Source organism: Acinetobacter sp. ANC 4204 (assembly GCF_002135205.1).
Lineage (GTDB): Bacteria > Pseudomonadota > Gammaproteobacteria > Pseudomonadales > Moraxellaceae > Acinetobacter.
Window position 1 is genome coordinate 1 of the sequence record NZ_NEFZ01000010.1, and the last position, 115,343, is coordinate 115,343.

The window sequence follows — 115,343 nt, forward strand, 5'->3', positions numbered from 1 at the left end:
GAGGCACGAATGAAAATACAAATGGTTTAATCAGACAATACATTAAAAAAGGCAGTAATTTAAATGCCTATACGGATGAATATATCTCAGAAATCACTCAACGTTTGAATCATCGCCCAAGAAAAAGACTCAGCTTTAAAAGTCCGAGTCAGGTATTATGGCAACAACATGGTGTTGCACTTCAAATGCTAATCTAAGTTTCTTTTGAACTCAGTTTAATCACCATCATTTTCTGCTGTCTTTGCTGTGCTGTATCAGAACGTAGTGAGGATGCAATGAGAATCAATGCAGAAACTTGCTCTGGAAACTGCTCCGCTATAGACCTTGCAACATAGCCACCTAAAGAAAAACCGATCAAGATAAATTTTGGAGGTAAAGAGCGGATCATATATTGAGCAATTTCTGGGATGGAATTTCCATGCGATAAATTGGCTCGAATCAATTGCCATTCTGAGGGCAGCTCTTGCACAAAGTCATCCCATAAAGATTGATCTAACATAAAGCCCGGAATCAAAACCACAGCTAAAGATTGTTTTATCATTGGCCTATTCATTTCTGAGGATGTTTTAAAACAACTAAAAATATTGACGAAATAACGCTGCGGCGATGATGCCAGAGGCAATTGCAAGCAATGGCTTTTTCACCACCAACATCACAACAAGCGTCGTTAATAAGGCCAATCGCGCGCCATTATCGCCCTCAACAGCAATCGGAGCTAAAAGTGCGACCAGTACAGAGCCTGACATTGCAGTAATAAACCGTTGAGCAGTATCAGTGATGGGGACATAAGACATAATAAATACGCCACCCCAACGTGTAACAAGTGTGACGAGGGCCATAATTGCGATGATGGTCAACGGATATGCTGTACTTAGCTCTATATTCATATTTTTTTCTCTTTCCAAAGCAAACCAATAACACCACCTGCGAGTGCGCCAATAACCACATGACTATTTTTCGGCAAATACCAATAAGCCAATAGTGAAATACAAGCAGATGCAGCCCAAATCAACACCATGCGTAGATCTTTTTTTCCACCTACAACCATTGCCAATAAGAAGCAAGACATAACCATATCAAGCCCAAAAGCATTTGGATTTTGAATGCTATGCCCAAAATACAAGCCAAGCCATGTACCTATAATCCATGCGACCCAAAGTGCTAAACCTCCGCCAAATAACAATCCAAAACCAGATTGACCTCGGCTAAAGGCTTGTAAAGATAAAGCCCAGTTTGCATCCGAGATCACAAGCAGAACACCGTATCTTTTCATTGGAGAAAGATGGCGTAACCACGGGTAAAGAGAAGCCCCCATTAAAAGATGACGTGCATTAATAAAGAAAACGGTAATCATCAACGGAAACAATGATATTTGTTCGCCCCATAATTCCAAAGTTGCAAATTGGGAAGCGCCTGCAAAAACCAAGGCGCTCATTAACATACTGGAATCGTTACTTAAACCTGTATGTGTCGAGGCCAATCCAAAGGCTGCACCAAAAATCACAACGAAAAGTGAAATAGGCAATAAGCTTTTAAAGCCAGACCAAACATCTGAAGTGTTTAGGCTATATATCTCTTGGGTTGTATTAGACAAAGCTATTTCCTTTTCATTATCAGTCGTATGTCTCAAGTTAGGGCGTGAGTAGCAGAGTGGCATCAATACAACTTGATACTTTGTAAGACTTGATCTGTTGTAAATTATGCACTTAGAAAGAGAAAAAGAAAAACGCATAAAACTTAAGTATACTATTTGAAAATCGAATAGGTGGGGCGGTCTTGAACTTAAAAGATTTGCAGATTGACTGGTTAAAGTGCTTTGTCACAGTGGTTGATATGGGAACGTTGTCTCATGCCGCTCCTGAGCTTTATCGTTCACAGTCGGCGGTAAGTATGCAGCTCAAAAAACTAGAAGATGCGCTACAGTGTCAACTTCTCATCAGGTCCCATCGACAGATTGAATTGACCGCTGAAGGGCAGCTTCTTTTAGGTTATGCAAGACGGATTTTGGATTTACATCATGAAACGCAACAAGCTTTTCATAAAGATGAGCTAGTGGGGCGAATTCGACTGGGGGTCCCTGATGATTATGCTGCGCAATATCTCACACCTGTATTAAAGCGCTTTGCACCACGATATGGAGGCGTTGAAATCGAACTCTATTGTGAACAATCCACTTCTTTGATTCCGCGTGTGGATAGTGGAGACTTGGATTTAGCCTTGATTTCTCGTGATGATCCTCGGCAGGGTACTTTGCTGTTCCACGAACCAATGGTCTGGGTCGGCTCACCACAATTTGATATTTGGAAAAATGACCCGCTACCTATAGCTGTTTATGAAAGTGCTAGTCTAGCTAAACACAGTGCAATTCATTCACTCGCTTTACAGGGACGTCGTTATAAGGTGGTTTATCACAGTTCTAGCTTAGTGGGGCAGATCGCTGCTGTTGAAAGTGGTTTGGCTGTTGCTGTCCTGACCAAATGTAGCGTGCCATCTCATTTAGATATTTTAGGTGCGGAACAGGGTTTAGGGCCTTTGGAGCCGATGGAAGTATCGGTCTATCGTAGTCGTATCTCACAGGGCTCTAAAGCCGTAGATCACCTTTATGAGCTTTTAATTAAAACCTTGCGACAATCAACGGCCTATTAAAAAGTTTGACATTATATTTGAAAGAAAAAAGTATATGAATAGGTTAAATGTCTATATGTATTTTCAATATTTTGAGTGTATACAGATCCCTATAGATATTCATGATGTTGGGTTTTAGTATCCACTTGAGTTAAAAGCAGTTTGTTAATGCAGTGTTAAAATACACTTTTAACTTACGTGGATACTGATATAAATACTCGCAGTCTTATTCAGGCTGAACACCACAGGTATTAATGGTCATTGCTACCATGACGTAATGACCAACCAACATACAAAATTCAACAACTTGGTCATCATTAAAGTATTTTTTGAGCTGCTGAAATTGTGTGTTATTTAAAGTTTTATCCGTGAGTAAAGCATCTACACTGTTGATCATCGTAGCGAGTTTGTCATCTCATAATTCAGAATGATCTAGCGTAATAGATTCAACAATACGATTTTTAATACCGAGTTCTGCTGCAAAATGGGTATGGTGTTTCCATTCATAAGAGCACTCTAGTTTCCAAGCAATTCTAAGGACAATCAGCTCTTTATCAACACGACCAATATTTCCTTTAAATAAAATACTTTTCATAAAAAAAAGATAATTGGGAAATAGTTTATCTAAACGAGCCAGTACGCCAAACACATTCAGCGGCACTTTAGATTTGGCACCATATTGCGTGACTTTAAGAAAAACCTTCATACATTTGGCGATGACATAACCTTGAAATAAAATGTGTTTATTTCAAGGTTCAGTGATATGAAGTTAACTTTAAGTACTCATGTTCGTGTCTATAGTAAACTGCAGTTTTTATAAGGTATCCCGAGCTACAACTGAATTAACCAGCTTTTGACGTTTGTCTTTATATTTGAAGATAAATCCAACTGCAAAAGCAAAAAAAATCATAATCACTGAATACACTGCAGCAGGGATGGCAATAGTGGTACTGCCGAGTACCGAGATCGCAATAGTTAAAGCGACTGCGCTGTTATGAATACCAATTTCAAAAGCACATGCTCGAGCTTCTGCTTCATTCATCTTAAATATTTTAGGAATAAAATAGCCGATGGTTAAGCTGATCGCACAGAATAGTGCACAGACTAATCCAACATCAGCAAAATAGCTGGCGATATTTGCCTTTTCTTTGAGTAATGCACCAATACAGATAACCACGAGAAACGTCACCGAAAAGTATTTTACGAAACTTTCCATTTTCTTGGCAAAATGTGGTTTTTTTGCACGAATAATCATACCGATAACCAAAGGCAGTAAGATCAGTAGAAAAACTTGGATCAGTTTATCTAGTTGAATTCCAACAGTGGTGTCATCTTGCATAAAATAGGTCAGTGATAAGGTTGCAACTATAGGTAAAGTAAAGGCTGCAATCACCGAATTAAAAGCAGTCAGTGTGATATTCAGTGCAATATCACCTTTGAAGAGATAGCTGAATAAATTGGCAGTACTCCCGCCAGGTGAGGCTGCTAAAATCATCAGACCAACAGCGAGTAGTGGTTTGAGCTGAAAAAGTTTGGCTAGACAAAAGGCAATCGTAATAAGAAGTACCAGCTGGCAAAACAGTGCAATGAGTACATTTTTAGGGTTGTTTTTAACACGTTTAAAGTCTTGTAGCGTGACTTCAAAACCCAAGCCCATCATGATAATAATCAGGGCAATCGGCATACCGATGGTGATAAATGCTGAATCCATAGCAAGCTTCCTTCATAGCGCGTGTTATTCAATTTTGAGTGTCTAAGGGATGGAATCGTTTACAGCGTTGCTGAGCAATTTTTTTTAAATGAATATTTTTTTGCTGTGTTACGACGCTTTTCTTAAACACGTTTGATCACACTTAATATCAAGCAGTCGAGGAAAATACTTTGGTAGAAAAGTGCCAAAAAAATGTACAAACGTGACAATTTTGCTATGATGAATATTGCCTATAGTGATCAATATATAAATGAAAAAATTGAAATAATTATTCTATAGGTCGGAGTTAAAAATGGATTTTGACGACAAGAGCATGTCTGCTCCAATTATTCCTGTACATTTGCCTGCTGCATTTGTGCGTATGACTATGTCACGCGGCTTTTCAGCCACAGCTATCTTAGAACATTCAGGTATACATATTGATGATTTAGAGTCTATTGATACGTATTTCACCTTAAAACAAATTGCAGTCATTGTTCAAAACGCACTCAATTTAACCAATGATCCAGCGATTTCTGTCTCATTTAGTCAGCATATTCGGTTATCACATTTTGGTTCTTTTGGTATCGCACTGATGTCAGCACCGACCTTAAAAGATGCCTTTTTAGTATGTAATCGTTTTAGTACATTGATAGATCCAACAATACATTTCTCGTATGAAATTAAAGACCGAATGGTCTGCATTCGTTTTGGGAAGCAGATTCCACTTGGCTTAACCTATTACTATACGCAAGAAGCACTTTGCCTTTCAATCATTCGGATTTTAGGGGATTTATTAGAACATGAATTGCCACAGCTCAAGATTGAACTCGATTATGAAAAACCTAAATATGCTGAAAAGTTTAGTTTCTTAAATGCTCCAATTAGTTGGAATAAGCAGCACTGTGCCATTTATTTTAATGTCAATGTGCTTGATGAGAAGCTTCCGGGTGCTGACTTTCCTGCCTTTCAAAAGGCTATAAAGATGTGTGAAGCAGAGCAAAATCTATTTAAACAACACGGGGAAAACTGGCTGATTAAATTAAAACTGTTGGTTTTACAAAATTTACAGCAGCCTTTGACAGCTGAAGAAATGGCAGAACGGCTGCATTTATCTAGACGGACTTTCTTTAGAAAGTTAGCTGAGCATGATACGACTTATGATGCATTGGTGTCAGCTTCGCGTGCTGAAGTGGCAAAGGATTATTTACTCCATAAAAAAATCACACTCATCGAGCTGTCCAATCATTTAGGCTATAACGATGTATCGAACTTTACCAAGGCGTTTAAGCGTTGGTTTGGTATGCCACCGAAGCAATGGCAACAGGCTCAGTTACAGCGTTTAAAAGTGACTTAGTTTAAAAAAAGCGATCAAGTGATCGCTTTTTTATAATCATGTTATGGCTATGTTTTATAACAAAGGTTGAAGTTAATTCATCCAGTTTTTGATATAAAAGTAGTCCATTTCAATAGACTGACAGTATTTATGTGCTTAAAAACGGTAACCTATTTTTAAGCCATAACCCCATGCATCATTGTCTTTATAAATTGCATCATAATTGTCTGTACCAAAATCAAAACCTGACTGTGCTTTGGCATCTCCAAGCATAAAATATTTCAAACCCAAAGAAATATCATAATTGGGTGCAGGTGCATATTTTGCACCCAGTCCAATACTCCAATATCCCTCGGTTGGACCTAGTGTTGTCACAGGGTTACCCGCGCCACTGTCCCAGCCGAGTGAGACAGAACCTGACCAATGTGTATTGAATTTACGCCCTATACCAATATTGGCTGCGTATTGGTCATCACTATATGCCGCAAGATCAACAGCTTTTCCTGTGAGTTGCGTGGTGAGCTGTGCAAGACGTTCAGGGGAAATTCGAAACTTCGACCATTCCACCCAGCGAAAATTGGCGAAAGCGACTGTATCTTGCATAATGCCAGATTGCAGATCAATATTCACAGACTGCGGTGTGGTGACGGTTGACTCCAATGTTGTTGTACCCAAATTGACATAACCCAGAGCTGGATTGGTCGGATTTAAAATCTGTACAGATTCAGTCATGTCAATGTCATGATCAATTTCAGAACGATAGGTCACCGCAGCCTGTAAGGCAATTTCAGGAATACTGTAAGCAAAACCTGCGAGCCAGCCTACACCATCTGTTTCTGGTGCATTCATGTCATATTTAATCCAGTTATAACCGGCACCTCTTAAACGACTATTGCCTTTGGTGGTTTGCAGTACAGGTCCTGCATAGACGTTGAAGTGTTCATTGGGTTGATAGCCGAGAATCGTACTTAAACTTTGTGTGACTACTTCAGATTCAGATTTTTCAGTGCCTTGAGTGTATGCTGGATAGTCTTTAATAGGGTAGCCTGCGTCTGCACCAAATGGATGGTCATATAAAAAGCCTATAGAAAAATGGTCTGTTAATTGGAATTTTAAAGCTGCACTAGGGAATGCGTAACTATTTGCAATATCACCAGTTTCCATATTGGCTGCTGTCGTTAGCCCCCCTTTACTAAAATCAGGTTTAATTTTTCCAGAAACATTTGGATCGAGTACGGAATAACCTGCTTCAAAATAATTACCTTTTTGTAAGAAGGGTAAAATAGACTGACCCGAACGATCTATTGCTGCGGCATATAGCTGCCCTGTAGATAAGTAAATGATTGAAAATGCAACGATGCGTATTTTCATTTTAAAATCCTTTTGTACTGTTGTTTGAACTGAGCATCTGTGCTCTGTACGTCTATTTTTATTAAATTTAAGGATTGAAAATGGTATAAATGTGCCAATCTTTTGGTGAATTGGTGTCATCTCATCGGCTAGAGCAAATCATTGCTTCTATTTGGAAAAAGCAAAATATGAGAAAAGAGAAACATTAGAAAAACGAGATATTAGAAAAATGAAATAGCATGGACGGATACAACAAAGCCTATGTGTTGAAGACATAGGCTTTATAGTTATTGCATGATTGAGGTGGTGAGCAGTACTACATTAGTTTTCATTTATTTGATAACGTTCGAGTTCTACAGGATCATGTGCACAGAAAAATTCAATCTCATCGCTATGTTGTGCTTTAAGTGTTTTGAGCTTTTCTAAGCTATTGTGTCGTGCTTGGGGTATGGCTTGTACCATCCGCTCAAAAAACTTGAGTCCTGTTGGCATATGGTCAGTTTCATCTAATTGGCTATGGTGGTAATAGGCATCACCACAATGCAATAACCATTTGCCCGAGTCTTGTGGCACGGCTATACCAACATGACCTTTGGTATGCCCAATAAGTGGGATGATAAAGATATTGAGCTTGAGCGTCTCCTCTAATGAAATCGCATCCAGTCCAAACCATTGACTATTGGTTTGCTTATAGACTTGCCAATTGGGTGTAGGCTTAAATTGATTAAACCTAAAGCGTAATTTGTCTTTCCATGTGGGTTGGGTAATTTGCTCAAGTTCAGGCTGATAGACATGGACTTTGGCTTGAGGAAAATCGGAAAATCCACCTGCATGATCCAAATCTAAATGGGTTGGAAATAAATCAGTTACATCGGCAGGGTCATAACCAAGTTGCTTGATTTGTTCAAATGCGGTTTCTTGTGGATCGAGTTTCGGTTTAAAACTTTTCTGAAAGGTTTTTCCAAGACGTTGGTCACGATGTTGGATGTCTTGTAAGCCGATCCCTGTATCAACCATCATCAAACGGTTGTCATGTTCGATCAAAAGGCAATGACAAACCAATTTACCCGGTTCGGTATATGAGCCTTGTCCATTGATCAGTTTGGCGCATAGTGGACACATTGTCCCACAATTTAAATGATGTATTTTCATGCTGTTCTCGTAGCTGGTTTTTTCATGAGTAGGCTTTTTATAGATGATTTTCTCACAGATGGACTTTTCATGTCGTGAATTTAAACCCAAAGGGGTAAATAGGTTTTTTCAAAACACGTCATATTCAGGGGAAATGACGCGTGATGGAATGATTACAGCGTCAACACAATTTTTCCAAAATGCTGATTTTTCTTCATTTTGTCGAAGGCATCATTAAACTGCTCAAATGGATACACTGCATCAATCGGCATTTTGATTTGACCTTCTGTCAAAGCGGGAATGAGTGCATCTTTCGCTTTCTGGATGACTTCTGCAATTTCATCTGGATTACGTGTACGGAAACTCACACCTTTGTAATTGATCCGACGCATTGAATGCTGATCAAAATCAACTTCACCTGTTTCACCCGCCATACGTCCGACATTGACAATGGTTCCAGCGATCTTTGTAATGGACATGGTGGCGTTAAATAAAGGGCCTGCCAAAAAGTCGATCACCAGATCTGCACCTTTGCGTTTCGTGAGTTTGAGGACCTGTTTGGCCCAGTCTTCATCTTTGGTATTTACTGTTGCATCGGCACCAAATTCAGCCAGCTTTTCAAGTTTATCGACTGTGGTTGATGTGCCAATCACTTGTTTTGCACCTAAATACTTAGCCACTTGCATTGCCATCAAACCCACAGCCGAGCTTGCACCGACAACCAGTACATGATCGTCTGCTTGCAACTGTCCATTGGTCACAATGGCATCATGTGTGGTTTGTAAGGCAACAGGTAAAGTGGCTGCTTGCTCAAAACTCAGATTATCGGGAATGGGATAAATCCATGCTGCATTGGCTAAAGTATATTCAGAAAATGCGCCAGGGCCTGCACCCATGACACGGTCACCGACTTGCCATTGTTGAACCGCTTTACCTACTTCAACGATCTCGCCAGCCCATTCTACACCGACAGGAAAGCCGAGTCCGCCGACAAAGCCATGTGTTGCACCCGTTAACATATTTAAATCTGCCCGATTTAGCGCACAGGCTTTGATTTGAACTAGAACATGATTTGGCATGACTTGAGGTTTTTCTAACTCACCTAAAACTGCGCCGTGTTCACCTGATAATATGGATTTCATCATAGACCTCGAACTATAGACCTTGGATTTAAAGTTTACGAATCGGTTTGCTACCGTTCCAGCCGATGGATGCCTTTTTGATATAGTCAAATATCTGTTTTTTACTGCCTGCCAACTCAGAAATTTCTAATGCAGTACCGATAACATGTTCAGTATCAAAATACGCCATCCGACCTTGTGGCCCACCAATTTGGCCTTCGTGCACAATGCTAAAGCCTTGATCCTGAAGGTGTTGATACATGGCATCATAGTCTTCGGTCCAATACGCAATATGTTGAAAGCCTTCACGACCTGAATTTAAGAAATCCTGATACATCGACGGTACATCATTGGTTTGCTGGATCAACTCGATCTGTACATCGCCTGAATTGGCCAGTGCAACTTTCATTTCAATATCATGCGGTTGACCTTTGTATTTGAAATTGTCCAACATGGCATTTTCCACATAGAACCAAGGGCCAACGCCCAACTTGATCCATTCATCCATGGCTTTTTCGATGTCTTTGACGATGTAACCGTTTTGGCAAACTGGACCTAAATCTTTACTCATGGGAATTTCCTTTTCTAAATTGAATTGAATCGGGCAAATGTATTTGCCCTTAACAGACTAAATTCGAGTTTTAAGCCAGTTTTGATGCATCAAAATAATCGCTAATTTCTTTCGCCAACATGATGTCGCCATCAATTTTTAATTTGCCACTCATAAAGGCCATTGCACCTGAAATTTTGCCCGTGATCAGTTCAATGAACACCTCATCACTGGTGGTTAGTACAACATCGGCATCAGCATTTTCACCTTGCTGAATGTCACAAGTGCCATCATTAATTTGAATCACGTAAGGGGCAGAAAGCTGTAGCTGCAGAATGCATTCAACACCATCTGTATTTTCTGGGTTTAATGCAGTTGGCAGTTGATTTAAGATGAAATCATTGATATTCATGGTCTAATCCTTTAATGAATAATGTAAAAGCGTTTAGGTTTGTATTTAGACTCATCTTCAAATGTATTTTCATCGTTTGGATTTAAAGTTGAGTGCTGAGCTGACTATAGGGCACAATGCAAAAAGGGTATTGACGTGAAATGGAATTCATTGACCTGAGATTTTGAAATGATGTCTCAGTCGAGATATGGATACGTGGGAAAATGATGCAAGATATTGATCCTGTACAGAAAAAGTATAGTGTTGCCGTGCACTATATGCGTTTGCTTTTCGACTATTTACAGCGAAAAAATTATCCTGTATCGCAGTTTTTAGCGGAAATTAATCTCGCACCAGATCTGTTTGATCGACCCAATGATCGTGTCGATTTTCAGACCTTCAATCAGGCCTGTCATTTATTACAAGACAAATTTAAACAGCCTAACCTTGGAATTACGCTCGGGCAGTTGGTGACGACAGGACACTTAGGCCCACACGGTTTTGCACTCATGACTTGTGCAAATGCACGTGAAGTCATGCAACAAAATATCCATTATTCTGCGCTCACTATTGATGCGGGCAGCAATATTTTTGAACGGCATGGGAAAGAATATATCCGCTACTGGAAAAGTAATTTGTCAGGTGATCAGCCTTTAGGAAAACTGCAAGATGAATTACATCAAGCTTCTTATGTGACTTTATCTCGTCAGCTGTTTAATCGGCAGGATTTGAGCCCACTTTGGGTCTCTTTTCAGCATGAACAGCCTGAAGATATCAGTGAATATAATGCGCTGTTTCGTTGCCCACTGATTTTTAATGCCAAAGATACAGCGATTGGTTTTCATGAGGACTTTTTAGATTATCCATTACCAAGCTCGAATGAGTCGGTGCATCTGGTCATGAGTGATTTGAGACAGCAACTTTTAAAGCAATTGGGTAATCATCTCGAACCCTCTTGGTTAGCAGTCGCACGTAAAGCGATTATTGAATCGTTTCAGTTAGGTGGCTTGACCTTTGACGAGCTGGCACAGCAGACAGATTTTACAGTGGACGAACTTAAAACAGAGATGCTTCGGCATCATCTGAACTTTAGGCATTTTGTAGATGAAATCCGTCAAAGCCTTGCGATGAGCTATGTGAGGAACCCACAACTCAGTTTAGTGGAGATTGCGTTCTTACTGGGTTTTTCAGAACAAAGTGCTTTTCAGCGCGCCTTTAAACGTTGGACGGGCAAAACCCCAAAAGAATATCGAAGTTTTAATACATAACCTGAGTTCGATATAAAAATCTTGATAAAACATGATACTCGGAAACGTCATCCGCAACTGTTTGAGGCAGGACTATTTCTATAAGGTATTGTTTCTGCGACTGATTAAATATATTGCTGGCGGTTGACGAGTTTTGCGGTTGACAATGGTTTTGCCCTTACGCCATACATGGCTCATCCCGAAAGAAAAGTAGGGCTAGCCGCAGGCTGATCCTAAAATTGGGTAAAAACGCAGCAAGACTCCGCATGATTTTATTGTTTTTTCAATAGGTTAAAGATATAGTTGCGTCTAACTCACGTTACATAATGTATTTTAGAATAAAAAAAATCGCTTGAAGCTCAAGGGTCTTCAAACGATATAAAAAGCATAAGCGAGATAAAAAATAAATGATTAAATCACTAATGTCCCAAATTGAAGTGCACCTAAAATTTCCGTTTGCTTAAGTCCAGGGAAAAGCCAATAGGGCGTAGATTCACTGCTACATGCACAACTTGGAAATGCAGGATTAGTTTTTAATGGGCCAGCGATGGTTTTTTCCATGACCATGGAAATATATTGATCATTACTGCCTTCTTGGGTATTTCCGTTCAGAATCACTTCTACACCTGTGCTTTCGGCATAGTCTCGAATCGCTTTGATTTTTGAACTTTTCGGCTCATAAGCATCTAAACTGATGCCATTTTCAGAAGAAACAAAAATCTGCTGATCGACTTTTGCAACCAAAGAATGATTACCTTCGGTATGTCCGGGCGTGTGAACCAAGGCTAAACCTTCACCCAAAGCCAGACTTTTCTTAAATGTAATGACTTTATTTGCATCAATTCCTTCAACGGCATTTGGACAATACCAGTCCGATTGCACAGGAAGTAAGCCTTGAACACAGTTCCATTCTTTTTCATGCACCAGTAATTTTGCATTTGGAAAATAGGCAGGCTGATCCTTTGTACCGAGCCATTTACGAAGTTCTTGGGTGTGCAAATGATCATAACTAATATAATCCACTTGTTCAGGCTTAATTTTGAGTCTTTCTAGCGTTTGCTCAACAGAGGTGTATTGTGGAGCAAAGACTTTTGAGGCACTTTCGGGTAATGAACCTGCAAGTCGTTCAAAAAATGGCGTTTTACGATTATTCACTACATCAGTAGGTGAGAACAATAAAACTCTCAGTTGCCCATGAAAGTCTTTGTATTGAATCACGAACAAACGGTTGAGCAAATGTAAAAAAGGGAAGGTCAAAGACTTTTGTGCAAACACACCAGTGTAACCATACCAAGTTGGATAGGGTGCTCGAACCAAATCAATACTTTGATAATATTGTACATCTGCCTGCTGCATGAGTTTTTGACGAAACTTTAACGATGCTGTTCTGACATTTTCCAAGCGTTGTTTAGGCGAAGGCGCATTACGAGTACCATCAAAATCCGAAATTTCCTGCATGCCTAAGGGTTTGAATAGATCTGCCATCAATTTTATCCTTTATTCAATATTACAGTGATCTATGTATTATTAACGCTTCGCTTTCGTGATTTTGCTTAAGTCTTTCATGTCGTGTAGTAGACCCGATGCTGCTTTGTAGAACTGCAAAATACCTTTGGGTGATTTGAGGTTAAAGCCTTTAAAGAGCTGTTTGATAATGCTTAAAGTATCGAAATAAATACGCTCACACACCAACTCTTCACCTTCAAAAATAAAGAAAGCACACATACGCACACGGAACGAATTTCCTGTAGGAGGTACAGAACCTAAATAACCTTTGTGTGTACCTAATAGCCAAAATTCACAAATCACAGCATCTTCGGTATGACGTAGTGCGATTAACTCGTGATGTTGGTCGGGAAATGCTTTACGTGAGGTACGATGATAATTTAGTACATCATCACGACCATCATGTACCGCACCGGTTGCAATCAGTTCATAGTGTGGATGAGGGAAGGTGTGTAACACAGCATCAAAATCCTGTTTGACTTCATCGGCAAAGTGATCCAGTACCAGTTTTTCGCGAAAATCCATTAATTTTTGATCTAACATATTGGCATCCATTCATATGGGCTAAGGTTAGTTTTCAATGTAATGAGATCTGCTCTATTGAGATGGTAGTGGCGTGTCATATTTATGGTGAATAAGTGCCAAATTTCATGAGGTGTTTAAGGGGTGCAAGGATCGAGCTACGCGATATAGGCAAAAGTCATTGTTTTAAAACATAAATAAAATATGCTTATACAGCATATAAATGACCAACTATAGAAAAGTTAAAAAATATTTGACTTCATTTTAAATTATATTAATAATTGAGTGAGTACTTAATTATTTTATTCTGTTGATATGGCACGTCCTTTAAGTGAAGAAAAACGTCAAGCGATTTTAGATGCAGCGACTAATTTGATTGCAGAGCAAGGTCTCAGCGTATCCACAGCAAAAATTGCGAAGCTAGCCAATGTCTCTGAAGGTACGATTTTTACGTATTTTCAAAATAAAGATGAGCTCATTAATCAATTGTATCTGAGTCTCAAACAACAGTTACGCTCAGCGCTCATCTTGCCTGAACAGTCTGTTGAGTTACGTGAGCAGGTTCAAGTTGCTTGGCGAGCTTATATTTCTTGGGGATTGTCTAATCCTCATGGACAGCAGGTTTTAGCCACATTAAGCTTATCTTCTATTGTGACAGATACAACCAGAGCGATAGGTAATGATGCTTTCTGTGATATCAGCATTGTTCTTAAAAATGCGATGGCAGAGGGAGCGTTAAGTCATCAGTCTCCTGATTATGTCGGCGCAATCATGGTGACGATGGCGAATACCACGATGGAATTTATGAAACTTGATGTAAACAATGCTGAAGCGTTATTACGCGATGGCTTTGCTTCATTTTGGCGAGTGATTGCATATCAGTAATTTTTTTAGATATTAAATGAGTAATTAATCACTCATTTAATATGAATTTAAAAGGCAATAAATTTATGAAACTTATTATTTTGGGTGCAACAGGCATGGTCGGGAAGAGTGTATTGCGTGAAGCCTTACAGAAAGATGATATCGAAGCCGTTCTGGTGGTTGGGCGGCAAAGCTGTGGCATTGAGCATGCAAAACTAAAAGAGTTGTTGCTAAAAGATTTATTCCAAGTGACTGAAATACAAAATGAACTTATAGGATACGACGCGTGTATTTGGGCGATCGGGACAAGTTCTGTGGGTAAAAATGAAGCTGAATATGCCAAAGTTACCGAAGAGCTTACTGTATTTTGGGCTGAAAACTTAGTCCGAATCAATCCTCAATTTTCATTTTGCTATTGCTCTGCGGGTGGTGCAGGTGGTCGTGGTATGTGGGCACGATTACGTCAGCGTGTAGAACAAAAATTACAGAAGATGCCTTTTCAGCATGTAGGCGCTGTACGTCCAGGTTTTATTCGGGCAGGAAAAGGAATTTCGAGTAGAACACGAGCATATCAAATCGGTGTGGAGTTGATGAAACCTTTGAATCCTATTTTTCCATATCTGGTTCGATATTGCCCGTGGTTATTTACGACGTCGGAGATCTTGGGACAAGCCATGATTGGCATTGTACAAGGTCAAGCAGACCGTTTCATTCTTGAATCAAAAGACATCAACCAACTGGGACAACGTTTACTAAACAGCGCGGTTTAAAGCTTAATTTATATATTTTTATTTGGAGTTTCAAAAATGAAGCAAGATTTAATAGGCAAAATCATATTAGTTACAGGTGCGACTAATGGTATTGGCAAGGCAGCCACCACGGAATTTGCAAAACGTGGTGCATCTGTCACTTTAATTGGACGAGATCAAGAGAAAACAGAACAGATTGTAAACGAGCTTAAAGCTTCGACTGGTCATTCTCATTTGGATTATATTCTTTGCGATTTAACAAAGTTGGCTGACATTCGTCGTGCAGCAGAAGAGTTTAAATCTAGACATGATCGCCTCGATGTATTGGTAAATAATGCAGGGGTGACATTTAAGAAGCCAGTATTGGGTTCAGATGGTTATGAAATTACATTTGCATTAAATCATCTAGCCTATTTTCAAATGACTACGGCATTACTCGATTTAATTAGAAAAACACCCAATGCACGTGTGGTCAGCACTTCAAGTTCTATGCAGGCACGAGGAAAGTTAGACCTTGCTCAAACGCCTTATAACACAGAAGTTTCTGGGCCAAGAGCGTATGGAACTTCCAAGCTGGCAAATATTTTATTTACTAAAGAATTACAACGAAAGCTTGAGGGAACTTCGGCCGTTGCCAACTGTTTTGAGCCTGGCATGGTCAATACAAGTTTTGGTGCATTTGGTACAGATCAAGGTTGGTTCATCAATTTAGTTTACACCTTAGCACAGCCGTTTGCAGTTACTCCTGAACAAGGGGCTGATTCTTTGATTTGGCTTGCAACATCTGCTGAGGCAGCATCGTTAAAAGGACAATATATTTCGAAACGAAAAATTGCTAAGCCTGCTAAGCAAGCATTAGATGACCAGCTTGCTAGTGATCTATGGATTTTGAGTGAAGAACTCTGCGAAAAAGCCAAGTAATTTGAATTAAGAATCAAAGGGAGTCATGGTCATCATGCAATACATTCTTGTCATCGGAGTTCCGTTACTCTTCTTTATTGGCATTGCTGCATCTGCAATTTATGTGGATGCTAGATTAAGAACATCATTCGACCTAAACGCAAATAAGAAAACGGCGATGCTCGCTATTGCCGTCGTGACTATGCTGTTAATCATGATTATTTTAACTGCGACATCTGCAAGTAAAAATATGGGTTATTTTTATGTAGTCGGCGGTTATTTATTTACCTTTTATATTTTTCTATTATTGGTGTTGGTATTTTTTCACCTTTTAAAATTAGTTAAATTTCCAAGTAATCAAATAACAGGAATATTGTCGATCGTTTTTGCAATCATCATCACGGTAATTGGTGCGATCAATGCGCGTAGTTTTTCAATTACAAGCACTGAAATTAAGCTGAAAAATTTATCCAGCGATTTAAATGTTGTACAGCTTTCAGATATCCATTTGGGTCATCATCGTGGCGCTGATTATTTAAGTAAAATCGTGCAGGAAACCAATCAGCTCAAACCAGATTTTATTTTAATTACAGGTGATTTGGTTGATGCTGATGTTGCTTTGTCTGAAGATGAATTTAGACCATTAAACAAACTGCAAGCCCAGGTTTATTATGTTGGAGGCAATCATGAAAATGAAATTGACACCGACAAGACTTTGCAACTCATCCGTCAAAATGGAGTGAACATATTACACAATCAAAGTGTAGAGACGCATGGTGTTCAATTGATTGGTTTAAACTATATGAAAGCAGATGACAAAACCATTGATTTACATCCATCAAAAGCAAAGCATTCAGTCTGTCATGAATCAGCTTGATATTTCACAGCATCAGCCGACTATTTTGATGCTTCATAGTCCTGTTGGGATTGAGTATATTGCAGATAAAAAAATTGATTTAATGCTTGCAGGACATACACATGCAGGACAAGTTTTTCCAGCAACTTGGATTGTAAAATATGTTTTTCCATTTAATCAAGGATTATATCGAATCAAGGATACTCAAGTTTTCGTATCACAAGGTGCAGGAGCATTTATGTTACCTATTCGATTAGGGGCTAAAAATGAGATTAACTTTATTCAGTTAAAAGCTGAGTAAATGCCATGAATCAATAAATCTCTAACGATATTAATGGTTAGAGATTTATAAATGAAACTGATTAGATTAACCCAGTCTTTTTGCTAATGAGATAGTCTTTTAAGCCCATTGGTAATTTACGAAGTAAATAATAGTCGCGCAGTTTATTGGTATGGATTTCATATTGATATTCAGGTTTTTCTGCATCTAATATGTCTACGATGGTATCTACCACAGCGATTGCAGGTAATCCAGTTTCAAAAGATTTTTTTGAACTGTCGTAAAAACGTTGCATTGCCTTTCCATAAATTGGATGCGATAAATATTTTTTCACGTCTTGCAATATTTTTTCTGCCATAGGTGTTTGAATTTGTGCAGGCTCGACGACGGAAACCTTGATGCCTAATGGCTGAAATTCTAATTTCATCGCAGTCGATAATGATTCTAGTGCAAATTTACTGGCAGAATAAAACCCTGTAAATGGCAAAGTGCGTAGCCCACTTTGTGAGCTCATATTAATAATTTTAGATGATTCTGAATTGTGAGATAAGAAAGGGAGTAGTGCTTGAGTCATGGCATGTACACCGATCACATTAACACCCAAAATATGTTCAAACTGCTTTTTGCTTAATTCCATTAAAGGTCCATTATAAATCACACCTGCAATATTGATTAAGGCATATAAGGGTTTTTGGTCTAGTAATTCAGACAATGCCTGTTTTACATTTTGTATATCATCTTGATTTAAAATATTCATGATGAATGGGTGGAAATTTTTCGGGATACTTTCTATTGAGTTTTTATACTCCTGTTCATTAAGTACCGTACCATACACGGTATAACCTAATGCAGATAAGGTTTTTGCACATTGAAAGCCAATGCCAAATCCTGCACCTGTAATAAAAACGGCTTTATTTAAATTTTTCATGAGAAACTCCTTTTATCGTCATATTATAATTTACTATCTATTACAGATAAGAGATGGTAGTCAGTGCCATTCAGTATTTCAGTTGCGCCCAATTATCTTTGGCGTGAAATTTAAAATTTTGGATGATGGATAAGACGGTTTTATCTATTCGTCAGTGGCTCTAATCCAAGTCTCTGTTCTACCTAAAAGACTAGATCCAATATAGCCCCGCATACTTAAGCGTCTGCCATTTTGAGTGACTTTGGCTTTACCTTTATATATTTTTCCATTTGTCACATCTAAGGCATAACCCTGAATATATTCACCATATTTTGTTGAGGGCTTTAAATTCCAAATCACTTTACTGCCTAGCAATGGTTTATTTTTAAAAGGTTCAGGGCATTTAGAACAAACTGAATTTTGACCTAAATTTTCATCTAATATCTTAATGTTTGTACCTGAAATGGTGCGATCTGATTCTTCTTTAAATTCTACGATTGCCTTTAATTTTCCTGTTCCTGACTCAAGCACCAACCATTTTCCAATAATAGGTTGCTCGGCAAATAGTGCTGTAGAAAATAAAAAAATACAGGAAATGAGCATTTTAATGGACAAGTTGGAATTCATATTCATTCCTTGAATAATATAAAAAAATAGAATTGATTGGTTGTGTTTTAAATTGATAACAGTCGTTAAAATTATTTTTAACGCTAATATATGCCTCTATCAATGTTGCCAAATCTTTATTTGGCCTACCTTTAATGGGTTAATTTAGTTTTTGTTGTGATTTGTTAATGGTGAATAAGTGCCATTTTATATTGCATCTGTGCCAAAAAAGCATTATTTCAGTATTCTGATATTGTCTATTTTTAATACTTGAATATCATTTCCTAATCATTTTAGGAGATAAAAATGAGTTCAAAAATTAAATTAAGGATTTTACATAGCGGTTCAACGATTGTGGATGGTTCTACTATTTTTGCCCCTGAAAAAATGCCGAAGTTTCCCAAATTGGCAATGTTGGGCATCATGCGAACGGATCGCGATAAACTTGAAATTCCTGTAACAGCCTATTTGATTGAACATCCGAAAGGAAAAATTCTGATTGATACTGGGTTTCATAAAGATGTTCGACTGCATCCAGTCAAGAATTTAACTCTGATTCATTATTTAGTGAATAAACCATTACAAAGTCGTGGGCAAGCAGTTGATGAAATGTTGGCAGAACTTGGGATTCAGCCTGAAAACCTTGACTACGTTATACTCACACATTTACATACTGACCATGCAGGGGGTGTTAAACAATTCAAGCATGCAAAAAAGATTTTGGTGAATGATCGAGAGTTGGCTTATGCGCAGAAAAATAAACTCGAATTTGTGGCGAGTTTATGGGAAGGTGTTCCCTTAGAAACATTTAAATTTGATCGCTCAGATATCGGTCCTGCCAATGAATCTTATGATTTATTTGGAGATGGAACGATTCAGTTGGTTTACCTGCCCGGTCATACCCCTGGATTGACAGGTATACTCATTCAAAACAATGGCAAGTGCTTATTGTTAACCTCAGATTGCGGTTATGCCAGAAAATCTTGGGAGCAAATGATCTTGCCTGGGGTGATGGCTGATCGTGAAAATACCATCAAATCTCTCAAATGGATTCAACAATTATCTCAACAAAAGGATTGTATAGACTGTCTAGCAACTCATGAAATGGAGTTAGACGCGATGATACTTGAGATTTAGAGAGAATATATTTGATTTAAAGTCTTAAAAAATATGGATTTTTAGTATGTACTTTAAATTAAATTTCAGTAAATAGTCATAAGAAAATATACGAATAAATAAAATATAAAAGTGTTCTAATGATAATAGGATCATTAAAGCGAGAGCACCTTTAGGTGCTCTACTTTAGGATTTAGTTACAATACGATATTATTTTTGCGTTGATTGGAATATCTACTGTAGAAAAATACTGAGAGACCAATGATATATAAACACATTGAAAGTAAGAGCAAAGAAATCCCAGCAGCATAAAGTAGCCATGCTGCATAAATTACAGCGACTATTGCGATCAAGATATGTTTAGTTCGCCTATTTCTCCATGACTCTTTCAAATAAAAAGCTGAGACTAAAAAGTAGGGAAGTAAAATCATCACAGAAGAAATTAGTAATAACTGCGTATAGTTTTTATTGAAAAAATAAACAGAAATTAGTGCAATTTGTACAACTATTGATGTTAACCATAATGATGCAATTGGTACATTATTTTGATTCGTTTTTAAAAAGACCTGTGGGAATGCTTTATTTTTTGCTGCGAGAAAGGGAATTTCTGTGGCAAAAAGTGTCCAACTTAGATAAGACGAACTGACTGAAATTATCAATCCTAAGGTGATAATAATAGTCCCGGGCAGCCCAATCAATTGCTCTAAAATAGTGGCCATTGATGGGTTATGCATATTTGCTATGTCCGCACGATTTGCCACACCATAGGACAATACCGTAACCAATACATAGAAACTTAATGCGAGTAATACTCCAAATACAGTAGCACGACCAATGTCATTTCTATTTTTGGCGCGAGAAGATAAAACAACAGCACCTTCAATACCTGTAAAAACCCACAATGTAATTAGCATCAGATTTCTGACTTGTTCCCATACGGGCATCTGTAAAGAAAAATCAAAATAATTGGATGTGAATAAATCTAGCTTAAATGCAATATATGTGAAGACGATGAATATTAAAATAGGAACTGTTTTAGCGATGGTTGCAATTAAATTGACTACGGAAGCTTCTTTAATTCCTCTGCTAACTAACCAATGAACTAACCATACAAATATTGAAGAACCAATAAGTGCATAGATCGTGTTACCTTCACCAAAAAAGACATGTTGGGGGCTGTCGGTAAACATACCTACGCCAGAGAATGCAATAACAACATAGCCAACAATGCCAATAGTCGTACACAACCAATAGCCCCATGCGGAGCAAAAACCGATGAGCTCACCGAAACCCTCACGTGCATAATTATAAATTCCGCCATCTAAATCTGGTCGTTGCCGAGTTAGATAGAGCAGTGCAAATGCAAGAAACAGGATTCCAATGCCCGTAATGAGCCAAGCAATAATTAAAGCTTGTCCATTGGCAACTAATGCCATATTTTGAGGCAAACTAAACACGCCAGAACCAACCATTGAGCTAAAAACAAGGGCTGTTAAGGACAGTAAGCCAATTTTAGATGTCGACATGAAAATTATTTACTATTTAAAAAATTTTGAAAGTTCTGCAATATGTTCTGGACCGATACCACAACAGCCACCCAATAGCGTTGCTCCAGCTTCTTGCCACTCCTGAGCAAATTTTAAATACAATGCTGGATTTAAATCGGCACGAACTTCATCTAAACCATCATTTGCAGTTGCTTCACTATTTTGTGGAGGAAAAGCATTCGCATAAGCACCAATTTCGACACCATTTGGTAATAAGGGTTTAATCGCAACGATTGCTTGGAGAATGACTTCAGGCTGGCAACAGTTAAAAAGTACAGCTTTGGCTCCTAGGCGTGTAATCGTGTCGGCAGCTTGTTGAATACTTTCACCTGATCTTAATCGTGGCTGTTCAAGTTGAACTTCATCTTGTAAGGTAAATGAAACCCAGAAATCACGTTGATCTTTAGGTAATAAAGCGTGAACAGTTTCAACTTCTTTTAAGCAAGATTGTGTTTCAGCTAACCAGAAATCCACATGCGGTGCTAGCGTTTCTATGATGGGTTTTGCAAGTTTTGCTGCTTCATTTTCCTGAAATAAATCAGCACGATATGAACCAAATAAAGGAGGGAGACATCCTGCAATTAAAACCTTTTTTCTGCTTTCTTCAACAGCTGTTTTGGCCTGCATAACAGCAATATTGACCAAATCTTTTACTTCAGCATCAAAGCGTTCTTGACCAATATGAAATGGAACGACAGCATAATTGTTTGTTGTAATGACTTCCGCACCAGCGCGGATAAAATCTAAATGAACCTCTTTAACAATTTCAGGTGCTTCAGTTAAAGCAAGTGCTGACCATTCAGGTTGTCTAAAGGGAGCACCTCTGCGAGCAAGTTCACGTCCAAAGCCGCCATCTAAAATTTTCATATCTTTAGTTTATCATTTAAAAGAGACAGCCATTATAGTTAACTAAGAAAGGGGATTATGGATTTAAAAGTAAATAAATTATATTTTTTTTGATTATAGTAAATTAAATTTTTTTATATATTTAAAATGTTTATAAATTAGATTCTGCATATTTTTAATTGCTTAAAAACCAATCACCAACTTATAAGGAGCCTCATTCTAAAAATAATTCTTTTCGGAGCTATAGTCCACTGATGAACATGATTGATGTAATTATATTTTACATTAAATCAATACATTGTCATTTTATATCTTAGATAGATGTCAAAAAGGCAACAATTAAGATTAAACAAGAGCAATCGTTCAAAAATGACATATGGATGGTTATTTGTACTAGATATTGGTGGGTTGTATAAAAAAAGTACGATTATTTAATAAAATTGCGTCTTTTTTTTAGCTGGATCGTCTTATAAAGCTTAGAACATATTTTAAATTAGCGAAGTTTAATTTTTATTAAGCGCTGGATGACCCGACCAATGCCACAGTTTTTATATTGGAATTGCATAAAACCATTTGCTTTGACTGCTACAGTGCTAGCTGTTACAAGTTTGATGAACACACAAATTTATGCGGTGAGTGAAAATACAGCCAGTTATTATCAAGTTCAAACAGGTTCACTGACTCAAGCACTCAATAATGTTGCACAACAAGCCAATATCTCGGTGTTATTTGATCCTGCTAGAACCAATCTGTATCAAGTAAAAACCATTCAAGGAAAATATACCTTAGATCAACTTTTTGCACGTTTAATTCAAAATACACCATTCAAATTACAAAAATCAGTATCGGGCTACATATTGATTGAGATGCCTGATACGAAAAATTTGGCTGTAGTAGAGTCTAAAAAAACAGATTTAAATCAATCTGTTTTATCAAATATGGCTATGGATAATCAGATTTATCAAATGCCTGCTATCGTATTAGAAGCGGAAAAAGAAGATACAGTTAAATTTGGACAAAGTGTACTGAATCAAAAAGCAATTGACCGATACCAAGCCAATAATGTCGCACAATTATTAGATAATATGCCAAGTGTTGGTTCGGCTGGATCACCACGACCAGGTGGGCAGACGATCAATATTCTAGGGCGAGGTGGGGTTGCAGATGTGCCCATTACTCTCGATGACTCTGTTAAGAGTTTTGACAAATACCGACAGGGCTCAGTTTTTATTGAGCCTGAAATTTTAAAAAAAATAACAGTAGACAAAGGACCTCACAATGTTGAGGTTGGAAATGGTGGTTTTGGTGGCAAGGTGACATTGGAAACAAAAGATCCCAGTGATTTGCTCGGTGCAAATAAAAATGCAGGTGCTTTTGTAAAATATTCACGTTTTTCCAATAATAGCCAGAACACGTATACTGGCGCAGTTTACGGTAAAATGAAGAATGGTTTGGTTGATGGTTTGTTTTACTATACAAACCGAGACAGTGGTGATGTAAAACGTCCAGATGGCAGCAAATTTTTATATTCTGCACAAGAGCAGGACACCTACTTAGCTAAACTCAACTTTTATCCAGCCGATGGACATAAAATTTCGTTAAATGCCATGCGTAGCGGTCATGAGGGGTGGGAACCATTTGCTGCAATGCGTGACCAAGATGCAGTGCCGAGCCAAGCAGATATTGATAAATATGGTTATGATGAAGCATGGAAGCGTCGTTTAGTTTATCGAGACCAGAAGGATACCAGTTACTCAGCTGCTTACGAATTCAATCCAGAATTTAATCCCTTTATTAACTTTAAAGCAGTTGCTTCATACTCAAAGACATTTCAGCATGATCAACGACTACCAAGCGTGAATGGCTCCGCTGCACTGTTAGGTAATGAAAGTTGGGTCAACTATACAAATACAGCATTAAAAGTAAGTAATATCAGTGATATAAAATCAAAATATGGTGACCACAAATTAAAAATCGGTACGCAATACCAGAAAATGGAACAAAATTCTTTGATTTTTGATAAGAGTAATGCATCTAAACCTGATTACAATTTTGGCTATTATGAACCTAATTATATGCCTGCTGGTGATCAACAGATGCTGAGTGCTTTTGTTGAGGACCAATATCAATTTAATAATATTATTATTACACCATCCTTGCGCTATGATCATATCGTAAATAATGGGAAACCAAACCGCGCATCAAGATATAACAATCCTCTTGCGGGACATGATTACTCAAGTAAAACCTATACGGGCTGGTCTCCTCGTTTGGCAATGTCTTGGGCTCAAACAGATCAACTTACTTGGTTTGCAAATGTCAGCAAAACATGGCGTGCGCCTCGGGTGGATGAGCAATATTATGTGCAGTCGGCAGCTACAAGCGTTCCCTCCACCAGCCTTTATTTACGCCCAGAAAAAATGCTTGCAGTACGTATTGGAAATGAAATGAATTTTGATGATCTGTTGAGTAACGATGACCATCTACAAGTTCGTTTAACCTATCACCACAACCGTGGCTCAGATGAAATATTTAGAAACCGCTCAACTTTTTGTCAAGCCCAAGCTGAAAACCAAGCCAATACTGGTTCTGGAAGCATAAGTGATTGTAATGGCAATTATCATCACGGCTTCTACCGAAATGTCACAGATTACACGATTCAAGCCTATGAAGCCGAATTGTTCTATAATCAACCGACTTGGTTTGCAGGGTTTACTTATTCCTATATTCGAGGAGAACGTGATAACTCTCCAGTAAATCCATGGTTTGATGAAAAAACATGGATGACAGACATCCCGCCTAAAAAAGCAACCGCAACTTTGGGGGTAAATGTTCCAGAACATCATTTAACCATGGGGTGGAGGGGCATTTTCGTTGATGCACAGGACAGAAGCTTATCTGATAATGATAAGTCGATTGCTGCATCGTCTTTCTCTTTGCCCAAAACAAAAGGGTACTCACTGCATAGTGTATATGCAGATTGGCAGCCCCTTGGTGAGAAAGGGCCTGTATTAAATTTCTCGATAGATAATTTATTTAATCGTGATTACAAAATGTATCTTGGTGAATACATGACAGGTACAGGACGGGATTATAAGCTAAGTATTTCTCAGAAGTTCTGATTGATATCAACAGTATAGAAACCAACTGAAATCTTTTATATTTCTTCAATAGCCTTCAAAAGAAGGCTATTTTTAAGATGGATGCATGCGTATTGCATATTCTGGCATGTATCTTTTGGGGTAGCTATTTATGTAAATAAAGCGAATGGCAAAACATAGTGATGGTATCTATACAATCCGATCCTTTTCCAGTAATTTTACTATGGTATGAAAAATGCTAAGAATAAAATGACTCAAAAAGGATGACCTATGAAAAAAACAGTTTCAGCTTTAACACTTAGTTTAAGCCTATTACTCCCATGCGTAGCATTTGCCAAAAATAGTGTAGTTGTTGTGGCCACTGGTGGAACAATTGCAGGTGCAGGTGCAAGTTCAACCAACAGTGCAACGTATACCGCAGCAAAAGTTCCTGTAGATGCATTATTAAATGCAGTTCCTCAAATTCAAAACTTAGCCAATGTGACTGGTGTACAGGCGATGCAAGTTGCATCAGAAAGTATTACCGATAAAGAGTTATTATCTCTTGCACGGCAAGTTAATGATTTACTTAAAAAATCCGATGTAAATGGTGTGGTGATTACGCACGGAACGGACACGCTAGAAGAAACGGCTTTCTTTTTAAATTTAGTGATTCATTCAGACAAGCCAATTGTATTGGTTGGGTCAATGCGCCCAAGTACAGCGCTGTCTGCTGATGGTCCACTTAACCTTTATAGTGCAGTTGCACTTGCTGCCGATGATAGTGCAAAAGGAAAAGGCACTTTTGTGCTGATGAATGACGATATTTTCGCAGCACGTGATGTTTCAAAAACAATTAATATCCATACCAATGCATTTGCGAGCCAATGGGGTGCACTCGGCACCTTAGTTGAAGGTAAACCTTACTGGTTTAGAAGCACTACAAAGCGTCATAATACAAGCTCCGAATTTAATATTGAGAATATTAAAGGCGATAGTTTGCCACTCGTACAAATTGTTTATGGCTCTGGCAATATGTTACCTGATGCATACACCGCTTATGCTAAAGCTGGAGCGAAAGCCATCATTCATGCTGGGACAGGGAATGGGTCGGTAGCGAACTATATTGTTCCAACTCTAACCGAGTTGCAGAAACAAGGTGTTCAAATTATACGTTCATCTCGTGTACCGCAAGGTTTTGTGCTTAGAAATGCAGAGCAGCCAGATGACAAATATGGCTGGGTTGTTGCACATGACCTTAACCCACAAAAAGCCAAATTACTTGCAGCCCTTGCTTTAACAAAAACGAAAGATGCAAAAGAAATCCAACGTATTTTTTGGGAATATTAAGACCGAGAAATATGTTCTAATATTAAATTAAACATTTTAAAGAGGCACCTTATTTGGTGCTTCTTTTATTTGCAAATATTTGTGATTTTTTAAAATTACATTAAGCCATAATGGTGGCGATACATGGAAGGAGACTGACCATTCCAACTGATAAATGCGCGCGTAAAAGCACTTTGTTCTGCATAGCCTAACATAAGTGCAATTTCTGCTAATGCTAGCGTTTGGTCTTGAAGATAGGTTTTAGCTAATACAAAACGTGTGTCTGCGAGTAATGCCCGATAGCGAAAACCTTGTTCATCTAGCCGTCTATAGAACGTTCGCAGGGATAAATCTAATTGATGTGCAATATCTTCAGCACTACATCGGTTTTCCTCTATACCCGTTTTAATCGCAAGTTTGACTTGAGTGAGAAAGTCATTGCGTACAGAAGCATCATATTGTCCAGAGAAGTCAAGTAGCAACGCAGCAGCCTGTCGGTCATACAGGCTTCGAAGATAAGGATCACTGGTACTAATTTTCATTGCATATAAAGCACGAGGTAGGGTAATCCCAACTGCATGGGTTCCAAATTTAACAGGGCAACCAGCCAAAATTTCATAAATTTTAGGATCACTGTCAGGCATATAAGGCAGTTCAACACATATCGGTGCAATATCACGTCCGATTAATGCCTGATAGAAACTAATAAATACCATGACACCAAACTCTCCCCAAATGCCATGGGTACTTGGGTCATTATGCCACCAGCGCATAGTGATTTCATGATCTGTTAATGCTAAAGAAATCTTGAGCTCTGAATCGACTAAAGTTTGATGATGGTGATAACGACCTAATGCTTGTCCTAAGCTTGAGCAGGTTACCCCCATATAACCGATCATTCCAAAATGTTCTGGCTTTAGACTTCGTCCAATGCGGAAACCCAGCGCTGGTTTTGGGTAGCGTGTTTGAATAATGTCTAATACATTGAGAAAGTCGTCTTTGGGCATGCGCCATGCGTAGCGTTCTTTGAGCTGTTCAATTTGAGCAATAAGAGTTGCATCCTGATAAGCATTGCAACTCAGATAAACCAGTAAGGTATTCAGAAAACTAGAAGAAACGAAGTTTTTTGACATATTTGTATTTTTACACGCTCTTTGGCACAAAATGTCAAATTGGTGCCTTTTTGTCAATACACCTTTTGCAGGCGGCATTAATATTTTAAGGGTTTAAATGGATGACAATAGGTATTGCAAGATGGCATATATAATTACGGATGCATGTATTGGTGCAAAACACACGGGATGTGTAGATGTATGTCCTGTAAATGCGTTTCGTGAAGGCGATGAAATGCTGTTTATCGACCCAGATGTGTGTATCAGTTGTAATGCCTGTTTGACCGAATGTCCTACACATGCAATTTATCCCGAAGCATCCGTCCCTAAAGATCAAATTCAATATATTCAAATCAATGCCATTGAATCTAAGCGTCATCCGATCATTACTGAACGTAAAGTGGATGCTGAACATCGAATAGCAGAAGCAAATGCGACTCAAAAGTCCACATTACCAAACAAGCGTTTTGCCATTATTGGTGCAGGACCTTCAGGTTTTTTTGCCAGTGAAGCTTTACTCAAGCAGTATCCTGAGGCAACGGTTGATCTGATTGAAAAATTACCGACACCTTTTGGATTGGTACGCTTTGGTGTTGCTCCTGATCATCCTGAAATCAAATCTGTTACGGAAAACTTTACGCGGCTTTTCCAACAGTATTCAAATTTAAAATTCTACGGCAATGTTGAAGTTGGTAAAGATATTGATCGAGATACCTTGCTAAAAAATTATGATGCCGTGATTTATACCACAGGTGGATCATCCAGTAAGCCTTTAGCAATTCAAGGTGGTTCAGTCACAGGTGTTTATGGTTCTGCGGCGTTTGTTGGTTGGTATAATGGTCATCCTGAGCAAATAAATCTAGCACCGCAGTTAAAGCATTCGCATATCTCTATCATTGGTATGGGAAATGTCGCACTGGATATTGCGCGTATTGTATGCCTACCTGTTGAAGAGTTACATCAAACAGATATTGCTGATCATGCTTTGCAAATGATTGCTGAAAGTGGCATTAAAAATGTCAATATTATTGCACGTAAAGGTCCTGCGCAGGCGGCATTTACGCCCAAAGAGTTACGCCAATTGATTGATCATCAAGGCATTTGTCTTGAGGTCAATCCTCAAGATCTTGATTTAGATCCAGCAATTGAGGTGATGTTGGATCTGCCAGAATACAGTGAAGCCAAAGAAAATATGATTTTGCTGCGTAGCATTCTCAAACGAGAAGTTCAAGCAGAGAAAACCATCCGTTTCATTTTCAATGCCAACCCAGAAGCTGTGATACATACTGATCAAGGCGTACAAGGTTTAAGTATTGGGATGAATAAAGTCACGTTAGATGCTGAACAAAACCTTATTGTTGAAGCCACGGGAGAAAGTCAGACACTGGAAACTGGTCTGATTGTTACTGCGACAGGGTATCAGGGCAAAGCAATACAGGGCTTAAAATTTGATGAGGTGCGTGGCACCATTGCACATTACGAAGGCCGCGCGCTACTGTCCAATGGTGATTTATCAGAAAAAGAATATGTTGCTGGTTGGATTAAGCGTGGTGCTAGTGGTGTGATTGGAACCAATAAGCAATGTGCTGTGCATACGGTAAAAACGCTTGTGGCTGATTTACATAGCAAGGACTTCAAATCTGAGGACTTAGAAGTTAGGAGCTTAGAAACTAGGGACTCAGTGCTTGGAAGTTTGGAGCATCCCAGCAGTGAAACACAGGCAATGGAGGTCATGTCACTTAAAAAGTATTTGAGTCAGAACAAAATCAACTTTTTTACATTTGCAGACTGGATTGCTGTAGACATACAAGAACTAAAACTGGGTCGTTCAGTGGGTCGTCCACGTCGTAAGTTGATTGATTTGCAAGAGATGATTCATGTGCAATCGACGAATCGAGAACAGATTGCTAAAGCCAACACGGATAATGACGTCGTTGCAACAATCAAAGTTTACGATGCTTCAAAGCCGATTCAGACACATCATCGTACATGTACATTATGTGAGGCGATGTGCGGCATTGTGGTCAAATATCAAGGTGAAAAGATTATTTCGATTGCGGGTGACCCACAAGATACACATAGTGATGGGCATATCTGTCCGAAAGGATATGCCCTACAAGATCTACATAATGATCCCGATCGTTTGAAAACACCAAAAAAACGTATTGGTGACCAATGGGTAGATATAGATTGGGAGGATGCGCTTGAAGAAGTCGCACAGCGCCTTGTGGATGTTCAGAAAAAATATGGTAATGATGCTGTCGCGGGCTACTGGGGCAATCCAACCTCACATAATATTGAAGTCATGATGAACATTGGACCCTTTAAAAAAGTATTGGCGTCAAAAAATATGTATTCAGCCTCAAGCCTAGATCAGATGCCACATATGTTGACGTCATATTTGATGTATGGCCATAGCATGAATTTTACGATCCCAGATATTGATCGCACAGACTATATGCTCATGCTTGGTGCAAACCCTGCTGCATCCAATGGGAGCTTGATGACTGCAGGTGATATTTTAGGACGGCTGGATCGTATTAAGACACGCGGTGGAAAATTGGTATTGATTGATCCACGGCGTACAGAATCTGCCCGATACGCCAGTGAACATCATTTTATTAAACCTGGTAGTGATGCACTTTTTTTACTCGGGTTGATTCAGGTTATTTTTGCTAAAGGCTTGGTTCAAGTCCAGTCAAGACTGCCACTCAATGGAAAAATTGAAGATATTCAAAATTTAGTCAGTCGCATTCCACTGACCACAATTGCTGAGCTAACGCATATTCCTGTCACCGAAATCGAACGTATCGCTGTAGCGTTTGCAAGTGCGGACAAATCTGTATGTTATGGTCGAATGGGGATTGCAGCTCAAGAGTTTGGTGCACTCAATCATTGGCTCATTCAGCTTCTTAATATCATCACAGGGAATTTAGATCGGGCAGGTGGGATGATGTTTACAACGCCAGCAATTGATATGACAGATATTGCAGGTCGAGGTAGTTTTGCTAGTTTTCATAGTCGTGTACGCAAACTTCCAGAATTTAATCGTGAACTTCCTTCCGCAACTTTGGCGGATGAAATGCTGACACCGGGAGAAGGTCAGGTCAAAGCATTTGTGGTGACTGCTGGGAACCCCGTGATTTCTACGCCGAATGGTACCCGTTTGGAGCAGGCTTTGGCGAATCTTGAGTTTATGGTCGCCATTGATTTCTATATGAATGAGACAACAAAGTATGCCGATATTATTCTGCCGCCATGTGGACCATTTGAACATGCGCTATATGATTTAGTGTTTACCAATTTGGCTGTTCGTAATGTCACTCGATATTCTGAACCACTGTTTAAGAAAAAAAGTTTTATGCGCTCAGATGCACAAATTTATATTGCTCTCACACATCGCATGGAAGAATTAAAGGCAAGAAAGCAAACCGCTATCACCAAGTTGAAAATGAAACCAATGCATCAGATTAAATCGCTGATGACAATCGAACGTGTGATTGATTTGGGCTTGCGACATGGCCGTTATGGTGGTGGGTTTAAAAGTTTTATCACAGGCGAAGGTCTTACTTTAGAAAAGCTAAAAAAATATAAACATGGTATGGACTTAGGACCTTTAGAGCCACGTATTCCTAATAAATTGTTTACGAAAGATAAAAAAATCCAACTTTTCCCAAAGCAATTTTTGGATGATCTCGACCGACTACACGACTACGTCAAAAGACATGAACATCTTCAAAAATTGACACTCATTGGTCGACGCGACTTACGTACCAATAATTCATGGATGCATAACAGTCAGCGCTTGGTAAAAGGTAAAAACCGTTGCGATTTATTTATCCATCCACAAACAGCAAATGACTATCGCATTACTCAGGGCGAGCAAGTATATATTTGCAGTGAAGTTGGTGCTTTAAGAGTCACCGTTGCAATTACTGAAGATATTATGCCAAATGTAGTGAGTCTACCGCACGGTTGGGGACATCATCGCAAAGGCATGCAGCTCTCAGTTGCTTCATCTAATCCGGGTATTAGCGTCAACGACATCACAGATCACCAATTCATTGATGCTTTGTCGGGCAATGCTGCACTGAATGGCATTCCAGTTGAATTGCAGAAGATATTTTAAATACAAAAACGATAAAAGGGCATTTGAGTTTATTTGAATAAAGATTGCAATGATGTTGATAATTCATGTAAAAAATAAAGCCTTAGATGGAGATCCATAGAGAGAAAACTGGATGTCCTTTAGACTTGTATATTGTTGTCGTTTATGACTAAAAAAGATGCTATACATCTGCTTTTTAGATATTTTCTAGACGGTTCATAAAGTGAATAGGAACATATTATGTTGAATGCGAATAAACGTGCAATTGTAGTTGGTGCTTCAAGAGGGATTGGTTTAGGTTTAGTTCGTGAATTACTAAATCAGCACTGGGAAGTTATAGCGACCATTCGAGATATAAACCAAGTCTCTACAGAATTGAATCAATTGCTCACTGAGTTTGCAGACAAGCTTGAACTGGTCGAAGTGAATTTAAACCATGTGCAAACAGTGGAGTCTTTAACCCGCCAATATCATGAAAAATCAATCAATTTACTGTTGGTTTCGGCGGGTATTTTAGGGCCGGAACATCAACATGTTGAGAGTTGTACACCAAATGAAATTTCTCATCTATTTTGGGTAAATAGCATTGCACCTGTGACAGTTGCGAGAAAGCTTCTTCCTTTAATGGCTGAAAAGAGTGTGATTGCATTTATGAGCTCTCGTATGGGAAGTGTAACTTTAAACGATGATGGAAACATGGAACTGTATCGTGCGAGCAAGGCGGCTTTGAACAGTCTTACACGTGGCTTTGCAGTAAATGAAGCTATTCCTGCTCAGATTGGTGTACTCAATTTACACCCTGGTTGGGTTCAAACTGAAATGGGCGGAAGTCATGCTCCTATCAGTGTGAAACAAAGTACCACGGGCATGGTTGCTGTGATTGAAAATTTTATGGGTAAAAACGAACAGCGATTTGTCGACTTTCAGGGCACTGAAATTGAGTGGTAATAGCACAGCCTAAATAATGAAATGCAGTTTCGCTTCTATTGAGGGACTGCATATTGTTTTTATTTCAAATAAGATCACAATATTTTAAACAGTGCGATAACCATTCAAAAATAGGTGCACTGTATTTTGCACGTTTTCGTGTAATAGCTCTGTATTTGGTAAATAAGACTCATCTCGAAGCAAATAATAATGTCCAAAAACACACAACTGAATAAATTGAATGGTTGCCATCCCGAGATTTTTAATATGATAGCCTTTCTGTTGATTGAGTTTAGCTAAGAATTCTTCGACAGGTTGACGGCTTTGCATCATCAGGGCGTTGATCATATCTGATAATTCTTGAATCCGTTGTACTTCAGGAATTGTCATCCGTAGTAACCGTATATTCTCCAAAGAAAACCAGCGTGTCGCAATAAACATGCCCAGTTCATATAAACTTTCGGCATCCACTGTCTTATTTCTAGACCAATCACGAATATCAGCAATATATTGTTCAACCCCTGCTTGAATCACGGCAATAAATAAGTTGGTTTTATTTTGATATTGTCTATAAATCGTCAGTTTGGAAACCTGTGCTTTTTTAGCGATTCCTTCAATACTACTGGCTTGGAAACCATGTTCTAAAAAATAAACAGAGGCGATATTTAATAAGTGTTCATGCAATGCCTCAGAATCTTGTCGTGTCGGGCGTCCCGTCAATACCTTTTTTAATTTTGTACAATCATTTGTCATCTAGCTGGCTTTTTGATATGTCGTCTAAAGGTTCTATTAAAAAGACAATTAAAAGAATAATCAATCTCTGTTCGTATAATCATTCAACAAAACTATATATGAACAATGAATAACATTATCCCGATTAATTATTTTTGATTTAAAACTATTTCTCTTATTTTAAAAACATAAGTGAACGATATCGTTTACTTAAATTCTTATTATCAAATATCAAAAAACGATCAAGAAATTTGAAAATTTGTAATTTAAGTAAGCTCAATTATGTGAGAAAAATATGAGTGAATCAAAGCGACAAATAAAATTAGGGGCATTTTTACAGAGTGTGGGGCATCATCTAGCTGCTTGGCGACATCCAGAGGTGAATCCTGAAGACGTGACAAGCCTAGAACATTTAAAGAATTTGGCAAAAATTGCAGAGCAGGGCAAATTTGATGCTATTTTTTTTGCAGATGGTCTAGGTTGGCCACAAGCTGCACCGCATTTATTGGCTAAAGGAGCGCCTGCATACTATTGGGAACCTCTAACTGTTTTATCGGTACTGTCTCAAGTCACTGAGAAAATTGGCTTAATTAGCACGATCTCAACTTCATACTTAGCACCGTTCCATTTAGCCCGTTTATTGGCGTCTTTGGATCACATTAGCCATGGGCGCACAGGTTGGAATTTAGTGACTTCAGGCACTGACTTTGAAGCTAAAAATTTTAATTTAACTGAGCAAAACAAACATACAGAACGCTATTTACGTGCACGTGAATATGTCGATGTGGTCAAAGGTTTATGGGATAGTTTTGATGATGATGCCTATATATTTGACCAAACATCAGGTAATTTTTTTGATGCAAGCAAATTGCATTATCTCAATCATCAAGGTGAGTTTTATTCAGTTGCAGGACCATTACAATCTGCACGACCAGTACAAGGTTATCCTGTCATTGTGCAAGCAGGTTCCTCGGAAGATGGCCGCCACCTAGCAGCAGAGACTGCTGAAGTCGTGTTTACAGCACAGCAAACTTTAGAAGGTGCTCAGGCTTTTTATCAAGATATCAAAGCACGCGCGGCTGCTTTTGGTCGGGATCCAGACAGTATTAAAGTCATGCCGGGTATCATGCCAATTGTTGCAGAAACGTATGAGCAAGCTCTGGAAAAATTTGAACAATTACAATCTTTAATTGATCCAGTTGTCGGTGTTGGTTTGCTGTCTGCATTTTTAGGCAATATTGACTGGGAAAAATATTCTTTGGATGATCCTGTGCCTGATTTTCCCGTGACAGAAGGTTGGCAGAGCCGTCAGCAATTATTGCTTGATTTAGCCCGTGCAGAAAATTTAACCATTCGCCAGCTCTATAAAAAAGTCGCAGGGGCGAGAGGTCATAAAATTCTGATAGGCACACCAGTTCAAGTTGCAGATGAGCTTGAGCATTGGTTTAACAATGGTGCAGCCGATGGTTTTAATATTCTAGCTCCGACATTTCCGATTGGTTTAACCGACTTTGTCGAACAGGTGATTCCTGAGTTGCAGCGCCGTGGCCTGTTTAGACAAGAATATGAAGGTACTACCTTACGTGAACACTTAGGTTTAACCCGTCCACGGAGCCAATATCATGACGCAGCTTAACCTTAAACATGTGGAAGTAGAACCCGCCGAATTTGCTAAAGTTGAGCAACCCACTCTCGACTATTTGTTTGGACGCAAAGTCACAGCGAAAGTCTTTTTTCTACTATGCTTATTGATGGTTTTTGACTTTGCTGATCGGATGATTATTGCCAGTATTTTGCCATATATACAAAAAGACTGGGGTATTAGTGATGCACAGGCAGGTTTACTGAGTTCTATTTTGACTTTGGGCATGGTTTTGTTTGCTTTTCCAGTATCCATGCTAATTGAACGCTATGGCCGTATTAAAGTTGCCAGTTTGATGGGGATATTCTGGGGTATTGCGTCTGCTTTAGGTGCATTCAGCTCTAGCTTTTCTCAGTTAGCTACCACACGTTTATTTGTGGGTATCGGTGAAGCGGCGTATGCCCCAGCTTCATACTCGTGGATAAGTACCGCATTTCCACGCCGTCGATTACAACTAGCACTCGGTATCTTTTCTGCCAGTCAACCGATTGGTATGGCGGTCGGTATTGCCTTCGGTGGCTATGTGGCACAGCATTATGGTTGGAGACATGCGTTAGGGTTGCTCGCAATTCCAGGAATAGTTGTTGCATTTCTGTTGTATCGTGGCCGTGATTATCAAAGTGTTTTAGTTCATGAACATGTTGTACAAACCAAGCAGGCTCAATCTGGAACGTCTCATTCAGAAATATCTTTAGCTTCTTCTGTGCCATCTCGCTGGACCTTGATCAAACAGAATTGGAACGCGATTCGGCACACGCCTTCGTTGTTACTCACTTATGTCACTATGGCGGTCGTTACCTTACAGTGGATTCCTGTGGTGTTCTTTTTGCCAAGTTATTTACACCGTGTGCATCATTTAGAATTGGCGCAAGCTTCGCTCATGACCAGTGCATTTTTACTGGTGGGTATTCTTACTTTACCGCTCGGTGGTTGGGTTTTAGATCACCTGACACAACGTTTTTTTAAAGCAAAATTCTATGTTTCACTGGTTGGCTATGCTTTAGCTACAGTATTTTATGCAATTGCTTTTGGATTTTTGACAGATTTAAAACTGCAATTTGGTCTGATCGTTTTGGCAGGGGCAGTTTTAAGTTTTTGCAGTTCTGGCCCATTGAGCTTGACCCAAGAGTTAGTTCCTGTCTCTGCCCGGACTTTGTCGGGAACAACTTCTGTGATGACGATCCACTTATTAGGTTCAATCCCGGGGCCATTTATTGCTGGTTTGATTTCTGATGCCTATGGCATCTCTGCTGCACTTACAGTGCTTCCAATCATCAGTGGAATAGTTGCACTAGGGTTATTGGTCGCTGCTTTGTATTTTTATCCAAAAGACATTGCCAAAGTTAAGCATAGTCATTTCGAGGTCTTAAAACAATGAGTGTCGAAATATTATTTTTCTTCAACTATTCAATTGAACGGTTACAAAAGCACATACAACTTGAGCGATGTTGATTCGCTTAGATACTCAAAAAACGTTATTGGATCATTTAAATATTATTTTTCAATCGAAAAGTAAGAGCAGTTTTTGACTTCTAAAATGGTCCATTTTCGCAGTACATGCACTTAAAACACAATTTTTTCGGGGTAAATCATGAGTTTAAACACATTGAAAGTAGCAGGATTTCGCGTGGTCGCATCAAGACCATTTATATTCACCACACTGTCTGTTGCAATCGCGGCAGCATCACAATGCCTTTATGCAGAAGAATCACAGACTGACGTTGAACATCTAAAAGCCAGTGAGCAAAATGTAGATGCGATTCAGCTTGAAACAGTTACAGTTACCGCCCGTAGACGGGTGGAAAGTGAACAAAAAGTTCCAGCACCGATTACCGTGCTGAAAGGTAAACAGCTTGAAGAAGCCAAGATTTATCAGGTACAAGATTTACAACAACAACTGCCTAACTTCACCTCACAATTTATTCATGCGCGACAATCTAGTGTGGCTGTGCGAGGGATTGGCAATAATACTGCCAATGAAGGCTTGGAAGGCAGTGTAGGGATTTACTTGGATAATGTTTATTTAGGGCGACCGGGACAAGCGGTATTTGACCTATTAGATATTGAACAAATTGATTTACTGCGTGGGCCACAAGGAACTCTATTTGGTAAAAACACCACAGCAGGAGTTTTAAATATTACATCGAAGCAACCCATTTTTGATCGAGAAGGGAGTGCTGAAATTTCGGTAGGTGAGCGTGGCTATAAACAAGCGAAGGCGACGATCAACCAACCTTTGTCTGATACTGTAGCTGTTCGATTATCGGCTTATGGAACCCATGATGATGGTTGGGTTGAAAATACTCATACAGGTGAAGATCTCAATGAAATTAATCGCTTTGGTGCGAGAGGACAACTTTTATATAAACCTGACGATGCGTTTAGTCTAAGAATTATTGCTGAGCATAATCGCGAAGATTCAAGTACAGGTTCTTTGGTGCCTTATAGCTTTGCGCCTTGGAATCCAAATGGAAATCCAGCCAGCTATTTACCGTTAGGCGTAGCAGGTTCAAATGCAACAACCTATGCAGAGCGTGCTAAATTGCTCGGTGCAAAAAATATTGACCGTAATCCCTATGATTATAAAGTCGACTTCGATGCCGAACAGCAATCTAAAGTAGACCAAAGTGCTGCTTCTGCAGAAGCCAACTGGTTGTTTGACAATGGTTTTAAGCTAACCTCAATTACAGCATGGCGAGATTGGAATTTTAAACCCAAGAATGATTTAGACTTTACCCCTTTAGATGGTATTACAGGTGGCTTTGAAGTTGAGCAAGATCAGTTTTCTCAGGAAGTCCGCCTAGCCTCACCAAGCAGTGATACTTTCGACTATGTCGTCGGGGGTTATTATTTCTATCAAGATATTAGCAGTAACAATGCATATCGTACGGGGGCGGATGCAGCAGCACTTACAACGGCCTATCCGAACAATGCCTATCTCTCAGGGACAGGTCGTTCAACCACTGACAGTTATGCTTTATTTGGACAGTCGACATGGCATGCGACTGACAAGTTTGATTTAACCACAGGACTCCGTTTAACTTCCGAACGTAAAAGTGGCGAAGTTCAACAAAATAACGTCGAGCCTATTATCTATGCATCACTAAGCCCTTTATTTAAAGCATTTAATTCGGGGCCTTTATCAAGGAAAGACAACAGTGTTTCGGGGTTGGTGACAGCAAGTTACGCGTTTAAACCCAATATTTTAGGTTTCGCAACTTTCTCTACAGGGGAAAAATCAGGCGGCTTTAATATCAATAGTGTTGCCACGCCTGCTGCTATTCTAGGTAATGATGCTTTAAATATCGACCCAGAAAAAGCCGAAAACATTGAAATTGGACTAAAAACTACATGGTTAGATCAGCGCTTATATGCAAATATCAACGCCTTTTATACCAAAATTAAAGACTATCAGGCTGTCACCAATATTGCTTTAGGCAACCAGTTTTTAGGTCTGTTGACCAACGTTGGAGATTTGACCAGTCAAGGTGTCGAAATTGATTTAAAGGCGAAACTGAACCGTCAATTTTCCCTAAACTTCAATGCCGCATATACGGATGCAACTTTTGATTCGGGAACAGCACCGACACCTTTTGAAGAGTTTAATGGTGCCGGAGGGACAAGCGATAGTGGCTATGGCAAGGGTTACCGTGATATTTCGGGCAATCGCGTCAATGGTGCGCCACGTTGGACGGCAAATTTGACTGTTCAGCATCAGCATAACGTGTTTGCCAATGCACAGCACTATAGTTTAGTTAACTATGGTTGGCGCTCAGAGACTTTTTCAGATGTAAATAATTCAATTTATTCTAAAATTCCAAGTTATGGGGTATTGAATTTAACCACAGGTATTCGTATTCCTCATGGTAAAAACGACGTCGATATATCTATTTGGGCAAAAAATGCCTTGGATAAACATTATTACTTAGGTTTGGTTAATTCTGGAAATGGTGTTTATGCAGGCTCTGCTGCACAACCTCGAACAGTAGGGGCAAGTATTAAATACAGCTTTTAGTTAATGGATTTCTTGCATCAGTCATTTTTTGAGCTGTATTAAAATCACAATGAAAGTTCCTTCTCCTTTTTAAAGGAGAAGGCTAGGGAGAGGATTTTAGGAAGAATCCGCCCTCATTCTAAACTTGTGAATATAATTTACATATTGACGATGCCGAACTTTAATAAAAAGTAAGATCAGATTTGGGAATATAGTCTTTAACTTAGTATTTATTAAATTTAAAGTCAGCCACTGGATCTAAATAAGATCTAGAAAATAGTTACGATGAATACTGTCCTGCGGTAGCAATTCTAGTAGACGTTGTACAGCATCAATCCGGTCATGTGTCTGCCCAATAATTCGTAGCAGTTGATCTATATCTTCCATTTGATAAATCAACTGGCTTAAACGAGCATCAAAACAATGCCTCCATGTGCTGAGTAAAGGGCTTTCTGATTTAGATAAAAAGCTTCCCTTATATAGCGAGAATGTACTGGCAATAAGATTTGCATTCAACGAGTGTTCAGCACGCAAAAAGTCACATTGAACCTCACAGGTGAGTTTATAAATACGTGCCTCAATGCAATGCGGAAGCAGGCTACGAAGTTGTGAAAGCTCCGCTTTGAGTGTTTTTATACTAACATTACGTTCACCATAAAGGGCATAGTGTAATTCGTCTAAACCAATACCATAAGGATGCAAGGCTAAAATACAAAGTATTTCAATTTGACGGTGACTCAAGTTCAATGTATGTCCATTAAATTGGACCCAAGGTGAACCTAGTGCTTTAATATATAAAAAATTTTGCTGTTCAAATTTGATAGCCCGCTGTATTAAGTCTGAACAGCGTTCAACGGCAAGTAGCCCTAAAGGGGTATGTTTTTTATATTTTGTGGAAAGATTAATAATGCCATGAAATTGACCTGATGTTGGATCCCAGATCGGTGCGGCATAACAGACCCAGTCCCGAACACTATCCATTTGGTTTTCATGAGAATAGACACAACTTGACATTTGACTGTTTAAAGTCATGCCAATGGCATTGGTTCCAACCGCCTGTGTAGACCAGTGTCCACCCTCAATAAAATGAACCTGTTCAGCAGAAGAGAGCATTGCGGAACTACTCCATGTCCATAAGAGAGTCCCTTGATGGTCCGTCAAACCAATAGCCATGTCAGAATCATTGGCTATTCTTAATAAATCAGCATAATTGTGTTGGATAGAGCGACGAAATAAAGAGGTTTGATCCTCTTCTGGCAAAGCCAAAACAGGGGCGGCATGAACGATGTGCTGATTAATTAAATGGGTTGTTTGCAGCTTCTTTGCAGATGCGGTATTGAACAGGTTCATATCATATTCCTTTATGATGAGACTGTAATATTTTTAAACGTTATAGATCAGTTTTCAGATTATAGTCATTCATGCCATTTTCTTGCTCAGGCTTAAAATTGTTTTTCTTTGGTTTATTAAACCATCTCAATTTAGCTTTCTGTACCTTTAGGTTACTTTAAAAGTGTTCTTATGGGCTGAAAATGACTATTTCCATCTGAAATGTTAATAAACGTAACTGTTATATTTATCAATGAAGCATGTAAATAATGAAAAGTCATTCACGTATATATGGGGCAGGTACAGACTCGCCATAATACTGACGGTCAGCAAAATAACTTGATCTCACTAATGGCGCACTCCAAATGTTTTTAAACGCCAAGCGCACTCCATGAGTTTGATAATGCTTAAACTCTTGTAATGTAACAAAGCGATGAATTGGCGCGTGAGACTTGGATGGCTGTAAGTATTGACCAATTGTGACATAGTCAACTTGATAATCTTTCAAATCATTTAACAACACGATAACCTCAGCCTCAACCTCTCCTAAACCGACCATCAAACCACATTTGGTTGGGATATCTGGACAGTAGTGTTTAAATTTCTGGAGTAAATCCAACGAGTGCTGATAGTTAGATCCCGGTCGCATGGCTTTATATAGACGTGGAACGGTTTCAATATTATGATTAAAAACATCGGGTGGGTTTTGGCTCAGAATCTTGAGTGCAAGATCTGCACGACCACGAAAATCAGGAACCAAAATCTCAATCAAAGTCTCTGGACTGGTTTCACGAATTTCTCGAATACAATCAGCAAAATGCTGTGCTCCTCCATCTTTCAAATCATCCCGATCAACAGAAGTAATCACAACATATTTTAATTTTAGATTTTTCACTGTTTCAGCCAAATGCTTGGGCTCATTAAGATCCAATACATTTGGTCGACCGTGAGCAACATCACAAAAAGGACAACGTCGGGTACAAATATCTCCCATGATCATAAACGTTGCAGTTCCACCGCTAAAGCATTGAGGCAAATTAGGGCAAGCCGCTTCTTCACAAACGGTATGTAGTTTTTGTTGTCGTAGTAAATCCTTGATGATTTGTACTTCTTCTGGTTGACTGATTTTAGTACGAATCCATTCTGGTTTTTTCGGTGTTGTTTCTGTCTGAATAACTTTAATCGGAATACGTGCCATTTTTTCAGCGCCACGTAACTTCTTTCCTGTTAATACTGTGTTATTTAAATCCATTTCAAACACTCCGTCGTTTAAAATAATTAATATAGATCCTGATATTAAATAAGCTCTTTGAGTTGCATTAATAATATTAAAACAGTGCAAAAAACTTATCATATAAAATAAAGGTTGGTTAAAGGTTTGTTTTCATAGGTGATTGAACTATTGTAAAATTTTACAAAGATTTTTAATTTCATAACTTTTTGTTTTTCATATTTATCTTATATTTTTAGGAATAATATTTTTTTAGTCTAATATTAAATTAAATAAAAATATCTTTATATAAATATACGGTTTAAAAATCCAATCACTCATTTTTGGATTTTCTTTTAAGCGTAGTTAATAAGGAACAAAGATATGCAATTAACGGAAGAGCAATTGCTAGCAGCATACAAAAGAATGCGCGACATTCGTGAATTTGAGGATCGACTTCACGATGAAAATAATACAGGTGATATCCCCGGTTTCATCCATTTATATAGCGGTGAGGAGGCTGTTGCAGTCGGGATTTGTGAAAATTTAACAGATAAGGACTTCATTACATCAACGCATCGTGGGCATGGTCATTGTATTGCTAAGGGCTGTGACATTCACGCCATGATGCTAGAAATTTTTGGTAAAGATGATGGTTTGTGTCGTGGTAAAGGCGGCTCAATGCACATTGCGGACTTAGATAAAGGCATGCTCGGTGCAAACGGTATTGTGGGTGGTGGCCCACCTTTAGCGATTGGGGCTGCTTTAAGCGCCAAAACACTCAAGAATGGTGGGATTGGTCTGTCATTTACGGGGGATGGTGGGTCAAATCAGGGCTTAACTTTTGAAGCCATTAATATGGCTGTGGTGTTAAAGCTCCCTGTCATTTTTGTTTTTGAAAATAACGGTTTTGGTGAAGGTACTGCACATGATTATGCCGTAGGCAGTAAAGATATTGCAGGTCGAGCAGCAGGTTTTGGCTTACCTGCTGAAAAGGTAGACGGAACAGACTTTTTTGCTGTGTATGAAGTTGCACAAAAAGCCATTGAACGTGCCCGCCGTGGTGAAGGTCCAAGTGTGATTGAAACTGTAACCAACCGTTTTTATGGACATTTTGAAGGTGATCCGGGACTTATCCGTTCCAAAGAAGAACTGGATTATGTCAAAGAGCATAAAGATCCATTGAAGATATTCCGTGAAAAAGTCAAAGGCAAAATTGAGGAAGCCAAACTGGATGCAATTGATGCCCAGTCTAAAGCCAATGTAGACGATGCCGTTGCAAAAGCACGTGCAGCTAAATACCCAGAAGTCTCTCAGCTACTTACTGATGTTTACGTCTCTTACTAAAGGAATAGTAGAAAAATGCCAAATAAAAGTTATCGAAATGCGATTAAAGAAGCAATTGAATTAGAAATGCGCCGAGACCCAAGTGTCATTGTGGTCGGTGAAGATGTTCGTGGTGGGCATGGTGGTAAAAATACCGATGACAATAAACTAGAAGGTTTTGGTGGTGTACTTGGTGTAACCAAAGGCTTATGGACTGAATTTGGTTCTGAACGAGTCATTGATACTCCAATTACAGAGTCGGCGATTATTGGTATGGCGGCAGGTGCTGCTGCAACGGGTTTAAGACCTGTGGCTGATTTAATGTTTATGGATTTTTACGGCGTTTGTTATGACATGTTGTATAACCAAGCGGCTAAATTCCGCTACATGTTTGGTGGCAAAGCTAAAGCACCACTCGTCGTGCGAGGCATGATCGGTGCAGGATTTTCTGCCGCAGCGCAGCACTCCCAGTCTCCATATAACGTGTTTGCCTCAGTGCCAGGCTTAAAAGTGGTGGTGCCTTCTAGTGCTTACGATGTCAAAGGATTGTTAATTCAAGCCATTCGAGATGACGACCCAGTGGTCTTTTGTGAACACAAGTTGCTGTACGACATTAAGGGCGAAGTGCCAGATGAGGCCTACACCATTCCTTTTGGTGTCGCAAATTACACTCGTGAAGGCACTGATATTACCATTATTGCTTTAAGTTTGATGGTGCATCGTGCCAATGAAGTCGCTGATAAGCTCGCAAAAGAAGGCATTTCGGTTGAAGTGGTTGACCCTCGAACCATTTCTCCATTAGATGAAGACGGTATTTTAGAGTCAGTGGCTTCAACAGGCCGCGTGGTGATTGTAGATGAATCAGCAGCACGTTGTGGTTTCGGACATGATGTGGCTGCGCTTATTGCCCAGAAAGGCTTTCATTATCTTAAAGCACCAATCGAATTAGTCACACCGCCGCACTCACCCGTACCATTTTCACCAGTATTAGAAAAAGAATGGCTACCCAGTGTAGAACGCATCGAACAGGCTGTACGTAAGACGTTGGAGGCTTAGGATGAGCGAAATTAAAACCTTAGAAATCCCAAAATGGGGTTTGTCCATGGAAGAGGGCACGATTGCCCAATGGCTGATTCAGGAAGGTACGCAATTTAGTAAAGGACAGGAAATCTGTGAAATTGAAACCACAAAAATCGTCAATGTATTGGAGGCACCTTTTGATGGCTTGCTACGAAAAATTATTGCTAAAGATGGTGACACCCTTGTTGTAGGTGGAGTCATTGCAATTTGTGCAGACGCTCAAGTTTCCGATGCAGAAGTTGCAGCATTTGCACAGTCCTTAGGTGGAACACCTGCTGTAACTGAACATAAAGCGGTAGCAGCGGTTCCTGAAAAAGTAGCTGCGGCTCAAGTTGAAACCAAAGTACAAGCTACGCCTAAACAGAACAGTGTTGGTCATGCATCAAAAGTTGTGGCTCAGGGTGGATATTCAATTCCTGCTACGTTACAAGGCTTCCAACAAAGCGATGATATTTTTGCAACGCCACATGCCTTGAAATTGGCTGAAAAGCATAATGTGAACTTGGCTAAGATTACGGGTTCTGGACGTGAAAGCCGTATCAGTGTTCAAGATATTCAGGCCGCGGTTCAAGCTGCTGGTGGTTCTTGGCCAGATGTGCGTCATCAAGCCAGTACGAAAGCCGCGAAATCTAAAGTAGATGACAGTTATGTTCTAGCGACACCTGTAGCCCGCCGTTTGGCAAAACAATGGGGCATTAATTTACATGATTGTCGTACATCGGGTTCACGTGGACGAATCTGTAAGGAGGATGTTGAAGCAGTCTATCAACGTGAAAACCCTGTACAAGCTCAACATGCTGAGCATGGGCATCCAACAGAGTCAGCAAAATTCACCACCGTGGCTATGAATGGTATGCGTAAAGCAATCGCTGCACGGCTACAAGCAGCAAAACGCAATGCACCACATTTTCGCTTAACGATAGACTTAAATGTTGAGTCAGTTCAGGCTTTGCGTCAGCAAATTAACAGTACCGTACCGCAAGTCAAACTCTCCGTTAACGATATGCTGATTAAAGCTGCTGCTGCTGCACTGATCAAAGTTCCACAGGTCAATGTTCAGTTTGATGAAGAAAATCAGCAAATTTTACAGTTTGAACAGGCTGATATTTCGGTTGCTGTGGCCATTGAAAACGGACTGATCACGCCAATTATCAAAGCAGCGAACCGTAAATCTTTGGCGCAAATTTCCAATGATATGCGTGATCTGGCGACACGTGCCAAAACTGGAAAATTAGCACCTGATGAGTTTCAAGGCGGCAGTTTCAGCATTTCCAATTTGGGAATGCTTGGTATTCAACAGTTTGATGCCATTATTAACCCACCTCAAGGTGCAATTTTGGCCCTAGGTGCAGCAGAGAAACGTGCGGTCGTCGAAAATGATGAGATTGTTGTTCGTCAAATGGTGACAGCAACATTGTCTTGTGATCATCGTGTCATTGATGGTGCGTTGGGTGCTCAATTCCTTTCGGCATTTAAGCAGTTTGTCGAAAATCCTGCATTAATTTTGGTGTAGGAGGAATAGCCATGTCAGATACACAATTTGATCTTGTGGTTATTGGTGCTGGTCCTGGAGGATATGTCGCTGCGATTCGCGCAGCGCAACTGGGATTAAAAACAGCAATCGTTGAAAAACAACACTTAGGTGGAGTATGTCTTAATTGGGGATGTATTCCAACCAAGGCATTATTGAGCGGGGCTGCGCTTGCGCAGCAATTCAAACATGCAGAGCAGTTTGGCTTTACGCTTAACGCGGTTGATTTTGACATTCAAAAACTGGTCCGTCATAGCAGACAGGTTTCTGAGCAACTGGTGCAAGGTATCGGGCAATTATTGAAAAAGAATCAAATCACTGTTTTTAATGCAACAGCCCAATTTATTGCCAAAGAGCAATTAGAACTTACTGATGCAAATGGTCAAAAACAGCAGATTTCTGCACCGCATATTATTGTCGCAACAGGTGCACGTGCGGCCAATTTGCCTCATATTTCTGTAGATGGTGATCAGGTCTGGAGTTATAAAGAAGCCTTAGTTCCAGAACAATTACCAAAATCTTTACTGGTCATTGGTTCGGGTGCTATAGGCAGTGAGTTTGCAAGCCTATACCAAGACTTAGGTTGCCAAGTCGCCTTGGTTGATATAGCCAAGCAGATTCTCCCTAGCGAAGACATTGAAGTTGCCAAGTATGTGCAAAAGCAATTTGAACAGCAGGGTATGCAGGTTTTAACCGAAGCGACCGTAAAAAAAATAGAAACTGATCAGGCTCAAGTACATTGTCATATTGAAACGGCCACAGGTATGCAAATCATTAGCGTTGAAAAAGTGCTTTCAGCTATTGGCGTGAAACCGAATGCTGAAAATCTGGGCCTAGACGCTTTGGGTGTTGAATTTGAGAATGGTTTTATCAAAGTTGACTCATGGTGTAAAACCAATGTTGTGGGTGTTTATGCAATTGGCGATGTCGCAGGCGCCCCCTGTTTGGCACACAAAGCCAGTCATGAAGCCATTCTTTGTGTGGAGAAAATTGCGGGGCTAAGTCATGTACATGCTTTAGATCGTACACAAATTCCGGGCTGTATTTTTACCCATCCGCAAGTGGCTAGTATTGGTTTGACAGAACAGAAAGCGAAAGCTGCGGGCTTGAATATCAATGTGGGTAAGTTCCCTTTACAAGCCAATGGCAAGGCATTGGCTTTGGGCGATAGCGCAGGATTTGTTAAAACCATTTTTAGTCAGGAAACGGGTGAATTGTTAGGTGCTCACATGGTCGGACATGAAGTCACCGAACACATCCAAGGTTTTGCCATCGCAAAATACCTAGAAGCTACGGATGAAAGCTTAGCACAGGTCATTTTCCCTCATCCTACTTTATCTGAGGCGATGCATGAGTCGGTCTTGTCGGCAATGCAACGTGCCATTCATATTTAAGGAGTCGCAACATGCCTAGGGGTTTAAACAATAAAGTTGCATTAATTACGGGTGCAGCACAAGGAATTGGACGTGGTATTGCCTTACGTTTAGCGCAAGAACGTGTTCATATTGCTTTGGTCGATCTTCATCAAGAAAAGTTAAATGTTGTTCAAAAAGAGGTTGAAGCCTTTGGCGTAAAAGCCACTACATTTATTGCGGATATTTCAGATCCAATACAAGTCAGTCATGCAATTGATCATACCGAATCGGCACTTAATGGCTTTGATATCATGATCAATAATGCAGGGATTGCACAAGTCAAAGCTTTAGCAGAAGTAACACCGAATGAATTTAACCAAATCATGAACATCAATGTCGGTGGTGTACTTTGGGGGATTCAAGCCGCAGCAAATAAATTTAAACAACGCCAACAGGCGGGAAAAATTATTAATGCCTGCTCAATTGCAGGTCATGAAGGTTTTGCTTTACTCGGTGTTTATTCGGCAACTAAATTTGCAGTTCGTGCATTGACGCAAGCAGCGGCTAAAGAATATGCCAGTGCTGAAATTACTGTAAATAGTTATTGTCCGGGTGTTGTTGGTACAGATATGTGGGTCGAAATAGATCAGCGGTTCTCTGAAATTACAGGTGCACCAATTGGTCAAACGTATAAAAAATATGTAGATGGTATTGCTTTAGGACGTGCTGAAACACCAGATGACGTGGCTGCATTAGTTGCATTTTTAGCCAGTGAGGATGCAAACTACATTACAGGTCAGTCTATTTTGACAGATGGTGGAATGGTTTACCGTTAATATCAACATAAGGAATACAGAATGAAAGCAGCTCGTTTTTATGATCGAGGGGATATTCGAATTGAAGATATCCCTGAACCGAAAGTACTTCCAGGCACAGTGGGAATTCAAGTTGCATGGTGCGGTATTTGCGGTACAGATTTACATGAATTCATGGAAGGCCCTATTTTTATTCCACCTTGTGGTCATCCACACCCAATTTCGGGAGAATCTGCACCTGTAACAATGGGACATGAATTTTCAGGCGTGGTTTATGCAGTTGGTGAGGGTGTAGATGATATCCAAATTGGGCAACATGTCGTCGTTGAACCCTACATTATTGCTGACAATGTGCTGACTGGGCCGAATGATAAATATCATTTATCAAAAAATATGAACTTTATTGGTTTAGGCGGACGCGGCGGCGGTCTTTCTGAAAAAATTGCGGTGCAGCGCCGTTGGGTACATCCTATTTCAAATGATATTCCCTTAGACCAAGCAGCATTGATAGAACCTTTGTCCGTTGGTCATCATGCCTATGTACGAAGTGGTGCAAAAGCTGGTGATATCGCACTGGTTGGTGGAGCAGGCCCAATAGGTTTACTCTTATCAGCCATTTTAAAGGCCAAAGGTCTCACGGTCATCATTACTGAATTGAGTGCAAAACGTAAAGAAAAAGCGATAGAGGCTGGGGTTGCAGATTATGTGCTAGATCCATCTAAGGTTGATGTGGTCGCTGAAGTGATGAAAATTACGGAAGACCGTGGTGTTGATGTCGCTTTTGAATGTAGTAGTGTTAATAAAGTGATGGATACACTGGTGGCAGCGATGAAACCAACAGGGGTGGTCGTCATTGTTTCTATTTGGAGCCATCCTGCCACAATTAATGTGCATAGTGTGGTGATGAAAGAGCTAGATATTCGTGGCACGATTGCTTATGTCAATCATCATCAGGAAACAATCTGTTTAGTCGAGCAAGGTAAGATTAATCTAGAACCTTTTATTACCCAACGTATTGCATTAGATGATCTTGTATCTAAAGGCTTTGAAACACTAATTCACAATAATGAGTCTGCTGTAAAAATTATTGTTCATCCGTAGTTAGGCTTCGATACAACTTTATGTAATACATAGTGACAGAGAATGAGTCTGTATATGCAGACTCATTCTAATATTTGTATCAATAATTTCTCCAAATTTTAAATGACACTTGAAGCACATTTACAAAACAGTCAACTATGACAGATCAAAGGGTGTTTTAACCAAGGCTGACTATGTGTACATGCGCGATCTACTGGAGAACGTGCTAGAACAACTGCAAAATTCAGAATTAGACAACGATAGAGAAATAGATCAGCTCAAACAGTTTTTTATAAAACTCGATCATCACATTGATCGGTTGCGCGCGTAGATTTCGGCATAACGTATATTATGTTCATTAGGATACTCAGCAACGTGAATATAATTTTACAGATTCACGTTGCTGAGCTGTAGCACCAACTGCGTGCAATGACTACCTAACTATTAGAATTAAAAACTCAACAAGTATTTAAATATTATCAACTAAATTTCTTTATATAAAATAACATGACTATCTAATATTAGAATCTCATCCTTTTTGACTAGTTAATTCTTAGAATGAAAAAAACTCAAAAAATTACCTCAATTTCAACATTAGTCTTATCGACAATAGATCTCTTTCATATTGATATATGAGTTAATTTTATGAAAAATAAACTAAATCTATTTGGGCGAGTAGTTGTAGTCCGAAAAAAGGGGATGTATATCTAGAATGTTGCTATTCAACTGGTTAAACTCTGATCTGGCAAGTCACCAATTTTTTAGTGTGCCTGTCAGATCAAGCCTGAACTACTACGGCTTAGTATATGTAGGCCTGTTTATAGAATCGGATATCAGGTAACAATATGGCTTTTCTAATCTGAATTAAATCAATTATATCCTTTAAACTTTGTCTAAATATAATGATTAAACTAATAAATTGGTAACTATCAAGTTTATGCACATATTTTTGAGTTGCTGTAAAGATTAACTATAGCTGACATACCTATTGCGATACTTTCTAATCCAGGCTGATTCTCCGAAAAGCTGATTTTAACCGGAATACGTCGTACAACTTTAGTGAAATTACCACTTGCATTATCTGGTGGAAGTAGTGAGAGCTCTGAACCGCTTGCATTGGCAATACTATCTATACTTCCACAGAACTCTTTATTTGGGATTGCATCAATAGTGAACGAAACCATATTTCCTGAATGAATTTTGGATATCTGGGTTTCTTTAAGGTTAGCTTCAATCCATAAGTTTTTAACAGGTGCTAAAACGATAATATTTTTGCCTGAAGTTAAATACTCCCCTTGATGAACCTTTCTTGAAACGACTTTTCCATCCCTAGGCGCAATTAATTTTGTCGATTCAAGGTTCTCTTTTGCTTGAACTAAATTTGCTTTAGCTGCTGGTAGCATGGCTTGCAAAGAGCCCTTTTGTGCATCTAACACATTAATATTTTGTAATGCTTCATCAATTGAAATCATTGCGATATGAACTTTACTAGCTTGTGACACCTTCTCGTCGTAAGCTGCATCAAATTCCTGCTTACTGATCGCGCCATCTTGAACTAATTGATCAGAACGGGTGAAGTAATTGTCAGCTCTTAATTTACTAGCTTTTGCTGCTTCGATTTCAGCTTGTTTAACTTTGACTTGTTCTTTAGCTAACTTTATTTGCTCATCAATTTGATGAATATTTGCATTTAATTGATCAAGTTTGGACTGAGCTTCTTCTACGAGAGTATTAAAGTCAACTTGATTGATTTGGGCCAGTACTTGACCAGCTTTAACATACTGATTATCACCCACATAAACATGATCAACGTATCCACTAACTTTACTAGATACATACATTAAATCACCTTTTACGTAAGCATTATCTGTATTTTGGATGTCACTATTCCTACTCCAATTATAGTAGGTGTAAATTAACATCATTAAAATACATATAATAACAATAGTTGCTAATATGAACCGGAGAAAAGATTTATTTAACTGTATTGAAAGTTTCGACATGATAATTACTCTAGATTTAGCTCTGGCTTTTACATTGAGGACAAAACCAAACTAAGGCAGCCGTGATAATAAGCAAAAGTGCACAAAATAAAAAACCATCATTTATAGCTAAAATATATGATTGTTCACGTACAACTGTTGCCACTTTTGTAGTGCTAATATTTGAAAGTACTGAGAGATCATTAAAAGAAGGTGATAAAGTAGTCTGAATTTTGTTAATTACTTCTGCTGTAACAGATTCATCATTTTGAATATTAGGAGTTAAGATTGCTGAATGAAATTTCTCCCGCTCATTAATAAAATGGCTGAGAATTCCCAATCCACCTGATAAGCCCATAATGCGTGCATAGTTATATCCCATACCACATGTCGGACCCTCTATTGGAATTAATCCATAAAGAACCATATGCAGTGTCGCTAAACTATAGGTTCCAATTCCAATACCAGAAGCAAACATCACAATTGTAAAATTTTCAAAAGACCATGTGCTATCTGCTTGTATGCAATACAATGAACAACACGCAATAAGGAACAAGGCACTAGACATTATTATTCTTTGATCGATGTAAGTGCTGCAAAATAGAGCAATTAAAATTCCAATTAACGTTCCAGGGGCAAGAGGCCATAAAACTAGCGCTAACTGTTCAATGCGGTAATTTAAAACTTTGGTAAGAAAAAAAGGAATCAACCAAATAGCGAATAATGTCCCAAAACGAAATATGATTTGGTAAATCAATACCAATGAGAAAGGTTTAGAGAATAATGAAAGTTTAAATAATGGCTTATCCGTATTAAATAAATGCAAAACTGATAAAAATATGAAAGTTAATCCAATAATTATAAATGCAAGTATCCACCATGTTTCCAACCAAAAATAACGTTCACCTTCGGATAAAGCAATAAGAATAAAACCCAATCCTAAACTTACCAACATATATCCAACCCAATCAAAATTGCTAACATTATTTAGATCAATCGGATCTTCAACAAATAAAAAATCAGCTAAAATGATATAAAAACCAATAAAAATAGCTGGAATAATAAATAGAAATCTCCAATTGTCAGAAAATAAAAAAAGACTCCCTACCCATGCAGATATGCCCAGTCCAATGGCAGTAGCAAAAGCAAATAAAGATAATCCACGAGTTCTAATATGACCTGGTGGGTGAGTAGAAAATAAAATAATAAACATGATGACAGGTAGCATGCCAGCATAAAACCCATGCCAAAAGCGGAAAAATAATGCAATGGGAAAATTAGAGCAAAAAGAAATAATCAGTGAAGAAAATAGAAAACCTATTCCCGCAATTAACATAGTGCGTCTTCTACCGAATATCTTTGAGAACAAAAAAGTGATGGGTAAGCCAAAAAGTTGACCCAAATTATATAACGTAACCATCCAGCTGATTTCATCACGTGTTACTGAAAATGCCGCTGCTATGTCTTGTTGTGCAAGGATAATAGAGAGAGGAAAAGTGCTACTGATGATGGCTCCAAAAGCAGCGATACTCATCATCCAGACACGCTGAATTGGTGTAATGGAAAACATTTTAAGCAGACTATATAGAGAAAATGAATTTTGAAATTCTAGGGTAGGATTTGAAGTTCAGAAATAGGATATAATTAAAACCAATATTTCAAAAAATGGAAGTATGGATGAATCAGCAAACAGATGATTTCGTCTTTTTTGTAACTTTGGTTGAGTCTGGATCATTGACAAATGCTTCGATTACACTTGATATGTCTTTACCAACCGTCAGTCGAAAGTTGCAAAATTTAGAAAGTTACTACAATACAAAACTGATTCAACGAAATGCCAAAAGGTTCCGTTTAACAGAATCTGGGCAACTGTTGTTTATGCGTTCGCAAGAAATAATTTCACTCATCAATAATACAAAGCAATCCATTTCTAACAATCATAAAAATATTGATGGCAAGATTAGAATTGGTTGTTTATCTCAATTTGGAAGGCAATATCTTAATGAAATAATTAATGATTTCTCTAAAATCTATCCTGATATTATTTTTGAAATTTTATTATCAGATTCTCGTATGGATTTAGTGGAAGATGAGTTGGATTTCTTATTTCAGATTGAAAAGCCTATATCTGACAACCTTTCTTCTATAAAGTTTGTTTCAGGCCGTAGGGTTTATTGTGCTTCAGCAGAATATTTCCAAAAAAAAGATATGCCCGATAATCCCGATCAATTAAAAGTACATGATTGTATTTGTTTAACCAGAAATCATCACTTATACAATGAGTGGTTTTTTAATCAGTCAAAAAGTAGAGTACAAGTTATACCCAAATTGATAAGTAATAATAGTGAATTGATCCAGCAATGGTTGCTAGAAGGGAAAGGTATTGCGTCTAAACTTAGTTGGGATGTCGAGGAGGCATTACAACAAGGAAAATTAGTAGAATGTTTAAATCAATACAGTGATATTTCTTTAAATTTATATGTAGTATTTGATGAGACTTATTTTTTACCAAGGCATAAGGTTTTCTTAGATTTTTTAGTTAGTTATGCTTCTAAAGAGAAGAGTAATTAAGCTTATTTATGAACATAGAGATACTCGATGATTATACTTTATGGCATGATTTTAAAATCAAAAAAATTATCTACTTTATGATCGATATGTCAAAAAATTTAACAGTCCATTTTAATTGAATGACTCCCTAAAAGAGTTAACCATATAATCAATAAAAACTTTGATTTTAGGCAAGGACTGGCGACTCGAAGGCCATAAAATATAGACACTGCGATCATCTTGAATGTAATCATTCAGTACAATATTCAACTTTCCATCCCGAATTGAATCCTTGACCATAAAATTAGGTAACAAAGCAATGCCTAATCCTGATTCGGACATGGTTTTCAAGGGTTCAATTGCATCGGTAATGGCGGAAACTGGAATAGTACAGGTTGTTTCTTGTCCATGAATAAAGCCCCAATCTACCAATTTCTTGCTGGTCGGGTATCTATAGCGCAAACATTTATGATGAATTAAATCTGATGGTTGTTGGGGAATACCATTCTCGATGAGATATGTCGGTGAAGCTACGAGTAAATGCTGATAGGTATGAAGATGGCGGACTTTAAGCCGTGAATCAATAATTTGACCCACACGCATTACAATATCAAATCCATCCTCAATAATATTGACCAATTGATCACTAAAGCTTAATTCTAATTCTATGTCTGGATAGGTCTTTTGAAACTCAATAAATTTAGGCATTAGATGAATTGCAAATTGCGGCAATCCAACACGCAATTTGCCTTGCGGAGCAAATTTTATTTGGGCCAATTCAATTTTTGCCTCATTCAACTCAGATAAAATCCGTTGAGAGCGATCCAAGAATAGTTGTCCCTCTGCGGTGAGAGTAATTGCCCGAGTAGAACGATGGAATAAACTAATACCAAGTTCATGCTCTAATTTGACAATCGCTTTTCCAATTGCAGAGGAAGTTGTTCCTAATTTTCGGCCGGCTTCGGTAAAACTCCTTGATTCAGCTGCATGCACAAAAGCTTTCAATGCACCAAAATAATCGATCGACATGACTTAATTACATCCAAACTTTCCTATATGTTTTGAATATTAGCCTATTTTTCTTATATGAATAAATAATTAAAGTATGTGCTTTACTAATATTGCTATTTCATTGATTGAAGTAGCACTAGATTTTAAATGAGATAGCAATGACAGCAGCATATTCTTTAGCCCAAGTACCTGAAGATTTAAGAGATCATCCTGGATATTCACATGTATTTCAGCCAGGGCATTTAACATTTGGCTTTATTGCACCTCTAGAAAGTTATCCATATACGCCTGGGCCGTCATTAGTAGATCATGTCGAAATGGCACAAAAAGTAGATAAGGCAGGTTTTTCGGCAATTTGGTTAAGAGATGTTCCATTTTATGATCCAAACTTTGGAGATGTTGGACAAGGACTAGACCCTTTGACTTATGCAAGCTTTTTAGCTGCGATTACTCGTAGGATTACGATTGGTACAGCAGGAATTGTTTTACCGTTAAGGGATCCTTTGATTGTAGCAAAACAAGCAACAACGGTAGATCAGCTGTTAGGTGGTCGCTTGATTTTAGGTTTAGCTACAGGGGATCGTCCTGTTGAATATCCTGCTTTTGGTGTCGATTTTGAGAATCGTGCTGAAAGATTTAGAGATGCATTAGCTTTAATTAGATCAGTAACTGAACAAGATTGGCCTATACATGAATCAAAATTTTATGGCAAGTTGACTGGACAAATCGACTTGGTTCCAAAACCTGTAAAATCTCGTATTCCAACCATCGTGATTGGTTACGCAGGTCAAACCACCGAGTGGACGGCACAAAATACTGATGGCATTATGTCGTATATTTCGAACCCGATGCATATTCCAGAGATTATCGAAAGTTGGCGTGCTGCAAGCCCTAAAGATGTGTTTAAGCCATATGCTTATGGCACCTTATTTGAACTGGATCGTGATCCAAATGCACCAATTCAACCCGGCCGCGTGCTTCGTGGGGGCCGAAATGCGTTACGCGAATTGTGGCTCAGACAGCAAGATCAAGGCGTTTCGCATGTTGCACTGCATTTTAAACCCCAGCGTCGCCACGCCTCAGAAGTGATTGATGAGCTGGGTGAGCATTTATTACCACTTTTCCCAAGCCTATCACCAAACAAAGAAACCGTATCGAAAGAAGCTGCGGTACAGGAGGTTTCTGCTAATGCATGATCTTCATCATATGGACTTTATTTTCCAAACTAAATTGGGTACCTATTCGCTAGATGCTCAATGTGAAATGTTGGTCGAAACTGGCTATCAAGGCTTGACTGTTTCGGCATGGAGTCAGAAGTTAGATACGCTCGACCAAATTAAAACGCGTTGGGGGCTAGACGTTGGGGCCGTGTATCTTATTTATAGACAGGGCCTTGAGTCATTTGTCATCAATGCAGTGGAATCAATACAAGGTTGCCACAGTATTGAATTAGCACTGGACTCTGGCAAAGGGGTGACTGATCTAGATCGTAAGATTTTAGAGAAAATCCTACCGATCGCAGAACGACGTGGTATTGAGATTGTGCTTTATCCTCATGTTCGCTATGGCATGCAGACTACCTCTGAAGCCGTGCAACTGTGTAAAGCGTTTAATCATCCGAGTTTAGGCATTGTCTTTAATGGTTATCACTGGTACGCGAATCAAGAACAGTTACTGGAAGAACGACTGCAAGCCGTCAGTCTATGGCTGAAACAGGTCAACATCGCGGGGTGCCGCTTATCACCATTAGGCTGGGGCGGTGTTGCAACCATTGAGACTCTAGACGAAGGTGAGATGGATAACTTTGTCTTAATGGGAGCATTAAGACGTCTGGGATATCGTGGTCGTTATAGTGTCTTGGGCTGGGAAAGTATGGGTGGAGATGTCTTTGGTAATCTCGAGCGTTCTCAGAAAGCCTTCCGTTCTATGGAACAACGTCTGATTAAACATCCAGAATGGTCTGTTCTTGACTCATTGGCGTACTAGTCGAGGAATATATGCTTCATAAAGTTCATGCACTCGACTCATTCTTCTATAACTCTATGGGTGTTTATCAATTCCAGTCACAATGTGAAATGCTGTCAGAAATTGGTTTCGATGGCATTACTGTTTCTGCATGGGGAGGAACCCCGTTCACCAATCTGGACCTATTGCCGACTGTCAAAGAGCAATATGGTCTAGACATCGCAGGACTATATCTGGTTTTGCATGAAGGTCGGAATGACACCGTATTAAGGGAAATTATTGAAAGTGTTGAAGGGGTCGAGTTAATCGAATTGGCGGTGCAGACTTCAGTAAATGGGATGACTGGCATCTTGAAGACCATTGAATCTTATTTGCCTATTATTGAGCGTCGAGGTTTACGCCTTGCACTTTATCCGCATCTGAAACATGTTACCCAGACTACAAGTCAGGTGATCAAGATCTGTGAATACTTTAACCACCCTTTGTTAGGCGCTTCATTTAATGGTTATCATTGGTTTGCGATACAAGAGGGAGATTTACAGAAAACGCTGAACAATATCCGTCCATGGTTGATGCAGGTGGTGCTTTCAGGCAGTGCCATGTCTCAATTAGGTTGGGGTGGCGTGGCGACAATGGAACCGCCAGATCGTGGTGAGTTGGATAATTTTGCTGTTGTAGCTGAGTTAAAGCAGATTGAATATACGGGAAGTATTGGTGTATTGGGTTGGGATTATGCTGGTGATATTTATCCCAAACTGGAGCGTAGTTTGAAAAAAATGAAAGATATCTACCTGAAAGTAGAAAAACACCGAAATTGGACTTATATCTAAAAAAAATCCTGTTGTAAATAGCCACTATTTTTGTGGCTTTTCTTTTAGTTAATTATAGTGCAGTTTTCATCAATATACTATCAACAAGTTAGATGGAGAAGAGCTGTCTTTAAGAATGTATTTTGGATAATTAAGGAGAGATGATCATTTTTTCCTAAAAAAGATAAATAAAATCCAAGTTATAAGATCTTCTTTACATTATTTTAATGAGAATTCCTTATGGAGAGGAAGCAAGTGAGCAAAGCTCAATTGAATAAGAAATTTAAAACAATGGATAGTGTTGAGGTAAGAAGGTTATGAAAGTCGCAGTAGTAACAGGTGGAGCATCAGGTCTAGGTAAGGGTATTGCAGAGCGATTAGCTAAGGATGGTTTCAGCGTATTGATTTCTGACTTAAATCAAAACCTACTTGATCAAACTGAGCAAGAATTTTTGGATAAGGGTTATGCAATAAAACAATTTCAGGGGAATGTTTCAATTCAAAAAGATCAGAAAGCATTAGCACAAGTTGCTTTAGATGATTTTGGGAGAATTGATGTTTGGGTCAATAATGCTGGCGTGGAAAGCGTAGTACCATTTTCAGATATCACACAAGAGCAACTAGAAAAAGTTTTTGCTATTGATGTTTTTAGTGTCGTTTATGGTACTCAAGCTGCTGCAGAAATAATGAAAAAACAAGATGGCATTGGCAAAATTATTAATGCATGTTCAATTGCCGGACATGAATCTTATGAAATGCTTGCAACTTATTGTGCTGCAAAACATGCAGTTCGTTCACTAACTGTAGCTGCTGCAAAAGAATATGCAAAATATAATATTCGAGTTAATTCATATTGCCCTGGCGTTGCTGCAACCTCGATGTGGGAGCGTGTAGATGCTGCAATGGCGAAAGAATATGGTTGGGAGTCTGGCGAGGCAATGCAAAAATTCTCAGCAGGTATTCTATGTGGGCGTACGCAAGAACCTGCCGATGTCGGTAATATTGTTTCTTTCTTAGCATCTAGTGATTCGGACTATATTACTGGTCAATCACTTATTATTGATGGCGGAATGGTATTCCGTTAATCCATTTACATTCTTTCATTTTTTAAAAAAATAAATCAAGAGGCCCAATTTCTAGGTCTCTTAGGGAGTTTTTCATGTCTAAAAAAGTTGCTTTTATTACAGGTGCTGGTCAGGGAATTGGAGAAGCAATTGCTTCACGATTAGCAAAAGACGGTTTTATGGTTGCTTGTGCTGATTTAAATCTTAAAACAGCACAACAGGTTGTAGATAAAATTAATGCAGAGGGTGGATCTGCGGTTGCTGTGCAAGTTGATGTTGCAAATAGAGAAAATGTTTTTCAAGCTATACAGAAAACATTAGATTTGTGTGGGGATTTGCATGTTGTAATCAATAATGCAGGGATCGCCCCGATCATGCCAATTGAGGCAGTAACCCCTGAAATTTATCAAAAAACTATGGATATTAATATTGGTGGTGTTCTATGGGGAATTCAAGCTGCAGTTGATGCATTTAAAAAGTTGGGACATGGTGGAAAAATAATTAGCGCTTCATCTCAAGCTGGTCAGGTTGGAAATCCGGAATTGTCAGTTTATGGCGCAACAAAATTTGCTGTTCGTGGAATTACACAAACAGCTGCTAAAGAGCTTGCACCTTTAGGTATCACAGTTAATGCGTATTGCCCAGGTATTGTAGATACACCAATGATGAGGAAAGTAGCTCAGGATTTGGCTGATTTATCAGGTGAGAGTTTTGAATGGGGGATGCAGCAATTCGCACAAAATATCACATTAAAACGAATCTCAAAACCAGAAGATGTTGCCGCTTGTGTCGCATTTTTATCAGGTCCAGATTCTGACTATATAACTGGTCAGGCTATTATTGTAGATGGTGGAATGGTTTTTAATTAAAAAATTAACAATTTTTGTAGGGAAATTAACGCATGGTAGCTTTATTCTCAGAATTTAAATTAAAAGACATTACCTTAAAAAATCGCATAGCGGTGCCACCTATGTGTCAATACAATGCAATTGATGGTTTGGCTAATGACTGGCATTTAACTCACTATTCAGAGCTTGCTAGAGGCGGATCTGGGCTTGTGATTGTTGAAGCTACAGGAGTTTCTCCTGAAGGCCGAATTACACCAGGATGTCTAGGTCTATGGAATGACTCTCAAGCTCAAGAGTTAAGTAAGGTTGCGGCCACAATAAAAAAATCTGGAGCTGTTCCAGGCATACAAATTGCACATGCAGGTAGAAAAGCAAGTGCCAATAAACCATGGGAAGGAGATGACCACCTTCCAGAAGATCATGCTGAAGCTTGGCAAATAATAGGACCATCTTCTATTGCTTTTGGTAAAAATTTACCTCGCATCCCAAAAGAAATGAATCTCGAAGATATTTCTCGTGTTCAACAAAACTTTGTTGATGCTGCCAAAAGGGCTTTAGATGCAGGTTTTGAATGGTTAGAACTTCATTTTGCGCATGGTTATCTAGCGCAAAGTTTTTTTTCAAAGCACTCTAATTACCGCCAAGATCGATATGGTCAAAATTTAGATGGGAGAAGTCGTTTCCTTCTTGAGACTATGGCGAAGGTGCGTCAAGTTTGGCCTGAGCATTTACCCTTAACTGCCCGTTTTGGAGTGTTGGAATATGATGGCCAAGATGAAGAGACGCTGCAGGAGTCTATCCAATTGGTTAAGCGCTTTAAACAAGAAGGTCTAGATCTATTAAATGTGAGTATGGGTTTTAGCATTCCTGTAACGACAACACCTTGGTCTGAGCAAGGATTTATGGCGCCTATTTCAAAACGAATACAACAAGAAACAGGTATTAAAGTTGCTTCATCTTGGTGTATTGATCAAGCTGAGGTAGCGAACAGTGTGATTGAAAATAATCAATTAGATTTGGTTATGATTGGCCGTGCAATGCTTGCAAATCCGCATTATCCCTATACTTTGGCTAAACAGTTGAACTTAGAAAACCCTTCATGGGTCTTACCTGCACCTTATGCTCATTGGCTCAGTCGTTATCAATTAGGAAGATTTACTGATTAATAGCTTTGGTTTCAAAAAGCTCTATTAATTTTCATGACAGCAATAGGGATTACTTTTATCTAATTAACTTAAGATAAATTTTTAAAAACTTGATTTTAAATTTTGTGAATGCATGTGGTCTTGGATCACATGTATGGGTTAGTTATTTTCTAAAAATGACTCGTTTTATTTATTGACGTCATTATTTAAACATATCTCAAAGGAAAAGGAATATCCGTGAACATTACAAAAGCAATTGCATCACCATCTAAATTTTTGGTCCAAACAGACTTATTAAAAGAACTTGGCACGCATGGTAAGGTTTTCGGTAAAAATGCATATTTAATTTGTGATTCATTCATTGTAGAGCAGGTAAAACAAAAAGCTATACCTAGTTTTATTGGCAATACAAGTGCTCAAATAGGAGTCTTTGGTGGTCAATGCTCAGATACTGAAATTGAAAAGCATAAGATAGCGGCTTTAGATTTTGATTATATCGTGGGTATCGGTGGTGGTAAAACACTAGATACGGCTAAAGCCACTGCTCATTATTTAGTTAAACCGGTTTTAATTTTACCAACATTGGCTTCTACTGATGCGCCATGTACAGCAATATCCGTTATCTATAATGATGATGATACTTTCAATAGATATTTATTTTTATCAAAGAATCCAGATGTGGTCCTAGCAGATACACAGATTTTGGCTGAAGAGCCTGTGCGTTTTTTTGCTGCTGGAGTAGGAGATGGATTGGCGACATATTTTGAAGCTAGAGCTTGTTATAAAGCTCAAAAAGATAATTTGATTTTAGGTCAACATGGCTCAATGCTTAAGCCCTCACTTATAGGTTTTACAATTGCAAAAACATGTTATGAAACAATTAAGTTACATGCAGCACAAGCAGTGTATGCGGTTAAAAATAAAGTAGTTACACCTGCTTTAGAACATACTATTGAAGCCACGATTTATATGTCAGCAGTTGGTGCCGAGTCTGGAGGGTGTGCAGCAGCTCATGCTATCCACAACGGAATGACGGTTGTTGATGATTTACATGGCGCACAACATGGTGAAAAAGTCCTATTTGGATTATTTACTCAGCTCGTCATGGAAGCTGTACCGAAACATGAGTTTCAAGAGGTGATTGATATTGCTATAGCTGTAGGCTTGCCATTGACACTTGAAGACCTTGGATTAAAAGAATTCAGAGAAAATGAATGGCGTAAGGTTGCTGAAATTGCATGTGATTCCAATGATACGATGCATAACATGCCATTTACAGTCACACCTGAGATGGTTTACAGCGCGATTGTAGCAACTAACGCTATGCTAAATGATTATAAAGAAAAACATTATATTCATTCGTAAATAAATCAATGCCTATTCTTAGTAGTTATTGAAAATATTAGTCTCTGAATCGAAGTATTTTAACTAAAATGGATTTTATATGGTCACTCATAACTTTAAAAACTTAAAGGTTGTTCTATACACATCAGCTTTATTTAGTATTAGCTCATCAATTTTTGCTGCAGGTGTAAGTGCGGATCCTGGGGATTATAAAGCCCTTCCTGCGGGTACGAATTTAGCAGTTGCATATTATCAACATTTAACGGCTGATGATGTCTATTCGAATAATAATAAAGTTGTCGATGATTTAGGATTAACTCTGGATTTAGGCATGCTTCGTTATGTTAGGTATATGGAAATTGGAGGATTACTTATGGATCCTCAGATTGTTTTACCTTTTGCCAAGCAACAAAATTCATTAGATAGTTCAGAAAACAGCGGAATTGGTGATTTATTGGTTGGAGGGGTTGCCTGGCCTTATCATAATGAGGAGTTGGGTAGATATTTTGCATTGGGTGGCTTTCTTTCCATTCCGACAGGTTCGCATAAAGAAGATAATTTCGCAATCAGTAATGATCGCTTCCAGTACAATTTTCAAACTGGATACCAACATGCATTAAACCCAAATATAGTTCTTGAAGGAATTGCTCAAATTGAACTTTATAGTGATAAAGATAAAAGTGGAATGGAAAAAGAAACATTTTATCAAACTGATTTATCAGCAATTTACAAGTTTAATAGTGAAACAAGTCTTGCAATTACATGGAGAAGGGTTGATGGTGGACGGGAGTTCTTAGGAAATGAAACAATGCTAGAGAGTGAGCAAAAAAATATACTGCTCTTGTCTGGAGCAACTAATATTGCAAAAAATACTCAATTGTTACTTCAATGGCGCCAAGATTTTGATGTAAAAGACGGTGCAGAAATCTCAGGTATTCAGAGTAGATTAGTTTTTGCTTTTTAAAACACAACGAGTATAAATACAAATAGTGAATTAATTTCACTATTTGTATATTACATATAGTTAAAAAATAATTTCAACAAGTATTTAAATTAATGATTTTTAAATAATTTTTAATTTTCACATACATGATCATTTTGTCCAATTTATTCTAAGTTTTATCCAATCCTACAGAAATATAATTTGCGATCCTAGCAGACATGAAGAATCTGTGACCTAAATTTAATTGTTTTAAGATTCTCTTTTTATAGAAATATGGAGATAAAAAATGTCAATGACTGATATGAACTATGATGCGATAGTAATTGGAACTGGTTTTGGTGGGTTGTATGCAATCAAAAAGTTACGTGATGAACTAAACTTAAGTGTTCGTGCTTTTGATAAAGCCACAGAAGTGGGTGGAACCTGGTTTTGGAATAAATATCCTGGTGCATTATCAGATTCAGAAACTCATTTATATCGTTACTGCTGGGAAAAAGAGTTACTGCAAGAATTTGATATTAAAAATAAATACATTAACGGTCCCGATGTTTTTAATTATTTAAAAGCAGTCGCTGACAAGCACGACCTTAGAAAAAATATTGAGTTTAATACTGGTATTAATTCAGCACATTTTGATGAGCTAAATAATCAATGGGTCGTAACTACCGATAAAGGAGATGTTTTTAGATCCCGTTTTCTAGTCACTGCTCTAGGTCTTTTATCTGCACCTAATCTGCCTAAGATTAAAGGAATCGAAAATTTTAAAGGGGAGCTTTATCATACTAGTCGCTGGCCTGAGCATGTTGATGTTTCTGAAAAGCGTGTAGCTGTGATTGGTACAGGTTCTACAGGTGTACAGGTTATTACTTCAATTGCACCCAAAGTTAAACATTTGACAGTTTTACAACGTTCGGCACAATATACAGTGCCTATTGGTAATAGCCAGTTATCAGAGCAAGAAGTAAAAAATATCCGTGATAACTATGAACAAATTTGGGATCAGGTTTGGAATTCAGCCCTTGGTTTTGGCTTAAATGAGACAGATCGTCCTACCTTTAGTGTGACTCCTGAGGAGCGTAAAGCTATCTTTGAGGATGCATGGCAAAAAGGTGGCGGTTTCCGATTTATGTTTGAAACTTTTGGTGATATTGCGACCAATATGGATGCCAATATTGAGGCTCAAAACTTTGTTAAAAACAAAATTACTGAAATTGTAAAAGATCCTGAAACTGCACAAAAATTAATGCCTAAAGATTTATATGCTAAACGTCCTTTATGTGACAGTGGGTACTATGCGGTCTTTAACAGAGAGAATGTAACACTTGAAGATGTAAAATCTAATCCAATTCAGGAGATCACTGAAAAAGGTGTATTACTGACTGATGGGAAATTCATAGAGTTGGATATGCTTATTTGTGCAACTGGATTTGATGCAGTAGATGGGAATTATATTCGAATGGATATCCGTGGTAGAAACGGGTTAGAAATGAAAGATTACTGGAAAGAAGGACCTTCAAGCTACTTAGGTGTTACAGTAGCAAATTATCCAAATATGTTTATGGTACTTGGACCTAATGGGCCTTTTACAAACTTGCCACCGTCTATTGAAAGTCAAGTTGAATGGATTAGTGATTTTATTCAATATGCGCAAGAGCAGAATATTGAGTCAATTGAAGCTCCTGTGATTGAAGAGGAAAAGTGGTCTCAGGTTTGTGCAGATATTGCAGCTCAGACTTTATTTCCTAAAGCAGAGTCATGGATTTTTGGCGCTAATATTCCAGGTAAAAAGAATACAGTTTATTTCTATATGGGTGGTCTTAAAGAATATCGGAGTGTTCTTGCTCAAGTACGTCTGAACAATTTTTCCAATTTTAAGTTAACAGCTAAATCACATTCGAAAGAATCAGTTGTAGCTTCATAAGATATAATTTATTAAGAGTATAAGTAAATGAACTATCCACAAATACCTATGTACATCAATGGTGAGTTTATTCACCTAAACAGAGATAGCAGAGAGATCCTTAATCCTGCGACGAATGAGTGTATTGGTGTAATGCCATGTGCAACTCAAAGTGATTTAGATTTAGCATTAGAAAGTGCACAAGAAGCATTCGAATCTTGGAAAGATACTTCTCCCTTGTTACGAAGTGACATTTTACGAAGGTTTGCTCAACTTGCACGTGAACGTTCTGAAGAAATCGGACGTTGGATTACCATCGATCAAGGAAAGCCACTTCAAGAAGCAATTGGAGAGGTAAAAGTTTGTGCAGAACATGCAGAATGGCATGCTGAAGAATGTAGACGAATTTATGGTCGTGTTATTCCGTCCAGACGTTCTGATATTGAACAAATTGTTATTCGTGAACCAATAGGTGTGTGTTTAGCTTTTTCGCCTTGGAATTTTCCATTTAATCAGGCAATCAGAAAAATTTCAGCAGCTATTGCAGCTGGTTGTAGCATCATCATAAAAGGTTCAAGTGATACACCAAGTGCAGTAGTAGCGATTGCACAAATGTTTCATGAGGTGGGCTTACCTAAAGGTGTTTTAAATATGGTATGGGGAGATTCAGATTTTATTTCTGAATACTTAATCAAATCTCAGATCATTAAAAAAGTAAGTTTTACTGGGTCTACTCCAATCGGAAAAAAATTGGCTGCCCTAGCAAGTTTACACATGAAGCAATGTACCATGGAGTTAGGGGGACATGCTCCCGTCATTATTTGTGATGATGCCAATATTGATAAGACGGTTGAAGCTTTGGTTGGATATAAATTCAGAAATGCTGGGCAAGTGTGTATATCTCCAACAAGATTTTATGTTCAAGAAAATGTTTATCATGAAGTTGTACAAAAAATTACTCAACGTACTCAGAAAATTAGAGTTGGAAATGGTCTAGATAGTCAAAGTCAAATGGGACCATTAGCACAAACTCGACGTATTAGTGCTATGCTTAAAATGGTCGGAGATGCAAAACAAAAGGGTGCAAAAATCCAAACAGGTGGTGAGGTAATGGACGGTAAGGGAAATTATTTCATGCCTACCGTAATTAGTGACTTAACCAATGAGATGGATTTTATGAATGATGAGCCTTTTGGTCCTATTATTGGTTTAGTTCCTTTTGGAACAGTTGATGATGTCCTTCTCGAGGCAAATCGGTTACCTTTTGGGCTAGCATCATACGCTTTTACACAATCTTTAGAAAATTCTCATAAAATTTCGAGAGGTTTAGAAGCTGGAATGGTATCGATTAACCACATTGGTTTAGCTCTTGCTGAGACTCCGTTTGGTGGTATTAAAGATAGTGGATTTGGTAGTGAAGGCGGTATTGAATCATTTGATGGGTATTTAAACACTAAGTTTATTACTAAAATGAACTAAATATTTTTGGTGAATTGAATTCAATTCACCAAATCTCTTTTGACTTTAAGGATGGAAGTTAAAATGAGTAAAGATAAAACTGAAAAAAAATTAGTGAAACCTGAAGAAGTAATCTTATGGGTTCCAGGAGATCTTACTATAGATAGTATAGGTCTTGGTTGGGATAATATAGCTATGCGTGGCTATAGTTATAACTATTTAGATGTTGATATTCCTGCAATGCGTGATTATATGATTGTTAACTACAAATCTAATAATCTAGAGATGAAACGTAGGGAAAATAATTCTTGGAAATCTAAATGTGTTAATCCTAAGACGGTTTCTTTACTGACCTGTGGTGAGGATACAAGATGGGCGTGGGATAAAGATCTCGAAGTCGTTCATGTTTATATAGCACATGAAACTGTATCAAATATGGCCAATCAAGTGTTTGATTATGATATTGCTAATATCAGAATTCCAGATGAGATAGGTGTAGAAGATGAAACATTACCAATTTTATCTTCATTGTTAGAGCAAGAATTAAGAAGTGGTGGGCTAGGGGGTAATTTATTTGTAGAAAGCCTTAAAAATCAAATTGCACTTCATCTTTTAAGGCGCTATGCAAAATTAGAGTTTAAGGAGGGTATTTGTAAAACAGGATTTAATTTGGTTCAGCGAAACTTATTAGTAGATTTTATTCAGCAACATTTAAGTGAAAAAATCTGCTTAGACGATTTAGCAGTATTAATCGGGATCAGCGTTCCACATTTAATGAGAAAGTTTAAAGTGGATTTCGGAACTTCCCCAGCGGCATATATTATGGAACAAAGGATTCAGTTAGCAAAAAAACTTTTGATAAGTCGAAAGGATATGCCAATTAAGGTTATTGCAAGTGAATCAGGCTTTTTTGACCAAAGCCATATGAATCGCGTATTTCATAAATTCTTCAAAAAAACTCCTGCTGAAATTCGACAGGAACTATCTAAAATTACACAAATTCAAATTGGTTAATATAAATTTAAGGAAATAGGAATGAGTAATTCAATATATTTAATTCATGGATACTTAGCAAATTCTGAATCACATTGGTTTCCATGGTTGAAAAAGGAGCTTCGAAAAAATAATAAAAAATTAATAGCTGAAACATTAACAAATGCAGATAATCCTGAATATCATATTTGGAAAAAAGATATTGGTAGTCTACTTAGTAATGTAAAAACTGGAGATTCTATTGTTTGTCATAGTTTAGGTTGTATTTCTACACTAGATTTTTTAAAAAACTATACTGGACCTAAACTTGATAAATTAATTCTTGTTGCTGGATTTAATGAGAAGTTAAAATCCTTTCCTTATTTAGATGATTTTATTAATGAATGTCAATTGGATTTGGAAAAAACGGCACAGTATTTTGACAAAATCATTGTTTTTGTATCTAGTAATGATGTAATTGTTGATCCAATCTTAACTAGGAATCTTGCAAAGCAACTTTCTGCAGAGTTGATTGTAGAAAATAATGCAGGTCATTTTTTAGAGTCTGATGGATATACTGAGTTTGACTCCCTATTAAATTTTATTTAATTTAAATTTTAATAAAACCAATGCCTATATTTTTTTGACATTGGTTTTTATATGCCTTTATATAAAATTTTATTTTACATTTATTTAAATAGGTGTGCAGATGATTGTAATAAAAATTTATTCTAATTCTAAAAAAAATATATAACAATGGTCTACAGTGACTCTTTGGCTTTGTAGAAGTTTTTTCTACAATGTTGAGAATTTTTGCATGTTTATCCCTATTCATTAATACTTTAAATTGATATGACACACACTTATGAATAGGAAATATAATGCCAGTAGTCAATATCCAATTATTTGAAGGCCGTGATGAAGCTAAACCAGCGATTGCAAAAGAAGTCACTGAAGCCATTTCTAAGCATGCAAATATAGACCCCAAATATATTTATGTCATCTTTAATGATGTTTCAGTAGACAACTGGGCTATATCGGGTGAGTTATTTTCAGAGACCTTAAAAAAACAAGGGTAAACAATTGATCAAGAGTAAGTGAAATTCAGTATTCACTTACTTTTTTATTAATCACACGAGTTGTAATACTAATGAATAATGAAATTATATGCGTATTTAAATTGAGTTTGGAGAGTGGTTCTTTTCAGGCTTTTGAAAAACTGATTGCACAGATTGTCAATGCTACAGATAAAGAAGTAGGTACCTTGACTTATTTATATAGTGTTAATGAAGAAAAGAGTAGTGTTCATATTATTGAACGATATAAAGAAAATTCACTTTTGTCACATATAGATACCACATTTTCACCTTTTGCAGAAGAATTTCTCTCTCTTGTTTCTATCACCGAACTCACCGTTTATGGTCATCCTAATCAAGAAGAAAAAAGTAGGTTAGATAAGTTTGGCGCTCAATATTTGACACCCTTTAATGGCTTTTCAAAATAATTTTAGGAGAAATTGAGTTGGAATTATATATTTACGATCATTGTCCGTTCTGTACCAGAGCCAGAATGATCTTTGGCCTAAAAAAAATGAATTATTCTGAAATTATTTTGGATAATCATGATGAGAAAACACCTATCAGTATGATTGGTAAAAAGAGTTTACCAATTCTGAAACTTAAAGATAATCACTATATCGGTGAAAGCTTAGATATTGTCACTTATATTGATTCTCTAAGTGGTGATCAATCCTTAACTAAAAATAGAAATATTGAGATTGAAAATTGGATTATCAATATTGAACAGACTATTTATGAATTAGCCATTCCTCGCTGGGCATTTTCTGATTTTAATGAGTTTAATGAAATAACGTCCAGAATGTATTTTATCAATAAAAAACAATCTGCTATTGGTGATTTTGTCGAAAAATTAAATACTAGTCCTGCGAAAATTGATTTGATTATTAAGGAGCTTGAAGTTCTTAATAACATCATAAGTTTGGAGTCATTCGAGAACAGAACGAATTTTTGGTCTTATACCGATATTCTTCTTTTTCCAATTTTACGATCTTTATCAATAGTTAAGGGTATTGTTTGGCCCAAGAATGTGCAATCTTGGATGGAAAAAATGTCAGAACAATGTGGCATTGCTTTGCACAATGATATTGCTCTTTAATCTATTCAATCTGAGTGAATTATGAATAAGTTACTTCCCATTTCGTTAAGTATAATTTTAACAAGCTTAAGCCCAAATCTATTTGCTGCAGATGCGGTTAAAGCACTCGCTCAGGATTATTATTTTCCTCATAAAATTGAAGGTTTTCCTGAAAAATTATCTCAGTTTAAAGACCTGAAAATTAACAAATTCAAGACGAGTGATAATGTTAATTTGGCTTATTGGGAAGCTGGAAGTGGCGAACCTGTAATCTTTGTACCAGGATGGTCAGCGAATGGTGCTGAATTTATTAATGTGATGTTTTTGCTCAGCAAAAAATATCACGTTTATGTATTAGACCCAAGAAATCAAGGTCTTTCAGATAGTGTGCCTTATGGTAATCGAATCTCACGTTATGCGGTCGATTTAAAAGAATTTATTGATCATACACAGAATAAGCAAGTCAATCTTGTAGGCTGGTCGATGGGTGCTTCTATTATCTGGAGTTATATCGATCTTTTTGGAGATACAAAGTTAAAAAAATTAGCCTTCATTGATGAACCCATCTCCATATATACTCATAGTGACTGGAGTGAAGAAAAGCGTTTAAACCTTGGTGCAATGACAACATCACCAGAACGTATGATTGCTGCATTTACTAAAAATGAATCTACAAATCAGCAAGTTGTAGATATGAATGTATTTGCACGTTATATGAAGCAAGATTCTGATTACTTTAAAAATTCGGAAAGTTTTGCTCAATCTATTATTAAAAAATCACCAGAAAGTATGTCTCCAGTCCTGTTTGATCATGCAACGAATAACTGGGAAGACGTTATTCAATACAAAGTAAACAAACCTACAGCAATTTTTACTGGAGAATTCAGTAACAATCTACAGAGTCAAAAATGGATGAATTCAGCAATTAGAAATTCTGAATTGTTTATTTATGAAGGGGATTATGCTGATCATTTTCTAGCATTTAAGAACCCGACTCAATTCACTCAGGATTTAATAGGTTTCATAGATAACAAAGAGAAATAGTGCTTTGTTAAATGGTGTATTAAACAGATTCACTTCTTTAGGACCATTCTCATTATGTCGTCTTCCATTTCATTAGATTCTTTTAAAAGTCTGATCTATTTTATTACTGCAGCACAGCAAAAGAGTTTTACCAATGCTGCAGAAGAATTAGGCGTTTCAAAATCTACTATTGGGAAAAGTATAAGTCGCCTAGAGGAAAATCTCGGGATTACATTATTTCATCGTAATACCAGAAAGATCACCTTAACGACTGAAGGTGAGGGATATTTAAAAAGTTGTTTGGATGCCTTACAAACTTTGGAGTCTGCACAAAACCTTTTGCGAGCGAATATCAATGCTCCTAATGGCATTGTAAGAATTGATATGCCTTCCGCTTTTGGTCGGAAGGTCATGATTCCCATCTTGATGGAAATGTCTTCTGAACATCCGAGATTAAATTTTATTATTACTTTTAATGATAAAGTTATTGACCCACAAGACCTAGGTTTTGATTTAGCTATTCGGTTTGGTGAGGTAAAAGATAGTTTGGATTTAGTTGCCAAAAATTTAAATGATCAACAGCTTGTACTCTGTGCGTCTACACAATATTTGAAAAAAAATGGAATTCCAAACACACTGGACGATTTAAATCAGCATCAATGTTTAGTTGCTTGGCGAGGAGCAACCCCGTTGGGTTGGTTGCTCAAAAATGAAAATTTACAAGATGTCAGATTTTATCCTAAGCCCTTTCATCAAATCAGTGATGGTGATGCAATGGTAGATGCTTGTTTACTTGGCGCTGGGATCATGCAATTCCCACTCTCCTTAATAAAAGAACACATTGTAGAGAATAAATTGCAAATCATATTGCCTGAGTTTAATCCAGACCCTACAAAACTTAGTATTATTTGGCCGCGTACACCCTTTTTACTACCAGGGTTACGTTATGTGATTGATACACTCATGGCCTTATCAGAGAAAAGTAAATTTAGTTAAAATAATCTTAACTATTTAATTTAATTTGTATTTTCAACTTAATTACCACATTAAATTTACTTTATTATTTATAATTAATTTGTTTTTTTTACCATTTATAGTACTATACCCCAGTATAGTTTATTAATGGTATGAAAATATGCCTAAACAAGTTGAAGATAAAAAAAGAATCTTGCTACGCATTAAGAAAATGAAAGGGCAAATGCAAGCAATTGAAAATGCTCTTGAAGGTGATATGCCTTGCGCCTCTATTTTGCAACAAATCTGTGCAATTCGAGGTGCAATGAATGGATTAATGACTGAACTTCTGGAGATACATCTAAAAGATACTTTGGTATCGGGTGATTCGACTGAAAGTGAACGAAATGAAGAGTTAATTGAAGTTAGTAGAATCCTCAAATCATATTTAAAATAGTATCAAAGGTGAAATTTATGAAATCACGTGCAGCTGTGGCGTTTGCGCCAGGACAACCACTTCAAATTGTTGAAATTGATATTGCCCCACCACAAAAAGGCGAAGTATTGGTTAAAATTACTCATACAGGTGTATGTCATACCGATGCGTTTACTTTATCAGGTGATGATCCTGAAGGTGTATTTCCAGCAGTACTTGGACATGAAGGTGCGGGTATTGTTGTTAAAGTTGGTGAAGGCGTAACTAGTGTTCAACCTGGTGATCACGTTATTCCACTTTATACCGCTGAATGTGGTGAATGCTTATTCTGTAAATCAGGTAAAACCAATCTTTGTGTAGCCGTCCGAGCAACTCAAGGTAAAGGTCTAATGCCAGATGGAACAACACGTTTTTCTTATAATGGTGAACCGATTTATCACTATATGGGTTGTTCAACATTTAGTGAATATACGGTTGTAGCTGAAGTTTCTTTAGCTAAAATTAATCCTGAAGCTAACCCTGAGCATGTATGTTTACTTGGTTGTGGTGTAACAACTGGTATTGGTGCAGTACATAATACTGCTAAGGTTCAGGAAGGAGATACCGTTGCTGTCTTTGGTTTAGGTGGTATTGGTCTTGCTGTCGTACAAGGTGCGCGTCAGGCAAAAGCGGGTCGTATTATTGTCGTAGATATGAATCCTGACAAATTCAAGTTGGCGGAAGAGTTTGGCGCAACTGATTTTTTAAATCCAAAGGATTATGAGAAGCCTATTCAGCAAGTGATTGTTGAAATGACTGGTTGGGGTGTGGACCATTCATTCGAATGTATTGGTAATGTGAATATTATGCGATCAGCCTTAGAATGTGCTCACCGTGGTTGGGGACAATCAGTGATTATTGGTGTTGCTGGTGCAGGTCAGGAAATTTCAACTCGACCATTCCAACTAGTTACTGGTCGAAAATGGATGGGTAGTGCTTTTGGTGGTGTAAAAGGTCGTACTCAACTTCCAGGTATGGTTGAAGATGCAATGAAAGGTGATATCCAATTAGAGCCTTTCGTCACGCATACCATGGCTTTAGATAAAATTAATGAAGCCTTTGATTTGATGCACGAGGGCAAATCAATTCGCACGGTCATTCATTACTAGTAACCTTTGAAAATACAGTATTTCTGAAATATGAGATACTGTACCTGGGATGTAATGTATTGAATCTATCTGTCATAAATTGATTTATTGGTTGTATGTATCTAATATACATACATAAATATTTATCGAAAAATATTATATTGTTTCAATTGAGAACAAAGTGAGTATAACTTATCTCATGAAACAATATAGGAGTTTTTTGAGATTATGTATGAGATATAAAAATATGGGATGTAACTATTAGTGTACATCCCAGTCTTCATTGTATTAAGCGATAGCGCGACGACGTACAACTTCTGTCGTCGGAACACCTTGCTGTTCTTTCACTAACTCAACATTGAATGTGATATGTTTGAATGGTTGCTTTACGCCACGACGAGTAATTTCAGTTTCATCTGTTACATCGACAGCAGTTGCCACTAGACCATCACGTGTTGCGAATGCGAAGTCATCCCAGAGGTATTTATCACCTTCAATGTTGAACTGTGTTGTCAACTTGCGATAACCAGGAGCAGAGACAAAGTAATGCACATGAGAAGGACGATTACCATGACGACCAAGTTTGTCGAGTACAAATTGTGTTGTACCATTCGGTGGACAACCATAACCAACAGGCATTGTGGTTTGTGCTAGGTATTTACCATCAGCATCAGTCAAAATTGTGCGACGTAAGTTAAAGTCAGATTGTGATTTATCAAAGAATGAATAGTTACCTAAGCTGTTGGCATGCCAAACTTCAATTTTGGCACCTTCAATAATATTGCCATCACTATCTGTTACTGTACCTTCAATAAACAATGTTGGGATTTTGTCTGTTTCAGAACCATCATCCATGCGAGCAAAACCTACAGATTCAGGTGCACCAGCGACATAAAGCGGACCTTCGATGGTACGTGGAGTACCGCCCGAAATACCAGCTTTAACATCAGCTTCATCAGCACGTAAATCAAGATAATGTTCCAATCCTAAACCTGCAGCAAGAAGCCCTAATTCATTGGCCTGACCAGCATCGGTAAAGTATTCCAGACCTTTCCATAATTCCGATTGTGAAATATCTAAATCTTCTATAGCTTGGAATAGATCACCAAGTAAACGTACAACAATTTGTTGTACACGAGCATTAACAGGGCCAGTCGCTGTGTCGACATTCATTTCTTTTACGAGAGCATCAATTTGTTGACGGTTCATACTATAACTTCCTGTAATAAGTAATCAGCTTTTCCAAAAATCAGCTAATTAATAAAGTTTAACTTGCTTAAATAAAACAAATTAAATAGAAAAAAAACTACATGTTTGCTTATTAATCGAGGCATACCAAGTTTTAATTAAAAAAGGTTCCTATGAGTAAAATACTTAATAAAAAGACTAAGTAATCCTCTAAATTTAGAATTTACTCTCAAATTATTAATTATAAAAATCGATATTTTTATAGTTAAAATATAGTCTAGATTGATATTTCTTTTTGGGGTAATAACATAGTCATCCTTTTTAAGCTTCATATCCATTTTTCCTAATTAAATATGAAATTTTTAATCAAAACACTTTTTTGAATGAGTGGATCAATCAAAATATACTTGATAATTTATTGATTTAATTGAAAATAAATTTAAATAATAAAAACTTAAAAATCGACTTTTTTAGGAAATATCAAAAAAATAGATAGTATAGGTAAAAAAATATAAATTGGATTTATCCTAAAAAATAACCAATCATAGAAATCTAAGCGATTTAGTAAGGAATGCTAAAAATGGACAAGAAGATTAAAGTTGCGGTGATTGGTGGCGGTATTGCTGGCTTAGCACTCACGACTCAATTGGTCAAAAATACGAATTTAGATGTACATCTATTTGAAGCCGCACCTCAATTTTCTGAAATTGGAGCGGGTATTTCTTTTGGCGCCAATGCAGTTAAAGCAATTCAGTTATTAGGCTTAAGCCAAGAGTACGAAGCTATTGCTGATAAGGTCAAAGCGCCATATACGGATATTTGGTTTCAATGGAGAAATGGCTATACAGATGAGTATTTATCTGCTTCCATTGCACATCAAGTTGGTCAGTCCTCTGTACACCGCGCAGATTTCCTCGATACTTTAATTCCTTTAGTCCCTTTAACTAATGTACATTTTAATAAACGGGTACAAGAAATTGAAGCCAATAAAAATCAAGTGACGATTACTTTCATTGATGGTCAACAAGCTGAATTTGATTATGTGATCGGCTGTGATGGAATTCGCTCTGTTATACGTAATCATGTGCTTGATTCAAACGAATTAGTGCGTGTTGAGCCGCAATTCTCTGGAACGTGGGCATATCGAGGTATTATTAAATTCCAAGATTTTAAAAATGCGATTGAAAAATTAGGCAACGATGTAGAAATTGCTGATGTTCCACAAATGTTTTTAGGTAAAGACAAGCATATTTTAACTTTCCCGATCCGTCAGGGTGAAGAGATCAATATCGTAGCTTTCAAATCTGATCGCACTCAAACTGCCTTAGCAGAAAATACACCTTGGACATTCCCTGTTTCAAAACAGGAAATGCTTGCTGATTTTGATGGCTGGAGTGACAGCTGCAAAGCTTTATTAGACCTCATCGAGTCGCCAACAATTTGGGCTTTACATGAAATCCAGCCTTTAACGACTTATAAGAACAAAAATAAGAATGTAATTTTAATTGGCGATGCTGCACATGCCATGTTACCGCATCAAGGTGCTGGTGCAGGGCAGGGCCTTGAAGATGCTTTAATTTTAGCAAAATTATTGGAAAATTCTGAGCTCAATTCTGAATCAATCAAACTTGTTTCTGAGGTTTATGAGCAAATCCGTTTAGACCGTGCTGTAAAAGTTCAAAATACCTCACGAGAATCTGGCGAAATTTATGAGCTCTATTCATCGAAGTATTCAGATTTCGATTCTGTAGGGAAACATTTAGCGCATCGTTTTGATTGGTTGTGGCAACACTCGCTGGAAAATGATATTCAGACAGCCCAAGTGGAATTAAAGAATAAATTAGAGCAAACAGAAATGTCAGCTTAAAGGAAAAGATTGAAAAATCAACAGTGCCTGTTTAGAAGGAAATTGATGGCTTAAACAGGCACGTTTGATTAAAGGAAAAAAATTACAAAACATGGGAATATGACCAGGGAGGTCAACTATGCAAACGATAAATGCAAATGAAATTATTGATCATGCTAAATTGAAAGCGATTCATTGGCGTGTGATTTTGCTTAGCGCACTCATCATCATTTTTGATGGCTATGATTTAGTAATATACGGTGTAGCATTACCCAAACTGATGGCAGAATGGAAAATTGATAGCATTACAGCTGGTTTTCTTGGCAGTGTCGCTTTATTTGGCATGATGTTTGGTGCCATTATTTTTGGTAGTTTGAGTGATAAATTAGAACGTTATGGATTCAGCCGTAAAAAATTAATTATTTTATGTATCTGTTTATTTAGTAGTTTTACCTTGCTTTGCGGATATGCAACGGGTCCACAAGAATTTGCAATTTTTCGATTCTTGGCGGGTCTCGGTTTAGGCGGTGTTATGCCAAATGTAATTGCACTTATGACGGAGTATGCTCCTAAAAAGCTACGTTCAACCTTAGTTTCATTAATGTTCAGTGGGTATGCTGTTGGTGGAATGTGTTCAGCTTTATTGGGAATGTGGCTGGTTCCTCAATTTGGTTGGAAGATCATGTTTATTTTAGGCGGATTACCACTATTACTGGTACCAATGATTTGGATGCTTTTACCAGAATCCATCGATTATTTGGTTCGCCAAAAGAGAACAGAAAAAGCAATTCAAATTCTGAAGAAAATTGATAGTAGTATTTCCTATACAGAAAAAACTCAAATCGGTCTACATCCAGTCAACCAGTCAACTTCTAAATCTCCTGTAAAAGATTTATTTGCAGAGAATCGGGGTATGGTAACGTTGTTATTCTGGGGCAGTGTGTTTATGGCACTCGTTTTAGTTTATGCCTTAGGGAATTGGTTACCGAAATTAATGGTGGAAGCTGGATATGATCTATCTACGAGCCTTGTTTTTCTGCTCGCCTTAAATATTGGTGGTATGCTTGGGGCAATTTGTGGTGGTTATTTTGCAGATCGTTTCAATTTAGCCAAAGTTTTATGTACGCTTTTTTTTAGTGGTGCGATTGCTTTAATATTACTCAGTTACAATTTACCTACTGTCATTCTATATTTCTGTATTGCTGTTGCGGGTGCGGCTTCAATTGGTGGACAAATTTTACTGTTAGCATTTATGTCGCAATTTTACTCATCCAACATTCGTGCAACAGGCTTAGGTATGGCTTTAGGTGTTGGTCGCTTAGGTGCAATTTTAGGGCCGATTTTATGTGGTTGGTTATTAAGCTTGAGCTTACCTATTAACTATAATTTTATTGCATTAGCCATTCCTTGTATCATTGCCGTGATGAGTGTCTCTATGATTCACTTTCGTTTAAAAAAAGCAAAATTAAACGCAAAAGTTGTAGAAGCCTAATAGCAAAAAATTGGGGGAGGTACGCCTCCCTAATTTTATCGAGATAAGAAAAAAATGATCGATCTAAGTCTTATTAAAGTTTTTATTATTATTTATGAAACTAAAAATATCAGCCATGCTGCTGATCGCTTAAATTTGAGCCAACCCTCAGTCACCTATAACCTCAATCGCCTACGTAAATATCTTAATGATGCTTTGTTTGAGCGTGATAAATTTGGTGTCAAACCAACCAAGTTGGCGCAAAGTCTATATCCGAGTTTTAGACAAGCTATTACCGATATTGAAATGGCGATTACAGCTTCGCAACAGTTTGATCCTAAAACATCTACCCGAATCTTTCGTTTGGGGTTGTCTGATTTAGGTGAAATCTGTCTTTTACCTTCATTGATTCAATATCTTTCTAAAGAAGCACCTTTTATTAAGATAGAGGTGGAGGAAATTCAATCTGATCGAGTCGAGGATTGGCTGATTGACGGTTTTTTAGATGTTGCTGTGTTTAATAGCAGTTATACTGTTATGCCTAAAATTGAATCGCGTAATGTATTTGAAGAGCGCTACATGTGCATTGCACACAAACACCATCCGCGTGTTAAGAATCAGCTCAGTTTAGAACTGTACCTCCAAGAAAATCATGCGGCAGTTAAGTCTTCAACAGGTCATATCGAAATAGATCAAAGACTAAAAGAATCAGGCTTAACAAGAAAAATTATGCTTGAACTTCCTCATTTTAGTGTATTACAAGATGTCATAACGAGTTCTGAGTTGCTGGTAACTTTGCCTTCTCGTGCCGCAAAAGTATATGCGCGAAATGGTGATGTAAATATTTTTGAATTACCATTTTCAGTTAAGCCCTTTAATGTCAGTGTCAATTGGTACAATCATCGAGATGACTTAGACGCTCGAACTTGGTTTATCAACAAACTTCAGGAATTATTTAAATTACTTTAATATCAAACAAAAATTTTAATCCTAGCCCCCGAGGGGACTAGGATTACCTAAAAAAATAACATTCGAACGATTAGATCAAATGTCTCTGGTAACAGATCCATACAAATCTTTTATGTTATCTAAATACGACTAAAAGTAAGGTAATGGGAAATTACTTTTAATCTAATATTTAATCTTACATATTCGGATAGTTTGGACCACCACCCCCTTCCGGTGTTACCCAAGTGATGTTCTGAGATGGATCTTTAATGTCACAAGTCTTACAGTGTACGCAGTTTGCGGCGTTAATCTGGAAGCGTTTAGAGCCATCATCATTTTCCATGATTTCATAAACACCCGCAGGGCAGTAGCGCTGAGCAGGCTCATCCCATTTGGGTAAGTTCACGTTCACAGGAATTGATGCATCAGCCAGTTTTAAATGTGCAGGCTGGTTTTCTTCATGCACGGTGTTTGAAACGAACACTGATGACAAACGGTCAAAAATCAATTTGCCATCTGGTTTTGGATAGTTAGGCTTAACTGTTGCTGCATCAACGGTTTTTAATGTGCTGAAGTCTGGTACTAAGTCGTGCAGTGTAAATGGCACTTTAAATACGTTTTGGTCGATGAAGTTAAATGCACCACCGCCGAACGTGCCAAATTTATGCATCGCTGGACCAAAGTTACGCGCGTTGTATAACTCTTCTTTTAACCAGCTGTTGTTGAATTTTTCAGTATAAGCTGTGAGTTCTTTGGAGAAGAAGTCTTCACCTTCGGTTACACGGGCAATCGCAAGATCACCACCTTTTTCAACGCCAGCAGCAATTGCTTCAAATACTGCTTCGCCACACAACATGCCAGATTTCATGGCCGTGTGAGAGCCTTTAATTTTAGCAAAGTTCAGGAAGCCTGCATCATCACCAATTAAAGAACCGCCCGGGAAAGTGAATTTAGGCAAAGAGTTGAAACCGCCTTTCACCACGGCACGTGCACCATAAGAAATGCGTTTGCCACCTTCCAAATACTGTTTCACCAATGGGTGGGTTTTCCAGCGCTGCATTTCTGCAAATGGGTACATGTGTGGATTTTCGTAAGATAAATCCACGATCATGCCCAAAGTCACTTGGTTGTTTTCGGCGTGGTATAACCACCAACCGCCAGAAGAACCTGTTTCACTTAAAGGCCAACCAGCACCGTGCATCACCAAACCTGGTTTGTGTTTTGCAGGATCAATTTCCCAAAGTTCTTTAATGCCGATACCGTAGTGCTGTGGGTCTGCATCTTTGTCCAAATTGAATTTGGCAATCAGACGCTTACCTAAATGACCCCGACAGCCTTCAGCAAAAATGGTGTATTTGGCATGCAGCTCATAGCCCGGAGTAAAGTTATGGGTAGGTTCACCATCTTTACCAATGCCCATATCACCGGTTTGAATGCCTTTGACTGTACCATCTGCATGGTAAAGTACTTCAGCAGCGGCAAAGCCCGGGAAAATCGAAACTTCAAGTTCTTCCGCTTTTTGACCTAACCAGCGGACCACGTTACCTAAAGAGATCACGTAGTTGCCATCATTGTGCATGGTTTTAGGCACCATCCAGTGCGGGGCTTCTTGTGCCTTTTCAGGCGACATCAAGAAATAGGTTTTATCTTCCGTTACAGGAACATTTAAAGGTGCACCTTCTTCTTTCCAGTTCGGGAATAATTCGTTAATCGCACGTGGTTCTAGTACAGCACCCGAAAGAATATGCGCACCGACTTCGGAGCCCTTTTCCACGACACAGACGGAGAGGTCTGTCAGGTTATTTTCAATGGCTAATTGACGAATCTTAATTGCAGCAGACAGTCCCGCAGGTCCTGCACCAACAACAACGACATCAAACTCCATTGCTTCGCGTTCGATTTCTTGCTCTTGCATATGAATAACATCCATTTTTGTCGTGAATGATCCGTTTTAAACAAGGACAGATCAGATAATTCCTGTTGCATATCCTGACAATCAAAAGTACAGGATTAGTATTCAAGGTGTACTTAAATTGCCAATCCCATCTTTTTAGAAAAACTCAATCATTGTTATTCAAATTATTGAGTTGCTTCACGAATCATGTTGCGGGCAATGATCACTTGCTGAATTTGCGTAGTACCCTCATATAAACGGAATAAACGTACATCACGGTAGAAACGCTCAATTGCATATTCACTGATATAACCGGCACCACCATGGATTTGTACGCCACGATCTGCGACACGGCCACACATTTCGGTGGCAAACATCTTGGCACAAGATGCTTCCGTGCTGACATTCTGTCCAGTATCACGAAGTCGGGCAGCATCTAACACCATACATTTTGCTGCGTAAATTTCGGCTTTAGAGTCTGCCAACATACCTTGAATCAACTGGAAGTTCGCAATCGCTTGACCAAACTGTTTGCGCTCAACAGCATATTGCAGGGAATCTTCCAACATGCGTGTAGCAGCACCCACGCTTAATGCAGCAATATGAATACGGCCTTTATCAAGTACCTTCATTGCAGTTTTAAAACCCACACCTTCAACACCACCAATGAGTGCAGAAGCTGGAATTCGGCAGTTTTCAAAAATCACATCACAGGTATGTGCACCTTTTTGACCCATCTTCTTGTCACGTTTACCCAGAGAAATTCCCGGTATTTTACTGTCCACGATAAAGGCTGAAATTCCACCTGCACCTTTAATTTCAGTGCTGGTACGTGCCATTACAGTAAAGACACCTGCATGTGGTGCATTGGTGATGTAACGCTTGGTACCGTTTAAAATGTAATGATCACCATCTTTTACGGCAGTCGTTTTTAAAGAGGCCGCATCTGAACCGGAATCAGGTTCGGTTAAACAGAATGAACCAATAATTTCACCACTTGCCAGACGTGGCAGAAAATACTGTTTCTGCTCTTCGGAGCCATCAATAATTAAGCCTGATGAACCGATCCCATTGTTGGTACCGATCAGTGAACGGAAAGAAGGAGAGGTACGTCCCAATTCAAATGCAATATAAACCTCTTCCTCCATGGTCAGGCCAAGACCCTCATAATCCTCAGGAATTGTCAGGCCAAAAAGACCCAGTTCTTTCATTTGCTGAACGATTTCAGCTGGAATTTCATCGGTTTCCGCAACAATTTCTTCATTAGGAATAAGAACGCCATCAACAAACTGACGGATCATATCAACCAGCTGATTTAATGTTTCTTGATCACGAATCATTTTCAAATCCTTGTATTTAATAAATCAAACTCGTCATCACTGGCATCAGAGAGTGATGATTACTTGTCTTGGAATGAAACCAATATGACAGAATGAAAATATAAATGCAACAAATATGATATCAAATACCGCTGTGCGGTATTTGATAAGCGCTATTTTAAGTTAAAAACATCATTATTTAATCGAAATTACATATATAGGGCTTTAATGTTTAAAAAAAACAAGTATATTTGATTTATTAAAACCGCTATGCGAAACATGTGAGTTGTTATGAATAAAGAAATTTTGAATTTGGATATTCAAAGTAATGGTGTGGCTATTGTCGAGCTACATCGCCCAGAGGCCCGAAATGCACTGAATTTGGAGCTACGCCAACAACTTGCTGCAACGTTTGCACAGCTCGCAGCATCTGATTCAGTCCGCGCAATTGTCATTACAGGTGGTGAAAAAGTGTTTGCAGCAGGTGCGGATATCCGTGATTTCACCACGGCAAAAACCGTTGATATGCATTTACGCCATACAGAACAGTACTGGCAGGCGATTATTGATTGCCCTAAACCGATTATTGCCGCAGTGAATGGTTATGCATTGGGTGGTGGTTGTGAACTTGCCATGCATGCAGACATCATCATTGCCGGAAAATCAGCCCAGTTTGGTCAGCCTGAAGTCAAATTAGGACTAATGCCGGGTGCAGGTGGTACACAGCGCTTACTGCGCGCGGTAGGGAAGTTTAAAGCCATGCAAATCGTGTTAACCGGCAAGATTTTTTCTGCAGAGGAAGCTGACAAAATTGGCTTGGTCTCTGAAGTGGTCGAGGATGATCAAACGATCGCAAAAGCAATTGAAGTGGCGACACAGATTGCCCAATTTTCACCGATTGCAGTTGAGCAAATTAAAGAAGTGACGACTTTAGGCGCAAATATGCCACTCTATGGTGCTTTGGCATTAGAGCGTAAAGCCTTCCAGATTTTGTTTGATACACAAGATCAGAAAGAAGGCATCAATGCCTTTTTCGAAAAGCGCAGCCCTCAGTATCAAGGAAAATAAGTCATGACGATTCAAAAAATGGCCTTGATTGGCACAGGCGTAATGGGAATGGGCATTGCGCAAATTGCAGCACAGGCGGGTGTTGAGGTCCGTTTATTTGACGCCAAACCTGGCGCTGCTGAGCAAGGCTTGGAAAAATTAAAAGCAACCTTAGATAAACTGGCGGCTAAAGGCAAGTTAACCGAACAGCAGCTTGTGGATACCTTAGCCAGATTGGTTGTGTTGGAAACCATTGAAGAGATTGCCGGCGTTGATTTGGTCGTAGAAGCGATTATTGAAAATCTGGAAATCAAGCAAACTTTGTTTAAACAGCTTGAAGGGATTGTGGCTAAAGAAACCATTCTGGTTTCAAATACATCCTCACTATCCGTGACTTCGATTGCATCTGCATGTCAGCATCAGGGACGTATCGCAGGTTTCCATTTCTTCAATCCGGTTCCACTGATGAAAATTGTTGAAGTGATTGCTGGTTTGGCAACCGATGAACACGTGGTCGCTGATTTGCTTGAGCTGGCACAAAAGATGGGACATTTTGGTGTACGTACCAAAGATACACCGGGATTCATCGTGAATCATGCCGGTCGGGCTTACAGTACAGAAGCCCTCAAAATACTGGGTGAATGTGTGACTTCAGTCAGTGAAATTGACCGGATTTTGCGTGACGGTGCGGGTTTCCGTATGGGGCCACTCGAGCTGTTCGACCTGACGGCATTAGATGTTTCTCATCCGGTGATGGAATCCATTTTCAATCAGTTTTATCAGGAAGCTCGTTACCGTCCGAGCGCTTTAACCCGTCAGATGCTGGCAGGGAAAAAAGTTGGCCGTAAGGTCGGTGAAGGTTTCTACCAATATGTAGATGGTGTCAAAATCAATGAAGAACCTCATCAGGCGGTGCCTCAGGTTTCAACATTTAATGCAGTCTGGATGAAAACAGATTTAGAACAGGATGAAATCATCCTAAGAAATTATCTACAAGCACAAGGATTAATTTTAGATACAGCCGAGCAACCGGCTGCAGACAGCTTAATTTTACTTGCTACTTATGGTGAAGATACGACGACTGCAGCTCTGCGCTTTGGGGTAGATGCAACGCATGCGATCAGTATTGATATGCTGACTGACTTTGCCAAACATCGCACTTTAATGCCATCGATTGCCACTGATAAAGTCTACATTGATCAGGCACATGCCATCTTTTCTGCGAATGACCATGGCGTCAGTGTGATTGATGAAAGCATGGGATTTGTCGCGCAGCGTGTATTGGCCATGGTAATCAATCTGGCCTGCGATATCGCACAACAAGGCATTGCAACTGTAGTAGATATTGATAAGGCAGTGAAACTTGGTTTGGGCTACCCACATGGTCCGATCTCATGGGGGGACGTACTGGGTTCATCACGTATTCTGCAGATTCTGGAACGTATTACGAAGAACACAGGTGATCCACGTTACCGTCCAAGTCCATGGTTGCAGCGTCGCGCCCGATTAAACCTGTCTTTGCTTCATACCTCAACGATTTAAAGGATTAAAATATGTTAAATGCTTATATTTACGATGGTCTGCGCACTCCATTTGGCCGTCATGCCGGAGCTTTATCTTCTATCCGTCCAGACAATCTAGCAGCGCATGTGATCAAATCGGTGGTAGAAAAGAACCACCTTCTAGCCAATATATTTGATGATGTGATTCTGGGAAATACTAACCAGGCCGGTGAAGACAGCCGTAACATTGCGCGTCATGCGACCTTATTGGCAGGTCTAGATGTAAAAACTCCGGCACAATCTGTTAACCGTTTATGTGCTTCTGGCCTTGCTGCGGTGATAGATGCTGCACGTGCAATTAGCTGTGGGGAAGGTGATGTCATCCTGGCCGGAGGCGTGGAATCCATGTCTCGGGCTCCTTTTGTGTTTGCCAAATCGGAAACCCCGTTCAGCCGTGATTTTAAAGTCTTTGATTCAACTATCGGTGCACGTTTTCCAAACCCGGCGATTGAAAAGCAGTTCGGTGATGACACGATGCCTAAAACTGGCGATAACGTGGCGATTGAATACGATGTAACGCGTGAAGATGCAGACCGTTTCGCAGCCGCTTCCCAAGCGAAATATGAGGCTGCCAAACAAGCAGGTTTTTTCGCCGGTGAAATCGTAGGTGTTGAGGTTGCTCAAGGGCGTAAATTGCCACCAAAACTGGTGGAAACCGATGAGCATCCACGTCCAAGTTCGGATTTTACAGCTTTACAAAAGCTCAAGCCCTTATTTGAAGATGGTGTGGTGACTGCGGGTAATGCATCTGGTGTCAATGATGGTGCAGCTGCGCTGATCATTGGTTCTGCTGCCGCTGAACAAAAACTAGGAATCAAACCGATGGCCAAAATCCTGTCTTCCGGTGCGGCAGGGATCGAACCGCGCATTATGGGTGCTGGTCCGGTAGATGCGATTAAGCTTGCGCTTAAACGTGCCAACCTTACTTTGGATGACATGGACATCATTGAAATCAATGAAGCCTTTGCACCTCAGGTATTGGCGTGTTTAAAAGGTTTGGATGTTACTTTTGATGATCCACGCGTCAATCCAAATGGCGGTGCCATTGCAGTAGGTCATCCACTGGGAGCCTCTGGAGCGCGTCTTGCCTTAACGACAGCACGTGAATTACAACGTAGCGGAAAAAAATATGCTGTGATCAGTTTATGTATTGGTGTGGGACAAGGTCTCGCCCTGGTTATTGAGCGCGTATAAAGGGAAGATAAAATGGGTGCATTGGAAGGTATTCGCGTACTGGATTTAAGCCGCGTACTGGCAGGTCCTTGGTGTGGTCAGATTCTGGCGGATTTAGGTGCGGAGGTCATCAAGGTGGAACGTCCCAAAACCGGTGATGATACCCGATTGTGGGGACCACCGTGGATGAAAGATGATCAGGGTAAAGATACGCTGGAAGCAGCCTATTACCAGTCTGCTAACCGCAATAAGCTCTCCATCGCGATTGATATTGCCACACCAGAAGGTCAGAAATTAGTTCGTACACTGGCAGCAGGATCGGATGTTTTAATTGAAAATTACAAAGCAGGCTCGCTGAAAAAGTACGGTCTGGATTATGACAGCTTAAAAGCGATTAATCCGAAACTGGTGTATTGCTCGATTACCGGCTTTGGCCAAACCGGTCCACGTGCGCCAGAACCTGGTTATGATTTTATCATTCAGGGCATGGGCGGTTTGATGTCTGTGACCGGAGAGAAAGATGACCTTCCGGGCGGTGGGCCGCAAAAAGTGGGCGTGGCTTTTGCTGACCTGACGACCGGGCTTTATGCCACTATTGCGATTCAAGCAGCACTTTTGAATCGTACCATAACAGGCCTAGGTCAGTATATTGATATGGCGTTATTGGATGTACAGGTTGCAACGTTGGCCAATCAAGGCATGAATTATCTATCTTCGGGTAAAGTTCCTGGACGTTATGGCAATGCACACGCGAATATTGTCCCGTATCAAGTGTTTAAAGCAGTTGATCAAGATTTTATTATTGCATGTGGTAATGACAAGCAATTTGTTGCTCTGTGTCATGCCATTGGTTTGCCAGAGCTGCCGAATGATCCGCGTTTCTTAAGCAATGCATTACGAATCCAACATCGTCAAGAGATCGGCGAATTACTCGGCACCCACTTTAAAACCAATTCTGCACGGCACTGGGTAGATGTGATTCACGCGGTAAAAGTTCCAGTGGGTTTAATCAACAATTTACAGCAAGCATTTGAGGAGCCTCAGGTAATTGCGCGCAATATGTTGGTTGAAATGAAGCATCCGTTAAAGGAAAAGTTAACGGTGATTGGTTCACCCATTAAACTTTCACGGACACCGGTGGAATATAAGAAAGCACCGCCAATGCTGGGTGAACATACTGATGAAATTTTAAGTGGCATTCTAGATGAAGAAAAGATTGCTGAACTTAGGCAGAAAGGTATTATCGGATAATATTTAAATATTGGGCAAAGTACAGTCTATCGAAGACTCTCCTTTGCCCTAATTAGAAGAAATGAATTATAATTTCCGCAGTGCGAAACAAAGTATGCTTAATTAGGCAGGAATAATATGATGAATGACGTGATTGATTCAGAACAGACAGAAAATCTTTTGACGCCATTACGTCACGAATTATTGAATCCTATTGAAGACATGCAGGATGAAAATGACCGTCAATATGTGACCGCATTGGCTAGAGGTTTAGAGCTATTACGCTGTTTTACCGCGAAATATCAGCATCTGGGAAATCAGGAGCTGTCGCAGATGACCGGATTGCCAAAAGCGACCATCACACGTTTAACCCATACGCTGTCGCGCTTGGGATATATCAAGCAAGTACCGAACTCGAATAAATTCCAATTGTCATCGGGTGTGCTTTCTTTTGGTTATTCGATGCTAGCCAATGTTTCTATTCGATCGATTGCCCATCCACATATGCAGGAGTTGGCGGATTATGCCGGTGCTGCGGTTGCCATGGCCACGCGTGATCGTCTGAATATGATTTATCTAGATGTCGTGCAGGGTAAAGGCAATGTCACGATGCGTCGTCCAGTCGGGACCTATTTACCGATTCATTTAAGTGCTATGGGAAGAGCATGTCTCGCAGCGATGCCTGCTGATGAGCGCGATTTTTTGTTAAATGCGATTCGGGAAAGGAATAAAGAAGACTGGATTAAAATTAATCGAGATTTAGACAAAGCATTTAAAGACTACCAAGATTACGGCTGTTGTTATTCGATCGGTGAATGGCAGAAAGATGTAAATTCTGTTGCTGTTCCCTTATTGCATGAACAACATGGACTCTTGGTGTTTAACTGTGGTGGGCCAAGCTTTATCTTAAGCCGTGAAAAACTCGAGGAAGATATCGCTCCAAGATTAATTTTGATGGTGAATAACATAAAAGCCGAAATTGGCTAAGCTTTTTAAAGCTCTAAAATGTATTTTTTCTTCGTGAAAAGGGGGATTTAGAATGCAGCTCTAGATTATTGCATTCTAACTACGAAATCACCCGTACTGGTTTAATCTCAATACTGAGAGGTATGCTCAGTCAGAATCAAACTTATACTGATACAGCTACTCAGTACTACCTGATAATCTAGATTTTATTTCTATTATCTTTAGATGTAGTTTCAGGTTTTGTTTAAAGTCTCATCCTGCTTTCTAGATTAAATATAAAACCGTTAGACTAAACTACGATTTGCAGACGACAAAAATATGTTGATATTTTTACTATTCATTAATAAATGAGACTTGGTATACCATATTAAAAAGCAGGCTTAATTGGTTGGCATACTTATTCTGATGATTGACATTGATTAAGTATCCAGTTGGATCAATGCGAGCTGTACAGGTGTCGTACCCGCATTCCAGCTTTTATGACCTTTCCCATAAGTGTCTGTGGTTAAGATATATGAGCCTGCGCGGAGAACCAACTCACTACCGTCTTCTGATTGATAGCCCATTTCACCTGCAAGGCAAATCACCCACTGTTTCTTTGGACTTGGGTGCCAGTCCCCTTGCCACCCTACAGATAATTCTACCATGACCATTGATTGTACAGCCATAGACTGAGACACTAGCATTTGAGGAGCAGGAGGAGCAAAGCTGATTGCTTCTAATTCTTTAGTTGCATTTGGGTTTACGCGAGAAACACCATTTTCATCAACATATAAATGTAAAAAATCCCAGTTATGCATCATTATTCCTCTAGTGACTCAAAGTTACCATGGTCTTTGGGACTGTATTTGGAGGAGTATACCAATTACCATGGTATTAATATTTATCATTTTGTACTAATTATTAATTTATCTTATTTTTGAATGCTCAAGGATATACGCATGGATGGTTTATCTGAAATATCTTGGAAGAATATAAAATACAATTTTTACCATAGTGGAGAGCTTCCAGAAGTTGTACAGCGAGACTCTCCCATATTGCAGGCTTGGGAAAGTGCAAAAAAAGCAGGCCTAAGTCCATTTTCCCAACTGACCACCTTATATGACTTTCAAATAGATCCACTTACAGGAGAGGACCTGAAATTTGCTACACTGGCTGATGGGGTATTGAATGATATTTGGCAACTTTTTGGGCAGCAGGATGTTTGTGTATTTTTAATTAATCATCAGCTTAAAATTATTGCAGAAAAACATAATCCTGATTTAGATCGACAGTATCATTTTTTACGAACAGGTCGTGTGATTGATCCCTCCATATTTGGCGCGATTGCTCCGACATGTAGTGTTTTATCTAAACAGCCTATGATTATGACGGGGCACCAACATTATTTGGATGAGTTTGCGAATTACTCGTGTGCCTCAGTGCCAATCTTTAATGGGGCAGGCGTCGTCCTTGGCGCTTTAGATATCACTTCACCTAAAGGTTTATTGGCGAGTAACTGGCTTCGGCATTTGCTTTATCAAAGTTATATTTTAGAAAATAAAATTATTCATTCAGCATTGCGACCCGAGCAGCGCGTACTTTATTTCCAACATTCTAAAGACTTACTTGAGAATGCTTATACAGGAATGATTGTGCTCGATGAGCATGGAAAAATTATCAAAGCGAATCAAATGGCTTTAAAATTGCTGAATTGCGCGATAGGTCAGTTGTTAGACAGAACTATCCATAATTTCTTTTTCACAGAAATTCTCAATCAACTGGATTCGAGTGATTCATTTTTAATTCAAAGTCATGATCATGCATTCTTTTATGCAAAATTAAGTCAGTTGAATATAAGTGCTCTAAAATATCCAAAGCAAATAGCAGCGAACCCTATTTTGGATCAGGCACTGAAAGCATTAAAAGCCGATATTCCAGTGCTTATCACAGGAGAGACGGGTACAGGGAAAGATCATTTCGCACAACAATTACATCAGCAGCTTGACCCAAACTTACCTTTTATTTCTATTAATTGTGGTGCTATTCCAGATCATTTACTTGAATCTGAATTATTTGGCTACGAAGGTGGAGCATTTACAGGTGCTAAGAAGCAAGGCGAAAAAGGGCTGATTGAACTGGCAGATCAAGGGATTCTCTTTCTCGATGAGATTGGTGACTTAGCTTTGCATTTGCAAGTCAAAATTCTAAGGGTTTTACAGGATCAGCAATTCTATCGTGTGGGTGGGCGTAAACCCGTGAAGTCTGCTTTCAAGTTGTTATGCGCAACGCATCAGGATCTTACATCTAAAATTGAACAGCAGTTATTTCGTCGCGATTTGTATTATCGAATCTGCGGTTTTCAAGTGCATTTAGAACCCTTACGTTTACGTCAAAATAAACAAGAGATTCTCCATCAAATTTTGGATCAGTTTAGTGTGCTCCAGTGGTCTGCCAAAGTGGAACAACAATTTAATGCCTATCCATGGTCTGGCAATATCCGAGAACTGATTCATATTGTTCGGTTATCGGCTGCATTTAATGATGAGAAGGTGTTGAATCAGCTTTATTTGCCAGATTGTCCATTGAGCGCTCAAAATAAAAATCAGTCGATGCTGAGTTTGGAAAACAATAATTTGAATGCCATGACCAAGCACATGGTCATGCAGGTGCTGGGTGAAGAAAATGGCAATATTGCGCGTACCGCAAAGCGTTTAAATATTTCCAGAACAACGGTCTATAAATACATCAGTAATTGACTGTTATTCCTGATGACCACTGTGGCGCTCTTGCAGATATTTTGAGAACTTCATTATTTATTACTTTTCCAAAGATACTTTTTAAGGGACTGTCCAGTAATTGGACAGTCCCTTTTTTGTTGTGTCTGGATTATGGACAGTATGAATTTTATCTTAAATTTAAGGTATTGATTTTTATTAATTTAAAAGTTGGCATGTAAGCTGCAATCATTGTTTCACTCATACTCAGTTGAGAAGGATGCTCAATGCTTTGAGAAATTTTGTAGGGATTGAAATGCCCTTGAAACCTTTAAAAAAGAGATGAGTGATTAAGGAAAATTTGGATAAAAGGGAACATGTTATGCATTTTAGGAATCAAAATGCGTTAATGCTGATGTTGGGCACTTTGTTGGCTCAGCATAGTTATGCGATTGATGTGAATGTAGGGGATTACACTGCTTTACCCAAAGGAACAAATGTTGGTGTGTTCTATTATCAACATAGTGAGATGGATGGTTATTATCAAAATGGTCAAAAAACCGATGCGGACTCGACCTCAGATATTGGTATCGCACGTTTAATTCATTTCACCGATATTGCGGGTATACGCGCAGATCCTCAAATTATTTTGCCATTTGGGTCGGTACGGAATACTCAAATTGGAGGAGCGCATTTAAATAATGCCTCAGGTTTTGCAGATCCGATTATTGCTTCTTCATTTTGGTTGATCAATCAACCTGAACAAGGAGCTTCTGGGCGTTATTTCGCATTAACTCCATTAATTACTTTACCAATAGGTAGCTACGACAAACACGATGTCGTAAATCTGGGTGAAAACCGCTTTAAATATGATTTGCAAATGGCATGGGTACAACCGCTTTATGGAAAATTGGGCCTAGAGTTTTATCAAGATGTCATTTGGTATGGTGACAATGATGAGGCAGGCGATGGTCATCAAACGCTGTCCCAAGATACCAGTTATCAAACCCAAATCAATTTACGTTATGACTTGAATACAACGCAAAGAGTTGCTTTGGGCTATGTGGCGAATTATGGCGGTGAACAATCCTTAGATGGCATTCACCTTGACCAAGATATGGAAAAGCAGCAGGTCAGATTCGAATTCCAACAAATGCTGAATGCCAAAACGCAACTGAGTACGCAGGTAGTTTCAGATACACAAGTCGAAAGCGGATTTAAAAAAGATTTGGGACTGAATTTACGCCTGCTTTACATTTTTTAATTTAAAGCATGCGTTATGACTACACATCCGTTGATCCAGTTTTGTAATGATCAAAATGAAGGGACATGTCGGTTGTTAAAATAAATCTTAAGAGGTAACTATGTCGATATTAACAAAAGAGATTTGGGATAAAAAACTATTTAACGGTGCATGGCAATCAGCTTCACAGACTTATAACGTCGTTGAGGTGGCAACAGGTCATGAATTAGGCGAAATTGGCTACGCTTCTGTTCAGGATGTTGTAGATGCTGCCCAACAAGCCAAGATTGCGCAGCAACAATGGTGGGCATTAAGCTATCAAGAACGCCAAGCTGTATTTGAACGAGCAGCCAATTTACTGACCGAAAATCAAGCCGAAGTCATTGAGTGGCTGGTCAAAGAAAGTGGCTCTTTACAGCTCAAAGCAGGCTTTGAAGTGAGCATTGCAATTCAAGTGCTTAAACATTGTATTGCTTTGCCTGCTGCTGATCAGGGCATGTTATTACCGACACAAAATGGAAAACTCAGTATTGCTAAACGTGTGCCTTTGGGCGTGGTTGGAGTCATTTCTCCTTTCAATTTCCCATTATATTTAGCCTTACGTGCTGTCGCTCCTGCCTTGGCATTAGGCAATGCTGTTGTACTTAAGCCTGACGAACGTACCGCAGTGTGTAGCGGTTATGCGATTGCCCGATTTTTTGAGTTGGCTGGTTTGCCAAAGGGACTGTTACATGTATTGCCAGGTGGCGCAGAAGTTGGTGAAGCACTGACCTTAGATCAAAATATTGCCAGTATTCAATTTACAGGATCTACTCATGTCGGGCGTATAGTCGGCGCCAATGCGGCAAAGACTTTGAAGAAAGTTTCCTTGGAATTGGGCGGTAAAAACTCACTGATTATTTTGGACGATGCAGACATTGAGCTTGCCGCTGAAAATATTGCTTGGGGTGTCTTTTTGCATTCAGGTCAAATTTGTATGACTTCGGGAAAAATCTTAATCCATCAAGAGATTTATACGCAAGTTAAACAGCGTGTGATTGAAAAGGTGAAAAATTTTGTCGTCGGTAATCCTTGTGACAGCAAAGTCACGATTGGACCACTGATTAATGCCAAGCAAGCCCAACGTGTAGAGCAATTGGTCAATGCCGCTGTTTCAGAAGGTGCTACATTGGAAATTGGTGGACGTGCAGATGGCGTCTTTTTTGAACCTACGGTGCTTGCTGACGTGACGTCGAATAACTCAATTTTCACCGAAGAAATTTTTGGACCTGTGGCTGTCCTGATTCCTTTTAGCACCGATGCAGAAGCCATTGAGTTGGCAAATGATGGAGATTACGGACTTTCTGCTGGAATTATTACCGCGAATGTTGGACGAGGCATGCAGCTCGGTGCACAGCTTAAAGTTGGTTTGCTACATATCAATGATCAAACCGTGAATGATGAAACCGTCAATCCATTTGGAGGTTTTGGTGCATCAGGGAACGGCACACGTATTGGGGGACCCGCCAATGTGGATGAGTTTACCCAATGGCAATGGATGACTGTACAGGCTCAAGCGCCACATTATCCTTTTTAATACATAAAACCATTTATTACAGGAAGTAATTACATGAACGAAATGAGAGACATCGTTGCTGCTGTGACAGCATGTAAAGGCGCAGATTTTGAATTGCAGCCTTTAAAAATTCGCCAACCGAAAGGTGATGAAGTCTTGGTAAAAGTTGTTGCCACAGGTATGTGTCATACTGACTTAATTGTGCGTGATCAATATTATCCAGTGCCTTTGCCTGCGGTTCTTGGGCATGAGGGTGCGGGCATTATTGAGGCGATTGGACCGAATGTCACTGACCTTCAAGTAGGGGACCATGTGGTGCTGAGTTATGGTTACTGTGGCAAATGTGCACAGTGTAATACGGGGAATCCAGCCTATTGCTCAGAGTTTTTTGGACGTAACTTTAGTGGCGCAGATTTAGAAGGGAACAGTGCAATTTGTACCCATGATCATGGCGTTGTACATGACCATTTCTTTGCCCAATCTTCTTTTGCGACCTATGCCTTAAGTCGTGAAAATAATGCGGTTAAGGTGACCAAAGATGTACCAATTGAATTACTTGGTCCTTTAGGTTGTGGTATTCAAACGGGTGCTGGTGCATGTATTAATGCGCTTAAAGTTACACCTGCCAGTAGTTTTGTGACATGGGGCGCGGGTGCAGTTGGTTTAAGTGCCTTACTTGCGGCAAAGGTCTGTGGTGCAGCTACCATCGTTGCAGTTGATATTGTTGAATCCCGTTTAGAGTTAGCCAAGCAGTTAGGTGCGACACATGTGATTAATAGTAAGACTCAAGACCCTGTAGAGGCGATTAAAAAAATAACGGGTGGGGGCATCAATTTTGCTTTGGAGTCTACTGGACGACCTGAAATATTGAAACAAGGTATTGATGCATTGGGCATTTTGGGCAAGATTGCCGTAGTTGGTGCACCACCTTTAGGTACCACAGCTCAATTTGATGTGAATGATTTATTGTTAGGCGGGAAAACGATTTTGGGCGTTGTCGAAGGAAGTGGTGCTCCTAAAAAATTCATTCCTGAACTGGTCAAGCTTTATCAGCAAGGACAATTCCCGTTTGATAAGCTTGTGAAATTCTATGCCTTTGACGAAATTAACCAAGCCGCGATGGATAGTCATAAGGGCATAACACTCAAGCCTATTATTAAAATCGCATAATATCTGGAGACATGATCATCCGTGATCATGTCTTTTTCTGAATAATAAAAATACAGTCAAATGAAGCCAATGGCTGCTAGTTTTTAATCGGTGAGTAGTAAAAGATGTAAACTTTGTAGCGGTATCGTTTCTGCATGAACAGCATGGGCTACTGGTATTCAACTGTGGTGATCCAAGTTTTGTATTAAACCGTGAAAATCTGGAAGAAGATATCGCTCCAATATTAATTTTGATAGTGAATAACATAAAAGCCGAAATTGGTTAAAATGAAGATTTAAACTCTAGAAAAAATATAGTAATTCATTTCTTTTATCATTAGGTAATGATAAGTGGCTTGCACTGTAATTATGTTACTTATATAAAAGGAATATACTAAATTAGTATATGAGAGTGATAAAAGACCATGATTTCATGAAATATTCTATCTATTCTGATGTTTAAAGGTGTGAAAAATAAAATATGGATCGATTAGAATGCAATCGAATGTTGATTGCAGTGATTGAACAGGGTAGCTTTGCAAAAGCAGCTGAACAACGTTTGACGAGTGTTGCACAAGCATCCAAACTAATTGCGCGTTTAGAAAATGAATTGGGGGTGCAATTACTACATCGTTCAACACGATCATTACGAACTACTGAAATTGGTCAGGCGTATTATTTTCAAGTGAAGCAACTCATGGCTGAATTTGATGAACTTGAAGTCAGTGTAAAAAATCAATCACGCACACCAAGTGGTCGAATCAAAATTAGTGTTCCCAATTCTTTTGGAGTAAATCAATTAAGTCACGCACTTGTTGAGTTTGCCCAGCGATATCCTGAAATTGAGCTAGATGTCAGTTTTACAGATCGACTGGTAAACGTTATTGATGAAGGCTTTGATCTAGCAATACGTATTGGACTTTTAAAAGATAGTAACCTGATTGCTAGACATTTATTGGATATACAAATTTTACTTGTAGCCGCACCAAGCTATTTACAACAGGTTCAATCACCGGAAAAACCTGAAGATTTATTAAAGCATCAATGTATTATTGATCGTAATTTTAAAGAACCTGAATTCTGGCGTTTTTCTTCCACAGAACAACCACAGCTAGAAGAAACTGTACAGTTAGAAGGCAGAGTGAACTTTGCAAACACTGAAGCTTGTCATATTGCAGCTTTAGCCGGACTAGGTGTTTGTAGAATCCCTGCATTCATTTGTAGCCAATCGCTTAAATCGAAACAGCTTATTCCACTTATGCCAAATTACTATATTAAAAGTAGTGGTTTATATGCTGTGTACCCACCATCACGTCACTTAGCCAATAAGGTAAGAAGTTTAATTGATTTCTTAAAAGACTATTATCAGAACCGTCAAGAATGGGATTTCTAATAAAATTGAGTTAATAATTTCTAAAATGGAAATAATATTTTGCTATACATGGTATTAATCAACAAATAAAAAATAATTATATTATTTCTATAACGACATCATTGTTGAAGGAAATGATTATGAATACTGCACCCACAGCTCCTTATGCGGCTTTACTCTTACGCATTAGCTTAGCCATTCTATTTTTTGCCCATGCAGGTCTGAAATTCTTTGTGTATACCCCAACAGGGACAGCACAATTTTTTGAATCTGTTGGCGTTCCTGGATGGATGGCTTATATCACTATCACATGGGAATTCTTAGGTGCAATTGCATTATTGGTTGGTTTTAAACCACGACTGGCTGCACTTTCCCTGATTCCAGTATTACTTGGCACAATTTTCACAGTACATGGAGCATCTGGTTTTTGGTTTACTAATCCGAATGGCGGTTGGGAATATCCTGCATTCTGGATTGTCGGTTTGATTAGCTTGGCTTTAATTGGTGATGGTCCGTTTCATCTAAAATCTTCTTTTAAGTCTTAATTTCATTCAAGTGCGGCACTTCTATAGGTGCTGTACTTTTGCATTAGAAAGGTTAAGTCATGTTAGTGAATGGACAGTGGGTCGAAAATTGGCAACCCGTACAAGCAGTTGATCATGAGGGTGGATTTGTTCGTCAAGTCTCAAGTTTTAGACATTGGGTCACAGTTGATGGTCAGGCAGGTCCAACAGGTGAGGGTGGTTTTAAAGCAGAAAAAGGACGTTACCATTTATATGTTGCATTGATTTGTCCTTGGGCATCTCGAACGCTAATAGCACTTGCACTGAAAGGACTAACCGATGTTATTTCGGTGTCTGTTGTAGAGCCTCAGTTGAGTGATTGTGGTTGGCGTTTTGGGGATTCATTTGATGCCAATCATGATGAGATCAATCATAAACAATATATGCATGAAATTTACACCATGGCAGACTCCAATTTCACAGGTCGAGCAACTGTACCTGTGCTTTGGGATAAAAAACGTCAAATCATTGTGAATAATGAATCAGCAGATATTATTCGTATGTTGAACTCTGGTTTTGGAGATTTTGCTCATACTGATTATGAATTGTACCCAGAGAGCTTGCAGAATGATATAGACACACTCAATCAACAAATTTATCAAAAGCTCAATAATGGTGTTTATCGTGCTGGATTTGCAACAACGCAAATTGCCTATGAGCATGCAGTTGGTGACGTATTCTCAATGCTAGATCAGCTTGAAGAACGTTTGTCTAAATATCGATATTTATTTGGTGATGTCTTTACTGAATCGGATATCCGTTTGTTTGTGACCCTTATTCGTTTTGATGTCGCATATCATGGTTTATTTAAGTGTAATCTAAAAAAATTGAGTGATTACCCATCATTAAGCCGTTATGTGCAAGAGATTCTGCATATCCCTGGTGTGGCAAATACGGTCAATTTTGAACATATTAAACAGGGATATTATTCCATCAAATCATTAAATCCTTTAGGTATTGTTCCTTTAGGTCCTGAAATTAAATTTGAATTATCTTGATAAGGTGAAAATCATGCATATTAAGCTGGTTATTTTTTTACATGGTGTTGGTAGTAATGGAAAGGATTTACTCCCTATTGGGGAATATTGGCAGCAAAATCATCCTGAATTGGAAATTTCCTCACCCAATGCACCCTTTCCATTTATGAATAGTACTGAAGCATTTCAGTGGTTTAGTGTTACTGGTGTAACAGTAGAAAATCGCTTGGAGCGTATAGAGCAAGCACGTCCTGCTTTTGATCAGACAATTAAACAAATTTTAGAACAACATCAATTGCAAAATCAGCTAGATCAGGTGGTATTTTGTGGATTCTCACAAGGTACTATCATGGCATTAGATGCTGTTGTAACAGGACGTTGGCCTGTTGCTGGTGTGATTGGTTTTTCTGGTCGTTTAGCGACGCCAATTCAAAATGATTTAATCATTAAACCTAAAATTTTATTATTACATGGTAAAAATGACACTGTAATACCTGTCACTGAATCTCTACAGGCTCAACAGTTTCTAACACAGGCTGGATTTAATAGCACACTGCATACCATTGATGGGTTGGGACATTCTATTAATCAAGAGGAACTAGAACAATGTACTAGTTTTTTCAATAAATAGGTACATATAGAAATTGAATACGTGAATTGTTCTTGACCAACTAGATTCGTGATGTACGAATCTAGTTTAGTTAAAAAAATAAAAAAATAAAAAAATAAAAAAATTATCAATACAGAACCTATTTCTAAGTAAATACAGCTTATTCATAAGCACCATTTTTATTAGTTTTTACCTAACTTAAAGGTGTCTATAAATATGGGAACTATTCGATGAATAAAATTTTTGGTTGCTTAGAATAGGTTAAAAATTGAGAGTGATTGATCTTGAGAGTGGCATGTTGTTTTTTAAATTATTTTTCTTTATATATTAGAATTTATCTTGAGATAAGCATTAGAAATAATGCTTATCTACCTATATATTGAAATAATTGAATTATCCACCGATTACAACAATCGGTTTAATGGTGATTCCTGATTTAGAATCCTCAAATGCTTGGTTAATATCGTTAAAATCATAAAATTTCACCAATTTATCAAAAGGAAATTTCCCTTCTTTATAATATTGAATGATTTTAGGTATATGTATTTGTGGTGTAGAGTCACCTTGGATGGTCCCTACAATTGTTTTACCTTCCATCAAGATATCATTGGTAAAATTTAAAGTCACATCTCCACCCATACCTACAATTGAGATTTTTCCTGCGACTCTTAATGCATCTATGGCATTTTTAATAACAATAGGGACACCAGTTGTTTCAATTGCATAATGAACACCACCATCTGTGATCTTTTTGATTTCTTCCACTACATTTGAATTTTTACTATTAATCGCATGAGTAGCACCAAGCTCTTTGGCTATTTCTAGACGATTTTCATGGATATCTACAACAATAATATACTTCAGCCCCAAAAGGTTTGCCGCCATCACAGCACTGAGTCCGACAGCACCAGAACCATAAATTGCTATAGATGTTCCTGGTTCAGGATGCAGACTATTCATCACTGTGCCACTGCCAGTTTGAATCCCACAACCCAAAGGTCCTAATAGTTTTAAATCAACATCTTTATCCACTTTCACAACATTATGCTTATTTGCTACCGCATAGGTGGCAAAAGATGACTGACCAAAAAATGTCGAGTAATCCTGACCATCTTTATGCAATCGATAGGTGCGATCCTGAAGTTTTCCACCAAAGTTGAGCTCAACGGTACGTACACATAAATTGTGATGTCCTGTAAGACATTGCGAGCAAGAATTACAATATGAGTAAGATAAAACCACGTGGTCACCGACAGTGACATTCGCAACACTAGAACCTACTTTCTCAACAATACCTGCACCTTCATGCCCTAATACTGCTGGAAATGGGGCACCATTTCCTTTAATCGACTCTGCATCTGTGTGACATATACCTGATGCAACGATTCTGATGAGTACTTCGTCTTCTTTGGGTTCATCAATTTCAATTTCTTCAATCACTAGTGGATAGTTTTTTTCTTTTGCAAGTGCAGCATTAATTTTCATACATTTTTCCTTAAATGTAGCTGTTATCTCGCCGAGTGCTCGATAACAGCGTGTTGTAGATATAATAAAATATTAGTTAATCAATCGAATTGAATGTGGCTCTAGATAAGATTTCAATGTCTCGTTAATATCTAATTCACGTCCAATACCACTTTGCTTGATACCACCGAATGGCATACCAAGTTGTAGCGAATCGAAACTATGACTATTAATAAATGTGCTGCCTGCCTCAATCTTCTGAGCAATTTCATAGGCACGTTCAATGTTGTCAGACCAAACTGAAGAACATAAACCTTGCTCATTATCATTGGCATATGCAATCGCTTGTTCAACTGAATCATAACCAATCAATGGGATAATCGGTCCGAATTGTTCTTGTTGAACAATTTCTAAGGAGTTATCGAGAGTTTTCACAACATGCGGTAAAACGTAGTATCCCTTATCCCATTGTTCTGGATTCAGTTTTTGCCCTAATTCACGTACTTCACATTGATCTGATGCTTTTGCATTTTCAATAAATTTCTGCACGATTGACCACTGTTTTTTATTGTTAAGTGGCCCAAAATTTGCGTCAGCATCTAAGCCATGCCCAACTTTGTATTTATCCACTTCTTCACATACAAGATCAAAATAATGATCAAGTTTATCTTTGGGTACATACACACGTTTTACCGCAAAACAGATTTGTCCGCTACGGGTAAATACACCTTTTAATAATTTTGGAAGAATCGCTTTAAAATCCGAGTCATCTAAAATAATAGCAGCGTCATTTCCACCTAATTCAAGTGTGACATCTTTAATCGATTGTGCTGCACTAGCCATAACGGCTGCACCTGTTGCAGTACCACCCGTAAATGCAACTTTACGTATAAGAGGATGGCTGGTCATAAGATTGCCTACATCTGCATCACCATGCACAACATTGATCACACCTTTAGGGAAGATTGCTGCAATTTTTGCTAACAATTGCGTTAATGCTAATGCCGCAAAAGGAGAGGGCTTTAACACTACGGTATTACCCGCCAATAAGAGTGGTCCAAGTTTCATCATGGTCAACACAATAGGCATGTTCCAAGGAACAATCGCTGAGATAACGCCTTTAGGCTTTTTGTGAATACGAATCCAACCGTTTTCTTCTGATATTTCTTTTGGAACCAAGAAGTCGTCTGGAGCTTGAGCATACATACTCATAACACCTGATCCTAAGTAAAAATCAGTTTCTGCTTCCCACAGCATACCGCCATGTTCAGAAACTAGTAGTTCCTTTAAATTATCTTTTTCTTGAAAAATGAGCTCAGATGCTTTTTTTAACAGTTCTTGTCTTTCAGCAATTGGTGTGTCTTTCCATGTTTGAAAAGCTTTATGAGCCGCTTCAATTGCTTTATTGACATCATCGAGGCTGGTATTGCTAATCGTTCCGATTTGCTGGGTGGAATTTCCCGGATCATACACAGGTTGAATCTGGTCGGAAGGGGGTAAGAACTCTCCGTTTATAAAACCAGTTATTTGAACTTGTGACATATGTGTTTCTCCTTGAAAGCACTCAGATCCATTCTGTAGTGTATCGATAGATTTAATATCTAGAAATTCAAAAATATGTATCTGATATTTTGAATTTAGATAATAATAGTCACAATAATGGAGATAAAGTAAGCTTTTTTGAGAGCTTATATTTCATGGAGTGAAAGTATGAGTGCCTACGATAAAGTAAGTGATTTAGAATTTTTTTTAAAAATTGTTGAAGCAGGCTCATTAACTCGCGCTGCAATACTGATGGAAAGCTCTTTACCGTCTATGAGTCGTCGTTTGTCTCAGTTGGAGCTACGCTTAGGGGTGAAACTAATTGATCGTAATGCGAGACGCTTCAAATTGACAGACAAGGGAGAATTTTTTTTAGAAAATACCCGACAAATTGTTTCGTTGATTGAGAAGATGGAAAACAATTTACAAGCTGAACAAGAGTTTTTGACAGGTCGTCTAAGAATCGCCTGTTTGAATCAGTTTGGAAAACAATATTTAGCTGGCTGGATTGCAGAGTTTAATCAACTCTATCCCCATTTAAAGATTGAATTACTCCTGTCCGATTCTAAAGTAGATTTAATGGAACAAGAACTTGATTTTTCGTTCCAAATTGAAGTTCCGCTAGAGCTTGATTATTGTGCAATACCTTTAATCGAAGGTAAAAAAATATATTGTGCTTCTCCTGAATACCTAGATAGATTTGGCATCCCCCTTAATCCTTATGATTTAAGAGACCACCGTTGTCTATGCCTCATCAGAAATCGTCATACTTTTAATGATTGGCCATTTTGGGATAATGGGAAAAATTTGAATATTAAAGCCACCCCATACTTATCGAGTGATAGTAGTGAAGTAGTTCATAATTGGGTATTAAATGGTCTCGGGATTGCTTATAAATTAAACTGGGATATCCAAAAAGATATTGCTTCTGGTGCAATTATTGAATGCTTGGAGACATTCAATCCGCTACATAAAAATTTATATCTGGTGTATCTAGCAAATAATCAATCACAACTTAAATATATTCATTTTATTGATTTTATTGAAAGTAAATTTAAAAAAACATAAGATATTGATGCTTTTAGAAAAGCATTAAAAAATGGTAACCGAGGTACTTATGAGTAATAAAGATATCCAGAAAAATTCACAATTGAAGCAGGACACAGAAAGGTCATAGCGTTAGCCCTATAGCCTATATGAATGACATATTTAATTAACTATTCAAATTTCTTCTTTTATCATGTCAATAACTTTTGGTACTAGGATATGGTGCCATAATGTTTGCGATTGAACGTTCTATAGATGTCCGTAATCCATCGAATAATTGAACCTCATTAGATGTTTGAAGATAGTCCAATATATTTTCGCTAAAGGATTCTATGATTGCTTTGGGATTTCTGATTCTAAATTGGTCACTTTCAGCTAATTTGATGAGATGTGTAAGATCTGGAAATGCTTTACTACTAGCCAGTTTGAGGGCCATTTTATTATCAATTGATTTATAAATGAGTGTATGCGTAATATCAAAAGGTGGTGAAACAAAAATGTTCTTCATATCTGGGGAATATTGCAAAGCAAAGTTTTTAAGATGTGCATCGCCATTGCCGATTAAACAGTTGAATACAACGTATTTATAAATTTTTTCAACTTCAGCTGCGCTACGAGTATATAGATAGGTCGCTTTCAGAAGTGTTTCATAGCTACCTGCATATTTCGCATTTGGGTCATTTGACTTTTTCATGAGCGTCGTAAAGTCTTCATAGCCTAGTTTTGTACCATCGCTGGATTTATCAAACCGCTCTACCACATATGTTTCTAAATTTTCAGACAAATAAGTCTTTGGTGTCTCAAGTCCACAATGCGATGCAGCCTGCATACAGACAAATTCATTGACTGTGAGTAATGGAAACTCAGAATCAAACGACTTTACAATCAAATCCCTCTGTTGAACTGTTATATCCGTTTGAACAGTAGTAATAGCATTTGGAATGCTTACCTTGGGTTGCATACCAGCCAATGATGTCCTGAGATAGTATTTTTCTAATAGTTGTGGGAAAAGAGATTCTTTACTACGGTAGGATAGAATTTCACTTAAGCTCAAGGACTCAGCTTCGGGCAAATTTAACTCACTTTTGTATGAGAGCATTCCGATGCCTTGATCACCTTGCAGTGCCAATAAATACATATCATTGACCTTGGCATATCTTGAAAGCTTTTCAGCGATTAATCTACGATTAAACCCTTCAGGTAGGTTTTGAGCAAATATTGGGTGAATTGAGTCTGACGAATAACCATCCATGCCTCTTTGAGTCATAGTAAGTGATATATGTTGTTTTTCTTGTGTTGGCTGATAGTGGTGCACTGAACCATATGTCAATATGCCTAATTCAGCTTGATTAGCACACACTGTGATATTGGTGATTTTGGCAGGAAGGTTGGTTTGTGTATTCATTCGTCATCTTCAGCAAACATATTTTCAATCTCATCCCAATGGGGTAGTGAATGTCGCTGTGGAGATACATCAAATTGTAAACCAACTGCATCAAGCACATGCTCAAATATGTCAAAAGAACCCATAAATCGCCCATTCTCGATCTCTGATATGGTGGTTTTATTGACAGTAGTTTTTTCTGAAAGTGTCTTTTGTGTATAGCCTAGCGCTTTTCTTGCTAAACGTATCTCTTGACCTATTTCTCTTCTAGAAGCCATATGAGTTAATTGTTCCTAAAATATGTTAGCTATATAGATAATATGAAACCATTTATACTCAATGTTAGCCATATAGCAAATTTTTTTATTAATATTTTCTTGAGATATATCTTTAGAAAAGCTTAAGAGTACTGAAAACTTAGATTCACACTTTAACGCCACTCATTGTATCTATAGTTTCGATAAAAACTCCCCCCTTAATTTGATTGGCTCAAAGGCTTTACTTTTAACTGAAGAATACCTAATAGATTTAAAATTTAGTGATGACTTCTTTTTGATTAAATTGAATTTATTGCTGACATAAGTTTTTATTTCACTTATTATTTTTAGATAAAGAATTCGTAAGATGTGTACTGAGATAGGATAACAACCTAGTCTCGTACAGGTAAAGTATAAGAAGAGATCATATCGTGTCTAATGTTAATTATGAAAAACAAGCACAAGATTATTACGGGAAGGCTCCCATTATAATTCTGGGCAGCGGAGCCTCTGCTGCACATGGGATGTCAGGCATGTGGGCGCTTGCGAAACATTTGATTGAAAAAACTGATGTTTCGGAATTATCTGAAGAGGAGTTAGAGTGTTGGGGGATTTTCTGCCAAAAACTTACAGATGGTGTAGATCTTGAGACTGCACTCCATCAGGTAAACGTATCGAAAGAGCTGACGAACAGGATCATTAACTCTACTTGGTCACTTATCAATTTTGAAGATTGTAATGTTTTTGATAATGCACTTCAAAATACTGAAATGTTTCCATTAAGCCGCCTTCTTGAACACATGTTTGGGACAAGCAACAAAACCATAAACATTATCACAACAAATTATGACCGCTTAGCAGAGTATGCCTGTGAACAAAGAAAAATTCATCATTATACTGGCTTCACACATGGATTTTTCCGTCAATTAGCCACTCCTAATGAGTTGACCTGCGCACGTAGAGTAAATATTTGGAAAGTACATGGTTCTCTAGATTGGTTTCAATCGCCATTTGAAGATACTATTGCAATTTCTGGTATACAGAAAATACCTAATAAATACACTCCACAAATCGTGACCCCTGGAACTCAAAAATATCAGAAAACTCATTTTGAACCTTTTCGCTCCATTATTAATAGCGCTGATATTGCTATTAATCAAGCTGGTTCATATTTATGCATTGGATATGGATTTAATGATGAGCATATTCAGCCTAAACTCATGGCTAAATGTCATAGACAGAGAGCACCAGTCACCATAATTACATATTCGCTTTCTGATTCAGTTAGAAAACTTATCTTTGATGGAAGAGCACAAAATTACTTAGCAATAGAAAGAGGAGAAACAGATAACCAGTCTGTAGTCTATTCTTCACTAGGTGAAGCACCAATTATAGTAGAAAAGAACATCTGGAGTCTCGAAGGTTACCTGTCACTCATCATGTAGAGAAGCAATATGCCAATATTCAACTTTAGGGATGAAAATGCCCTTGGAAAGGTCGCATCTGTCGACACAACAAATGTTATTGTGGAAGTGAATAATATCACTCATCTAAAACGACTACAGGTAAACCATCTAGCAGTACTTCAGAGCAGTCGACCTGGGCAACATCTCATTGGCCTCATTACACAAGTAACTAGAAAGCGAGGGGTTGAAGATCTCACCAATGATGGAATTAATGATCAAAATTCTGAATTGAATCTTTGTCGTATCAGTTTAATTGGAACCATGCTAGATCGAGATGGAGCAAACGAAAATGTCTTTCGAAGAACACTAGAAAGTGTTCCTGAAATAGATGCGAATTGTTTCTCTCTTGAAGGAGAAAATCTCACTGGATTTATGCGCACACTTTCCAGTGTTTCAGCTGATGGAAATGCTTTGACACTCGGGAAATATACCTTGGACGAGAATGCGGTAGCGTATCTGAACGGGAATAAGTTCTTTCAACGTCATGCCTTCATTGGAGGAAGCACAGGTTCTGGGAAATCATGGACAACCGCAAAAATTATTGAGCAGATGTCTAGGCTTTCAACTGCAAATGCTATTGTTTTTGATCTTCATGGAGAATATGCACCATTGACAGAGCCAAGCATTCAGCATTTTAAAGTTGCTGGACCAGCTGATGTTGAAGCTAAGCGCACTATTTCTGACAATGTGCTTTATCTTCCTTATTGGTTACTTTCTTATGAGGCATTGGTCTCCATGTTCGTGGATCGTAGTGATCAGAATGCACCTAATCAAGCGATGATTATGGCTCGTGAGATTAATCATGCAAAAAGAAAGTACCTTGAAGATAGTAGTCAACAGGATTTATTAAAACATTTTACTGTTGATAGTCCTGTTCCATTTGATCTCCATTTTCTTATGGAGCGATTAAATTCGATAAACGTTGAAATGATTCCTGGTGCTAGAGGTGAAAAACAAGGTGATTTCTTTGGGAAGCTTGCTCGCATGATTTCCAGACTTGAAAACAAGATTTCTGATAGACGCCTCGGGTTTATATTCAGTGGTGGAGGGGATATTCTTGATTTTGATTGGCTTGAAAAATTTGTTAGTTCAGTACTTGGTAGTACAGATGAAAATGGTAAGGCCGGTATCAAGATCATTAACTTTTCCGAAGTTCCTTCAGATGTGCTCCCTTTGATAGTATCCCTTGTGGCACGAGTCACATTTTCCGTACAGCAGTGGACTCCATCTGAACTTCGCCATCCAATTGCACTTCTCTGTGATGAAGCACATTTATATATGCCCCAGCGCAATATGGCAGACTCTGCCGATGATATTTCATTGGATATATTCGAGCGTATTGCAAAAGAAGGTCGTAAATATGGTGTTAGCTTAATTGTAATCAGCCAACGGCCATCTGAAGTTAATAAAACACTACTAAGCCAATGTAGCAACTTTGTGTCTATGCGATTGACCAATGCAGAGGATCAAAGTGTTATCAAACGACTTCTTCCTGATAGCCTTGGTGGTTTTAGCGATATTCTTCCTACCCTAGATACTGGTGAAGCTTTGGTAGTTGGTGATGCAAGTTTATTGCCGAGCCGTATCAGAATCGATGAGCCGAAGAATAAGCCGAATAGTGGTACTGTTAATTTTTGGGATGAATGGCAAAAACCTGTTAAAGAAAAACGTTTATTTGCTGCTATAGATAACTGGCGGAAACAAAATATTCAATAATTCTAAAAGTCATTGGGGTATAGCCCCAATGACTTAATTATTTCTATTTTTTAGAGGGAATTCACTTTATTTCAAAATCTCTAGAAACGTTAACACTGCAATTAAGCCTTCAGAATCTTTTATCTGCTCAGCAGGAATACCGCCTGTTCCTTTATTAAAGTTTTTCATAAAATGTTGAATCAGCCTAATATCGTTACCATTTAAAGCATGTAAGGATTTGAAGATTCGGATGAGTATTAACGCCCTCTGACCAGATTCAGATATTGGATCTATTTCCGAATTACAACTTAATCTAAGATCAACCCCAAGAACAGTTACAAGGTCATCTTGACTAACTTCTAGAAAATCAGCAGCTTTTAATACGGCTTTTACTAGAACCTCATTTCCGTTCATGCTCATAAAAAATACTACTCTAAAAGTTGTATATAAATTATTATTAAAACTCATTATAACGAGTATATTTGAACTGTGCCAAGTATCCTATACAGTAAACGGAACTCAATTATAAGTAGCCATATGCGCCACATATAGTCAAAAATATTAAAAATCTACTTAACTAAATAAAAATAGAATTTTTCTACAATGAGGTTATATGAAACAAGCTAACGAATTAAAAGTAGGAAAGAGTACGATAACTAAGCTGTCACTCAATGATCATGAACACTCGCCCGATTCAGTTTTAAAATCATGGTTAAAGTCTAATTTCTTTTTTATTGAAGAAAATCAAACTTTAGGAGGCAGGGGACTTAGGCCACCACAATTAGGTGGAATATTTGCAGCTCTGGGCTATGAAAAATCTGATGAGAAAAATGCAGCGACAATTGTTATGCCAACTGGCACAGGTAAAACTGAAACGATTCTATCAATTGTAGTTGCTGGGAAGTTTAAAAAAACTTTAGTTATTGTTCCGTCAGATGCTCTACGAGAGCAGACAAAAACTAAGTTTGTTGAACTTGGCTTATTGAGAGACTTAGGTCTAGTTACGAATGATATGCTTAATCCTGTAGTTTCAACCATCAAACATGGGATTACTAATACAGAAGAATTATCCAAAATATTAAAAGCTAATGTTCTAATAGCATCTGCGGCCTCATTATCAAAATTTTCAAAGGAGTTTTTTGATAAGCTTACTAGTGAATGTACACATTTAATAGTTGACGAAGCTCATCATGTAGCAGCTTCTACTTGGGCAAGGATTAAATCACAATTTAGAGATAAATCTGTCTTTCAATTTACAGCCACTCCATTCCGAAGTGATGGTTCAAGGGTGGAAGGAAAAATAATCTTCAATTATCCTTTGAAACGGGCACAAGAGGAAGGATATTTCAAGCCTATCGTATTTCATCCTGTGCGAGAGTTTGTTGAAGAAAAGTCAGATGAGGCGATAGCTAAGCAAGCTATATTGTTATTAAGAGAAGATTTAGAAAATGGCTTAGATCACATAGTTATGGCTAGAGCTTCATCTATGAAGCGGGCTAAAGATATTTTTAATATATATTCGAAAGAAAAAGACCTTAACCCTGTATTGATAGATAGTAAAACTAAGAAGAAAGCAGAAGTTCTTAAAGCAATTAGAAATAGAGAACATAAGATCATCGTATGTGTAAATATGCTTGGAGAGGGATTCGATCTTCCTCAGCTGAAAATTTCAGCCATTCATGATCCCCATAAAAGTATAAATGTAATGCTCCAATTTACGGGTAGGTTTACAAGAACGACTAAGAATGTTGGTGATGCCAAGTTTATTGCAAACATCGCCAACCCTAATGTCAATGAAAGTTTGGAAGAACTTTATAAAGAAGATTCAGATTGGAATACAGTAATTAGCAGTATTAGCTCTAGAAAAATTAAAAATGAAAAAGAATATCAAGCATTTCGAGAGGAATTTTCTGAACCTAGTAAATTATTAGATTTGGGATTAACTCCGAGTATAAGTACTACTATTTATAAAATGAAGTTTGCTAAATGGAAGCCAGAAAAGTTTAGTGAGTTTGGGAATAAACAGTTTCAGATCGTAGATTCAATAATTAATGACGAACAGGATACATTGGTTTTTTCTGTTAAGTCTTATTTGCCTGTAGGCTGGACTAGTTCTAAAGAGCTTTTCGATGAATCATGGGATTTATATATTGCTTTCTATGATAAGGATACAGATTTACTTTTTATCCATTCTTCTTCGAAAGATGGATTGGTCAAGAGATTAATACAACTAATTGCTGAAGATGCTATTCAGGTTAAGGGTGAATATATATTTAGAGCGTTGGCAAATTTAAAAAGATTAAAGCTTCAAAACGTTGGTCTTAATAAAAATAAGAAGGGGCTGCGTTATTCTATGCATACAGGGACAGAAATTAATGATCAAATTCCTGACATAGAGGCAAATAGAGCAACTAAATCGAATATTTTTGGTAAAGGGTATGAAAATGGTCAGCTTGTAAGTATTGGCTGTTCATATAAAGGTAAAATTTGGGCAATGGATAGTGATTCTTTAGACCAATGGGTAGCATGGTGCAAAGGAGTGGGTACTAAAATACTAGACGATACTATTAATACAAATGATGTTATGAAAACAGCCATGCAAACTGAAGAGTTGGAGGAGTTCCCAAATATTCAGGTGCTTGCTGTTGAATGGCCAATAGAGATTCTTCGAAAAAATGAATCGAAAATAACCGTTAAAGCAACTAAATGGGAAGAGTCACTAATAAATTGTGATCTAATTTTTAGTGATGAACAGAATCTAGATATGAAAGAGCTTCAGATCTGTCTAAGAACACAATATGGACTTAGTAAAATCACCATGAAGATTAAAGGTCGTGGAGAAGTAGTCTTCCATTCAGAAGATAACCTAGACATCAAGATAGGTGAGCAATCATATTCAATTGCTGAGTTCTTTGAGGAAAACTCTCCGACGCTCTTTTTGAGAGATACTTCAATAATCGATGGTGGTTTTAGATTTTACCCCAATGATAATTACGCTTATAAGTATGACATTAATAATACAGAAGACTGGGATTGGCAGGGTGTTGATATATCCGTTGAATCACAAACAACAAGTAAGTTAAAGCATTCAATTCAATACTCTACGATTAAAAAAGTTATGAATGACTATGATCTTATTTTTGATGATGATGGCGCAGGTGAAGTTGCTGATATCGTCGCAATAAAAAACATTGATGATAATAAACTAGTCATAGACTTATTCCATTGTAAATATTGCTCTAAAAAAGATGGTGTAGCTAAACCAGGTGCTAGAATCGATGATGTATACCAAGTTGTAGGGCAAGCAGAAAAAAGTGTTAAGTGGTTTGCAGATAAAGAAAGATTAATTTTGCGTTTAATGGAAAGAGAGCGAGATCGTTTGAGCCAAGGTAAAGCTTCTAGAATCGATAAAGGTAAGTTCGAGGACTTAATCAACTTAGCAAAAATTGCAAGGTATGCTGACTTTCAACTAGGTGTCGCAATTGTTCAACCCGCAATTTCCAAAGCTAAAATGTCAGATGATCAATTGACTGTGATTGGTGCTACTGCTGCATATATTAATGAAATTAGTGGTTTAAAATTAAGAGTGATTATTAATAAATAGCTAACGTTAATTAAAGATTTACGCAACCTGAATGAATAATTGATCATGTAACAGGAAATAACCCTCAAAAATATAAGAGAAAATAATTTAAAATTTAATCAATATAATTGACCTATTGTGATTTTATTACGAAAAATAGTTCAAATCATTAATCTTTATTTTTATGCTTTTAAATACCTCGAAACTATTAAAATTATAAAGAATAATTATCCCAAATTTTAAATTTTTTATAACTTTTACTTTATCAAAAACTGATAAATCATCAAAATAAATAAAATCTGAAATCAGGTCCTTTTCAGTTGAAAACACACTAATATCAACACATAAATCAAAAATACTCTTAATATCTACATAAGCCCCATCGTAACACTTTAAAATATTTTCACAGCAAAGCAGATTAATAAACCACTCCTGTAAAATAAGTATGTTTGCACAATTTTTATAACTTAAAAAACAGTATTTTCCTGAATCAACTTTTTTTAAAAATCCTTTAAGGTTAATAAAATAATATGAATCTAATTTTTTAACTAATTTAGTATTTATTTCAACACCAAATCCATGTATTGTATACTTTCTCAAAACTTCATTTAAATTATTATAAAATACAATATTTTCAAGATTGCAAATAATATCTTCGATTTCAATTAAAAAAAATATATAATCAGCTACAAAATTAGATACTTGTCTAGAATAGACTCTATCTATAAATAAATATTTTCTTAAATAAGATTCAAAACAATTATTTTTATTAATAAGAAGATCATAAGATTGATTGAAGCAACTAGAAAAATACCTTGTTGAGTATGATAAACTATTTGGAGAATAATACTTAAATTTAAAAAAATTATGGAAAATTTTAAAAATATCTGAAATATTATTACTTGTATTTAATCTAAAAATATTTCCAGAAAAGATGTTTTCATGACATTTTTTACAAAAAAAATTATTCAATATATTAAATGAATATAAAGAACCACAAAATGAACATCTACAACTTATTGGCAATTTATGATGGCAACAAACATAATCTTTAATGTACCAATCTTTTTTTATGTAATTTAACTCTTTAAAACACTCTAAACAAAGATATACATTTGCAGAAATGTAGTACTTTTTATCTGTTATACAAAGATTTTTAATTTCATTACAATTTAAACTCGTGTAAGTTGAAAATAATATTTTATCAAAATTACCTTTAACGATATCAATGAGACTAATTTTAGTTCCCAAAATGGTTTTACATATGATATCAATAGATGAGTAACCATTTTCAATGCGCAATCGTTCTAAGTAACTCAAAATATATTCATCATCTAAAGGGGCAGGACGTACTAAAAACTTAGTACTAGATAGGAGGGACATTATCTTTTCTCCTTGCAATAGATCTAAATGCCTTTTTTGTACTTAGTGTAGACCCTACCAATGCCCAAGACATGAATGTCTCATAACTCACACTAAAGGGATTTTGAAAATTAGGAAAAATAGACTCATTTCTAAAAATTGATTTATTGTAAATATATTCAAAATATTCACGTTTTATTAAATTGGAATCAATATTAATCGCATGTCTAAAAACCAATTTTATAAATTTCATTATATTAGCAACAGTACCATTTGCAGCAAAGAACAGAGGTAAATAAAATTCTTTATCCAAGAAGAAATTATCTTCGAATTCAAAATTCGACTTATCTTTGATTATAGATAAAAATTTTACAAACTCCGCATCACCATTTACTGTGGATACATTAAATGGATCAATAGAATGTGAATAGTAAAACCGGCGCCTCAGTTGAGAATTTCTTAATAAGATTTCTTCAGATTCTGGAAGACCCAGAAGTACAATAGGAGTTTTGGAATGATTAATAAGACTCTTTAACCAATTGGAAACATCATCAAATTTTCTATCGCTAGCATTATTAATTAAATGTTGGAATTCATCAATAATTATTAGCTTAACACGGCAATTATATAATAATTTGTATAATTTATTTGTCATACTAACTTTTGTACCTGATGCTGGATTGGGATCTCCTAAAGCATCTAACATTGTAGAAGCTATATCTTTAATTGATGCTTGAGATGGAATTTCGACAGAAAAAACAGGAACACATGTTCTATCAGCTAACTCTTCCCTAGGATGATTCTGAAGATAATGCTCTATTAAACAAGTTTTACCTACGCCGCTATGTCCTGTTATAAAAAGGCAATTAGGTTCGGAAGATACGCCAGATAAACAATATATTTTTTCAATTACGTTTAAGATTTCTTGTAATCGTGGATATACAATATAAATATTCTCAATTTCTCTCAATCTAATATCATTATTATGGGACATAAGATTAATCTCGACTAAAAATACTCCAGTTATCATTATCATCTATTTTTTCATCTAAGTCTTTTATCTTATCGTAATCAGATATTGGACTACCATCATTTCTTGTAAGCTCTGGATCATTATTAAATATGCTAGAAGACACATTCTTATAGTATAAAACTTTATCTTTTCGCTTAGCTTTTTTATTTTTATCACCTAAACTGAGCAAATATTCATTAATTCTATTAACAGCTGAATATATTTTATCTCTATCACTTTCATTTTTAGCATCTTTGCTGGAAATTTTTAAAATACATTCATGTTGGAAAACAGTTTTATTCCTTGTATATTCTTGATCAACGGCATTAACTTTAAAATATTTTTTCAAAAGATTTGAAAAAACGTAAATATAAGAAATGTCCTCCCAATTTCTTTTTAACTTAACTTTACAATTACCTAAAGTATTTCTTCTAATAAAATTTAAGTTCTCATCATTATAGTAAATATTATCTATAGAAATTCCTGATTTTGAAATTGAACGCTCTAAAGTTTTACCCATAATAATATTTATTTCATCATAGCTAAAAGGTAATGAAACAGGACTATCTTTTTGAGAATCTTTCCATAAAGTATAAGGTGTTCCTCTTTTCCGTTGATTGTAAGTATTGTGATATATATCAACAATATAAATATACAGCACTTGAATGAAATTATGATATGGAAGTGAATATTTTTTATTTTCACTTCTATGATAACTACCTGGCAAGTTATCTATCAATTTTTTATTTAAGGTACTAAAAAAATTTTCAATATATCTTTTATACCATGGATGATAGGGTGGTGCATATTGGATATTCATACCCAACTCAAGACATATACTTTTAAAGTCATTACTATGAAATTCTTTACCATTATCTACTATTAAGTTCTCCATAATTCCATACTGAAACCATCTTGACTTTAGTCCTTCAATATTTTTATGTATAACTTCTTTAGGGAGTATTGCAGATTTTATAGCTTGAATAACACAATTTGTATTTGGTTTACCAAATCCAATATATAAGCCCAGTATACTTAGAGAGAAATTATCTATAAGTAAAGTTAATATTGGCCGCCCTAAATTAACATCATCATAACTTACTTCTATATCTAAAAAAACATGATCTATTTCGACGTATTCTAGTATTCTACTAGACTTAATACCTTGCTTGTATGTTTTATATTGTTTAATAGCTTCAATGTTGCCATATCTACTTGAAACTACAGTTTTTTTATCAATAAGATTAACAAATTGACGTATTGTTTCATATGCTGGTTCTTTTAATTTTTTGTCTTCAGCTATATTTTTTTGCCATATTAAATTATTTATTAATCTATGTAACTGCCTTATTGTTACTCTTTGACTATTTAAATAGAAATCATTTACAGCATTTTTTATTATATTTTCAACTTCTTCACTTATTTTAGGTATTCTAATTTGTTTGGCTATTAAATAACTAAAATCTATCTTACTATCAATCACATATCTCTTATTCCAGTTGTATAAAGTTGCAACACAAGGTGGATTAGGATCACTAATTTCCTCAGATACTTTATTTATTATATTAATTAATTCATTAGTTCCACAATGCTCCACTTTTAAGAAGTATGTTAAATATCTAGCGATTCTAATAGCATTTTTTTGTTTTTTATCATCTAATGTATTTAAATCAATAGAATAAAATTCAGGGTTATAGGTGTAGGGTACTATAAAATTAGCTCTATATTCTTTATAGAACTCATCCTCAGTCATTCTATATAGTTTTTTATTATCTAATTTTTGTAAAGTAAAGCATAGCTCATTGATACTTATTAGCTCGTAAAGTACTCCTTTCCAAAGAAATTTATTTCCCGCTTTAATTTCTAATTTATTTTTCATAACTTAAGCCTCAGAGAGATTTTTAAGTCACCATTAATTTCACGATTTACATCAAAATTAATAAAATTATTATACATGGCTGCATATATATATTTAATATCAATTAAATTAGAAAGCTTTTCTAAGCTTGTATCAAAATTAAAATTAAATTTTTCCTCGAAAGACAATCCTGAATATTTATATAAAAATTTTATGTTTTCCAACCTTGGTTGCAATCTAATTTCATCTTCGTATAATATTTTGTAATTAATTTTTTCTATTTTGAAATACTCAGTTAATAATTTTAGTTTCTTGACAATTTTTGGATTTTCTAATGAGTTACTGAATTTAACCTCAAAATACTTAAAACTCTTATCAGTATATTCAACATAAAAATCAGGAGTATATTGAACTTTATTACCATCATAGTTTAAAAAAAAGGTTTTTGGTTGAGAAAAATACTTTTTAATATTTTTGTCGAATTCTAATAAATAGCAAAAATCTCTTTCAAGTTGAGATTCCCAAGCGATCTGTGCATTCATCTTTTTACTGGAAAAAAGTCCAATAACTTTGCTCAGACCATTTCTATTATTAATTCGTCTAGCAGGGTGATAGCTTTCCATAGAGAACCCCTCGATGTTCCTATATCACTACTTTACATGTTGAAACTGTAACTCTCATCAGTAGCAATGTATTCTAATAGTTAACTTGTATTCTAATAGTTATGTAGTCGTTATTCTAATTTAACTAGTCAAATTCTAAAAGTTAACTAGTCATTGCATGCGTTGCGTAGGCTACAGTCTTAGATATTCTATTTAACATAATATACATTATACGAACTAAGTGTAATAATAATTCTGTTGTCTATATAACATCATTACGTAGGTAAAAAATTATTAAAGTGTACTTTTATGTGTTGTTTAAAAAATATTGAGGTTAAATATTAGCTACGATATAGATATGCACTTGGTCAATGGTTCTATATGGTTCAGCCAAAGTGCTTAATTGTGGTAGCCGAAGTCCACTGATTTCTCTAGATCTTGATTTTTTTCAATAAAAAAGAAATTACACTTCAATCATGATTTAAAAACTGAAATCGGTCGTGTGTTCATGATCATTGAATGACAGCTTAGTGAGCTTACTCTTTTCAACTTTTAATACGTTGGCTTGTTCCATATATCCTCATTTTGTAGAAAATTCTTTTTTTGTTTAGTTAAGTAGATTTTTTACTATATATGTGTAAATTTAGCTACTTATAAGTGGATTATTAATTAATCACCATTTACTAGAGGATACTTGGCACAGTTCAAATATACTCTCTAAAATAAGTTTTAAAGGTAATTTATATACAACTTTTAGAGTATTAATTTTTATGAACTTGAACGAAAAT

Annotated in this window: 100 protein-coding genes and 2 pseudogenes (1 of these 102 running past the window's edge); 65 read left to right on the plus strand and 37 right to left on the minus strand. The window is 37.7% G+C overall.

The window, feature by feature from the left end; genetic code table 11:
- A pseudogene (locus B9T36_RS19110) lies at positions 1-197 on the plus strand (IS30 family transposase); the annotation flags it as partial.
- Here B9T36_RS19110 and B9T36_RS16250 read toward each other — a convergent pair.
- From B9T36_RS16250 to B9T36_RS16260, 3 genes are read right to left on the minus strand one after another with little or no spacing between them, the layout of a single operon-like run.
- A complete protein-coding gene (locus B9T36_RS16250) occupies positions 194-541 on the minus strand; it encodes an alpha/beta fold hydrolase (RefSeq protein WP_086210495.1) in 348 nt (115 codons plus the stop codon). The pseudogene B9T36_RS19110 and the gene B9T36_RS16250 sit on opposite strands and share 4 nt — an antisense overlap.
- Positions 542-575: 34 nt before the next feature.
- Positions 576-887: an AzlD family protein gene (locus tag B9T36_RS16255; RefSeq protein ID WP_086210496.1), complete on the minus strand. Its 312-nt coding sequence runs from the start codon at positions 885-887 to the stop codon at positions 576-578.
- Positions 884-1,594, minus strand: coding sequence for an AzlC family ABC transporter permease (locus B9T36_RS16260; RefSeq protein WP_086210497.1), 711 nt, complete (start codon positions 1,592-1,594; stop codon positions 884-886). Before B9T36_RS16260 ends, B9T36_RS16255 begins: the two co-directional genes overlap by 4 nt.
- Before the next feature lie 182 nt (positions 1,595-1,776).
- Between B9T36_RS16260 and B9T36_RS16265 the strand changes: the two genes are divergently transcribed.
- Positions 1,777-2,646 carry a LysR family transcriptional regulator gene (locus B9T36_RS16265; protein ID WP_086210498.1) on the plus strand — a complete coding sequence of 290 codons (870 nt, stop codon included), beginning with the start codon at positions 1,777-1,779 and terminating at the stop codon, positions 2,644-2,646.
- Positions 2,647-2,851: 205 nt separating this feature from the next.
- Here the strand turns inward: B9T36_RS16265 and B9T36_RS19115 are convergent, their stop codons facing one another.
- The 3 genes from B9T36_RS19115 to B9T36_RS16275 form a co-directional block, all read right to left on the minus strand.
- Complete coding sequence (locus B9T36_RS19115; RefSeq protein ID WP_162900281.1) at positions 2,852-3,022, minus strand: hypothetical protein; 171 nt, start codon at positions 3,020-3,022, stop codon at positions 2,852-2,854.
- An 18-nt stretch (positions 3,023-3,040) separates the two neighbouring features.
- Entirely contained in the window at positions 3,041-3,331 is a 291-nt protein-coding gene (locus B9T36_RS16270) for a carboxymuconolactone decarboxylase family protein (RefSeq protein ID WP_086210499.1), read from the minus strand.
- A gap of 108 nt (positions 3,332-3,439) precedes the next feature.
- The gene (locus tag B9T36_RS16275) at positions 3,440-4,336 is read right to left on the minus strand and encodes a bile acid:sodium symporter family protein (protein WP_086210500.1); all 897 of its coding nucleotides are present in this window, start codon (positions 4,334-4,336) and stop codon (positions 3,440-3,442) included.
- A 292-nt stretch (positions 4,337-4,628) separates the two neighbouring features.
- Here B9T36_RS16275 and B9T36_RS16280 point away from each other — a divergent pair, with 292 nt between their 5' ends.
- Complete coding sequence (locus B9T36_RS16280; protein WP_086210501.1) at positions 4,629-5,672, plus strand: AraC family transcriptional regulator; 1,044 nt, start codon at positions 4,629-4,631, stop codon at positions 5,670-5,672.
- A 135-nt stretch (positions 5,673-5,807) separates the two neighbouring features.
- On the opposite strand, the gene B9T36_RS16285 is transcribed toward B9T36_RS16280, so the two are convergent.
- The 5 genes from B9T36_RS16285 to B9T36_RS16305 all read right to left on the minus strand — a co-directional run bounded on the left by B9T36_RS16285 (position 5,808) and on the right by B9T36_RS16305 (position 10,215).
- A complete protein-coding gene (locus B9T36_RS16285) occupies positions 5,808-7,022 on the minus strand; it encodes an OmpP1/FadL family transporter (RefSeq protein ID WP_086210502.1) in 1,215 nt (404 codons plus the stop codon).
- A 300-nt stretch (positions 7,023-7,322) separates the two neighbouring features.
- Positions 7,323-8,153, minus strand: coding sequence for an MBL fold metallo-hydrolase (locus B9T36_RS16290; RefSeq protein WP_086210503.1), 831 nt, complete (start codon positions 8,151-8,153; stop codon positions 7,323-7,325).
- Between the two features lie 152 nt (positions 8,154-8,305).
- On the minus strand, positions 8,306-9,274 hold the full coding sequence (locus B9T36_RS16295) for a quinone oxidoreductase family protein (RefSeq protein WP_086210652.1): 969 nt from the start codon (positions 9,272-9,274) through the stop codon (positions 8,306-8,308).
- A gap of 28 nt (positions 9,275-9,302) precedes the next feature.
- The gene (locus tag B9T36_RS16300; protein ID WP_086210504.1) at positions 9,303-9,824 is read right to left on the minus strand and encodes a VOC family protein; all 522 of its coding nucleotides are present in this window, start codon (positions 9,822-9,824) and stop codon (positions 9,303-9,305) included.
- A gap of 70 nt (positions 9,825-9,894) precedes the next feature.
- On the minus strand, positions 9,895-10,215 hold the full coding sequence (locus tag B9T36_RS16305) for an SCP2 sterol-binding domain-containing protein (RefSeq protein ID WP_086210505.1): 321 nt from the start codon (positions 10,213-10,215) through the stop codon (positions 9,895-9,897).
- 203 nt (positions 10,216-10,418) lie between these two features.
- Here B9T36_RS16305 and B9T36_RS16310 point away from each other — a divergent pair, with 203 nt between their 5' ends.
- Positions 10,419-11,462 carry an AraC family transcriptional regulator gene (locus B9T36_RS16310; protein ID WP_086210506.1) on the plus strand — a complete coding sequence of 348 codons (1,044 nt, stop codon included), beginning with the start codon at positions 10,419-10,421 and terminating at the stop codon, positions 11,460-11,462.
- Positions 11,463-11,852: 390 nt separating this feature from the next.
- Here the strand turns inward: B9T36_RS16310 and B9T36_RS16315 are convergent, their stop codons facing one another.
- On the minus strand, positions 11,853-12,926 hold the full coding sequence (locus B9T36_RS16315) for a hypothetical protein (RefSeq protein ID WP_086210507.1): 1,074 nt from the start codon (positions 12,924-12,926) through the stop codon (positions 11,853-11,855).
- Positions 12,927-12,968: 42 nt separating this feature from the next.
- Entirely contained in the window at positions 12,969-13,490 is a 522-nt protein-coding gene (locus B9T36_RS16320) for an ester cyclase (RefSeq protein ID WP_086210508.1), read from the minus strand.
- 294 nt (positions 13,491-13,784) lie between these two features.
- Here B9T36_RS16320 and B9T36_RS16325 point away from each other — a divergent pair, with 294 nt between their 5' ends.
- The 5 genes from B9T36_RS16325 (at position 13,785) to B9T36_RS16345 (ending at position 17,139) form a co-directional block, all read left to right on the plus strand.
- Complete coding sequence (locus B9T36_RS16325; RefSeq protein ID WP_086210509.1) at positions 13,785-14,354, plus strand: TetR/AcrR family transcriptional regulator; 570 nt, start codon at positions 13,785-13,787, stop codon at positions 14,352-14,354.
- A 65-nt stretch (positions 14,355-14,419) separates the two neighbouring features.
- Positions 14,420-15,103 (plus strand): NAD-dependent epimerase/dehydratase family protein, encoded by a 684-nt coding sequence (locus B9T36_RS16330; protein WP_086210653.1) that lies wholly within the window; start codon positions 14,420-14,422, stop codon positions 15,101-15,103.
- Positions 15,104-15,139: 36 nt separating this feature from the next.
- On the plus strand, positions 15,140-16,003 hold the full coding sequence (locus B9T36_RS16335) for an SDR family oxidoreductase (protein ID WP_086210510.1): 864 nt from the start codon (positions 15,140-15,142) through the stop codon (positions 16,001-16,003).
- Between the two features lie 34 nt (positions 16,004-16,037).
- Positions 16,038-16,859, plus strand: coding sequence for a metallophosphoesterase (locus B9T36_RS16340; protein WP_171264494.1), 822 nt, complete (start codon positions 16,038-16,040; stop codon positions 16,857-16,859).
- Positions 16,846-17,139, plus strand: coding sequence for a hypothetical protein (locus B9T36_RS16345; RefSeq protein ID WP_086210512.1), 294 nt, complete (start codon positions 16,846-16,848; stop codon positions 17,137-17,139). Before B9T36_RS16340 ends, B9T36_RS16345 begins: the two co-directional genes overlap by 14 nt.
- Before the next feature lie 61 nt (positions 17,140-17,200).
- On the opposite strand, the gene B9T36_RS16350 is transcribed toward B9T36_RS16345, so the two are convergent.
- Together B9T36_RS16350 and B9T36_RS16355 are read right to left on the minus strand one after the other, a co-directional pair.
- Entirely contained in the window at positions 17,201-18,046 is an 846-nt protein-coding gene (locus tag B9T36_RS16350) for an SDR family NAD(P)-dependent oxidoreductase (protein WP_086210513.1), read from the minus strand.
- A 144-nt stretch (positions 18,047-18,190) separates the two neighbouring features.
- Positions 18,191-18,652 (minus strand): DUF2147 domain-containing protein, encoded by a 462-nt coding sequence (locus B9T36_RS16355; RefSeq protein ID WP_171264495.1) that lies wholly within the window; start codon positions 18,650-18,652, stop codon positions 18,191-18,193.
- A 285-nt stretch (positions 18,653-18,937) separates the two neighbouring features.
- Between B9T36_RS16355 and B9T36_RS16360 the strand changes: the two genes are divergently transcribed.
- The gene (locus B9T36_RS16360) at positions 18,938-19,768 is read left to right on the plus strand and encodes an N-acyl homoserine lactonase family protein (protein ID WP_086210515.1); all 831 of its coding nucleotides are present in this window, start codon (positions 18,938-18,940) and stop codon (positions 19,766-19,768) included.
- 176 nt (positions 19,769-19,944) lie between these two features.
- On the opposite strand, the gene B9T36_RS16365 is transcribed toward B9T36_RS16360, so the two are convergent.
- Complete coding sequence (locus tag B9T36_RS16365) at positions 19,945-21,273, minus strand: basic amino acid/polyamine antiporter (protein WP_086210516.1); 1,329 nt, start codon at positions 21,271-21,273, stop codon at positions 19,945-19,947.
- Between the two features lie 12 nt (positions 21,274-21,285).
- The gene (locus B9T36_RS16370) at positions 21,286-22,161 is read right to left on the minus strand and encodes a homocysteine S-methyltransferase family protein (protein ID WP_086210517.1); all 876 of its coding nucleotides are present in this window, start codon (positions 22,159-22,161) and stop codon (positions 21,286-21,288) included.
- Between the two features lie 503 nt (positions 22,162-22,664).
- Between B9T36_RS16370 and B9T36_RS16375 the strand changes: the two genes are divergently transcribed.
- The gene (locus B9T36_RS16375; protein ID WP_416202567.1) at positions 22,665-25,262 is read left to right on the plus strand and encodes a TonB-dependent hemoglobin/transferrin/lactoferrin family receptor; all 2,598 of its coding nucleotides are present in this window, start codon (positions 22,665-22,667) and stop codon (positions 25,260-25,262) included.
- Between the two features lie 249 nt (positions 25,263-25,511).
- A complete protein-coding gene (locus B9T36_RS16380) occupies positions 25,512-26,570 on the plus strand; it encodes an asparaginase (RefSeq protein WP_086210519.1) in 1,059 nt (352 codons plus the stop codon).
- A gap of 95 nt (positions 26,571-26,665) precedes the next feature.
- On the opposite strand, the gene B9T36_RS16385 is transcribed toward B9T36_RS16380, so the two are convergent.
- Positions 26,666-27,682 (minus strand): AraC family transcriptional regulator, encoded by a 1,017-nt coding sequence (locus B9T36_RS16385; protein ID WP_171264496.1) that lies wholly within the window; start codon positions 27,680-27,682, stop codon positions 26,666-26,668.
- 121 nt (positions 27,683-27,803) lie between these two features.
- Between B9T36_RS16385 and B9T36_RS16390 the strand changes: the two genes are divergently transcribed.
- Both B9T36_RS16390 and B9T36_RS16395 read left to right on the plus strand, forming a co-directional pair.
- Positions 27,804-31,790, plus strand: a complete 3,987-nt coding sequence (locus B9T36_RS16390; RefSeq protein WP_086210521.1) for a molybdopterin-dependent oxidoreductase — start codon at positions 27,804-27,806, stop codon at positions 31,788-31,790.
- A gap of 219 nt (positions 31,791-32,009) precedes the next feature.
- A complete protein-coding gene (locus B9T36_RS16395) occupies positions 32,010-32,717 on the plus strand; it encodes an SDR family oxidoreductase (RefSeq protein ID WP_171264497.1) in 708 nt (235 codons plus the stop codon).
- Between the two features lie 84 nt (positions 32,718-32,801).
- On the opposite strand, the gene B9T36_RS16400 is transcribed toward B9T36_RS16395, so the two are convergent.
- The gene (locus tag B9T36_RS16400; protein ID WP_086210522.1) at positions 32,802-33,449 is read right to left on the minus strand and encodes a TetR/AcrR family transcriptional regulator; all 648 of its coding nucleotides are present in this window, start codon (positions 33,447-33,449) and stop codon (positions 32,802-32,804) included.
- 274 nt (positions 33,450-33,723) lie between these two features.
- Here B9T36_RS16400 and B9T36_RS16405 point away from each other — a divergent pair, with 274 nt between their 5' ends.
- From B9T36_RS16405 to B9T36_RS16415, 3 genes are all read left to right on the plus strand, one after another.
- The gene (locus B9T36_RS16405) at positions 33,724-35,064 is read left to right on the plus strand and encodes an LLM class flavin-dependent oxidoreductase (RefSeq protein WP_086210523.1); all 1,341 of its coding nucleotides are present in this window, start codon (positions 33,724-33,726) and stop codon (positions 35,062-35,064) included.
- Complete coding sequence (locus tag B9T36_RS16410; RefSeq protein ID WP_086210524.1) at positions 35,051-36,448, plus strand: MFS transporter; 1,398 nt, start codon at positions 35,051-35,053, stop codon at positions 36,446-36,448. The genes B9T36_RS16405 and B9T36_RS16410 overlap by 14 nt, the downstream gene beginning before the upstream one ends.
- A 213-nt stretch (positions 36,449-36,661) precedes the next feature.
- Complete coding sequence (locus B9T36_RS16415) at positions 36,662-39,085, plus strand: TonB-dependent receptor (RefSeq protein ID WP_086210525.1); 2,424 nt, start codon at positions 36,662-36,664, stop codon at positions 39,083-39,085.
- Between the two features lie 237 nt (positions 39,086-39,322).
- Here the strand turns inward: B9T36_RS16415 and B9T36_RS16420 are convergent, their stop codons facing one another.
- Together B9T36_RS16420 and lipA are read right to left on the minus strand one after the other, a co-directional pair.
- On the minus strand, positions 39,323-40,414 hold the full coding sequence (locus B9T36_RS16420; protein ID WP_086210526.1) for a transcriptional regulator: 1,092 nt from the start codon (positions 40,412-40,414) through the stop codon (positions 39,323-39,325).
- Between the two features lie 256 nt (positions 40,415-40,670).
- A complete protein-coding gene (gene lipA / locus B9T36_RS16425) occupies positions 40,671-41,645 on the minus strand; it encodes a lipoyl synthase (RefSeq protein ID WP_086210527.1) in 975 nt (324 codons plus the stop codon).
- A gap of 342 nt (positions 41,646-41,987) precedes the next feature.
- Here lipA and B9T36_RS16430 point away from each other — a divergent pair, with 342 nt between their 5' ends.
- The 6 genes from B9T36_RS16430 to B9T36_RS16455 are packed head-to-tail and all read left to right on the plus strand — an operon-like array spanning position 41,988 to position 48,811.
- Positions 41,988-42,950 carry a thiamine pyrophosphate-dependent dehydrogenase E1 component subunit alpha gene (locus tag B9T36_RS16430; protein ID WP_005237630.1) on the plus strand — a complete coding sequence of 321 codons (963 nt, stop codon included), beginning with the start codon at positions 41,988-41,990 and terminating at the stop codon, positions 42,948-42,950.
- Positions 42,951-42,965: 15 nt separating this feature from the next.
- On the plus strand, positions 42,966-43,985 hold the full coding sequence (locus B9T36_RS16435; RefSeq protein ID WP_004979604.1) for an alpha-ketoacid dehydrogenase subunit beta: 1,020 nt from the start codon (positions 42,966-42,968) through the stop codon (positions 43,983-43,985).
- Position 43,986: 1 nt separating this feature from the next.
- A complete protein-coding gene (locus B9T36_RS16440) occupies positions 43,987-45,522 on the plus strand; it encodes a 2-oxo acid dehydrogenase subunit E2 (protein ID WP_086210528.1) in 1,536 nt (511 codons plus the stop codon).
- 11 nt (positions 45,523-45,533) lie between these two features.
- Complete coding sequence (lpdA, locus tag B9T36_RS16445) at positions 45,534-46,934, plus strand: dihydrolipoyl dehydrogenase (protein ID WP_086210529.1); 1,401 nt, start codon at positions 45,534-45,536, stop codon at positions 46,932-46,934.
- An 11-nt stretch (positions 46,935-46,945) separates the two neighbouring features.
- The gene (locus B9T36_RS16450; protein ID WP_086210530.1) at positions 46,946-47,731 is read left to right on the plus strand and encodes an acetoin reductase; all 786 of its coding nucleotides are present in this window, start codon (positions 46,946-46,948) and stop codon (positions 47,729-47,731) included.
- Between the two features lie 21 nt (positions 47,732-47,752).
- Positions 47,753-48,811, plus strand: coding sequence for a 2,3-butanediol dehydrogenase (locus B9T36_RS16455; RefSeq protein WP_086210531.1), 1,059 nt, complete (start codon positions 47,753-47,755; stop codon positions 48,809-48,811).
- A gap of 914 nt (positions 48,812-49,725) precedes the next feature.
- Here B9T36_RS16455 and B9T36_RS16465 read toward each other — a convergent pair.
- Positions 49,726-50,793, minus strand: a complete 1,068-nt coding sequence (locus B9T36_RS16465; protein ID WP_086210533.1) for an HlyD family secretion protein — start codon at positions 50,791-50,793, stop codon at positions 49,726-49,728.
- A 16-nt stretch (positions 50,794-50,809) separates the two neighbouring features.
- A complete protein-coding gene (locus B9T36_RS16470; RefSeq protein WP_086210534.1) occupies positions 50,810-52,342 on the minus strand; it encodes an MFS transporter in 1,533 nt (510 codons plus the stop codon).
- Between the two features lie 107 nt (positions 52,343-52,449).
- Between B9T36_RS16470 and B9T36_RS16475 the strand changes: the two genes are divergently transcribed.
- Positions 52,450-53,343 (plus strand): LysR family transcriptional regulator, encoded by an 894-nt coding sequence (locus B9T36_RS16475; protein WP_171264498.1) that lies wholly within the window; start codon positions 52,450-52,452, stop codon positions 53,341-53,343.
- A gap of 111 nt (positions 53,344-53,454) precedes the next feature.
- Here the strand turns inward: B9T36_RS16475 and B9T36_RS16480 are convergent, their stop codons facing one another.
- Positions 53,455-54,351, minus strand: a complete 897-nt coding sequence (locus B9T36_RS16480; protein WP_228147021.1) for a LysR family transcriptional regulator — start codon at positions 54,349-54,351, stop codon at positions 53,455-53,457.
- Between the two features lie 140 nt (positions 54,352-54,491).
- On the opposite strand from B9T36_RS16480, the gene B9T36_RS16485 reads away from it, so the two are divergent.
- The 19 genes from B9T36_RS16485 to B9T36_RS16575 all read left to right on the plus strand — a co-directional run bounded on the left by B9T36_RS16485 (position 54,492) and on the right by B9T36_RS16575 (position 72,496).
- Positions 54,492-55,529, plus strand: coding sequence for a TIGR03571 family LLM class oxidoreductase (locus B9T36_RS16485; RefSeq protein WP_086210536.1), 1,038 nt, complete (start codon positions 54,492-54,494; stop codon positions 55,527-55,529).
- Positions 55,522-56,319: a sugar phosphate isomerase/epimerase family protein gene (locus B9T36_RS16490; protein ID WP_228147022.1), complete on the plus strand. Its 798-nt coding sequence runs from the start codon at positions 55,522-55,524 to the stop codon at positions 56,317-56,319. Before B9T36_RS16485 ends, B9T36_RS16490 begins: the two co-directional genes overlap by 8 nt.
- Before the next feature lie 11 nt (positions 56,320-56,330).
- Positions 56,331-57,128: a sugar phosphate isomerase/epimerase family protein gene (locus tag B9T36_RS16495; protein WP_086210537.1), complete on the plus strand. Its 798-nt coding sequence runs from the start codon at positions 56,331-56,333 to the stop codon at positions 57,126-57,128.
- 296 nt (positions 57,129-57,424) lie between these two features.
- The gene (locus B9T36_RS16500) at positions 57,425-58,192 is read left to right on the plus strand and encodes an acetoin reductase (protein ID WP_086210538.1); all 768 of its coding nucleotides are present in this window, start codon (positions 57,425-57,427) and stop codon (positions 58,190-58,192) included.
- Positions 58,193-58,266: 74 nt separating this feature from the next.
- Positions 58,267-59,040: a (S)-acetoin forming diacetyl reductase gene (locus tag B9T36_RS16505; protein ID WP_086210539.1), complete on the plus strand. Its 774-nt coding sequence runs from the start codon at positions 58,267-58,269 to the stop codon at positions 59,038-59,040.
- 32 nt (positions 59,041-59,072) lie between these two features.
- Positions 59,073-60,185, plus strand: coding sequence for an NADH:flavin oxidoreductase/NADH oxidase (locus B9T36_RS16510; protein ID WP_086210540.1), 1,113 nt, complete (start codon positions 59,073-59,075; stop codon positions 60,183-60,185).
- A gap of 216 nt (positions 60,186-60,401) precedes the next feature.
- On the plus strand, positions 60,402-61,529 hold the full coding sequence (locus tag B9T36_RS16515; RefSeq protein WP_086210541.1) for a glycerol dehydrogenase: 1,128 nt from the start codon (positions 60,402-60,404) through the stop codon (positions 61,527-61,529).
- Positions 61,530-61,608: 79 nt separating this feature from the next.
- Positions 61,609-62,472, plus strand: coding sequence for a transporter (locus B9T36_RS16520; protein ID WP_086210542.1), 864 nt, complete (start codon positions 61,609-61,611; stop codon positions 62,470-62,472).
- Between the two features lie 265 nt (positions 62,473-62,737).
- Positions 62,738-64,372, plus strand: a complete 1,635-nt coding sequence (locus B9T36_RS16525; protein ID WP_086210543.1) for a flavin-containing monooxygenase — start codon at positions 62,738-62,740, stop codon at positions 64,370-64,372.
- Between the two features lie 27 nt (positions 64,373-64,399).
- The gene (locus B9T36_RS16530) at positions 64,400-65,830 is read left to right on the plus strand and encodes an NAD-dependent succinate-semialdehyde dehydrogenase (RefSeq protein ID WP_086210544.1); all 1,431 of its coding nucleotides are present in this window, start codon (positions 64,400-64,402) and stop codon (positions 65,828-65,830) included.
- Positions 65,831-65,893: 63 nt separating this feature from the next.
- Positions 65,894-66,823 carry a helix-turn-helix domain-containing protein gene (locus tag B9T36_RS16535; RefSeq protein ID WP_171264499.1) on the plus strand — a complete coding sequence of 310 codons (930 nt, stop codon included), beginning with the start codon at positions 65,894-65,896 and terminating at the stop codon, positions 66,821-66,823.
- Positions 66,824-66,844: 21 nt separating this feature from the next.
- A complete protein-coding gene (locus B9T36_RS16540) occupies positions 66,845-67,390 on the plus strand; it encodes an RBBP9/YdeN family alpha/beta hydrolase (RefSeq protein ID WP_086210546.1) in 546 nt (181 codons plus the stop codon).
- 272 nt (positions 67,391-67,662) lie between these two features.
- Positions 67,663-67,860, plus strand: coding sequence for a tautomerase family protein (locus B9T36_RS16545; protein WP_086210547.1), 198 nt, complete (start codon positions 67,663-67,665; stop codon positions 67,858-67,860).
- Positions 67,861-67,931: 71 nt separating this feature from the next.
- On the plus strand, positions 67,932-68,285 hold the full coding sequence (locus B9T36_RS16550; RefSeq protein WP_086210548.1) for a putative quinol monooxygenase: 354 nt from the start codon (positions 67,932-67,934) through the stop codon (positions 68,283-68,285).
- A 17-nt stretch (positions 68,286-68,302) separates the two neighbouring features.
- On the plus strand, positions 68,303-68,956 hold the full coding sequence (grxB, locus tag B9T36_RS16555) for a glutaredoxin 2 (RefSeq protein ID WP_139841372.1): 654 nt from the start codon (positions 68,303-68,305) through the stop codon (positions 68,954-68,956).
- Between the two features lie 21 nt (positions 68,957-68,977).
- The gene (locus B9T36_RS16560) at positions 68,978-69,979 is read left to right on the plus strand and encodes an alpha/beta fold hydrolase (RefSeq protein ID WP_086210550.1); all 1,002 of its coding nucleotides are present in this window, start codon (positions 68,978-68,980) and stop codon (positions 69,977-69,979) included.
- A 54-nt stretch (positions 69,980-70,033) separates the two neighbouring features.
- Positions 70,034-70,954 (plus strand): LysR family transcriptional regulator, encoded by a 921-nt coding sequence (locus tag B9T36_RS16565; RefSeq protein WP_086210551.1) that lies wholly within the window; start codon positions 70,034-70,036, stop codon positions 70,952-70,954.
- Between the two features lie 139 nt (positions 70,955-71,093).
- Positions 71,094-71,369: a metal/formaldehyde-sensitive transcriptional repressor gene (locus B9T36_RS16570; protein WP_086210552.1), complete on the plus strand. Its 276-nt coding sequence runs from the start codon at positions 71,094-71,096 to the stop codon at positions 71,367-71,369.
- Between the two features lie 17 nt (positions 71,370-71,386).
- The gene (locus B9T36_RS16575) at positions 71,387-72,496 is read left to right on the plus strand and encodes an S-(hydroxymethyl)glutathione dehydrogenase/class III alcohol dehydrogenase (protein ID WP_086210553.1); all 1,110 of its coding nucleotides are present in this window, start codon (positions 71,387-71,389) and stop codon (positions 72,494-72,496) included.
- Positions 72,497-72,763: 267 nt separating this feature from the next.
- Here the strand turns inward: B9T36_RS16575 and catA are convergent, their stop codons facing one another.
- Positions 72,764-73,684, minus strand: a complete 921-nt coding sequence (gene catA / locus B9T36_RS16580; protein WP_086210554.1) for a catechol 1,2-dioxygenase — start codon at positions 73,682-73,684, stop codon at positions 72,764-72,766.
- A gap of 559 nt (positions 73,685-74,243) precedes the next feature.
- On the opposite strand from catA, the gene salA reads away from it, so the two are divergent.
- The 3 genes from salA to B9T36_RS16595 all read left to right on the plus strand — a co-directional run bounded on the left by salA (position 74,244) and on the right by B9T36_RS16595 (position 77,949).
- On the plus strand, positions 74,244-75,530 hold the full coding sequence (gene salA, locus B9T36_RS16585) for a salicylate 1-monooxygenase (RefSeq protein ID WP_086210555.1): 1,287 nt from the start codon (positions 74,244-74,246) through the stop codon (positions 75,528-75,530).
- A gap of 118 nt (positions 75,531-75,648) precedes the next feature.
- Positions 75,649-77,001 (plus strand): MFS transporter, encoded by a 1,353-nt coding sequence (locus tag B9T36_RS16590; RefSeq protein ID WP_086210556.1) that lies wholly within the window; start codon positions 75,649-75,651, stop codon positions 76,999-77,001.
- 54 nt (positions 77,002-77,055) lie between these two features.
- Positions 77,056-77,949 (plus strand): LysR family transcriptional regulator, encoded by an 894-nt coding sequence (locus B9T36_RS16595; protein WP_086210557.1) that lies wholly within the window; start codon positions 77,056-77,058, stop codon positions 77,947-77,949.
- Between the two features lie 175 nt (positions 77,950-78,124).
- Here the strand turns inward: B9T36_RS16595 and B9T36_RS16600 are convergent, their stop codons facing one another.
- Together B9T36_RS16600 and B9T36_RS16605 are read right to left on the minus strand one after the other, a co-directional pair.
- Complete coding sequence (locus tag B9T36_RS16600; protein WP_086210558.1) at positions 78,125-79,843, minus strand: electron transfer flavoprotein-ubiquinone oxidoreductase; 1,719 nt, start codon at positions 79,841-79,843, stop codon at positions 78,125-78,127.
- 164 nt (positions 79,844-80,007) lie between these two features.
- On the minus strand, positions 80,008-81,162 hold the full coding sequence (locus B9T36_RS16605; protein ID WP_086210559.1) for an acyl-CoA dehydrogenase family protein: 1,155 nt from the start codon (positions 81,160-81,162) through the stop codon (positions 80,008-80,010).
- A 270-nt stretch (positions 81,163-81,432) separates the two neighbouring features.
- On the opposite strand from B9T36_RS16605, the gene B9T36_RS16610 reads away from it, so the two are divergent.
- The 5 genes from B9T36_RS16610 (at position 81,433) to B9T36_RS16630 (ending at position 87,140) form a co-directional block, all read left to right on the plus strand.
- Positions 81,433-82,209, plus strand: coding sequence for an enoyl-CoA hydratase (locus B9T36_RS16610; protein WP_086210560.1), 777 nt, complete (start codon positions 81,433-81,435; stop codon positions 82,207-82,209).
- Positions 82,210-82,212: 3 nt separating this feature from the next.
- On the plus strand, positions 82,213-83,730 hold the full coding sequence (locus B9T36_RS16615; protein WP_086210561.1) for a 3-hydroxyacyl-CoA dehydrogenase: 1,518 nt from the start codon (positions 82,213-82,215) through the stop codon (positions 83,728-83,730).
- Positions 83,731-83,741: 11 nt separating this feature from the next.
- Positions 83,742-84,944 (plus strand): 3-oxoadipyl-CoA thiolase, encoded by a 1,203-nt coding sequence (locus B9T36_RS16620; RefSeq protein ID WP_086210562.1) that lies wholly within the window; start codon positions 83,742-83,744, stop codon positions 84,942-84,944.
- A gap of 12 nt (positions 84,945-84,956) precedes the next feature.
- Complete coding sequence (locus tag B9T36_RS16625) at positions 84,957-86,174, plus strand: CaiB/BaiF CoA transferase family protein (protein ID WP_086210563.1); 1,218 nt, start codon at positions 84,957-84,959, stop codon at positions 86,172-86,174.
- Between the two features lie 120 nt (positions 86,175-86,294).
- Complete coding sequence (locus B9T36_RS16630) at positions 86,295-87,140, plus strand: IclR family transcriptional regulator (RefSeq protein WP_086210564.1); 846 nt, start codon at positions 86,295-86,297, stop codon at positions 87,138-87,140.
- Positions 87,141-87,538: 398 nt separating this feature from the next.
- On the opposite strand, the gene B9T36_RS16635 is transcribed toward B9T36_RS16630, so the two are convergent.
- Positions 87,539-87,922: a cupin domain-containing protein gene (locus B9T36_RS16635; RefSeq protein WP_086210565.1), complete on the minus strand. Its 384-nt coding sequence runs from the start codon at positions 87,920-87,922 to the stop codon at positions 87,539-87,541.
- 138 nt (positions 87,923-88,060) lie between these two features.
- Between B9T36_RS16635 and B9T36_RS16640 the strand changes: the two genes are divergently transcribed.
- The 9 genes and pseudogenes from B9T36_RS16640 (at position 88,061) to B9T36_RS16675 (ending at position 97,304) form a co-directional block, all read left to right on the plus strand.
- Positions 88,061-89,857, plus strand: a complete 1,797-nt coding sequence (locus B9T36_RS16640) for a sigma-54-dependent Fis family transcriptional regulator (protein WP_086210566.1) — start codon at positions 88,061-88,063, stop codon at positions 89,855-89,857.
- Between the two features lie 340 nt (positions 89,858-90,197).
- Positions 90,198-91,079, plus strand: coding sequence for a transporter (locus B9T36_RS16645; protein ID WP_086210567.1), 882 nt, complete (start codon positions 90,198-90,200; stop codon positions 91,077-91,079).
- 100 nt (positions 91,080-91,179) lie between these two features.
- Positions 91,180-92,634 carry a benzaldehyde dehydrogenase gene (locus tag B9T36_RS16650; RefSeq protein ID WP_086210568.1) on the plus strand — a complete coding sequence of 485 codons (1,455 nt, stop codon included), beginning with the start codon at positions 91,180-91,182 and terminating at the stop codon, positions 92,632-92,634.
- Between the two features lie 33 nt (positions 92,635-92,667).
- The gene (locus B9T36_RS16655; RefSeq protein WP_086210569.1) at positions 92,668-93,783 is read left to right on the plus strand and encodes an NAD(P)-dependent alcohol dehydrogenase; all 1,116 of its coding nucleotides are present in this window, start codon (positions 92,668-92,670) and stop codon (positions 93,781-93,783) included.
- Between the two features lie 100 nt (positions 93,784-93,883).
- Positions 93,884-94,048 (plus strand): annotated as a pseudogene (locus tag B9T36_RS19290) (IclR family transcriptional regulator); the annotation flags it as partial.
- A 194-nt stretch (positions 94,049-94,242) separates the two neighbouring features.
- Entirely contained in the window at positions 94,243-95,154 is a 912-nt protein-coding gene (locus tag B9T36_RS16660) for a LysR family transcriptional regulator (protein ID WP_228147023.1), read from the plus strand.
- Between the two features lie 119 nt (positions 95,155-95,273).
- Positions 95,274-95,678 (plus strand): DoxX family protein, encoded by a 405-nt coding sequence (locus B9T36_RS16665; protein ID WP_086210571.1) that lies wholly within the window; start codon positions 95,274-95,276, stop codon positions 95,676-95,678.
- A 59-nt stretch (positions 95,679-95,737) separates the two neighbouring features.
- Complete coding sequence (locus B9T36_RS16670) at positions 95,738-96,694, plus strand: glutathione S-transferase family protein (protein ID WP_086210572.1); 957 nt, start codon at positions 95,738-95,740, stop codon at positions 96,692-96,694.
- A 13-nt stretch (positions 96,695-96,707) separates the two neighbouring features.
- A complete protein-coding gene (locus B9T36_RS16675; RefSeq protein WP_086210573.1) occupies positions 96,708-97,304 on the plus strand; it encodes an alpha/beta hydrolase in 597 nt (198 codons plus the stop codon).
- Positions 97,305-97,676: 372 nt separating this feature from the next.
- Here the strand turns inward: B9T36_RS16675 and B9T36_RS16680 are convergent, their stop codons facing one another.
- Together B9T36_RS16680 and B9T36_RS16685 are read right to left on the minus strand one after the other, a co-directional pair.
- Positions 97,677-98,768 carry an NAD(P)-dependent alcohol dehydrogenase gene (locus B9T36_RS16680; protein WP_086210574.1) on the minus strand — a complete coding sequence of 364 codons (1,092 nt, stop codon included), beginning with the start codon at positions 98,766-98,768 and terminating at the stop codon, positions 97,677-97,679.
- 72 nt (positions 98,769-98,840) lie between these two features.
- Positions 98,841-100,289, minus strand: coding sequence for an aldehyde dehydrogenase family protein (locus B9T36_RS16685; RefSeq protein ID WP_086210575.1), 1,449 nt, complete (start codon positions 100,287-100,289; stop codon positions 98,841-98,843).
- Positions 100,290-100,457: 168 nt separating this feature from the next.
- Between B9T36_RS16685 and B9T36_RS16690 the strand changes: the two genes are divergently transcribed.
- Positions 100,458-101,357: a LysR family transcriptional regulator gene (locus B9T36_RS16690; RefSeq protein WP_086210576.1), complete on the plus strand. Its 900-nt coding sequence runs from the start codon at positions 100,458-100,460 to the stop codon at positions 101,355-101,357.
- Between the two features lie 175 nt (positions 101,358-101,532).
- On the opposite strand, the gene B9T36_RS16695 is transcribed toward B9T36_RS16690, so the two are convergent.
- Both B9T36_RS16695 and B9T36_RS16700 read right to left on the minus strand, forming a co-directional pair.
- Positions 101,533-102,741 carry a type II toxin-antitoxin system HipA family toxin gene (locus tag B9T36_RS16695; protein ID WP_086210577.1) on the minus strand — a complete coding sequence of 403 codons (1,209 nt, stop codon included), beginning with the start codon at positions 102,739-102,741 and terminating at the stop codon, positions 101,533-101,535.
- Entirely contained in the window at positions 102,738-102,998 is a 261-nt protein-coding gene (locus B9T36_RS16700) for a helix-turn-helix domain-containing protein (RefSeq protein WP_086210578.1), read from the minus strand. The genes B9T36_RS16695 and B9T36_RS16700 overlap by 4 nt, the downstream gene beginning before the upstream one ends.
- Before the next feature lie 410 nt (positions 102,999-103,408).
- Between B9T36_RS16700 and B9T36_RS16705 the strand changes: the two genes are divergently transcribed.
- Entirely contained in the window at positions 103,409-104,422 is a 1,014-nt protein-coding gene (locus B9T36_RS16705) for an SIR2 family protein (RefSeq protein WP_086210579.1), read from the plus strand.
- 9 nt (positions 104,423-104,431) lie between these two features.
- Positions 104,432-106,159, plus strand: coding sequence for an ATP-binding protein (locus B9T36_RS16710; RefSeq protein ID WP_086210580.1), 1,728 nt, complete (start codon positions 104,432-104,434; stop codon positions 106,157-106,159).
- Positions 106,160-106,225: 66 nt separating this feature from the next.
- On the opposite strand, the gene B9T36_RS16715 is transcribed toward B9T36_RS16710, so the two are convergent.
- Complete coding sequence (locus B9T36_RS16715; protein ID WP_086210657.1) at positions 106,226-106,558, minus strand: hypothetical protein; 333 nt, start codon at positions 106,556-106,558, stop codon at positions 106,226-106,228.
- Positions 106,559-106,751: 193 nt separating this feature from the next.
- On the opposite strand from B9T36_RS16715, the gene B9T36_RS16720 reads away from it, so the two are divergent.
- Positions 106,752-109,742: a DEAD/DEAH box helicase gene (locus B9T36_RS16720; protein WP_086210581.1), complete on the plus strand. Its 2,991-nt coding sequence runs from the start codon at positions 106,752-106,754 to the stop codon at positions 109,740-109,742.
- A 126-nt stretch (positions 109,743-109,868) separates the two neighbouring features.
- Here B9T36_RS16720 and B9T36_RS16725 read toward each other — a convergent pair whose 3' ends face one another.
- The 4 genes from B9T36_RS16725 to B9T36_RS16740 are packed head-to-tail and all read right to left on the minus strand — an operon-like array spanning position 109,869 to position 114,576.
- Positions 109,869-111,104, minus strand: a complete 1,236-nt coding sequence (locus B9T36_RS16725; RefSeq protein WP_086210582.1) for a hypothetical protein — start codon at positions 111,102-111,104, stop codon at positions 109,869-109,871.
- Positions 111,088-112,077 (minus strand): TniB family NTP-binding protein, encoded by a 990-nt coding sequence (locus B9T36_RS16730; RefSeq protein WP_171264500.1) that lies wholly within the window; start codon positions 112,075-112,077, stop codon positions 111,088-111,090. Before B9T36_RS16730 ends, B9T36_RS16725 begins: the two co-directional genes overlap by 17 nt.
- A gap of 4 nt (positions 112,078-112,081) precedes the next feature.
- Complete coding sequence (locus tag B9T36_RS16735; RefSeq protein ID WP_086210584.1) at positions 112,082-113,974, minus strand: Mu transposase C-terminal domain-containing protein; 1,893 nt, start codon at positions 113,972-113,974, stop codon at positions 112,082-112,084.
- A complete protein-coding gene (locus B9T36_RS16740) occupies positions 113,971-114,576 on the minus strand; it encodes a TnsA endonuclease N-terminal domain-containing protein (protein WP_086210585.1) in 606 nt (201 codons plus the stop codon). The genes B9T36_RS16735 and B9T36_RS16740 overlap by 4 nt, the downstream gene beginning before the upstream one ends.
- A 749-nt stretch (positions 114,577-115,325) precedes the next feature.
- On the opposite strand from B9T36_RS16740, the gene B9T36_RS16745 reads away from it, so the two are divergent.
- Positions 115,326-115,343 carry the 5' portion of a hypothetical protein gene (locus B9T36_RS16745; protein ID WP_228147024.1) on the plus strand. The gene runs 240 nt beyond the window's last position, so the window shows 18 of its 258 coding nt (coding positions 1-18); its start codon is at positions 115,326-115,328; its stop codon lies beyond the right edge, outside the window.

What these genes read in the sequence shown, in the direction of transcription:
- B9T36_RS16570 (WP_086210552.1), top strand. Translation starts at nt 71,094, where the DNA reads ATGCCTAAACAAGTTGAAGATAAAAAAAGAATCTTGCTACGCATTAAG.
- B9T36_RS16710 (WP_086210580.1), top strand. Translation starts at nt 104,432, where the DNA reads ATGCCAATATTCAACTTTAGGGATGAAAATGCCCTTGGAAAGGTCGCA.
- B9T36_RS16655 (WP_086210569.1), top strand. Translation starts at nt 92,668, where the DNA reads ATGAACGAAATGAGAGACATCGTTGCTGCTGTGACAGCATGTAAAGGC.
- B9T36_RS16420 (WP_086210526.1), bottom strand. Translation starts at nt 40,414, where the DNA reads ATGAACCTGTTCAATACCGCATCTGCAAAGAAGCTGCAAACAACCCAT.
- B9T36_RS16610 (WP_086210560.1), top strand. Translation starts at nt 81,433, where the DNA reads ATGAATAAAGAAATTTTGAATTTGGATATTCAAAGTAATGGTGTGGCT.
- B9T36_RS16360 (WP_086210515.1), top strand. Translation starts at nt 18,938, where the DNA reads ATGAGTTCAAAAATTAAATTAAGGATTTTACATAGCGGTTCAACGATT.
- B9T36_RS16300 (WP_086210504.1), bottom strand. Translation starts at nt 9,824, where the DNA reads ATGAGTAAAGATTTAGGTCCAGTTTGCCAAAACGGTTACATCGTCAAA.
- B9T36_RS16600 (WP_086210558.1), bottom strand. Translation starts at nt 79,843, where the DNA reads ATGCAAGAGCAAGAAATCGAACGCGAAGCAATGGAGTTTGATGTCGTT.
- B9T36_RS16335 (WP_086210510.1), top strand. Translation starts at nt 15,140, where the DNA reads ATGAAGCAAGATTTAATAGGCAAAATCATATTAGTTACAGGTGCGACT.
- B9T36_RS16665 (WP_086210571.1), top strand. Translation starts at nt 95,274, where the DNA reads ATGAATACTGCACCCACAGCTCCTTATGCGGCTTTACTCTTACGCATT.
- B9T36_RS16395 (WP_171264497.1), top strand. Translation starts at nt 32,010, where the DNA reads ATGTTGAATGCGAATAAACGTGCAATTGTAGTTGGTGCTTCAAGAGGG.
- B9T36_RS19115 (WP_162900281.1), bottom strand. Translation starts at nt 3,022, where the DNA reads ATGATCAACAGTGTAGATGCTTTACTCACGGATAAAACTTTAAATAAC.
- B9T36_RS16735 (WP_086210584.1), bottom strand. Translation starts at nt 113,974, where the DNA reads ATGAAAAATAAATTAGAAATTAAAGCGGGAAATAAATTTCTTTGGAAA.
- B9T36_RS16630 (WP_086210564.1), top strand. Translation starts at nt 86,295, where the DNA reads ATGAATGACGTGATTGATTCAGAACAGACAGAAAATCTTTTGACGCCA.
- B9T36_RS16315 (WP_086210507.1), bottom strand. Translation starts at nt 12,926, where the DNA reads ATGGCAGATCTATTCAAACCCTTAGGCATGCAGGAAATTTCGGATTTT.
- B9T36_RS16390 (WP_086210521.1), top strand. Translation starts at nt 27,804, where the DNA reads ATGGCATATATAATTACGGATGCATGTATTGGTGCAAAACACACGGGA.
- B9T36_RS16370 (WP_086210517.1), bottom strand. Translation starts at nt 22,161, where the DNA reads ATGAAAATTTTAGATGGCGGCTTTGGACGTGAACTTGCTCGCAGAGGT.
- B9T36_RS16365 (WP_086210516.1), bottom strand. Translation starts at nt 21,273, where the DNA reads ATGTCGACATCTAAAATTGGCTTACTGTCCTTAACAGCCCTTGTTTTT.
- B9T36_RS16620 (WP_086210562.1), top strand. Translation starts at nt 83,742, where the DNA reads ATGTTAAATGCTTATATTTACGATGGTCTGCGCACTCCATTTGGCCGT.
- B9T36_RS16295 (WP_086210652.1), bottom strand. Translation starts at nt 9,274, where the DNA reads ATGAAATCCATATTATCAGGTGAACACGGCGCAGTTTTAGGTGAGTTA.
- B9T36_RS16355 (WP_171264495.1), bottom strand. Translation starts at nt 18,652, where the DNA reads ATGAATTCCAACTTGTCCATTAAAATGCTCATTTCCTGTATTTTTTTA.
- B9T36_RS16720 (WP_086210581.1), top strand. Translation starts at nt 106,752, where the DNA reads ATGAAACAAGCTAACGAATTAAAAGTAGGAAAGAGTACGATAACTAAG.
- B9T36_RS16680 (WP_086210574.1), bottom strand. Translation starts at nt 98,768, where the DNA reads ATGAAAATTAATGCTGCACTTGCAAAAGAAAAAAACTATCCACTAGTG.
- B9T36_RS16690 (WP_086210576.1), top strand. Translation starts at nt 100,458, where the DNA reads ATGAGTGCCTACGATAAAGTAAGTGATTTAGAATTTTTTTTAAAAATT.
- lipA (WP_086210527.1), bottom strand. Translation starts at nt 41,645, where the DNA reads ATGGATTTAAATAACACAGTATTAACAGGAAAGAAGTTACGTGGCGCT.
- B9T36_RS16350 (WP_086210513.1), bottom strand. Translation starts at nt 18,046, where the DNA reads ATGAAAAATTTAAATAAAGCCGTTTTTATTACAGGTGCAGGATTTGGC.
- B9T36_RS16525 (WP_086210543.1), top strand. Translation starts at nt 62,738, where the DNA reads ATGTCAATGACTGATATGAACTATGATGCGATAGTAATTGGAACTGGT.
- B9T36_RS16605 (WP_086210559.1), bottom strand. Translation starts at nt 81,162, where the DNA reads ATGATTCGTGATCAAGAAACATTAAATCAGCTGGTTGATATGATCCGT.
- catA (WP_086210554.1), bottom strand. Translation starts at nt 73,684, where the DNA reads ATGAACCGTCAACAAATTGATGCTCTCGTAAAAGAAATGAATGTCGAC.
- B9T36_RS16285 (WP_086210502.1), bottom strand. Translation starts at nt 7,022, where the DNA reads ATGAAAATACGCATCGTTGCATTTTCAATCATTTACTTATCTACAGGG.
- B9T36_RS16470 (WP_086210534.1), bottom strand. Translation starts at nt 52,342, where the DNA reads ATGTTTTCCATTACACCAATTCAGCGTGTCTGGATGATGAGTATCGCT.
- B9T36_RS16455 (WP_086210531.1), top strand. Translation starts at nt 47,753, where the DNA reads ATGAAAGCAGCTCGTTTTTATGATCGAGGGGATATTCGAATTGAAGAT.
- B9T36_RS16505 (WP_086210539.1), top strand. Translation starts at nt 58,267, where the DNA reads ATGTCTAAAAAAGTTGCTTTTATTACAGGTGCTGGTCAGGGAATTGGA.
- B9T36_RS16325 (WP_086210509.1), top strand. Translation starts at nt 13,785, where the DNA reads ATGGCACGTCCTTTAAGTGAAGAAAAACGTCAAGCGATTTTAGATGCA.
- B9T36_RS16645 (WP_086210567.1), top strand. Translation starts at nt 90,198, where the DNA reads ATGCATTTTAGGAATCAAAATGCGTTAATGCTGATGTTGGGCACTTTG.
- B9T36_RS16305 (WP_086210505.1), bottom strand. Translation starts at nt 10,215, where the DNA reads ATGAATATCAATGATTTCATCTTAAATCAACTGCCAACTGCATTAAAC.
- B9T36_RS16700 (WP_086210578.1), bottom strand. Translation starts at nt 102,998, where the DNA reads ATGGCTTCTAGAAGAGAAATAGGTCAAGAGATACGTTTAGCAAGAAAA.
- B9T36_RS16740 (WP_086210585.1), bottom strand. Translation starts at nt 114,576, where the DNA reads ATGGAAAGCTATCACCCTGCTAGACGAATTAATAATAGAAATGGTCTG.
- B9T36_RS16590 (WP_086210556.1), top strand. Translation starts at nt 75,649, where the DNA reads ATGCAAACGATAAATGCAAATGAAATTATTGATCATGCTAAATTGAAA.
- B9T36_RS16310 (WP_086210506.1), top strand. Translation starts at nt 10,419, where the DNA reads ATGATGCAAGATATTGATCCTGTACAGAAAAAGTATAGTGTTGCCGTG.
- B9T36_RS16380 (WP_086210519.1), top strand. Translation starts at nt 25,512, where the DNA reads ATGAAAAAAACAGTTTCAGCTTTAACACTTAGTTTAAGCCTATTACTC.
- B9T36_RS16250 (WP_086210495.1), bottom strand. Translation starts at nt 541, where the DNA reads ATGATAAAACAATCTTTAGCTGTGGTTTTGATTCCGGGCTTTATGTTA.
- B9T36_RS16560 (WP_086210550.1), top strand. Translation starts at nt 68,978, where the DNA reads ATGAATAAGTTACTTCCCATTTCGTTAAGTATAATTTTAACAAGCTTA.
- B9T36_RS16405 (WP_086210523.1), top strand. Translation starts at nt 33,724, where the DNA reads ATGAGTGAATCAAAGCGACAAATAAAATTAGGGGCATTTTTACAGAGT.
- B9T36_RS16540 (WP_086210546.1), top strand. Translation starts at nt 66,845, where the DNA reads ATGAGTAATTCAATATATTTAATTCATGGATACTTAGCAAATTCTGAA.
- B9T36_RS16725 (WP_086210582.1), bottom strand. Translation starts at nt 111,104, where the DNA reads ATGTCCCTCCTATCTAGTACTAAGTTTTTAGTACGTCCTGCCCCTTTA.
- B9T36_RS16330 (WP_086210653.1), top strand. Translation starts at nt 14,420, where the DNA reads ATGAAACTTATTATTTTGGGTGCAACAGGCATGGTCGGGAAGAGTGTA.
- B9T36_RS16550 (WP_086210548.1), top strand. Translation starts at nt 67,932, where the DNA reads ATGAATAATGAAATTATATGCGTATTTAAATTGAGTTTGGAGAGTGGT.
- B9T36_RS16565 (WP_086210551.1), top strand. Translation starts at nt 70,034, where the DNA reads ATGTCGTCTTCCATTTCATTAGATTCTTTTAAAAGTCTGATCTATTTT.
- B9T36_RS16320 (WP_086210508.1), bottom strand. Translation starts at nt 13,490, where the DNA reads ATGTTAGATCAAAAATTAATGGATTTTCGCGAAAAACTGGTACTGGAT.
- lpdA (WP_086210529.1), top strand. Translation starts at nt 45,534, where the DNA reads ATGTCAGATACACAATTTGATCTTGTGGTTATTGGTGCTGGTCCTGGA.
- B9T36_RS16490 (WP_228147022.1), top strand. Translation starts at nt 55,522, where the DNA reads ATGCATGATCTTCATCATATGGACTTTATTTTCCAAACTAAATTGGGT.
- B9T36_RS16695 (WP_086210577.1), bottom strand. Translation starts at nt 102,741, where the DNA reads ATGAATACACAAACCAACCTTCCTGCCAAAATCACCAATATCACAGTG.
- B9T36_RS16660 (WP_228147023.1), top strand. Translation starts at nt 94,243, where the DNA reads ATGGATCGATTAGAATGCAATCGAATGTTGATTGCAGTGATTGAACAG.
- B9T36_RS16400 (WP_086210522.1), bottom strand. Translation starts at nt 33,449, where the DNA reads ATGACAAATGATTGTACAAAATTAAAAAAGGTATTGACGGGACGCCCG.
- B9T36_RS16730 (WP_171264500.1), bottom strand. Translation starts at nt 112,077, where the DNA reads ATGTCCCATAATAATGATATTAGATTGAGAGAAATTGAGAATATTTAT.
- B9T36_RS16575 (WP_086210553.1), top strand. Translation starts at nt 71,387, where the DNA reads ATGAAATCACGTGCAGCTGTGGCGTTTGCGCCAGGACAACCACTTCAA.
- B9T36_RS16415 (WP_086210525.1), top strand. Translation starts at nt 36,662, where the DNA reads ATGAGTTTAAACACATTGAAAGTAGCAGGATTTCGCGTGGTCGCATCA.
- B9T36_RS16435 (WP_004979604.1), top strand. Translation starts at nt 42,966, where the DNA reads ATGCCAAATAAAAGTTATCGAAATGCGATTAAAGAAGCAATTGAATTA.
- B9T36_RS16440 (WP_086210528.1), top strand. Translation starts at nt 43,987, where the DNA reads ATGAGCGAAATTAAAACCTTAGAAATCCCAAAATGGGGTTTGTCCATG.
- B9T36_RS16650 (WP_086210568.1), top strand. Translation starts at nt 91,180, where the DNA reads ATGTCGATATTAACAAAAGAGATTTGGGATAAAAAACTATTTAACGGT.
- B9T36_RS16535 (WP_171264499.1), top strand. Translation starts at nt 65,894, where the DNA reads ATGAGTAAAGATAAAACTGAAAAAAAATTAGTGAAACCTGAAGAAGTA.
- B9T36_RS16510 (WP_086210540.1), top strand. Translation starts at nt 59,073, where the DNA reads ATGGTAGCTTTATTCTCAGAATTTAAATTAAAAGACATTACCTTAAAA.
- B9T36_RS16290 (WP_086210503.1), bottom strand. Translation starts at nt 8,153, where the DNA reads ATGAAAATACATCATTTAAATTGTGGGACAATGTGTCCACTATGCGCC.
- B9T36_RS16625 (WP_086210563.1), top strand. Translation starts at nt 84,957, where the DNA reads ATGGGTGCATTGGAAGGTATTCGCGTACTGGATTTAAGCCGCGTACTG.
- B9T36_RS16520 (WP_086210542.1), top strand. Translation starts at nt 61,609, where the DNA reads ATGGTCACTCATAACTTTAAAAACTTAAAGGTTGTTCTATACACATCA.
- B9T36_RS16640 (WP_086210566.1), top strand. Translation starts at nt 88,061, where the DNA reads ATGGATGGTTTATCTGAAATATCTTGGAAGAATATAAAATACAATTTT.
- B9T36_RS16275 (WP_086210500.1), bottom strand. Translation starts at nt 4,336, where the DNA reads ATGGATTCAGCATTTATCACCATCGGTATGCCGATTGCCCTGATTATT.
- B9T36_RS16430 (WP_005237630.1), top strand. Translation starts at nt 41,988, where the DNA reads ATGCAATTAACGGAAGAGCAATTGCTAGCAGCATACAAAAGAATGCGC.
- B9T36_RS16480 (WP_228147021.1), bottom strand. Translation starts at nt 54,351, where the DNA reads ATGTCGATCGATTATTTTGGTGCATTGAAAGCTTTTGTGCATGCAGCT.
- B9T36_RS16375 (WP_416202567.1), top strand. Translation starts at nt 22,665, where the DNA reads ATGACCCGACCAATGCCACAGTTTTTATATTGGAATTGCATAAAACCA.
- B9T36_RS16345 (WP_086210512.1), top strand. Translation starts at nt 16,846, where the DNA reads ATGAATCAGCTTGATATTTCACAGCATCAGCCGACTATTTTGATGCTT.
- salA (WP_086210555.1), top strand. Translation starts at nt 74,244, where the DNA reads ATGGACAAGAAGATTAAAGTTGCGGTGATTGGTGGCGGTATTGCTGGC.
- B9T36_RS16465 (WP_086210533.1), bottom strand. Translation starts at nt 50,793, where the DNA reads ATGTCGAAACTTTCAATACAGTTAAATAAATCTTTTCTCCGGTTCATA.
- B9T36_RS16280 (WP_086210501.1), top strand. Translation starts at nt 4,629, where the DNA reads ATGGATTTTGACGACAAGAGCATGTCTGCTCCAATTATTCCTGTACAT.
- B9T36_RS16635 (WP_086210565.1), bottom strand. Translation starts at nt 87,922, where the DNA reads ATGATGCATAACTGGGATTTTTTACATTTATATGTTGATGAAAATGGT.
- B9T36_RS16500 (WP_086210538.1), top strand. Translation starts at nt 57,425, where the DNA reads ATGAAAGTCGCAGTAGTAACAGGTGGAGCATCAGGTCTAGGTAAGGGT.
- B9T36_RS16475 (WP_171264498.1), top strand. Translation starts at nt 52,450, where the DNA reads ATGAATCAGCAAACAGATGATTTCGTCTTTTTTGTAACTTTGGTTGAG.
- B9T36_RS16485 (WP_086210536.1), top strand. Translation starts at nt 54,492, where the DNA reads ATGACAGCAGCATATTCTTTAGCCCAAGTACCTGAAGATTTAAGAGAT.
- B9T36_RS16615 (WP_086210561.1), top strand. Translation starts at nt 82,213, where the DNA reads ATGACGATTCAAAAAATGGCCTTGATTGGCACAGGCGTAATGGGAATG.
- B9T36_RS16270 (WP_086210499.1), bottom strand. Translation starts at nt 3,331, where the DNA reads ATGAAGGTTTTTCTTAAAGTCACGCAATATGGTGCCAAATCTAAAGTG.
- B9T36_RS16495 (WP_086210537.1), top strand. Translation starts at nt 56,331, where the DNA reads ATGCTTCATAAAGTTCATGCACTCGACTCATTCTTCTATAACTCTATG.
- B9T36_RS16450 (WP_086210530.1), top strand. Translation starts at nt 46,946, where the DNA reads ATGCCTAGGGGTTTAAACAATAAAGTTGCATTAATTACGGGTGCAGCA.
- B9T36_RS16410 (WP_086210524.1), top strand. Translation starts at nt 35,051, where the DNA reads ATGACGCAGCTTAACCTTAAACATGTGGAAGTAGAACCCGCCGAATTT.
- B9T36_RS16595 (WP_086210557.1), top strand. Translation starts at nt 77,056, where the DNA reads ATGATCGATCTAAGTCTTATTAAAGTTTTTATTATTATTTATGAAACT.
- B9T36_RS16255 (WP_086210496.1), bottom strand. Translation starts at nt 887, where the DNA reads ATGAATATAGAGCTAAGTACAGCATATCCGTTGACCATCATCGCAATT.
- B9T36_RS16530 (WP_086210544.1), top strand. Translation starts at nt 64,400, where the DNA reads ATGAACTATCCACAAATACCTATGTACATCAATGGTGAGTTTATTCAC.
- B9T36_RS16685 (WP_086210575.1), bottom strand. Translation starts at nt 100,289, where the DNA reads ATGTCACAAGTTCAAATAACTGGTTTTATAAACGGAGAGTTCTTACCC.
- B9T36_RS16340 (WP_171264494.1), top strand. Translation starts at nt 16,038, where the DNA reads ATGCAATACATTCTTGTCATCGGAGTTCCGTTACTCTTCTTTATTGGC.
- B9T36_RS16715 (WP_086210657.1), bottom strand. Translation starts at nt 106,558, where the DNA reads ATGAGCATGAACGGAAATGAGGTTCTAGTAAAAGCCGTATTAAAAGCT.
- B9T36_RS16670 (WP_086210572.1), top strand. Translation starts at nt 95,738, where the DNA reads ATGTTAGTGAATGGACAGTGGGTCGAAAATTGGCAACCCGTACAAGCA.
- B9T36_RS16545 (WP_086210547.1), top strand. Translation starts at nt 67,663, where the DNA reads ATGCCAGTAGTCAATATCCAATTATTTGAAGGCCGTGATGAAGCTAAA.
- B9T36_RS16385 (WP_171264496.1), bottom strand. Translation starts at nt 27,682, where the DNA reads ATGTCAAAAAACTTCGTTTCTTCTAGTTTTCTGAATACCTTACTGGTT.
- B9T36_RS16675 (WP_086210573.1), top strand. Translation starts at nt 96,708, where the DNA reads ATGCATATTAAGCTGGTTATTTTTTTACATGGTGTTGGTAGTAATGGA.